104 protein-coding genes and 9 pseudogenes (1 of these 113 cut by a window edge) are annotated in these 114,676 nt (G+C 62.9%); 58 read left to right on the top strand and 55 right to left on the bottom strand.

Features of this window, described 5'->3' with window-relative positions; all coding sequences use genetic code 11:
* From F6X40_RS22930 to F6X40_RS43565, 4 genes are all read left to right on the top strand, one after another.
* A protein-coding gene (locus F6X40_RS22930) for a hypothetical protein (protein WP_184073248.1) crosses the window boundary here: on the top strand, window positions 1-146 show its 3' portion. It extends 163 nt beyond the left edge of the window; 146 of the gene's 309 nt are visible here — the last part of the coding sequence; its start codon lies beyond the left edge, outside the window; the stop codon is at window positions 144-146.
* Between the two features lie 755 nt (window positions 147-901).
* On the top strand, window positions 902-1,699 hold the full coding sequence (locus F6X40_RS22925) for an alpha/beta hydrolase (protein ID WP_187629318.1): 798 nt from the start codon (window positions 902-904) through the stop codon (window positions 1,697-1,699).
* Window positions 1,700-1,702: 3 nt separating this feature from the next.
* The gene (locus F6X40_RS22920; protein WP_184073244.1) at window positions 1,703-2,044 is read left to right on the top strand and encodes a hypothetical protein; all 342 of its coding nucleotides are present in this window, start codon (window positions 1,703-1,705) and stop codon (window positions 2,042-2,044) included.
* Between the two features lie 208 nt (window positions 2,045-2,252).
* A complete protein-coding gene (locus F6X40_RS43565; RefSeq protein ID WP_409340066.1) occupies window positions 2,253-2,540 on the top strand; it encodes a DDE-type integrase/transposase/recombinase in 288 nt (95 codons plus the stop codon).
* Here F6X40_RS43565 and nirD read toward each other — a convergent pair.
* The 9 genes and pseudogenes from nirD to F6X40_RS22870 all read right to left on the bottom strand — a co-directional run.
* Entirely contained in the window at window positions 2,434-2,754 is a 321-nt protein-coding gene (gene nirD, locus F6X40_RS22910; protein WP_090811477.1) for a nitrite reductase small subunit NirD, read from the bottom strand. The genes F6X40_RS43565 and nirD overlap by 107 nt on opposite strands.
* A 1-nt stretch (window position 2,755) precedes the next feature.
* Window positions 2,756-3,124 carry an SUF system Fe-S cluster assembly protein gene (locus tag F6X40_RS22905; protein WP_090811480.1) on the bottom strand — a complete coding sequence of 123 codons (369 nt, stop codon included), beginning with the start codon at window positions 3,122-3,124 and terminating at the stop codon, window positions 2,756-2,758.
* Between the two features lie 8 nt (window positions 3,125-3,132).
* Window positions 3,133-3,588 (bottom strand): Fe-S cluster assembly sulfur transfer protein SufU, encoded by a 456-nt coding sequence (sufU, locus tag F6X40_RS22900; protein WP_187629317.1) that lies wholly within the window; start codon window positions 3,586-3,588, stop codon window positions 3,133-3,135.
* Window positions 3,585-4,838, bottom strand: a complete 1,254-nt coding sequence (locus tag F6X40_RS22895) for a cysteine desulfurase (protein ID WP_316251836.1) — start codon at window positions 4,836-4,838, stop codon at window positions 3,585-3,587. The genes sufU and F6X40_RS22895 overlap by 4 nt, the downstream gene beginning before the upstream one ends.
* Complete coding sequence (gene sufD / locus F6X40_RS22890; protein WP_187629316.1) at window positions 4,835-6,157, bottom strand: Fe-S cluster assembly protein SufD; 1,323 nt, start codon at window positions 6,155-6,157, stop codon at window positions 4,835-4,837. The genes F6X40_RS22895 and sufD overlap by 4 nt, the downstream gene beginning before the upstream one ends.
* Entirely contained in the window at window positions 6,154-6,945 is a 792-nt protein-coding gene (sufC, locus tag F6X40_RS22885; protein ID WP_184058733.1) for a Fe-S cluster assembly ATPase SufC, read from the bottom strand. The genes sufD and sufC overlap by 4 nt, the downstream gene beginning before the upstream one ends.
* Before the next feature lie 29 nt (window positions 6,946-6,974).
* Window positions 6,975-8,423 (bottom strand): Fe-S cluster assembly protein SufB, encoded by a 1,449-nt coding sequence (gene sufB, locus F6X40_RS22880; protein ID WP_184073237.1) that lies wholly within the window; start codon window positions 8,421-8,423, stop codon window positions 6,975-6,977.
* Entirely contained in the window at window positions 8,420-8,923 is a 504-nt protein-coding gene (locus F6X40_RS22875; RefSeq protein ID WP_184073235.1) for an SUF system Fe-S cluster assembly regulator, read from the bottom strand. The genes sufB and F6X40_RS22875 overlap by 4 nt, the downstream gene beginning before the upstream one ends.
* An 898-nt stretch (window positions 8,924-9,821) precedes the next feature.
* Window positions 9,822-10,242, bottom strand: a pseudogene (locus F6X40_RS22870) (AraC family transcriptional regulator); the annotation flags it as partial.
* A gap of 369 nt (window positions 10,243-10,611) precedes the next feature.
* On the opposite strand from F6X40_RS22870, the gene F6X40_RS22865 reads away from it, so the two are divergent.
* Window positions 10,612-11,754, top strand: a complete 1,143-nt coding sequence (locus tag F6X40_RS22865; protein WP_184058736.1) for a porin — start codon at window positions 10,612-10,614, stop codon at window positions 11,752-11,754.
* A 12-nt stretch (window positions 11,755-11,766) separates the two neighbouring features.
* On the top strand, window positions 11,767-13,494 hold the full coding sequence (locus F6X40_RS22860; protein ID WP_187629315.1) for a tannase/feruloyl esterase family alpha/beta hydrolase: 1,728 nt from the start codon (window positions 11,767-11,769) through the stop codon (window positions 13,492-13,494).
* Window positions 13,495-13,554: 60 nt separating this feature from the next.
* Here F6X40_RS22860 and F6X40_RS22855 read toward each other — a convergent pair whose 3' ends face one another.
* Window positions 13,555-13,875 (bottom strand): helix-turn-helix domain-containing protein, encoded by a 321-nt coding sequence (locus F6X40_RS22855; RefSeq protein WP_311540525.1) that lies wholly within the window; start codon window positions 13,873-13,875, stop codon window positions 13,555-13,557.
* Window positions 13,876-14,013: 138 nt separating this feature from the next.
* Here F6X40_RS22855 and F6X40_RS22850 point away from each other — a divergent pair.
* From F6X40_RS22850 to F6X40_RS22830, 5 genes and pseudogenes are all read left to right on the top strand, one after another.
* A pseudogene (locus F6X40_RS22850) lies at window positions 14,014-14,370 on the top strand (sulfite exporter TauE/SafE family protein); the annotation flags it as partial.
* 44 nt (window positions 14,371-14,414) lie between these two features.
* Window positions 14,415-14,846 (top strand): YeeE/YedE family protein, encoded by a 432-nt coding sequence (locus tag F6X40_RS22845; protein WP_187629314.1) that lies wholly within the window; start codon window positions 14,415-14,417, stop codon window positions 14,844-14,846.
* 1 nt (window position 14,847) lies between these two features.
* Entirely contained in the window at window positions 14,848-15,285 is a 438-nt protein-coding gene (locus F6X40_RS22840) for a DUF6691 family protein (protein ID WP_187629313.1), read from the top strand.
* Between the two features lie 63 nt (window positions 15,286-15,348).
* Window positions 15,349-15,879: a cytochrome b gene (locus F6X40_RS22835; protein ID WP_187629312.1), complete on the top strand. Its 531-nt coding sequence runs from the start codon at window positions 15,349-15,351 to the stop codon at window positions 15,877-15,879.
* Between the two features lie 101 nt (window positions 15,880-15,980).
* Complete coding sequence (locus tag F6X40_RS22830; protein ID WP_262421513.1) at window positions 15,981-16,724, top strand: hypothetical protein; 744 nt, start codon at window positions 15,981-15,983, stop codon at window positions 16,722-16,724.
* Here the strand turns inward: F6X40_RS22830 and F6X40_RS22825 are convergent.
* Window positions 16,721-18,760: a glycoside hydrolase family 28 protein gene (locus tag F6X40_RS22825; RefSeq protein WP_187629311.1), complete on the bottom strand. Its 2,040-nt coding sequence runs from the start codon at window positions 18,758-18,760 to the stop codon at window positions 16,721-16,723. The genes F6X40_RS22830 and F6X40_RS22825 overlap by 4 nt on opposite strands.
* 245 nt (window positions 18,761-19,005) lie before the next feature.
* Complete coding sequence (locus F6X40_RS42480; RefSeq protein WP_262421512.1) at window positions 19,006-19,128, bottom strand: hypothetical protein; 123 nt, start codon at window positions 19,126-19,128, stop codon at window positions 19,006-19,008.
* Between the two features lie 47 nt (window positions 19,129-19,175).
* Between F6X40_RS42480 and F6X40_RS22820 the strand changes: the two genes are divergently transcribed.
* The gene (locus F6X40_RS22820; RefSeq protein WP_187629325.1) at window positions 19,176-20,897 is read left to right on the top strand and encodes a ShlB/FhaC/HecB family hemolysin secretion/activation protein; all 1,722 of its coding nucleotides are present in this window, start codon (window positions 19,176-19,178) and stop codon (window positions 20,895-20,897) included.
* A 257-nt stretch (window positions 20,898-21,154) separates the two neighbouring features.
* On the opposite strand, the pseudogene F6X40_RS22815 reads toward F6X40_RS22820, so the two are convergent.
* The 5 genes and pseudogenes from F6X40_RS22815 to F6X40_RS22800 form a co-directional block, all read right to left on the bottom strand.
* A pseudogene (locus F6X40_RS22815) lies at window positions 21,155-21,346 on the bottom strand (CBS domain-containing protein); the annotation flags it as partial.
* Window positions 21,342-22,013 carry a phosphoribosyltransferase gene (locus F6X40_RS22810; RefSeq protein ID WP_187629310.1) on the bottom strand — a complete coding sequence of 224 codons (672 nt, stop codon included), beginning with the start codon at window positions 22,011-22,013 and terminating at the stop codon, window positions 21,342-21,344. The gene F6X40_RS22810 and the pseudogene F6X40_RS22815, both read right to left, overlap by 5 nt.
* Window positions 22,014-22,239: 226 nt before the next feature.
* Window positions 22,240-22,680 carry a CBS domain-containing protein gene (locus F6X40_RS43285; RefSeq protein ID WP_316251835.1) on the bottom strand — a complete coding sequence of 147 codons (441 nt, stop codon included), beginning with the start codon at window positions 22,678-22,680 and terminating at the stop codon, window positions 22,240-22,242.
* A complete protein-coding gene (locus F6X40_RS43280) occupies window positions 22,681-22,929 on the bottom strand; it encodes a CBS domain-containing protein (protein ID WP_316251834.1) in 249 nt (82 codons plus the stop codon). It lies immediately after the preceding gene.
* A gap of 423 nt (window positions 22,930-23,352) precedes the next feature.
* Entirely contained in the window at window positions 23,353-24,303 is a 951-nt protein-coding gene (locus F6X40_RS22800) for an acetyltransferase (protein WP_187629309.1), read from the bottom strand.
* 175 nt (window positions 24,304-24,478) lie between these two features.
* Here F6X40_RS22800 and F6X40_RS22795 point away from each other — a divergent pair, with 175 nt between their 5' ends.
* From F6X40_RS22795 to F6X40_RS22775, 5 genes and pseudogenes are all read left to right on the top strand, one after another.
* Window positions 24,479-24,787, top strand: coding sequence for a hypothetical protein (locus tag F6X40_RS22795; protein WP_187629308.1), 309 nt, complete (start codon window positions 24,479-24,481; stop codon window positions 24,785-24,787).
* Window positions 24,784-26,445: an AAA family ATPase gene (locus F6X40_RS22790; protein WP_187629307.1), complete on the top strand. Its 1,662-nt coding sequence runs from the start codon at window positions 24,784-24,786 to the stop codon at window positions 26,443-26,445. Before F6X40_RS22795 ends, F6X40_RS22790 begins: the two co-directional genes overlap by 4 nt.
* Window positions 26,446-26,572: 127 nt before the next feature.
* Window positions 26,573-26,770 (top strand): hypothetical protein, encoded by a 198-nt coding sequence (locus F6X40_RS22785; RefSeq protein ID WP_184073204.1) that lies wholly within the window; start codon window positions 26,573-26,575, stop codon window positions 26,768-26,770.
* Complete coding sequence (locus tag F6X40_RS22780; protein ID WP_187629306.1) at window positions 26,767-27,414, top strand: response regulator transcription factor; 648 nt, start codon at window positions 26,767-26,769, stop codon at window positions 27,412-27,414. Before F6X40_RS22785 ends, F6X40_RS22780 begins: the two co-directional genes overlap by 4 nt.
* A gap of 142 nt (window positions 27,415-27,556) precedes the next feature.
* Window positions 27,557-28,132 (top strand): annotated as a pseudogene (locus F6X40_RS22775) (nitroreductase); the annotation flags it as partial.
* A gap of 6 nt (window positions 28,133-28,138) precedes the next feature.
* On the opposite strand, the pseudogene F6X40_RS22770 reads toward F6X40_RS22775, so the two are convergent.
* The 3 genes and pseudogenes from F6X40_RS22770 to F6X40_RS22760 all read right to left on the bottom strand — a co-directional run.
* Window positions 28,139-28,369, bottom strand: a pseudogene (locus F6X40_RS22770) (IS30 family transposase); the annotation flags it as partial.
* A 7-nt stretch (window positions 28,370-28,376) separates the two neighbouring features.
* A complete protein-coding gene (locus F6X40_RS22765) occupies window positions 28,377-29,366 on the bottom strand; it encodes a zinc-dependent alcohol dehydrogenase family protein (RefSeq protein ID WP_187629305.1) in 990 nt (329 codons plus the stop codon).
* A gap of 151 nt (window positions 29,367-29,517) precedes the next feature.
* A complete protein-coding gene (locus tag F6X40_RS22760; RefSeq protein ID WP_187629304.1) occupies window positions 29,518-31,551 on the bottom strand; it encodes an ATP-binding protein in 2,034 nt (677 codons plus the stop codon).
* 259 nt (window positions 31,552-31,810) lie between these two features.
* Here F6X40_RS22760 and F6X40_RS22755 point away from each other — a divergent pair, with 259 nt between their 5' ends.
* Window positions 31,811-32,929: a patatin-like phospholipase family protein gene (locus tag F6X40_RS22755; protein ID WP_187629303.1), complete on the top strand. Its 1,119-nt coding sequence runs from the start codon at window positions 31,811-31,813 to the stop codon at window positions 32,927-32,929.
* 142 nt (window positions 32,930-33,071) lie between these two features.
* On the opposite strand, the gene F6X40_RS22750 is transcribed toward F6X40_RS22755, so the two are convergent.
* The 3 genes from F6X40_RS22750 to hppD all read right to left on the bottom strand — a co-directional run bounded on the left by F6X40_RS22750 (window position 33,072) and on the right by hppD (window position 36,872).
* A complete protein-coding gene (locus F6X40_RS22750) occupies window positions 33,072-34,277 on the bottom strand; it encodes an amino acid aminotransferase (protein WP_187629302.1) in 1,206 nt (401 codons plus the stop codon).
* 44 nt (window positions 34,278-34,321) lie between these two features.
* Complete coding sequence (locus F6X40_RS22745; RefSeq protein WP_410452456.1) at window positions 34,322-35,704, bottom strand: amino acid permease; 1,383 nt, start codon at window positions 35,702-35,704, stop codon at window positions 34,322-34,324.
* Between the two features lie 94 nt (window positions 35,705-35,798).
* On the bottom strand, window positions 35,799-36,872 hold the full coding sequence (gene hppD, locus F6X40_RS22740) for a 4-hydroxyphenylpyruvate dioxygenase (RefSeq protein WP_184011854.1): 1,074 nt from the start codon (window positions 36,870-36,872) through the stop codon (window positions 35,799-35,801).
* Window positions 36,873-37,142: 270 nt separating this feature from the next.
* Between hppD and F6X40_RS22735 the strand changes: the two genes are divergently transcribed.
* Window positions 37,143-37,616, top strand: a complete 474-nt coding sequence (locus tag F6X40_RS22735) for an Lrp/AsnC family transcriptional regulator (RefSeq protein ID WP_187629301.1) — start codon at window positions 37,143-37,145, stop codon at window positions 37,614-37,616.
* 47 nt (window positions 37,617-37,663) lie between these two features.
* On the opposite strand, the gene F6X40_RS22730 is transcribed toward F6X40_RS22735, so the two are convergent.
* The 6 genes from F6X40_RS22730 to F6X40_RS22710 form a co-directional block, all read right to left on the bottom strand.
* Window positions 37,664-37,828, bottom strand: a complete 165-nt coding sequence (locus F6X40_RS22730) for a hypothetical protein (RefSeq protein WP_184073190.1) — start codon at window positions 37,826-37,828, stop codon at window positions 37,664-37,666.
* Window positions 37,829-37,876: 48 nt separating this feature from the next.
* Window positions 37,877-38,074 carry a hypothetical protein gene (locus tag F6X40_RS42475; RefSeq protein WP_262421515.1) on the bottom strand — a complete coding sequence of 66 codons (198 nt, stop codon included), beginning with the start codon at window positions 38,072-38,074 and terminating at the stop codon, window positions 37,877-37,879.
* Between the two features lie 121 nt (window positions 38,075-38,195).
* Window positions 38,196-38,948: a dTMP kinase gene (locus tag F6X40_RS22725; protein ID WP_187629300.1), complete on the bottom strand. Its 753-nt coding sequence runs from the start codon at window positions 38,946-38,948 to the stop codon at window positions 38,196-38,198.
* A 9-nt stretch (window positions 38,949-38,957) separates the two neighbouring features.
* Entirely contained in the window at window positions 38,958-40,385 is a 1,428-nt protein-coding gene (locus F6X40_RS22720; protein WP_187629323.1) for a tryptophanase, read from the bottom strand.
* Window positions 40,386-40,453: 68 nt separating this feature from the next.
* Window positions 40,454-41,986 (bottom strand): B12-binding domain-containing radical SAM protein, encoded by a 1,533-nt coding sequence (locus tag F6X40_RS22715; protein WP_187629299.1) that lies wholly within the window; start codon window positions 41,984-41,986, stop codon window positions 40,454-40,456.
* A 49-nt stretch (window positions 41,987-42,035) separates the two neighbouring features.
* The gene (locus tag F6X40_RS22710) at window positions 42,036-43,145 is read right to left on the bottom strand and encodes a hypothetical protein (protein ID WP_187629298.1); all 1,110 of its coding nucleotides are present in this window, start codon (window positions 43,143-43,145) and stop codon (window positions 42,036-42,038) included.
* A 592-nt stretch (window positions 43,146-43,737) separates the two neighbouring features.
* On the opposite strand from F6X40_RS22710, the gene F6X40_RS22705 reads away from it, so the two are divergent.
* From F6X40_RS22705 to F6X40_RS22655, 11 genes are all read left to right on the top strand, one after another.
* Window positions 43,738-44,508, top strand: a complete 771-nt coding sequence (locus tag F6X40_RS22705; protein WP_187629297.1) for a Coq4 family protein — start codon at window positions 43,738-43,740, stop codon at window positions 44,506-44,508.
* Window positions 44,509-44,525: 17 nt separating this feature from the next.
* Window positions 44,526-44,855 carry an acyl carrier protein gene (locus F6X40_RS22700; RefSeq protein ID WP_187629296.1) on the top strand — a complete coding sequence of 110 codons (330 nt, stop codon included), beginning with the start codon at window positions 44,526-44,528 and terminating at the stop codon, window positions 44,853-44,855.
* A 107-nt stretch (window positions 44,856-44,962) separates the two neighbouring features.
* On the top strand, window positions 44,963-45,769 hold the full coding sequence (locus tag F6X40_RS22695; RefSeq protein WP_316251833.1) for a hypothetical protein: 807 nt from the start codon (window positions 44,963-44,965) through the stop codon (window positions 45,767-45,769).
* Window positions 45,770-45,795: 26 nt separating this feature from the next.
* Window positions 45,796-46,878, top strand: a complete 1,083-nt coding sequence (locus F6X40_RS22690) for an SDR family oxidoreductase (protein ID WP_187629294.1) — start codon at window positions 45,796-45,798, stop codon at window positions 46,876-46,878.
* A gap of 18 nt (window positions 46,879-46,896) precedes the next feature.
* Entirely contained in the window at window positions 46,897-48,558 is a 1,662-nt protein-coding gene (locus F6X40_RS22685) for a nucleotidyltransferase domain-containing protein (RefSeq protein ID WP_187629293.1), read from the top strand.
* Between the two features lie 15 nt (window positions 48,559-48,573).
* Window positions 48,574-51,318 carry a phosphoenolpyruvate synthase gene (locus F6X40_RS22680; protein WP_187629292.1) on the top strand — a complete coding sequence of 915 codons (2,745 nt, stop codon included), beginning with the start codon at window positions 48,574-48,576 and terminating at the stop codon, window positions 51,316-51,318.
* Window positions 51,319-51,369: 51 nt separating this feature from the next.
* Window positions 51,370-52,359, top strand: coding sequence for a fatty acid desaturase (locus F6X40_RS22675; RefSeq protein ID WP_187629291.1), 990 nt, complete (start codon window positions 51,370-51,372; stop codon window positions 52,357-52,359).
* Between the two features lie 31 nt (window positions 52,360-52,390).
* Window positions 52,391-54,061, top strand: coding sequence for a fatty acyl-AMP ligase (locus F6X40_RS22670; protein WP_187629290.1), 1,671 nt, complete (start codon window positions 52,391-52,393; stop codon window positions 54,059-54,061).
* 2 nt (window positions 54,062-54,063) lie between these two features.
* A complete protein-coding gene (locus F6X40_RS22665; protein WP_187629322.1) occupies window positions 54,064-55,167 on the top strand; it encodes an efflux RND transporter periplasmic adaptor subunit in 1,104 nt (367 codons plus the stop codon).
* The gene (locus F6X40_RS22660; protein WP_262421511.1) at window positions 55,164-58,418 is read left to right on the top strand and encodes an efflux RND transporter permease subunit; all 3,255 of its coding nucleotides are present in this window, start codon (window positions 55,164-55,166) and stop codon (window positions 58,416-58,418) included. The genes F6X40_RS22665 and F6X40_RS22660 overlap by 4 nt, the downstream gene beginning before the upstream one ends.
* Window positions 58,409-59,980, top strand: a complete 1,572-nt coding sequence (locus F6X40_RS22655; protein ID WP_187629289.1) for an efflux transporter outer membrane subunit — start codon at window positions 58,409-58,411, stop codon at window positions 59,978-59,980. The genes F6X40_RS22660 and F6X40_RS22655 overlap by 10 nt, the downstream gene beginning before the upstream one ends.
* 34 nt (window positions 59,981-60,014) lie before the next feature.
* Here F6X40_RS22655 and F6X40_RS22650 read toward each other — a convergent pair whose 3' ends face one another.
* Window positions 60,015-60,803: a class I SAM-dependent methyltransferase gene (locus tag F6X40_RS22650; RefSeq protein ID WP_262421510.1), complete on the bottom strand. Its 789-nt coding sequence runs from the start codon at window positions 60,801-60,803 to the stop codon at window positions 60,015-60,017.
* A gap of 285 nt (window positions 60,804-61,088) precedes the next feature.
* Between F6X40_RS22650 and F6X40_RS22645 the strand changes: the two genes are divergently transcribed.
* The gene (locus tag F6X40_RS22645) at window positions 61,089-61,394 is read left to right on the top strand and encodes a hypothetical protein (protein WP_184073165.1); all 306 of its coding nucleotides are present in this window, start codon (window positions 61,089-61,091) and stop codon (window positions 61,392-61,394) included.
* A gap of 18 nt (window positions 61,395-61,412) precedes the next feature.
* Here F6X40_RS22645 and F6X40_RS22640 read toward each other — a convergent pair whose 3' ends face one another.
* Window positions 61,413-64,706 (bottom strand): adenylate/guanylate cyclase domain-containing protein, encoded by a 3,294-nt coding sequence (locus tag F6X40_RS22640; RefSeq protein WP_187629288.1) that lies wholly within the window; start codon window positions 64,704-64,706, stop codon window positions 61,413-61,415.
* A gap of 250 nt (window positions 64,707-64,956) precedes the next feature.
* On the opposite strand from F6X40_RS22640, the gene F6X40_RS22635 reads away from it, so the two are divergent.
* Window positions 64,957-67,191 (top strand): SLC26A/SulP transporter family protein, encoded by a 2,235-nt coding sequence (locus F6X40_RS22635; protein WP_187629287.1) that lies wholly within the window; start codon window positions 64,957-64,959, stop codon window positions 67,189-67,191.
* Between the two features lie 36 nt (window positions 67,192-67,227).
* On the opposite strand, the gene F6X40_RS22630 is transcribed toward F6X40_RS22635, so the two are convergent.
* From F6X40_RS22630 to F6X40_RS22595, 8 genes and pseudogenes are all read right to left on the bottom strand, one after another.
* On the bottom strand, window positions 67,228-68,349 hold the full coding sequence (locus F6X40_RS22630) for an asparaginase (RefSeq protein ID WP_187629286.1): 1,122 nt from the start codon (window positions 68,347-68,349) through the stop codon (window positions 67,228-67,230).
* Window positions 68,350-68,422: 73 nt separating this feature from the next.
* Window positions 68,423-69,841: an aspartate ammonia-lyase gene (gene aspA / locus F6X40_RS22625; RefSeq protein ID WP_187629285.1), complete on the bottom strand. Its 1,419-nt coding sequence runs from the start codon at window positions 69,839-69,841 to the stop codon at window positions 68,423-68,425.
* Window positions 69,842-69,936: 95 nt separating this feature from the next.
* A complete protein-coding gene (locus tag F6X40_RS22620) occupies window positions 69,937-71,403 on the bottom strand; it encodes an aspartate/glutamate racemase family protein (protein ID WP_187629284.1) in 1,467 nt (488 codons plus the stop codon).
* Complete coding sequence (locus F6X40_RS22615) at window positions 71,400-72,695, bottom strand: dicarboxylate/amino acid:cation symporter (protein ID WP_184073154.1); 1,296 nt, start codon at window positions 72,693-72,695, stop codon at window positions 71,400-71,402. The genes F6X40_RS22620 and F6X40_RS22615 overlap by 4 nt, the downstream gene beginning before the upstream one ends.
* Window positions 72,696-72,817: 122 nt before the next feature.
* Window positions 72,818-73,732 (bottom strand): LysR substrate-binding domain-containing protein, encoded by a 915-nt coding sequence (locus tag F6X40_RS22610; protein ID WP_187629283.1) that lies wholly within the window; start codon window positions 73,730-73,732, stop codon window positions 72,818-72,820.
* A 212-nt stretch (window positions 73,733-73,944) separates the two neighbouring features.
* A complete protein-coding gene (locus tag F6X40_RS22605; RefSeq protein ID WP_187629282.1) occupies window positions 73,945-75,348 on the bottom strand; it encodes a DNA-binding protein in 1,404 nt (467 codons plus the stop codon).
* A gap of 188 nt (window positions 75,349-75,536) precedes the next feature.
* Window positions 75,537-76,505: a lipoyl synthase gene (gene lipA / locus F6X40_RS22600; protein ID WP_187629281.1), complete on the bottom strand. Its 969-nt coding sequence runs from the start codon at window positions 76,503-76,505 to the stop codon at window positions 75,537-75,539.
* Window positions 76,506-76,510: 5 nt separating this feature from the next.
* Window positions 76,511-76,759, bottom strand: a pseudogene (locus F6X40_RS22595) (alpha/beta fold hydrolase); the annotation flags it as partial.
* Window positions 76,760-77,140: 381 nt separating this feature from the next.
* Here F6X40_RS22595 and F6X40_RS22585 point away from each other — a divergent pair.
* The gene (locus F6X40_RS22585; RefSeq protein ID WP_222946131.1) at window positions 77,141-78,934 is read left to right on the top strand and encodes a hypothetical protein; all 1,794 of its coding nucleotides are present in this window, start codon (window positions 77,141-77,143) and stop codon (window positions 78,932-78,934) included.
* Window positions 78,935-79,151: 217 nt separating this feature from the next.
* Here F6X40_RS22585 and F6X40_RS22580 read toward each other — a convergent pair whose 3' ends face one another.
* The 4 genes from F6X40_RS22580 to F6X40_RS22565 form a co-directional block, all read right to left on the bottom strand.
* A complete protein-coding gene (locus F6X40_RS22580) occupies window positions 79,152-80,318 on the bottom strand; it encodes a porin (protein ID WP_187629278.1) in 1,167 nt (388 codons plus the stop codon).
* Window positions 80,319-80,454: 136 nt separating this feature from the next.
* A complete protein-coding gene (locus F6X40_RS22575; RefSeq protein ID WP_184073140.1) occupies window positions 80,455-80,745 on the bottom strand; it encodes a hypothetical protein in 291 nt (96 codons plus the stop codon).
* Between the two features lie 273 nt (window positions 80,746-81,018).
* Window positions 81,019-82,443: an ammonium transporter gene (locus tag F6X40_RS22570; protein WP_187629277.1), complete on the bottom strand. Its 1,425-nt coding sequence runs from the start codon at window positions 82,441-82,443 to the stop codon at window positions 81,019-81,021.
* 28 nt (window positions 82,444-82,471) lie between these two features.
* A complete protein-coding gene (locus F6X40_RS22565) occupies window positions 82,472-82,810 on the bottom strand; it encodes a P-II family nitrogen regulator (protein ID WP_026226100.1) in 339 nt (112 codons plus the stop codon).
* A 452-nt stretch (window positions 82,811-83,262) separates the two neighbouring features.
* Here F6X40_RS22565 and F6X40_RS22560 point away from each other — a divergent pair, with 452 nt between their 5' ends.
* The gene (locus F6X40_RS22560; RefSeq protein WP_184055671.1) at window positions 83,263-83,661 is read left to right on the top strand and encodes a VOC family protein; all 399 of its coding nucleotides are present in this window, start codon (window positions 83,263-83,265) and stop codon (window positions 83,659-83,661) included.
* Window positions 83,662-83,859: 198 nt separating this feature from the next.
* Here the strand turns inward: F6X40_RS22560 and F6X40_RS22555 are convergent, their stop codons facing one another.
* The 4 genes from F6X40_RS22555 to F6X40_RS22540 all read right to left on the bottom strand — a co-directional run bounded on the left by F6X40_RS22555 (window position 83,860) and on the right by F6X40_RS22540 (window position 86,890).
* A complete protein-coding gene (locus F6X40_RS22555) occupies window positions 83,860-84,120 on the bottom strand; it encodes a hypothetical protein (RefSeq protein ID WP_184055669.1) in 261 nt (86 codons plus the stop codon).
* On the bottom strand, window positions 84,121-84,873 hold the full coding sequence (locus tag F6X40_RS22550; RefSeq protein ID WP_187629276.1) for a hypothetical protein: 753 nt from the start codon (window positions 84,871-84,873) through the stop codon (window positions 84,121-84,123).
* Between the two features lie 233 nt (window positions 84,874-85,106).
* Complete coding sequence (locus F6X40_RS22545; protein WP_184073843.1) at window positions 85,107-86,234, bottom strand: aminotransferase class V-fold PLP-dependent enzyme; 1,128 nt, start codon at window positions 86,232-86,234, stop codon at window positions 85,107-85,109.
* A 146-nt stretch (window positions 86,235-86,380) separates the two neighbouring features.
* The gene (locus F6X40_RS22540) at window positions 86,381-86,890 is read right to left on the bottom strand and encodes a DUF1269 domain-containing protein (protein ID WP_184073845.1); all 510 of its coding nucleotides are present in this window, start codon (window positions 86,888-86,890) and stop codon (window positions 86,381-86,383) included.
* A gap of 264 nt (window positions 86,891-87,154) precedes the next feature.
* Between F6X40_RS22540 and F6X40_RS22535 the strand changes: the two genes are divergently transcribed.
* From F6X40_RS22535 to F6X40_RS22500, 9 genes and pseudogenes are all read left to right on the top strand, one after another.
* Entirely contained in the window at window positions 87,155-87,817 is a 663-nt protein-coding gene (locus tag F6X40_RS22535; RefSeq protein WP_187629275.1) for a dihydrofolate reductase family protein, read from the top strand.
* 110 nt (window positions 87,818-87,927) lie between these two features.
* Entirely contained in the window at window positions 87,928-88,875 is a 948-nt protein-coding gene (locus tag F6X40_RS22530) for a pseudouridine-5'-phosphate glycosidase (RefSeq protein WP_187629320.1), read from the top strand.
* A 33-nt stretch (window positions 88,876-88,908) separates the two neighbouring features.
* Window positions 88,909-89,499 carry an adenylate/guanylate cyclase domain-containing protein gene (locus F6X40_RS42470; protein WP_262421509.1) on the top strand — a complete coding sequence of 197 codons (591 nt, stop codon included), beginning with the start codon at window positions 88,909-88,911 and terminating at the stop codon, window positions 89,497-89,499.
* Between the two features lie 50 nt (window positions 89,500-89,549).
* Window positions 89,550-90,098 (top strand): hypothetical protein, encoded by a 549-nt coding sequence (locus F6X40_RS42465; RefSeq protein ID WP_262421508.1) that lies wholly within the window; start codon window positions 89,550-89,552, stop codon window positions 90,096-90,098.
* A gap of 118 nt (window positions 90,099-90,216) precedes the next feature.
* On the top strand, window positions 90,217-91,662 hold the full coding sequence (locus F6X40_RS22520) for an adenylate/guanylate cyclase domain-containing protein (RefSeq protein WP_187629274.1): 1,446 nt from the start codon (window positions 90,217-90,219) through the stop codon (window positions 91,660-91,662).
* Between the two features lie 75 nt (window positions 91,663-91,737).
* Complete coding sequence (locus tag F6X40_RS22515; RefSeq protein ID WP_187629273.1) at window positions 91,738-93,258, top strand: pyridoxal phosphate-dependent decarboxylase family protein; 1,521 nt, start codon at window positions 91,738-91,740, stop codon at window positions 93,256-93,258.
* A complete protein-coding gene (locus F6X40_RS22510) occupies window positions 93,255-93,665 on the top strand; it encodes a BON domain-containing protein (RefSeq protein WP_187629272.1) in 411 nt (136 codons plus the stop codon). Before F6X40_RS22515 ends, F6X40_RS22510 begins: the two co-directional genes overlap by 4 nt.
* 153 nt (window positions 93,666-93,818) lie before the next feature.
* Window positions 93,819-93,980 (top strand): annotated as a pseudogene (locus F6X40_RS22505) (2-aminoethylphosphonate ABC transporter substrate-binding protein); the annotation flags it as partial.
* Between the two features lie 193 nt (window positions 93,981-94,173).
* Window positions 94,174-94,458, top strand: a complete 285-nt coding sequence (locus F6X40_RS22500) for a hypothetical protein (RefSeq protein ID WP_262421517.1) — start codon at window positions 94,174-94,176, stop codon at window positions 94,456-94,458.
* 14 nt (window positions 94,459-94,472) lie between these two features.
* Here the strand turns inward: F6X40_RS22500 and F6X40_RS22495 are convergent, their stop codons facing one another.
* Window positions 94,473-95,387 carry an AraC family transcriptional regulator gene (locus F6X40_RS22495; RefSeq protein ID WP_184010480.1) on the bottom strand — a complete coding sequence of 305 codons (915 nt, stop codon included), beginning with the start codon at window positions 95,385-95,387 and terminating at the stop codon, window positions 94,473-94,475.
* A 99-nt stretch (window positions 95,388-95,486) separates the two neighbouring features.
* On the opposite strand from F6X40_RS22495, the gene F6X40_RS22490 reads away from it, so the two are divergent.
* On the top strand, window positions 95,487-96,236 hold the full coding sequence (locus tag F6X40_RS22490) for an SDR family oxidoreductase (protein WP_187629271.1): 750 nt from the start codon (window positions 95,487-95,489) through the stop codon (window positions 96,234-96,236).
* A 36-nt stretch (window positions 96,237-96,272) separates the two neighbouring features.
* Here F6X40_RS22490 and F6X40_RS22485 read toward each other — a convergent pair whose 3' ends face one another.
* Window positions 96,273-97,013 carry an SDR family NAD(P)-dependent oxidoreductase gene (locus F6X40_RS22485; RefSeq protein ID WP_184055638.1) on the bottom strand — a complete coding sequence of 247 codons (741 nt, stop codon included), beginning with the start codon at window positions 97,011-97,013 and terminating at the stop codon, window positions 96,273-96,275.
* 121 nt (window positions 97,014-97,134) lie between these two features.
* On the opposite strand from F6X40_RS22485, the gene F6X40_RS22480 reads away from it, so the two are divergent.
* Window positions 97,135-98,025, top strand: a complete 891-nt coding sequence (locus F6X40_RS22480) for a LysR family transcriptional regulator (RefSeq protein ID WP_184073855.1) — start codon at window positions 97,135-97,137, stop codon at window positions 98,023-98,025.
* Between the two features lie 89 nt (window positions 98,026-98,114).
* Here the strand turns inward: F6X40_RS22480 and F6X40_RS22475 are convergent, their stop codons facing one another.
* Window positions 98,115-99,005, bottom strand: coding sequence for a LysR substrate-binding domain-containing protein (locus tag F6X40_RS22475; protein ID WP_187629270.1), 891 nt, complete (start codon window positions 99,003-99,005; stop codon window positions 98,115-98,117).
* A gap of 100 nt (window positions 99,006-99,105) precedes the next feature.
* Between F6X40_RS22475 and F6X40_RS22470 the strand changes: the two genes are divergently transcribed.
* Both F6X40_RS22470 and F6X40_RS22465 read left to right on the top strand, forming a co-directional pair.
* On the top strand, window positions 99,106-99,696 hold the full coding sequence (locus tag F6X40_RS22470) for a LysE family translocator (protein WP_187629269.1): 591 nt from the start codon (window positions 99,106-99,108) through the stop codon (window positions 99,694-99,696).
* A 2-nt stretch (window positions 99,697-99,698) separates the two neighbouring features.
* On the top strand, window positions 99,699-99,947 hold the full coding sequence (locus F6X40_RS22465; protein WP_187629268.1) for a hypothetical protein: 249 nt from the start codon (window positions 99,699-99,701) through the stop codon (window positions 99,945-99,947).
* A 101-nt stretch (window positions 99,948-100,048) separates the two neighbouring features.
* Here F6X40_RS22465 and F6X40_RS22460 read toward each other — a convergent pair whose 3' ends face one another.
* Together F6X40_RS22460 and F6X40_RS22455 are read right to left on the bottom strand one after the other, a co-directional pair.
* Window positions 100,049-101,395 carry an NAD(P)/FAD-dependent oxidoreductase gene (locus F6X40_RS22460; protein ID WP_187629319.1) on the bottom strand — a complete coding sequence of 449 codons (1,347 nt, stop codon included), beginning with the start codon at window positions 101,393-101,395 and terminating at the stop codon, window positions 100,049-100,051.
* A gap of 473 nt (window positions 101,396-101,868) precedes the next feature.
* Window positions 101,869-102,339, bottom strand: coding sequence for a ribonuclease (locus F6X40_RS22455; RefSeq protein WP_184039907.1), 471 nt, complete (start codon window positions 102,337-102,339; stop codon window positions 101,869-101,871).
* 325 nt (window positions 102,340-102,664) lie between these two features.
* Between F6X40_RS22455 and F6X40_RS22450 the strand changes: the two genes are divergently transcribed.
* Together F6X40_RS22450 and F6X40_RS22445 are read left to right on the top strand one after the other, a co-directional pair.
* Window positions 102,665-103,414 carry an NnrS family protein gene (locus F6X40_RS22450; RefSeq protein ID WP_410452447.1) on the top strand — a complete coding sequence of 250 codons (750 nt, stop codon included), beginning with the start codon at window positions 102,665-102,667 and terminating at the stop codon, window positions 103,412-103,414.
* A 108-nt stretch (window positions 103,415-103,522) separates the two neighbouring features.
* Entirely contained in the window at window positions 103,523-103,942 is a 420-nt protein-coding gene (locus F6X40_RS22445) for a DUF1810 domain-containing protein (protein WP_184073894.1), read from the top strand.
* 73 nt (window positions 103,943-104,015) lie between these two features.
* On the opposite strand, the gene F6X40_RS22440 is transcribed toward F6X40_RS22445, so the two are convergent.
* On the bottom strand, window positions 104,016-105,170 hold the full coding sequence (locus F6X40_RS22440) for an SMP-30/gluconolactonase/LRE family protein (RefSeq protein WP_187629267.1): 1,155 nt from the start codon (window positions 105,168-105,170) through the stop codon (window positions 104,016-104,018).
* A 350-nt stretch (window positions 105,171-105,520) separates the two neighbouring features.
* Between F6X40_RS22440 and F6X40_RS22435 the strand changes: the two genes are divergently transcribed.
* Window positions 105,521-107,206 carry an FAD-dependent oxidoreductase gene (locus tag F6X40_RS22435; RefSeq protein WP_187629266.1) on the top strand — a complete coding sequence of 562 codons (1,686 nt, stop codon included), beginning with the start codon at window positions 105,521-105,523 and terminating at the stop codon, window positions 107,204-107,206.
* A 5-nt stretch (window positions 107,207-107,211) separates the two neighbouring features.
* Window positions 107,212-107,403 (top strand): DUF2783 domain-containing protein, encoded by a 192-nt coding sequence (locus tag F6X40_RS22430; protein ID WP_013094246.1) that lies wholly within the window; start codon window positions 107,212-107,214, stop codon window positions 107,401-107,403.
* Between the two features lie 10 nt (window positions 107,404-107,413).
* On the opposite strand, the gene F6X40_RS22425 is transcribed toward F6X40_RS22430, so the two are convergent.
* Both F6X40_RS22425 and F6X40_RS22420 read right to left on the bottom strand, forming a co-directional pair.
* The gene (locus F6X40_RS22425; protein WP_187629265.1) at window positions 107,414-108,268 is read right to left on the bottom strand and encodes an IclR family transcriptional regulator; all 855 of its coding nucleotides are present in this window, start codon (window positions 108,266-108,268) and stop codon (window positions 107,414-107,416) included.
* Between the two features lie 5 nt (window positions 108,269-108,273).
* Complete coding sequence (locus tag F6X40_RS22420) at window positions 108,274-109,077, bottom strand: IclR family transcriptional regulator (protein WP_187629264.1); 804 nt, start codon at window positions 109,075-109,077, stop codon at window positions 108,274-108,276.
* A 205-nt stretch (window positions 109,078-109,282) separates the two neighbouring features.
* Here F6X40_RS22420 and F6X40_RS22415 point away from each other — a divergent pair, with 205 nt between their 5' ends.
* From F6X40_RS22415 to F6X40_RS42460, 7 genes and pseudogenes are all read left to right on the top strand, one after another.
* On the top strand, window positions 109,283-110,242 hold the full coding sequence (locus F6X40_RS22415) for an MBL fold metallo-hydrolase (RefSeq protein ID WP_187629263.1): 960 nt from the start codon (window positions 109,283-109,285) through the stop codon (window positions 110,240-110,242).
* An 86-nt stretch (window positions 110,243-110,328) separates the two neighbouring features.
* Window positions 110,329-110,580 (top strand): annotated as a pseudogene (locus F6X40_RS22410) (MFS transporter); the annotation flags it as partial.
* A 780-nt stretch (window positions 110,581-111,360) separates the two neighbouring features.
* Window positions 111,361-111,510: a hypothetical protein gene (locus F6X40_RS22405; protein ID WP_167368803.1), complete on the top strand. Its 150-nt coding sequence runs from the start codon at window positions 111,361-111,363 to the stop codon at window positions 111,508-111,510.
* 349 nt (window positions 111,511-111,859) lie between these two features.
* Window positions 111,860-112,585 (top strand): phytanoyl-CoA dioxygenase family protein, encoded by a 726-nt coding sequence (locus F6X40_RS22400; protein WP_187629262.1) that lies wholly within the window; start codon window positions 111,860-111,862, stop codon window positions 112,583-112,585.
* A 226-nt stretch (window positions 112,586-112,811) separates the two neighbouring features.
* Window positions 112,812-113,420 carry a hypothetical protein gene (locus F6X40_RS22395; protein WP_187629261.1) on the top strand — a complete coding sequence of 203 codons (609 nt, stop codon included), beginning with the start codon at window positions 112,812-112,814 and terminating at the stop codon, window positions 113,418-113,420.
* Window positions 113,421-113,604: 184 nt separating this feature from the next.
* Window positions 113,605-114,204, top strand: a complete 600-nt coding sequence (locus tag F6X40_RS22390; RefSeq protein ID WP_262421507.1) for a TolC family protein — start codon at window positions 113,605-113,607, stop codon at window positions 114,202-114,204.
* A gap of 2 nt (window positions 114,205-114,206) precedes the next feature.
* A pseudogene (locus F6X40_RS42460) lies at window positions 114,207-114,282 on the top strand (ShlB/FhaC/HecB family hemolysin secretion/activation protein); the annotation flags it as partial.
* Between the last annotated feature and the right edge of the window lie 394 nt (window positions 114,283-114,676).

The raw sequence follows: 114,676 nt of genomic DNA, 5'->3' as shown, positions 1-114,676 counted from the left end.
TTTGGTCCCTTTTTACGCTTGGTGGCACACGGTATCTCGGGCCAAAAATTGTGTCTGTCTCTCACACCGACGGACACGCCGGGATCGACACGGATGCCCCTGGCGATCATGTCGAAAAATGCATTGACGATTTGCCGCACCTTTGACGGCATACCTTTGAGGCCGTCGGCGATCGGACTGTGAAAGGTCTGGACGGGTCGGTAAGACTCGTTGATGGACAGAGACAGCTGACATTCGCCGACGCCAGTTTGTAAAAGTCAGCAAAGCGATACGCGACAGCCGCACCAATTTGATCGGCGAACGTCGGCTCAGGCCGATGACCCACCGGTAGCCTTTCCGCGACGAAAGTCCGCTTCACTCTTCAAAGAGCCATTGATGCTTCGACATGCCGGAAGTCGGCTCTGGGTCGGCAAGACTCATCCATCCATGACTTAGCTGACATTCACCGGCACCGGGTTGCGAAGGTCAGCAAAGCGACCTGCTGCCGCCGCACGCTGCCCGATCGGCAACCGACCGCTATGGCCGAAGTGTACGCGACGGTTATCAGGCAGGTCTTCTGGAGAACCAGCCATGCGGATGACGGCTTTGAGGATAAGGGGTCCGGATTCGCCCGATGAGAGGTGCGCCAAAAAGCGGGCGCACGAGCCGGGACGTAGCATTGTTTCGCACGGCTAGCGTCGGTCGCGCTCGATTTCAGTCTGTTCTGGGCTGCTTCGTACGGACCAACCCCGCGCCTCGTCGCGTCGCTCGGAAAATATCGAGGGTACAAGGCAGGGAGATACTCTCCGTACCATAACTTAGACGCCCCCATCCTGACGACACGCCTGAATATGAGCGGTGGCGACCGCGCGCTAAACTGGGTGTGTGCTATCGAAAAGTTCGGTGGGTCGAGCGCAAGACGATGAAATTCACCCGAATGATGGTCGGCCTCGCCGTCGCGTACATGACCGTGTTAGCCGGAGTCGCCATCTTGCAGGATCGTTTTCTCTACTTCCCTCAGAAAGCCGCAATCGAGGAGGTCACCTCCGGTGGACTGCGCGCCTGGCCGACACCTGAGGCGTTCAGGGGCCTCGTGGCGGAGCCGGCCGGGTCCGCGCGCGCCACGGTCATCGTCTTTCATGGCAACGCGGGGCATGCCGGACACCGCTCATTCTATGCCGCGGCGCTCACCCGGCTCGGGCTGCGCGTGGTTCTCGCCGAATATCCAGGCTACGGGCCGCGCGGCGGGGCGTTAGGCGAAGCGAGTCTGGTCGCCGATGCTCAACAAACCATCGCGCTGGCCCATCGCCTCTATGGCGCGCCGCTGCTGCTCATCGGCGAATCGCTTGGGGCCGGCGTGGTCGCTGCGGCCGGCTCGCGTGAACGCGACAAGATCGCAGGCATGATGCTCATCACGCCATGGGATCGGCTCGAGCACGTCGCCGCTTACCACTATCCGTGGCTGCCCGTGAGGTGGCTGCTGCGCGACCGATACGACAGCGTGACCCACCTGGCGTCGTTCGGCCGCCCGGTTCTCGTCGTGGTTGCGGAACGCGACAGCATCGTGCCTACGCGCTACGGCGAGGCGCTTTACAACTCGCTGTCCGCACCGAGAAAACTCGTGGTGGTGAAGGCGGCTGACCATAACGACTGGATTGGCCACGTCGACGAAACCTGGTGGCGGGAGGCGACCGACTTCCTTCTCACGCCTTTGCATTGAAATATGAAGACGCCACCGGTCTCGTTTAGCTCGGAGCGCATCTATGTTCTCGATGCGAAGAACAGGCCTGTCGAGGTGTTCGACCACGGCGCGTGGTCGCGCTGGATGACGGAAAACGAACTGATCTTCCGCCGCACACTGCTGGACGACTACGGTGTAACGGTCACGACCCGCTTCCGTGGTGTGTCCAAACCGAAAACCGGGGAGGCCTTGCTGTTCGTGACGCGCGTCGCCGGAATGCAGGCGCAAGACAACAGGAGCTACGGAGCACGTACGCTCGATGAGGCGCTGGAGCAGCATGAGCGCATCGTGCAGAAAATCCTCAGGATAATGACAGGGCGGTGACGATCACAGCACGACGATTCTGCGGAGCCGTAGCCCCAGGAAGTCGCCAGATGGATCTGGTGCAAACGGCGCAAGCGAATCGGTTAGAGTGTCCTGCTGAACGAATAGAGAGCCGTCGTGGCGTGTCGATGAAACGTAGCTGAAGATCCGCGGCAGGTGGGTGTAGCTCTGCCGGGCGGTGGATCGGGCCGGCCAGACAGTTGACTTCATGCTACGTGCAAAGCGCGACGTGAAGGCGGCCAAAGCCTTTTTCAGGAAAGCTCTCAAACATCAGGGCAAGCCGCCGAAGACCATCTCGCTGGATGGCTATGCCGCCTCACACGCGCGCGAACGGACGAACCGCCCAGCTGAGCCGCTTACTGAGAACGAGAGCCGGTCGACAGCGCACCTCAATCCCACCGCTCGTCACGCACCTGAACGACGCCCGCCTCGATCCGCACCGGAAACGCCACCACGTCCTCATATGCCGGCGGCGCCAGCACCTTTCCGGTCCTGATGCAAAATCGTGCACCGTGGCGCGGACAGACGACCACGTCGCCTTCCACCACACCGCCAGTCAGGATGCCGCCGTCGTGCGGGCAGACATCCTCGATTGCATAACAGGTGCCGTCGACGTTGAACACAGCAACCTGCGCGCCATCGACCTCGACGCTGCGAACAGACCCGGCCGGAAAATCCCCGATCGCAGCGACATCGACCCAGTCGGACATGTCAAAGCATCCCCAATTGCAGGCGCGCCGCATCCGACATCCGGTCTCTCGACCACGGCGGATCCCACACCAGTTCAACGTGCACGTCGTTCACTCCGCTCGCCGAGAACACCGCATCCTCCACCGTCGCCGGGAAGGTCTGCGCGACCGGGCAGCCGGGCGCGGTCAGCGTCATGCGGATCCCAACGCGGCCTTCGGCTTCGTCCACGTCAAGACCATAAACAAGCCCCAAATCGTAGATGTTGACCGGAATCTCCGGGTCGAACACGGTGCGCAGTGCATCGATCACGCGTTCTTCAAGACCTTCTGTTGTCGTGCCACTCCCGGGTTGTGCGGCCTCGGCGCGCTTCAGCCAGTCGAATGTGCTCATCGTCTGCCTCACTCTGTCGAAACGGGGCGATGCGCGTCGTGCAGCGCGGCGTGGAGCGTATGCCAGGCCAGCGTCGCGCACTTCACACGCTCGGGAAATTCACGTACACCGGACAGCACCGCCAGCTTGCCCATCTCCGGCGCGGCTGTCGCCTGCCCTGCAGCGGGTGTTGTCACCATGTCGTGAAAGCGCCCGAACAGCGCTTCGGCCTCTGCTTCCGTTTTGCCTTTCAGCGCCTCGGTCATCAGCGACGCTGATGCTGTCGCAATTGCACAGCCCGCGCCTTCGAAACTCGCTTCTTTGACGATGCCGTCCTCGATTCGCAGATAAAGCGTAATCCGGTCGCCGCACAGCGGGTTATAGCCCTCAGCCGTGTGATTGGCGCCGGACAGTCCATGACAGTTACGCGGCCGCCGGTAGTGGTCGAAGATGACTTCCTGATACAGATCGCGCAGATCGCTCATTTTCCGAATATCTCCCTGACCTTTCCGAGACCTTCGATCAGCGCGTCGATATCCTGGTGCGTGTTGTAGAGGGCGAGCGACGCGCGCACGGTCGCCGGTACGCCGAAGCGCTGCATCACCGGCATCGCGCAATGATGGCCCGCACGCACCGCGATGCCGTGATGATCGAGAATCGTGCCGACATCATGGGCATGCACGCCGTCGAGCACGAACGACAGAATGCCTGCCTTGTCGCGTGCGCTACCGATAAAACGCAAGCCCGGTATCACCCGCAGGGCGGCCGTCGCATAGGCGAGCAGTTCGTTCTCGTGCGCGGCGATGACTTCCATGCCGATGCTGTCGACATAGTCGAGCGCCGCGCCCAGCGCAATCGCGCCGGCAATGTTCGGCGTACCCGCTTCGAACTTCCACGGAATCGCGTTGTATTCCGTTTTCTCGAACGTTACCGATCGGATCATGTCGCCGCCGCCCTGCCATGGCGGCATCGCTTCAAGCAGTGCGGCCTTGGCGTATAGCACGCCAATGCCAGTCGGCCCGTACACCTTATGCCCGGACAACGCGTAGAAATCGCAATCTATCGCGCGGACGTCGACCGGCAGATGCGTGATTGCCTGTGCACCATCCAGCAGCACCGGCACGCCCCGCGCGTGTGCCGCTGCAACGATGCGCTCCACCGGATTGATGCTGCCGAGCGCGTTGGCCAGATGAGTCATCGCGACCAGCCGCGTACGTTCACTCAACAAACGCTCGTACGCGTCGGCATCGAGCGCGCCCATATCGTCGATCGGCACGACTTTCAGCGCCGCGCCCGTCTGCTCGCAGACGAGCTGCCACGGCACAATGTTCGAATGGTGCTCCATCGCGCTAATCAGGATTTCGTCGCCGGGCTTGATCTGCGGCCGAGCATAACTCTGGGCGACGAGATTGATCGCTTCGGTCGTGCCACGCACGAACACGATCTCCTCCGGACGCTGCGCATTGATGAAGCGTGCAATCTTCGCGCGTGCGGCCTCGAATGAATCGGTCGCGCGCTGAGACAGCAGATGCACGCCGCGGTGCACATTCGCGTTGCTATGCCGGTAGTAAGCGTTTTCCGCGTAGATGACCGAGGCAGGCTTTTGCGTAGTGGCGCCATTGTCGAGATAGACCAATGGCCGGCCATGCACGCGCTCGCCCAGAATCGGAAAATCGGCTCGCCAGTGCTCGACATTGCGCGGATCGGGCGTCTGCATCTGTTCGATCGGCTTCATAGCAGCTCCCTGATGCGCTCGCCTTCCGGGGTGCGCGCGAACAGCAGGTTTTCGAGCCGGCCACGCAGCGAATCGATGCGCACACCTTCGACTATGTCGCGCGCAAATGCGTATGTCAGTAGCGCCCGTGCCATGCGCTCTTCGACACCTCGTGCACGTAAATAGAACAGCTGGTTGTCGTCCAGTTGACCGACCGTCGCGCCGTGTGTGCATTTCACGTCGTCGGCGTAGATCTCGAGTTGCGGCTTCGTGTCGATTTCCGCATCGCGTGACAGCAGCAGGTTGTGATTCGCCTGATGCGTGTCCGTTTGCTGTGCATCGCGATGCACGATGACGCGCCCGTTGAACACGCCGCGCGCTGCGCCGTCGAGCACCCCGCGGTAATGTTCGCGACTCGTGCCATGCGGCTCTGTGTGATCGATGCGCGTGTGGTGATCGACGTGCTGCCGGCCCCCGACGAAATAGAGACCGTTCAACGTCGCTTGCGCGTTCGCGGCGTTCAGGCTTGTGCCGATACCAGTGCGCGACAGCGCGGCGCCGAACGCGAACGCATGTGAGGTAAAACAGCTGCCCCGTTGCTGCGCAGCGGCGACCGACGCGATATGAAAAGCCTTCGGGCCCTCTTGCTGCAACCGGTAGTGCTGCACGTCCGCCTGCTCGTCTGCGACGATGCGGGTAACCGCATTGGTCCAGTACGCGTCGCCGCTCAGCCCTACAAAATGCTCGACGATCGTGCAGCCCGAGCGTGCTCCTGCAAGCACGACATTGAACGGCTGCACCGCAAGACCCGCTTCGTCGGTCAGGAACAGGATCTGCAGCGGTTGATCGATGACCTCGCCAGGCGGCAGCACGATGGCAAACCCATCCGTCATAAACGCCGTATTTAGCGCGGCAAAGCCATCTGAATACGCCTGCGAGGCGAATGCCGATTCCAGTTGTTGTGGCATTTCTCTCAACGCCCGGGTGAGCGAGCCCACAAATACCCCGCGTGGCAAACCATTCAGTTTCGACGGCCGCGGCACATGCCGACCGTTGACAAAGACCAGTCGATGCGCGGCAGGGTCCAGCTTGAGTTCATCGATGACGCGCCGCACGTCGCTATCGTCCGTGCGTTGTGCCTTGAAATGCCAGGGACGCTTGCCAATCGCCGACACGTTCGTGTATTTCCAGTCCTCGTGCCGCGTGGTCGGCAAACCCAGCGCGTCGAACTGGTCGAACGCGCTTCGGCGCGCGGCACGCAGCCATGGAAACTCAGCGCCGGGCAACGTCTTCGCGAGTTGCCCAAACTGATGGAAATAGTCGAGAGATTCGTTTTTCATGGATGCCCCGCACTTTCCTGGCTTGCTGTGTTTTCTGGTTGAACCGCTTCATCGTCGATCCAACCATAGCCTTTACGCTCCAGCTCCAGCGCCAGTTCACGGGACCCCGACTTCACGATCCGGCCATTCGCCAGCACATGCACGCGATCCGGCACGACGTAGTCCAATAGCCGCTGATAGTGCGTCACGAGCACGATCGCCCGTTCTGGACTGCGCATGCTGTTGACGCCCTGCGCGACAATCTGCAATGCGTCGATGTCGAGTCCGGAATCCGTTTCGTCGAGAATGGCGAGCCGGGGCTCCAGCACGACCATCTGCAGAATCTCGTTGCGTTTCTTCTCTCCGCCGGAAAACCCTTCGTTCACGGCGCGATACAGCAGACTCTCGTCCATCCGCATCAGCGTCATCCTCTCCTTGACCCGTTGCAGAAACTCCATCGCATCGAACTCCGGCTCGCCACGATACCGCCGCTGCGCATTCAGCGCCGCCTTCAGCAGATAAACGTTGCTCACGCCGGGTATCTCGACGGGATACTGGAACGCGAGAAACAGTCCTTGGTGTGCGCGCTCCTCGGGTGCGAGCGCCAGCAGGTCGCGGCCGAGATACGAGACCTCGCCGCCCGTGACAGCAAAGTCCTCGCGCCCGGCCAGCACCTGGGCAAGCGTGCTCTTGCCCGAGCCGTTCGGACCCATGATCGCGTGCACCTCGCCGGCCCGTACATCCAGATCGATGCCACGCAGAATTTTCTTGCCGTCGACTTCGACCTGCAGATTGCTGATTTCAAGCATGGTCCGAATCCCTCGCGAATCGCTGTGGGTTATCCCACGGCGCCTTCCAGGCTGACGCCGAGCAGCTTTTGTGCCTCGACTGCAAACTCCATCGGCAGCTCCTTGAAGACCTCCTTGCAGAAGCCGTTCACGATCATCGACACCGCATCTTCCGGCGACAACCCACGCTGCCGGCAATAGAACAACTGGTCTTCGCCGATGCGTGATGTCGATGCTTCGTGTTCGACCTTCGCGGTCGGGTTCTTGACCTCGATGTAGGGGAATGTGTGAGCGCTGCAACGGTTTCCGAGCAAAAGCGAATCGCACTGCGTGTAGTTGCGCGCGCCTTCCGCCGCACGGCCGACCTTCACGAGACCGCGATATGCGTTCTTTCCGCGGCCCGCCGAAATGCCTTTCGACAGAATCGTGCTGCGCGTATTGCGGCCGACGTGAACCATCTTCGTCCCAGTATCGGCCTGTTGATAGTGGTTGGTCAGTGCCACCGAATAGAATTCACCGACCGAGTTATCGCCCTGCAGGATCACGCTCGGATACTTCCACGTAATCGCCGAACCGGTTTCCACCTGAGTCCATGAAATCTTCGAATTGGCCTCGCGGCAGTCGCCACGTTTGGTCACGAAGTTGTAGATGCCGCCCTTGCCCGACGCATCGCCCGGATACCAGTTCTGCACGGTCGAATAGCGGATCTGTGCACCTTCCAGCGCGACCAGTTCGACCACAGCGGCATGCAGCTGGTTTTCGTCGCGCATCGGCGCGGTGCAGCCTTCCAGATAGCTCACGTACGCGCCTTTGTCCGCGACGATCAGCGTGCGCTCGAACTGCCCCGTGTTCTGGGCGTTGATACGAAAGTAGGTCGATAGTTCCATCGGGCAGCGCACGCCCGGCGGGATGTAGCAGAACGACCCATCGCTGAACACGGCGGAATTAAGCGCAGCGAAGAAATTGTCGGTGTGCGGCACGACCGAGCCGAGATACTTTCGCACCAGTTCGGGATGATGCTGTACGGCATCCGAGAACGAACAGAACACAATGCCGAGTTCCGCCAGCTTTTCGCGGAACGTAGTCGCTACCGACACGCTGTCGAATACCGCATCCACCGCTACGCCCGCCAGCAGTTCGCGCTCCCTCAGCGGCACACCCAGCTTTTCGTAGGTACGCAGCAGTTCCGGATCGACTTCATCGAGACTCTTCGGACGATTCTTCTGCGTCATCGGCGCGGAATAATAGATTATGTTCTGGTAATCGATCGCCGGGTGTTCGACCGTCGCCCAATGCGGCTCGGTCATCGTGAGCCAATGGCGATAGGCCGCGAGTCGCCATTCGAGCATGAACGCCGGCTCGTCTTTCTTCACCGAAATGAGCCGGACCACATCCTCGCTCAGCCCGCGCGGAAGCGCATCGGCCTGCAGATCAGTCACGAAACCGTGCTGGTATTCGCGGCTGATCAGTTCATCGAAACCGGTTGTGGATGCGCTCATGTGTGGCCTCGGTCAATCGACTTGCGCGCAGGCGTCGCGCCCGCGCGATGGGTGGAGATACCACGCGCGCGGATCGCGCTGATATCGACTGCGCGCAAGGTGGGGCCCGCCATGTCCGCCAGCGTGACCTGCTGCAACGCTTCGTAAATCAGGCGATTGACCTTCTGCCAGTTGGCGCGCACCGCGCACGCCGCCTCCTGGATACACAGCCCTGGCGTAGTGCTGCATTCGGTCATCCCGATCGGGCCGTCGACGACGGCGATCACCTCCGCCAGCGTGATCCGCGCGGGCGGCCGCGGCAGCAGGTAGCCGCCGTTTGTGCCGCGCAGCGACTCCACGACACCACCGCGCGTCAGGACTTTCAGCACCTTTGACACCGTTGGCCCCGCGACGCCGGTCGCCGCAGCAATGCTGCTTGCGCTGTGGACGGCATCGGGATCGCGCGCCATCGCAGTCATGATCACCGTGCCGTAATCGGCAAGTTTGCTCATGCGCAACATCGGAACATCTCCCGTTTTAATCAGGACCCTATTGGTCCAGATTACATCGAAACGAAAACCGCACGTTTGGAGTGAGCGACACTGTCCTGTGTGGGGATTCCTGGCGACGTCGCGAATCGCTTTCCGTTTCGGGAGAAGTATTTCGCGAACGGCCCAACGCCGATTCCATTCTAGACCTGTATATATAACCTTGTCAGTGTATTGGTCTTCGTGACGGACCGCTCTGGTGAGCCACGCTCCATCGACTGCGAATACCCACTCGCCCGACGAGACATCAATTGTTTGATATCCAGAATATCGGAAACTGATTTAAAAGCCGGAATCCGCGTGAAGGACGCGCGATGTGCATCGCCTATCTCGGGAGAGGCCCGCCGCATAGTACTTTGGGCTGTTGTGGCATCCGGACCCAGTGGGGCTACTGCCCGGTCTTTCTGGTGATTGTGGTCGTGTGGAGTGTTGAGCAGGTGCGCGGACTGAATGTCGAACGCGCCCATTGCCCTCGGCCTACGTGTTCAGCGCATACATGGAAGCCCGGAATCCACGGTCACCGTTGCCAGTTGTCGCTGTCGGATGAATAATCCCCCGTCGAGATACGGACGTTTACGTGCGCTAACGATGACGGCCCCTTTCGTCCGTGCCTGCATGAGATTGATCTTCAAGGTGTACAGGCAATTAACAATTTTGCGCCGACAAATTCTGATTATTTCATTTTCAGAAAAAGTATTTTACAAAGTAGGCGTTTACCCATGATAGACACCTCCTGTTCCAAAGGATAGGTGTCCACGAAAGCGGGTCAACTCGAGAAGGTCACATTCGGGTAGGTTTGGGTGCGACTTCTGTCCTTGCAATACACGATCTTTGACTTTTCAGGATGCATCGTCAGCCCACACTCCGTCAGCGAGAGCCGCTCGATCGTTAGCGGCTCCTGCAAATGCGCACGGATGTATTCCTCGACCCGTCGTACATAAAACGGCGCAAGCGGTCTGCACTCGCGCGTCATGCCGCTTCCTACGCTGTTCGGTTGACCGTAGATAAGCACGTTCAGTAGTGTCGACTCGAACTGCTCAAATGCGAGTGGATTGCGCAGCGGATGCGCCTCCGTACTCATGATTTCCGCGAGCATCGGCAGCAACTGCATCAGGCACACCCCTGTGCCGACGTCAGTGCGAATTCTGGCTCGAATTCGATTGCCCACCCGCCGCGTCGCCGAAATGACGCTGTGCATGACGCTCGAGCACATCGCGCTCGATACGCAGGATGGCCTGCGGGCAAGCTTCGCCCCACCGCATGCGCAGCGCCAGCGCGGGCGACACCAGCGAGCCGGCGAGCGTCCATATTGAAGTGGACCTGCGCGTAGGCGAGCTCGTACAGTTTGCGCTGCTCGTCGGAAGGGCGGCCGTCACCGATCAACGCTCGGCTCGCATCCATCCCGCTGCATAGGGTATCTACCGAACATTTCATGCTTGCGTTGTCAGGATACCTGATATCAAATACGGAACTATCGCGACGGACAGGCGCGTCTTCCAGGACGCGCTTTATTTTGTTCTTTATATCAGTTTGCCTGATATTGCATCAACGGTGATCGGCGCCAGCATCCCCGTCACGCTCATCGCTGCAATCGCCTGAAACCGAAGATCCCTCAACCGCAGTTCAACAAAAAAACATACAACTGGTCTGGAGACATCACCATGCAATTGAAGTCGACTCACGTTCTCATGTTCGGTGCGCTATGCGCGCTGAGCACTGGAGCCTTTGCGCAATCGAGCGTCACGTTGTATGGCATCGTGGACACGGGGATCGAGTATGTCTCGCACGCGAACGCGAAGGGCGACAGCGTCTTTCGCATGCCATCCGTTACCGGAGAGTTCCCATCACGCTGGGGGCTGCGCGGCAACGAAGATCTAGGCGGCGGCTACAGCGCTGTCTTCACGCTCGAAAGCGGCTTTAACGTGCGCGACGGCAGTTCTGGACAGGGCGGGAGGCTGTTTGGACGCCAGGCATTCGTCGGCATGAAAAGCCCGTATGGAACGCTCGCGTTCGGCCGTCAGTACACGATGACCTATCTTGCGGTTCAGGGCGCCGACATCATCGGTCCGGACATTTACGGCATGGGCTCCCTGGATGCCTATGTGCCCAACGCACGCGCCGACAACTCCATTACCTATCTTGGCTCGTACAAGGGCTTTACGCTGGGCGCGGGCTATTCATTCGGACGGGACGCGGCGGGTACCGGCAACTCGCCGGGACAAGGAACCTGTACCGGCTCGGTTCCAGGCCACGCCACGGAATGCCGCGACTGGTCCGCAATGCTCAAGTACGACTCTCAATATTTCGGCGCGGCTGCGTCGTACGAGGAGCAACGCGGCGGCGCGACCGCAGCCGCCAACTTCTTCGACGGAATTGCGCCGACACCTCTCATCAACGCCGCGGACAAGGACGCCCGTACCCAACTGAGCGCCTATGCGCAGTACGCAGGCGCGAAGATCGGCGCAGGTTGGATTGGACGCCGCGTAGTGACCCAGTCGCCGACAGTACCGAATATCCGTTCGGATCTGTTCTTCCTCGGCGCTTCGTACATGGTCACGCCTGCGTTCCTCCTCGATGGCGAAGTGTTTCGGATCATCAATAGCGACCACGATACCCGCGCCACGATGGGAACGCTACGCACCACCTATCTTCTGAGCAAGCGTTCGTCGGTCTATGCGCAGGCTGCGTATCTCGCGAACAGCGCGAAGGCGCGCTATTCGGTCAGCGGTGGCGGCGGTGGGACCACACCAGGCGCGGGCATGGGTCAAACGGGCGTGATGGTCGGCATTAAACACATGTTCTGATAGGGGGCGAGAATGAAACGAACTTCAATTGCTATGTGCGTATCGGCAGTGTCCGCGATGCTGGCGGCCTGCGGCGGCGGTTCCGACTCGCTCTCCACCAGTGCGACACAATTGCCTCGGCTTTCCGCAGCACAACCCGCGACGCTGTCAGGAAACTGCAGCGCGCTCGCCGCCAGGTTGACGTTTGCGGCCACGACGTTCACGTCCGTTACCGACGTGCCGGCCGGAACGCTCACGGTGGCAGGAAAGTCCGTGCCCGAACATTGCGTGATCGAAGGGAAAATGAATCAACGCACGAGCGCCGTTGACGGCCAAACTTATGCGATTGGTTTTGAAATGCGGCTACCTATCGCGTGGAATGGTCGCTTTTTCTATCAGGCCAACGGTGGTCTCGACGGTAATGTGACATCGGCGACGGGGGTGCTCAGTGGCGGGGGTCCGCTGAACAACGCGCTAAACATGGGCTTCGCCGTGATCAGTTCGGATGCAGGTCATTCCGGGTCGCAAAACCCGCTGTTTGGTCTCGATCCCCAGGCGCGCCTCAATTATGGCTATAACGCCGTTGCCACGCTCACGCCAATGGCCAGGCAGGTGATCAAGTTGGCCTATGGCAAGGGCCCCGACCGCAGCTACTTCGAAGGTTGCTCGAACGGCGGCCGTCATGCGATGGTGGCGGCAGCCAGGTCTTTCGCGGATTACGACGGCATCATTGCCGGCGACCCCGGCTTTCATTTGCCAAAGGCGGCGATCGGGCAGATGTGGAGCGCACAACAGCTAGCTACCGTCGCGACCGCCAAAACGTCGTCCGGAATTGCCGATATCACCACCGGCTTGACGACTGCTGAAAGGCAGCTCATCGCGTCGAAGGTCATCGCGAAGTGCGATTCGCTGGATGGTGTAGCGGACGGGATGGTGCAAGACATCAAAGCGTGCCAGGCGAACTTCGACCTGGCCACGGACGTACCGACATGTTCGAGCAATGGGCGCGACGGCACCTGTCTTACGGCGGCTCAAAAGCAAGCCGTTGGAAATATTTTTTCTGGGGCGAAAAATCGCGCTGGCACTGCGCTCTATGCGAGCTTTCCGTATGACGTCGGTGTCAACGGATCAGGCTGGGCCGCGTGGAAGCAAGGCAATTCGATCAGCCTTGACCCGGCCGCGGCGGCCTTCGTATTTACGTCGCCGCCGCAGAGCGCTTCGCTGCTCAGCTCCATCGGCGCCTACGCTCTGAACTTCAACATGGACAGTGACGCGCCGAAGATCTTCGCAACGAGCGGTGTCTATTCCGAGACTTCGTGGTCATTCATGACCCCGCCGAACGAGACTGATTTGAGCGGTCTGAGGAGCCGGGGCGCGAAGTTGATCGTCTATCACGGGACGAGCGATCCAGTGTTCTCGTCGAACGATACGACCGACTGGTATCAGCGCTTGTCGACGGCTAGTGGTGGTGACGCGAGCAATTTCGCCCGGCTCTTCACGGTAGCAGGGATGAACCACTGCAGCGGCGGTCCGACGGCCGATCAGTTCGACATGCTGACGCCTATGGTGGCATGGGTCGAGCAAGGGCAAGCGCCGAACCGGGTCATCGCAACGGCTCGCGACACGACCAACGCGATTCCGAATGGCGAGGTGCCGACTAGCTGGGGTGCCGGGCGCACGCGTCCGCTCTGCGCGTATCCGAAGGTGGCCCGCTATACCAGCGGAGACGTGAACTCGGCAAGCAGTTTCACTTGCAGCTAAGCCACTGACCGTGCAAGGGGGGCGAAGATGTGAACGCTCCCCCACTACGCCGAGGAAACGTTAGGCGCCCTCACCGCCCGCGATCGCTTTGAGCCGCCGATAAAGCGTGCGCTCGCTCAATCCCAGCTGCGCGGCGAGCTCACTGCGTTTTCCGCGGAATTGCGCCGCTGCGCGCGCGAGTTCCGCATCGGTCAGCTTGCGCGGCAAGCCCACGCCCACCGCCAGCGAATCCTGACCACGGCCGGAAGCCCTGTCGCGGACCGCCTGCGGCAAGTGTTCGGCGCGGATCACGCCACCGTCGGCGAGCAGGTTGGCGCGCTCGAGTACGTTGCGCAATTCGCGGATATTGCCGGGCCACGCATAGGCGCGCAACTGCGCCATCGCGTCCGCGGAAATCGACGCTTTATGCGACGATCCGGCGCGCGCCGACGCAATGCGCCGCAGGATCGAATCCGCGAGCAGCGCGATGTCGTCGACACGCTCGCGCACCGCGGGCAAATGAATCGGAAACGCGCAGCCGCGCTCGCGGCCACCGGTTCGCTGACGGGATTGATGACGGGGATGCTCGGTGTCGGCGGCGGCTTCATCATCGTGCCGATGATGCGCAAGCTGACGGACGTGTCGATGCACGGTATCGTCGCGACTTCGCTGATGGTGATCGCACTCGTCGGCAGTGGCGGCGTTCTCGCGACGGCCACGCACGGCGCAACGCTTCCACTCGAAGTCGCGTTGTGGTTCACTGGCGCCACCGCCGCCGGTATGCTCAGCGGACGGCTTGCATCGCATCACATCGCCGCGCGTCAGGTGCAAGTGGGCTTTGCGAGCATCCTCGTCTGCGCGGCGCTCGCCCTGCTGGTCAAAGCGGCGCTGATGTAAGCGCTGCCGCTTCCCTCCAACTCACATGACAGTCAACCTGAACGATGATCGATCTCGACCATTTCACCCCGCTCGCGTCCCTGTGCGGAGGCCTGCTGATCGGCGCCGTGGCTGCGGCGATGGTGCTTTTGCTGGGCCGCATCGCCGGAATCAGCGGGATAGTCGGCGACCTGCTGCGCTGGACCAGGCGAGACGGCGCATGGCGCGTCGCCTTCGTTGCCGGGCTGGTCGCTGCCGCGGTAATCGCGCGCGCGGTCGGTGCGCCCGTCGCGATCACCGTCGACGCGTCGTGGCCGGCCGTGATCGCGGCCGGCTTTCTGGTCGGCATCGGCACCCGCTATGGCAGCGGTTGCACGAACGGACACGGCGTGTGCGGCATTTCACGCGGCGCCACGCGCTCGCGCGTAGCGACGGCGACGTTCATGGCGGCCGGCTTCGTCACCGTCTATATCATGCGACATCTTCTCGGAGCCTAGGGTGGCAACAGTTGTTTCATTCGTATGCGGGCTGCTGTTCGGCTTCGGCCTGCTGTTGTCGGGCATGGCCAACCCCGCCAAAGTGCTGGGCTTCCTCGATTTCGCAGGACGCTGGGACCCGTCGCTTGCGTTCGTGATGATCGGCGCGGTGGCTGTCGCAGCAATCGGCTTCGCGATCGCGAAGCGCCGCGGCAAGTCGCTGCTCGGATTGCCGATGCAGATTCCCGCGTCAACGCACGTCACGCGAAGGCTGATGGTGGGCAGCCTCGCGTTCGGCGTCGGTTGGGGAATTGCAGGGTTCTGTCCCGGCCCGGCGCTCGTTGCGCTCGGACTCGGGTCGGTGAAAGCGTGGGTGTTCGTGGCGGCGATGATCGCGGGAATGGCGGTCTTCGAGTCGTTGGAACGGCGCAGACAGGCGGCCTTGGCAACCGGCCCTTAACCTGGCCTTAAGGCGCGGCCGTGTACGATCTGTTTCGACTGAATCCAACTCACAGGTTCCCCTATGCAAGTCTCCCCTGAACACCGCTATGACATCGTCGCACGTTTGCTCCATTGGCTCGTCGTCGGGCTGGTTGCCGCGCAGTTCGTGATCGGCTGGACGATGCCGGACGTGCACCGCGATACCGTGCCGGACGGCGCAATCGCCTGGCACCTTGGCGTCGGCACCGCACTGCTCGCAGCGATGGTGTTGCGGGTGCTGTGGCGCGTGACTCATCGGCCGCCACCGGACAACCTGCCGCCGCTGTTTCGCGCCGCTTCGAAGCTCACGCACCTCGCGCTGTATGTGCTGCTGGTGCTGGTGCCGCTGCTCGGCTGGATCAACGCTTCGTCGCGCACGTGGACGGTCCGCCTCGCCGGACTTGCTTCGTTGCCCTCACTGTCGGCACCGGGTTCGTCATTCGGACATGCGATGGGCGATGTTCACGGCGTCCTCGCCTGGGTTCTATTCGGCGTGATCTGCCTGCATATCGCAGCGGTGATGTTTCATCAGTTCGTCGCCGGCGACCGCGTTCTGCAGCGCATGAAGCTCTAGCGGTAGTTCGAGCGCTCCCTACATTTGCCCGTCAAACAGGGCAAAGCTGCGTGGCATGTCACGCGGGCGGACAGTTTCCCGAACTGACGCCGTACGGTCGAATGTTCAAGCTGAACGGATATACCTTCGGCGAACGTACGATTCCAGTGGTCGTGATGGCGATGCTCGACGTGACCAGGACGAGGCTCAACCATGATGCCAGCGGCAATATCGTCTCTCCCAAAGACGGTCTGCCGATTTTCGATTCAGCCAGCATCTTCCTCGCCGGCAAGATCACCGACAGGATCGGTGCGTTCACGCAATTTACCTACTCGAACTACGATCATCAGGGCGGCGATGGAAGCTGGATCGGCCACTGGGCATCGGACAACATGGATTTCCGTTGTGTCGACAGGATCATTGGGAACGCAAGCGACCTGATTCCCGGCACCACCCTGCACAATGACCCGACCGTTCAGGATGTGTGGAACGGTTCTCCGGCATGGAGTTACCCGTACGCTTCCTCTTCGACGAGCACGGTTGGCTCACCCCAGTTCCTGCCAATCCTCGAAGGTACGCTCGCGCAGCAGGTTGTGGGTGCGGGCGGCTACCTCTACTGGAACCGGACAGTCTATGCGGAGCTGTCGCTATATAGCACCGCTGATGGCATCTGGTCGTTCATCCGCGGCATTGGCAGCAGTCTTGCGGATGAGACGATTATCGGTGCGATCATCGCACTCGCCCGCAATCTGCTCGGCCAGGAAAGCCAATTGTTCCGCTCGTTCGACGCCTTCCGCGACGACTTCACTTTAGCTGTGCGACGCCAAAGAGCGGCGCCTCGCCGCTCATTGGTGCGTCGTATTTAACGCGGATCCGACAGCGTCTGATTGAGCGTCTGCCCAGCGATGATCACGTTCTGCAACGTAATGTCGTGCACGTTGTAGAGGTAGATCGGACCCGGCGTGCTGGCGCTCGCGGGGCCTGCGGCCACAGGCGTGCCGAAGTCGCAGTTGGAAATCGTCACTCCCGTGATTGCCGGTACGGTCGGCGCAGGCGCCGGACCGTTGTAATCGAACGCAACTGGACCTTGTGCAACGATGGCCTGGAAACAGGAGCCGGTTGTACTGCCCAATGTCACGTTCGAAGCATTGACGTTCGTGATGTTGACGTTGTCAATGAGCGCGGGGCGTGTGCGAATCGCATCGGCGGCAGGCTGGTAATCGCAATCGAACGTGATCAGGCCGCCTTGAGACGCGGACGGGTTGGCGGCTGTTGCGGTGGCCACACCGATGGGCACGGTGCCGTTGATCGGACTGCCCGTCAGCATCTTGCTGCCGTAGCCTCCACCCGTCAGGCTCACGCCGTGCGGGAGCGTGACGCCGTTCACGTAGAAGTTCTTGACGTAGCCTCCACGGTTCATGTTCGTCTTGATACGGATCGCGATGTTCAGCGAATTCGTTGCCCAGAACTGATTGAGCATGGTCAGATTGCGCGCGTAGATGTTCTGCACGCCGCCACCCATCTCGCTGCCGAGCGTAATGCCGCCGTGACCGCTATTCATCATGCAGTTCTGGATCACATGGTTTTGCGCGGGTCCGTACTCCGTGTCGAGATCCTTGCCTGACTTGATCGCGATGCAGTCGTCGCCGGTGTTGAACGTTACGCTGTCGCACAGCACCGTGTTGCAGGCGTCGGGGTCGAAGCCGTCGTTGTTCGGTCCGATACTGTCGGCTGTCACGCCACGGATCACGACGTTCGTGCAGTCCGTCGGATGATGCTGCCAGAACGGCGTGTTGTTGGTTCGGTAGTTTTCCATCAGCACGTTCGTGCAACCGATGAACTCAACCATACACGGCCGCAGATAGTGGCCGAGACCAAAGATTCGCTGCGCGACCGGCACGCCCGCTTCGGAGAGCGCCGGCAGGTAGTTCTGGTCTTGCTGCCACGGCGTAGCCGGATTGGTCAATAGCGTGTAGAGCGAGGCCGAAATGGTAGGGGCGACCACCATCAGATCGACGTTGTTCGGATTCGTATAGGCCTGGGACGGCGTGGTCGACCCCGCGCAGCCGTATGCGCCGCTGGAACCCTTGTAGGTCCACCAGCAAGTGCTGGTGTTTCCGCTTCCGGCGAACGGTGTCATCGCCTGACCGTTCAGCACCGAGGTCGGGCCTTCGCCAGTCACCGCGATGTTGTTCGCATTTCGCGCGTACACGGGCGAGCCGAAGTTCAGGCAGTCGTTCGCCTGCCAGCGGCTGTAGTAAAGGTTGCCGTTGGCGCCGCAGTTGACCGGACCGTCCTTCGCATAGTCGGCGGGATTCGGGCTGAAATAGATCGTGCAGTTCGCGCTCAGATGGAAGTTGACGTTGCTCTGCAGCACGATGGGACCCGCGCAATACCACGTGCCCGCCGGCACCACGACCCGGCCGCCACCGGCTGCACTGCAGGCCGCGATTGCCGCGAGGAAAGCGGGACGTGAATCGAACGATCCCGGTGCGTTGGTCGCGCCGGCCCCCGTACTCAGGGGCGATGAACTGCCGGTGTAGGGGTTGGCCTGGGCAATGACCGCGCACGGTTGCGCACCGTACTGTTCGACCTGGAAATCGACGGCCGGGAACGCGCTCTGCGTGATCTTCTGCAGCGCATTAATGATGTTCGTCGCTGAGCCGTTGGGACCCCAGATCGGGTCGGCCGCAGCCGTTGACGGCGTGCTTCCCGTCGCTGGCGTGGAACTACTGCTTCCGCCTGCCGCGGCAGCGGAGACTCCGCTGCCGCCGCCGCAAGCCTGCAGGAGTGCGCTGCCGGCGAGCGCGCCTCCGAGGCTAATGAAGCCACGGCGCGAAATGCGCAAGGTGTCGCCCGTTGCGGGCGCATTTTTATCAAGATGGCACGACAGCTTGGACATGGAGTCCCCTCCGGACAAATCGTTGTAGGCGCACGAGAGAATCGTCATCGCGCATGTTGTATGACAAGTCTAGAAGAGTAAAGACAAGACGCGGGTCAGTACACATGGTGGAAACCCTTGCTAAATGTTTCCTCGATAGCATTCGCGAGGTGTGCAGAGGGTTCGGGTCGCCTTTGGAAACTCGCGCAGGCGCTTCGACTAGAATAATTTCGACGTGCGGCTCCGGATTCGATGCACCACACCCGTTAATAGGTATCGCCATGAACGACGGAAGGCTCGTATTGCATGCGCGACATCGGGTTGAGGGCGGCGGCCTGCTGGTCGCCGCAGCCTGCTGCCAGGCTGCCAATAGGCACAGCGCTTTGCATATAAGCGATCGATGAAATCGCGATCCGCCGCCTGCACTGCTGTCCTGATGATCGCAACGTGCATTGCGGGCATCATGCAGACCTCACCAGTAGCGGCACAGGCATGGCGCGACCTCGCGCCGCAACCCGCACCGCAGGCGCCGCGAAGCGCGTCGTCACCCTCCTCTCCGGAAGCGCAGGCCGAGTCCGCACGGATCGCTGTCGAGCGGCTTGCCGGGCTCATCTTCGAACCGGCCGGCGCGTCCGCGGCGGCATCGCCGAGGCAGCAAGGTCGTATCGTCGCGCAAGGATTGCCCGTACTCGAATCCGCCTTCCTGCAGAGCTTCGCCACGGACCTCGACAAGCCGCTGACCTTCGGCCGCCTCGCCGAGATACGCCGCGCCGTGGTCGCGCGTTATCGGGCGGCGGGAAAGCCGCTCGTCGACGTCTACGTGCCGGAACAGGACGTGAGCTCGGGTGTCGTGCGTATCGCCATTGCCGAATTCAAACTGGGTCGGGTTCATGCCAGCGGCAACACCTACTTTTCGAGCAGGCTTCTCGAACGTGAAATGCCGCTCGAGCCCGGCGGACCGGTCCTGCAATCGGCGGTCTCGAAGGGACTTGCGGTGCTCAACGCGAATCCATATCGACGGGTCGATGCTGTTTTTGCGCCCGGTGAGGCCGCCGACACGACCGACGTCGTGTTGCAAACCGAAGACCGGCTGCCGCTTCGCGTAAGCGCGGGTTACGACAATGAAGGCGTGCCGGAGCTCGGCCGTGATCGGTTCTTTGCAGGCATAGGCTACGGCAACCTGCTTGGTCTCGATCAGCAGATCGCCTATCAATTCACGGCCAGCAACGATTTTTTCAGCGGCAATCCGAATATCGAAGGCCGCCCGAACCGTGCCCGCTTCACCGCGCACGCGCTGAACTACACGGCGCCGCTGCCTTGGCTCGACAGTATCGAATTGTTCGGCGTCTACGCGCAGAGCACGCCACGGTTGCCCGACACGTATGGGCAAACGGGCATTTCTGCGCAGTTCAGCTTTCGCTACGACTTGCGTCTGCCGACCATCACGGACACGACACAGTTGATCCAGATCGGATACGACTTCAAGCGCAGCAACAACGATCTGGAATTTGGCGGCTCCCAGGTTTTCAACTCGAATACGCACATACATCAGTTCGTGTTGTCTTACGACATCAGCAAACCGACCGAGGCTGGCACGGCGCACGCCGCGGCGGCACTCGTCGCCAGTCCGGGCGGACTGGATGGCAACAATCAGGATTCGGCATTTAACGCCGCGCGGCAAGGCGCGACGGCCCGCTACATCTATATGCAGTTGACTGCGTCTCGTGCCACCGCGCTTGGGGCTGGCTTCACGCTGATCACGAACGGAACGTTCCAGTGGACGCCGAACACGTTATTACCGAGCGAGGAGATGGGGCTCGGCGGGGAGTCCAGTGTGCGAGGCTACGACCCATACGTCACGCTGGGCGATCGCGGCTGGAACATTCAGACCGAGGTGCGCACGCCTGCGATCTCGCTCGGCGCGAGCAACGCAGTCGTGCAACCCTTTGTGTTTTTCGATGCGGGCCGCGTATGGAGCACGATCGACCAGCCAGCCGAAACTAACCCCGGTCTGCTCGCGGGCGTCGGCGCGGGCGTGCGCGTCCAATGGTCGAGATTCGTGGATTTGCGCTGCACCTATGGCGCGCCATTACGCTCGGCGACACCAAACGGTTCGAAGGCGCCGATCGTGCTCTTGTACGTGTCGGTCGGAACGTGAGCCGTCGATGCTCAAAGTCCGGCCGTAGCGTGACTCTTCCGTCATGGGCTCCAATCAACCGCCCCAGATGTCGCAGCAGGGCGCGCCTTTCGAGAGCGTCTTCCATGATTCGCGGAGCCTTCGATCAAGACAATCGAATCGCATCCGGTCAATTGCGCCGCCATGCGGGCCGCTCTCCGAGCGGCGTTCCACTTCCAGGCCCACGGCGGCCGGCGAAGTGAATGTTGATCGGGGTCGATGCATGAGCCGCGTTGCCGTCACCCGCGGTTCTTCTGCTCGATGTGAGGCTGGCGACCCGTCACGAGCGATAGCTCCGACAGAAGCCCGGACACCGCCTCGAGCAGATCGTCGAGCGAGACGATGCCGGTCAGCCCGCCAGCGGCGTCGACGACGGGCAGGCGCCGCACGCCGTTCAAACGCATTCGCGAGGCGGCGAGACAGAGATCATCCCGCCGAGCCCTGCTCGGGCTCCCAACCGCGCGCGGCGGCGAGACAGGCGCGGACTTCTTCATCGGTCGTCTGGTCGAAATTCACATAGAACCCGCCGATCCCCATCAACCAATCCGGCTGCAGCACGCTCACGAACGCGTGCGCGATTCCTTCGAATGCCGTGCACGCATCGGATTGCGACACCGGGACCGCCACCACGATCCGAGCGGGATGTCTGCTGCGGAGTGCGTCGAGCGCCGCATGCATCGACGCCCCCGTCGCGATGCCGTCGTCGACCACGATCACTGTCTTGCCCTGTACTGGCACCGGCGGGCATTCCCCACGGTACGCCAGTTCCCTGCGCGCGAGTTCGGCTGTTTCGCGCGCGATCACGTCGGCCAATTCGGCGTCACTGATTTTCAGTTCGCGAAGCACCGACCTTTCCAGATGAAGGGCGCCCCCCGTCGCGATGGCGCCCATCGCCAGTTCCTCGTCTTGCGGCGCCCCGAGCTTTCTGACGACGAGAACGTCGAGCTTCGCATGCAATGCCCGTGCGACTTCGAACGCGACAGGAACGCCGCCGCGCGGCAGAGCCAGCACCACCAGATCGCCGCGACCCTGATAGTCGCGCAGTGCGTGGGCCAGTTGTCTGCCAGCGTCGGCGCGGTCGCGAAACAGGTTGCCCATCGCTTTTCCTCCCGCAACGTCAGTGCGCGTTGCCAAACCCACTATGCCATCAATCGGCTGCATCAAGAAAAATCACGGTTGTAGCGCGATGGCGCGAAGATCGTCACCGAGCGGAAGAACTGCGACGTCTGGAACGGACGGTCGAGGTCCAGGCACTGCGTCGGGACCATGGCGCGGCACGGCGTGCAGGGCATGCCGGAATGCCCGCGATTTGCCGCGCCTCTGTTCACAGAGGCGTGAACGCGACCGGATATTCCAGATGATCCTTTACGCCTTTTACCCCTGGCACCCGCGCGGCGGCGGCGAGGATCGCCTCGCGTTCTTCCTCGGAGCGCACCGCTCCCCAGCAATGAGCGACGCCGTCCGTGACGATCAGGCCGTCGGCGACCATCGCCCAACGATGTCCGTCGAGTTCCTTCGTGATCGCGCTGCGAATCTGATCGTCCGACGGTTGCGCATCGAGCTGCGCGGGTGCGCAACTCGCGAGCGCGCGCACCAGATTGGCCCGGCTGACGATGCCGACGAGCTTGCCCTTGCTCAAGACCGGTAACCGCTTGATGTGCTTGCGCCCAAGCAGTTCGGCGACCGCGCCAAGCGGCGTCGATTCGTCGACGGTGACGGCGGGCGCGCTCATCACGTCACGCACCCGAATCGAACGCTCCTTCATTTACTCGACCGCGAGTTGACGCGTAGGCGCGAGGAACTCCGCGAGCCACGAGCGCCGCTGCGTTTCGGTGCCGGTTTCGACGCGCCGGAGCAGATCGCCCTCGCTGACGATGCCAATCACGCTGCCTGCGTCGTCGACGACGGGCATGCCGCTGATCCGGCTGTCGGCAAGCAGCTTTGCCGCGTCATAGACCGAACTTTCCGCTGCGATTGAAACCACCCGGGTCGTCATGATGTCCGAGGCTTGCATAGTGATCTCCATATCGAGTGCCCTGCGCTGTCGCACAGGGGTGCAGGCAGGCGCGAGGCGACGCAATTGACAGGCGCTGAAGGACGCGTCGCCGTGCTCCCTTCGGCGCCAACTTCGAATCCGCTCGCGCGGCGTGCCGCCGCGACGAAGTTCGCGTCGACCAGTCGTTGCAACGCGTCGATTCCGCCGTGCCATGCGCCTATCGCAAAGATCCGGCCACTCGTGATGAGCCCCGGGTTCGAGTACAGCCCAATGATCGATGCGTAGCGGCGGACCATTGTTGATTTGCATCAAGCATCAAGCCCGCCCTCTGCTGTCCAAGCGACGGTGACGACGTCCATGTCGATGCGCCACCTGGGGAATTCGCACTGCCGACTGCGATGCGGCGGTGAATTACCGGTCACCCGCTCCACGAACGTCGCGTCAAAACGCAACGCTGAACGCTGTCACGAATTCGTCGAGCCGCGCGCGATCGAGCCCGTCGATACCGGCGGCAGCGACCCTGCCGTTTCCTCCGAACTTCCTGCAAAGGACGTCGGCGCCTCGCGGAGAATCGAGCGGAGCCCGTACGCTCGCCGTGTATCGGCCATCGGCGCCGGCCGTCAGCACCGCGTGCGCTTGCGCCGGGTCGCGTCGCGCGACGAGATTGGCGAAATCGCCTCGCACGCGCCGCGCCCACGCCGCGTCGGGAAGAATGTGCAGCGTTCCATTGGCGACCCGCCGCGTTACCGCGAGTCCCAAGGCCAGTTCGAGGTCTTCCGTTCGTCGCGCCTGCAGTTCGGGCAGCACGCCGGTCGACGCAATGAACTCGAGAGGATCCGAATAGGGTTGAATGGCGCGATACATCTCGACAGGATCGACGGCAAGATCGACGACGCTGTCCCCGTAGGCGTTGTAGTTGATCGCTTCGCCGAGTTCGCGCAGTTTGCGCTCATCGGACGAGTTCACCGCGCACGCACTGGCGGCCCGATGCGCTGCCCGATGCAGGTTGTCGCCATAGGCCGCGACCACCGCCCATCGCGTGTACCGGCCTTGAAGATGGCGGTCCACGATCAGCGCAGTGCACCTATCCGGTGACATATCGATATGCGTCGTCAGCAGCGCGTGTGCGGGGATGGGACCGGGGAAATGATGATCGAAATAGTCGATCTTTACACCAAGATCCAGCAACGCGATGAGTGGCTCGCGGTTCGAGTCGAGCGAAATATCCAGCACGGTCACGCTGTCGCCCGGCTGCGCGTTCGCGCGTTGCAGAAGCGTTACCTCGCGCTTGGCTCCCGTGATCAGGATGGTGTCGGCAGGCTCGGCGAGCCGCAACTGATGCAGCGCGCAGATGCCGTCGGCATCGCCATTGAAAATATCGAATCGCTTCATCCGCTGCTCCACCGGCGCGTTGCTGCCACGATCGCACGCGGCTTGACTGCGGTCAATCGGTGACCCACGCTGCATTTCGTATGGAAGCGTACAGGCAGTTGCCGACCGACTGGCGATGCCCGGCTACCGCCTCGTTGATTCAGATCAAGCCGGGTTACCATACCCGATGGCTTAAATGAGTAGACGATTCCGGCTCGCGCGCAAGGCGGGCGCCGGCCGTCCCACCACGCGGAGGTCAACCGTGCCGAATGAGACGCTCGTGCTTCACCATGACGCCCGGCAATGGCTGCTCGATGGCATCAATGCGCTCGCCGAGGCCGTCAAGGTCATGCCTGGTTTCGGCGGGCGCAGCGTGATCGTCGAACGCGCGCCCGGCGTGCCGCTCGTTGCGAATTCCGGCCTGGTTGTCGCGGGCTCGGTCGACTTGAGCGGTCGCCACGAAGAAATGGGCGCGCAGCTGCCCGCGAGGTGGAGTCCGGCATGAGTTCGCCACGGAGCCGCAAGCTTTCTTCACCACGCGCCAATGCAGGCATGCGCGGCATCCAGCATCTCGCCAACCGGCTCCGCGCCGCGCGCCGCAGCGTGCGCGGACTCGACGCGACGCTGCGCAGGCCGGGCACGTACCGTCATCCGGCGGGCAGGATCGTCCGGGTCGAAACGCACATATCCGTCGTGTATCTCGCCGGGCGCTTCGCGTACAAGATCATCAAACCCGTCGCCCCGGGTTTCGCGGACTTTACCGCCACCGCGACCCGCAAGCGCTGCTGCGAAGCCCAGCTCCGTCTGAACCGGCCACTCGCGCAAGGTATTTACGCCGGCGTGCTGCCGATTGCGCGCCACGCCGGCGTGCTGACACTCGGGGACGGCGGCGTGACAGTCGATCACGCGGTCAAGATGCGCCGCTTCGACGAGGCGATGCTCTTTTCGAGTCTCGCGGCGAAGGGAGCACTGACGCCGCGCGACATCGACGGCGCGGCGAAGCGGCTCGCCGACTATCACCTGAGGGCGCCCCGCAACGCGCCGTCGTCGCGCTACGGGTGCGCCATGCTGGTGCGAACGCAGATCGAAACGATCAACGCGGCGCTGCTGGCCAATTGCAGCCATCCCGCGCTGCCCGGCATTGCCGCGTGGTGCGCGCGACAGCTCGACCAACTCGCGCCGCTGATCGAGCGGCGCCGCGCCGAGGGTTTCGTGCGTGGCTGCCATGGCGATCTGCATCTGGACAACGTGGTTCGCTGGCGCGGCGCAATCGCAATGTTCGACTGTATCGACTTCGACGATGCGCTACGCTGGATCGACGTCGCAGCGGACGTCGCGTTTCTCGTGATGGACCTGTGCGCGCGAGCGGAGCCCCGTCTGGCCAATCGACTGTTGAACCGTTGGCTCGAAACGTCGGGCGATTATGCGGCGCTGTCGCTGATGCCTTTGTACGTCGCCTATCGCGCGCTGGTGCGGGCGTGGGTCGCGTGCCTGAAAGCGGGATACGTAGCGGGCCGCAACGTCGCCATCCCGGATCCGGCCCTGCGCTACCTCGAGGTGGCACGCGCGCAAACGCAGAAGCCGGGACCCGTTTTGCTGCTGTGTCATGGCTACTCCGGTTCGGGGAAGTCGGTCGCGAGCCGGGCCCTTGCGGACCTGTGCGGCGCGGTGCGAGTGTCGAGCGATGCCGAACGCAAGCGTCCGCGGCCGGCGCCCGACGCGCAAACCTCGCTTGGCGCCGAACACTACACGCCAGATGCACGTCACGCGATCTACGACCACCTTCTTCGACTCGCGCACCGCGTGCTGCAAAGCGGCCACAGCGCGATCGTCGACGCGACCTTTCTCGAGTTCCGTCACCGCGACACGTTTTTCGCGCTCGCCCAACGGCTTGGCGTACCGGCTCGCATTCTCGACTTTCGTGCCGAACCAACGGTGCTCGCGCAACGCGTCGAAGCGCGCCGGCATGGTCCGCGCGATCTATCCGACGCCGACACCGCGACGCTCGCGCGTCAACTCGCGAGCGCCGACGCACTGACGCCGGCGGAACAGGCGTTGACCTTGTCATTCGACACCGCGGTACCGATGGCGGCGTTCGACTCTCCCGCGTTCTGGCGACCCGTGCTTGCACTGATGCAGTCAGCGCCGTTTGCGACCCGCTGATCATGTTCCGACGCGAAGCGGGGTCATTGATCTGCGCGCGTGATCGAGATCGCGTGCGCGTCGACCACGGCTGGCCGAAGTGACATCTCACACAAGCGGCCCGACCGCCCGCCACGGATAGCGGATAATGGATCGCGAACGAGACGCCGATCGCGAGACGGTTGGAGCCAGCGGTCACGAAATGCCGTTCGGATTGATCGGCGTGCGCGAACACGCGCCGATGCTCGGCGACTCCATGCGGATCGATACAGCGCAAAGCGCCGATTTCGCGATTGCGGTCAGGTTTCCCTGGCAATGGATGCAACCGGGAGAGATTACCCCATGATCAAGGTGTTGCTGGCCGACGACCACACGCTCGTGCGCGACGGACTGCGCCATATCCTGCAGCAGGCGAGCGGCTTCGAAGTGGCCGGCGAAGCTTGCGACAGCGCGACGACGATCGCGCTGATTCGCGCGGCGCAGGCCCACGTGCTGGTGCTCGACCTGTCGATGCCGGGGCGCAATGGCATTGAACTGATCAAGCAGATCAAGGAGGAAAAACCCGGCCTGCGGATTCTGGTGCTAACGATGCACGCCGAGCAGCAATACGCGGTGCGAGCGTTCAAGGCGGGCGCGTCCGGCTATCTGACCAAGGAAAGCGCGAGCGCGGAACTGGTCGGCGCGGTGACGAAAGTCGCGTCAGGGGGCGTTTATGTAAGCCTCGCGATGGCCGAACGCTTTGCCCAGAACCTGAACGAGCCTGCCGACGCGCTGCCGCACCAGCGGCTGTCCGATCGCGAATTCGACGTGTTCCGGCGCCTGGTCGAAGGCGAGAGCATCACCGAGATCGCCAACGAACTATGCGTCAGCGTGAAGACGATCAGCACGCACAAGACGCGCATCCTCGAAAAAATGCAGATGCCGAACGAGAACGGGCTGGTTCGCTATGCGATCCGCCATAAGCTGTTCGACGACGAACACGACCTGTAGCGCTTCTCCGCTGCGAGACCCGCGCAAAGCGTACGCGAGACATCTGAAACGTCGACCTGCCACAAACCTGCCACGGTACCCGGCGACACGATGACGACACGAACCGCGTGCTCGCGGGAACGATCCGAAAGGAGACTTCGAGATGAAGGATGCCGCCCAACATGACGCGTGGGAAATCGGCGAACCGCACTTCCACGCCTCCACGCCACTGGAACACCAGCTGCGCTTTGCGCTGCATTATGCGGTGCTCGCGCCGTCGAATCACAACACGCAACCGTGGCGGTTCATCGTCGACGGCGAGACCGTACAGATCTGCGCCGACCGCATGCGCGCGCTTCCCGTGGTCGATCCTTTCGATCGCGAACTTCTGATGAGCTGCGGCGCGGCGTTGCTCAATCTTCGCGTGGCGCTGTGCCGTCTCGGTCTCGCTTATGCGATCACCCTGTTTCCATCGGAAGCCGACCCCGACATCGTGGCGCTCGTGCGCGTGTCGCGCGACGGGCCTCGCGATCCCCACCTGCGCGAACTCTTCGACGCGCTGACGGCGCGCGTGACGACGCGTGCGCCGTTCGTCGACGAAGCCGTTCCGGCGGCACTGCAACGCAAGCTCAGCGACGCCTGCGACGACGAGGGTGCGATTGCCTGTTGCGTGGAGCAAACGACCGCGCGCGAGGCGCTGGCGCAACTGATCGCCGACGCCGATCACGCGCAGTTCGCGGCGGATTCAACCGGTCGATGCAATAGTTCGATGGAATCGTTCAGCCGGTGTTTCGTAATCCAGGGTCTTTCGTGGTCGCTCGTTCAGCCTTCGTGCCACGGCGTTGAGTTTGGCCTGTGAGTAGACCGACAGGTCGATGCCTTTCGGAAAGTACTGTCTTAACAGGCCGTTGGTATTTTCATTCGAGCCGCGTTGCCAGGGGTGTTTCGGATCGCAGAAATACACGGAAATGTCGGTTCGCGGGCTACACCGTTACCACGATCTTTCCGAACTGCCCGTTGGTTTCGAGGTAGCGGTGCGCGTCGACGATCTCGTCTAACCCAAAGGTGCGATCGATGACCGGCTTCAGCGAACCGCTTTCGAGCCCCTTGAGCACGAACTCCACCGCAGCCTTTCGGCGCGTTGGGTCGCCACTCGTCAGCCAGATGTTGTGCGCCTTCACGGAAATCATTTTGGCGATCATCGGCAGCACGGGCAGCGTCGTGGCACGTTCGTCTAGCGCGCCGTACAGATACGCCATCCCCTGGAAGGACAGCGCCGAGACCAGTTTCGCGAAGTTCGGGCCGCCGACCGGATCGAAAGCGACGCGAGCCCCCTTTCCATCCGTGATCCGCATGATCGCTTCGACAAGGTCCGACTCGTCCGTCACGACCACGTGTGCGGCACCCGCGTCGAGCAACTGCTGCCGCTTGCCAGCATGGCGCGTGACCGCGATCGACGTCGCCCCCGCGTAATTCGCTAGCTGGATCGCTGCCAGTCCAACGCTGCTCGAAGCGGCCGGTATGACGACATAGTCGCCGGCGCCCACCTTCGCATCTTCGATCAGCGCGCCATATGCGGTGACGAACATCATCCACACCGACGCGGCCTCGGCGAAGGAAAGAGATTTCGGGTGCCTGACGACTGCATGGTCCGGCACGATGATGACTTCGCCGTAGGTGAAGTACTGATTCATCGAGAACGACGGGATCACATTGACCTCGTCTCCGGGCGCGAAACCGCCGACGCCCTCGCCCACCGCGTCGACAATGCCGGCCGCCTCGTACCCGAGCCCGGCCGGAAAGCGGACGGGCTCGATGTACTGGTCGGTGCGCCACATCGATTCCGCGCGATTGAGACCGATCGCTTTCACGTTGATGCGAACTTCACCGCGGCCGGGGCCGCGGACCGATTCGTCGACGAATCGAAGCACTTCCGGCCCACCGGCCTCGGCAAACCTGACAGTCCGCGACATCACTACCTCCTGGATGGATTGATGGTAGAGCACTGCGAAAATTACCACGCCGTTCCCGCGAGGGAATTCGACTGATAAGCGGGGAAATCCGAACAGTGCTTTTCGTCGTCGCCCCAGAACGCCGCCTCGCACAAAGAAGGTCGATCGAAAACTACGCGGTGGACGGATTTTCGCCGGTCATTCGCCTGATGATCGCAAGCAGTTCTTCGATATCGACGGGTTTGACGAGATGACTATCACACCCCGCTCCCGCTGAGCGAGCCACGTCCTCGGGCTGTCCGTAGCCCGACACGGCGACGATTTCAAGGCGCTTGCCGGCCGCCTGACGATCCCTCAACCGACGCGCAACCTCATAGCCGCTGATTCCCGGCAGACCAAGATCAAGGAAAACGATCTGCGGCTCGAAGGCAGCGGCAATCTGAAGCGCTTCCTCCCCGCTGTGTGCGGTGCGCACATCGTGCGCATCGAGAATCATTGCGAGCGACAGCGCGGCATCGCTGTTATCGTCGACGATCAGAACACGCAATGGGTCGGACGGCGGTCGACCTGCTTCGGCACCGTCCTTCGCCTGCTGGTTGCTGCCCTGGCAAACGGGTAGACGTATTTCGAATTCACTGCCTCTGTTCTTGCCTTCGCTCCTGGCGACAATGGTCCCGCCGTGCATCTCGGTCAGCGTCTTGCACACCGAGAGCCCGATCCCAAGACCGCCCCTGGACGGCTCGCCGTGGCAGGAACCCTGTACGAACAGATCGAACACGTGAGGCAGTGCGTCGCCCGAAATACCCGTGCCCGTGTCCGACACGGTAACGGATACCTCCTGACCGACGAGCGTCGCGCATACGACGATCCGGCCACCCTCGTCGGTGTATTTGATCGCGTTATCCAGCAGATTGGAAAATGTCTGGGTGATCCGCGCCGGGTCACCGTGGACGTACACTGGGTGCGCGAGCGGCAGACGCACGATGTCGTGATGCCGCTGCAACGCAGCCGGCATCGTGATCTCGAGAGCGTGGTCGAGTGCCAGCCTGATATCGAAGACCTCGCGCTTCAACTCGATCTTGCCGGTGGTGATCCTCGATACATCGAGCAGGTCGTCGATCAGATGCGACAGGTGGCCGGTCTGGCGTTCGATCACATTGCGCAGCCACTCACGTTTGGCGGGATCGGCTCCCGCGCCGTGGCCCAGCAGATGCGCGGCGTTGCGCACGGGCGCCAACGGGTTGCGCAGCTCGTGCGCGAGCGTGGCCAGAAAGATGTCCTTGCGGCGATCGGCGTCCTGCAACTTCGCCTCTGCGTCGGTCCGCTCCGTCACGTCGCACAAGCTGCCAATGAACGTGTAATCGTCCTGCTGAACGGGCGGACGCAGATACCCGAACATTTCTACGGTCCTGAGCGCGCGGTCGGTTACGCGGTGCAGCCGGAACGCGACATGCACCGGCTCGCCGGAGACCAGCCGGGACTGAAAATGGCATTTCAGCAGTTCGACATCGTCGGGATGAACGACCGACGTCATGAACTCGGTTTCCGTCAACGGCCCCCTCTCCTCGGGCTGCCCGGTGATTTCGTACATCTGGCGGTTTTCCCACACGCCTTGTCGCGAGGCGCCACACCACTCGAAGATGCCGATGCCGGCCGCACTCGTCGCGACACGCAGCCGCTCCTCGGTGAGCTTCAGCGCAGTCAGCGCCGTGTGCAGGCTGTCCTGCGCCGCCGCCACCTCGGCGGCCTGACGTTGCATTTGCGCCTCGATGGCGTTTTCGATCATCGCGCGAAACGTGCGCTCGACGATGTCGTGTGCCCGTATGTGAACGTCGATAGAAGCCGCAACCGGACCGAAATACGCGCGGATCTCATCTTTCAGAAAGCGCTGCATTAGATCAATGTTGCGAAACAGATCCGTGACCCGCCAGCCCTCTGGCCAGAACCTGCCGGGATGCGCGACAGCCACATGCGCGGATAGTGACGCGTCGCTCTCGGCGACCAGCAGGGCAGCGCATACTTCGGCCAGCATATAGGCAAAACAGCCCATGAGTCCCTGCCCGCTGTCCGCATCGGTGTGCGCTCCCTGCTCCGAGGTCTCGGCGATCCAGCGATGCATCAGTTGCTCACGGGTACGCCCCAGCCTGCGCGCCAGCCCGTTTAGCGTGATCGCGCCTCGGGAATCCAGATCGAGATCCCGATTCATCCAGGTACCCCCTGACGAAAGCTGTGAGCCCGCGATGCCGTCCCGGCACACCGGCTTGTGTCAGTCAACCTCTTTGTCATGGACCGTTTTAGTAGGTTACGCAGCGCGCGACTATAAATAGTATCGCAGTATCCAGGGCGAGCCGCCATGGCATGCGGGACAGGACGAACCATTGAAAGCTCGACGTTTCCGACGCAAGTATCCTCGCGTGCGCGTAAGATTGCCGGGAAGGCGATGAAGACGCGAAGGAGCGATGGCGATGGAGGAACCCCGGAACTCGACGCGACAGAACGGCCCCAAGGTCGCGTTTGCCCTGCAAGGCGGCGGTTCGCACGGCGCCTTCACGTGGGGTGTGCTCGACCGTCTGCTGGAGGCTTCGTCGCAGGCAACCCCGCTTGATATCGCGGCAATCAGCGGCGCAAGCGCGGGCGGAATCAATGCGACGCTGTGCGCGGCGGGTCTCGCAACCAGAGGCGCACCGAAAGCACGCGACATGCTGCGCGCCTTCTGGGAAGCGGTATCGCGCGCCGGCGCGCTGGCGGGCAACGCGCTCCTCGGCTTTTCCGAACCCGGCCCATTCGGCGGCTGGAATATCGACTGGAATCCCGCCGCCATCATGCTGGAGGCCGTGGGACTCGTCGCTTCGCCTTACGGCAATCCGTTTTACCGCGATCCGCTCGGGCCGTTGATTCGTTCCGCCCTCCCCGAACAGGATCTCGCCGCGCTCAATACCACGCGCGATGGCCCGCAACTGTTCATTTGCGCAACCGACGTACGAACCAACCAACGCGCAATTTTCACCCGCCCCGAGATTTCCATTGACATATTGCGCGCTTCCGCATGCCTGCCGAGCGAGTTTCGCACCGTCAGCGTGGGCGGCATACCGTACTGGGATGGCGGCTATCTGGGCAACCCGCCTTTGGCGCCGTTGATCGCCCATGCCCAGGACCTGATTCTCGTTCTCGCGAATCCGTTCGTGCGCCACGACATGCCGCCTAAAGACGCGCGCGGCATTCTCGACCGGCTCAATGAAATCGGTTTCAACGCGTCCGTCGTACTGGAGATCAACGCGATCGAAGCGGTCAACCGTGTGCTCGACTCGGTCGGCGAGGAAGCAGCGCGCAAAAGCCGCTTCAAGCCCGTCAGGTTTCACCTGATTCGCGACGACGATTTTCTCGCGAAGTTCGGTTTTGTTTCCAAGAGCAGCACGTCCTGGTCTTTGCTCAAAACGCTCTTCGAGCGTGGCCGCGAAGTGGCGAACGTATGGCTCGAGAACGACTACGCGAAACTCGGGCAAGCGTCTTCGCTCGACGTCAAGGGTTCGTTGCTCGATCCGACGCTCAAGCACAGCGGCAACGCGAGCGCGCGACGAAACTGAAAAGGACGATTTCCATGCCGCGCACCGCATCGAGAGCGCTAGCGACGGCTTCGACGTCGGTCTGGAACCGATCCGCCATCGCGCGCACGTTAGCCGGACCGATCGCGTGTCCAGCCGCGGCTCCAGGCTTGCGGCAGTAGTCTCAATCGCCTGCCCGCGAGATGACCCTCGCGATGGCCTCCGCAGCCGTCGCAACGTTGTTGTCATTGAGCGCGGCGACGCACATGCGCCCGGACCGGATCAAGTAGACGCCGTGCCGTTCGCGCAGCGTGTCGACCTGGTCTGCCGACAACCCGGTGTACGTGAACATACCGCGCTGCTCGAGGTAGCGCGCGAGCATCGTGTCCGGCACCTTGCCGCGCAGGCGTTCATGGATCTCCGCACGCATACGCATGATGCGCCGGCACATCGATGCAAGCTCTTGTTGCCATGATTGCCGCATTGCCGGTGTTGTCAGCACGCGCGCTACGATCTTTGCGCCGTGCGTCGGCGGATTGCTGTAGTTCGCGCGCACAGCGCTCGTCAATTGACCCAATACGCGCCCGGCAACATCCGGCGACTCGCAAATCACCGACAGTCCGCCGCACCGCTCGCCATACAGCGAGAAGTTCTTCGAGAATGAATTGGCCACCAACGCCGGCACGTTCTGGCGCACGAGTTCACGAATCGCAAATGCGTCCGCGTCGATGCCCGCGCCGAAGCCCTGATACGCCATGTCGATGAATGGCAGCAGGTTCCGCTTCCTGATGACCTCGATCAGTTGCACCCATTGCGCGTCGTTCAGATCGACGCCCGTCGGGTTGTGACAGCACGCATGCAACAGGACGACGCTGCGCGCCGGCAGCGCGTCGATGGCCGATAGCATCTCTTCGAACTTGAGCCCGCCGCTCGATTCGTCGTAGTACGGGTACGTGTCGACTTCGAATCCCGCGCGCTCGAAGATGAAACGGTGGTTTTCCCACGTCGGATCGCTGACCCATACCCGTGAGCCCGCAAAATAGCGCTTGATGAAATCCGCACCGACCTTGAGCGCGCCCGAGCCGCCCAAGGTCTGCACAGTCGCGATGCGCCCCTCGGTACGTGCCGGCGAGTCGTCGCCGAACAGCAACGATTGCACGGCATCGCGGTAGTGGGCGAAGCCCGCCATCGGCAGGTACGGCTTTGGACCGAGCTCGGCGAGCAGGTGTCCTTCGGCCTCGCGTACGGCTTGCATCACCGGTAAGCGGCCTCGATCGTCGTAATAGATGCCGATGCTCAGATTGACCTTATGGTCGCGCGAATCCTTCGCAAAGTTCTCGTTCAAGGTGAGGATCGGGTCGCCCGCATAGGCATCGATGTGTTCAAACATGCTGGTTCCCTGGATTAGGCCAAAAGATTGCAAAAGCGCGGTGCCTAGCGCATCGGCACGCCAACCGGTACCGAGGCGCCCGCGCGTCGATTGCGCAAGCGATAGCCGACGCCCAGCGCAACGAGCCAAACGGGGATCAGGTAGACCGACATGCGCAGATCCGGTATCAGCCACATCACCACCAGGATGCCGCCAAGGAACACCAGACACAGATAGTTGGTAAGCGGATAGCCCAGGCTGCGGAATACGGTCGTCTCACCGGCTCGCGCTTTCGCGCTGCGAAAGCGCAAATGAATGATGCTGATCATTGCCCAGTTGATGATGAGCGCCGAGACGACGAGCCCCATCAGTAGTTCAAATGCCTTGCCGGGCATCAGGTAGTTGATCACCACGCAGGTGGCCGTCGCCACGGCGGAAACACCCAGCGCGACGAGCGGAATCCCGCGGGCGTTCACCTTCAGCAGAGCGCGCGGCGCATTGCCCTGGCCTGCGAGGCCGTAAAGCATGCGGCTGTTGCAGTAGACGCCGCTGTTGTAGACCGACAGCGCGGCGGTGAGCACCACCGCATTGAGCACGTTGGCGACGAAGTTACTATTCATCGCGTGAAAGATCAGCACGAACGGACTACCGCCCGTAACGACTTTTTCCCACGGATACAGCGACAGCAGCACGCCGAGTGCGCCGACGTAGAAAATCAGGATCCGGTAGATCACCTGGTTGGTCGCGCGCGGGATGGTGTGCGAAGGATCTTCCGCCTCGGCGGCCGTAATGCCGACGAGTTCCAGTCCACCGAACGAGAACATGATGACAGCCATCGCCATCACGAGGCCCGACACGCCGTTCGGAAAGAAGCCGCCGTGGCGCCAGAGATTGGCCACGCCCGCGTCAGGGCCTGCGTGGCCAGAAATCAACAGGTAGCCGCCGAAGCCGATCATGCCGACGATCGCCGCGACCTTGACGATCGAGAACCAGAACTCGAGCTCGCCGTACGACTTCACGCTGGTGAGGTTGATCGCGTTGATGACGCAAAAGCAGGCGAGCGCGGAGACCCACGTGGGCAGACCGGGCCACCAGTACTGCATGTAGATGCCAACGGCCGACAGTTCTGCCATTGACACGAGAACGTACAGCACCCAGTAGTTCCAGCCGGACACGAAGCCCGAGAATTGGCCGCAGTATTTGCCTGCGAAGTAGCTGAAGGATCCCGCCACCGGCTCGTCGACGACCATTTCGCCGAGTTGCCGCATGATGAAGAAGGCGACGATGCCCGCGATCGCGTACCCGAGCAACACGGACGGTCCTGCCGTCTTGATGGTCTGCGCGATGCCGAGAAAGAGGCCGGTGCCGATTGCGCCTCCTAGCGCGATCAGCTGAATGTGACGATTCTTCAGGCCGCGCTGTAGCGTGCCCTGTTGCTGGTGTGCCACGATGTTGTCTCCTGTGTCCTGCGGTTGGTTCTGGACGCCACGCCTCGCTTTTCGCCTGCTCTGGTCGAGAGCTATCAACGGGGTTGTACGCGCGTCAAACCTTCAGCGTGCCCCGCTCGATCTGATCGCGTTCGAGCGACTCGAACAGCGCCTTGAAATTGCCTTCGCCGAAACCTTCATCACCCTTGCGCTGGATGAATTCGAAAAAGACAGGGCCAAGCAGCGGCTTGGAAAAAATCTGCAGCAGCAGGCGCGGCGACCCGTCTGCCGTCGTTCCGTCGAGGAGGATGCCGCGCGATTGCAATTCGCCCACCGGTTGACCGTGGCCCGGCAAGCGCGTCTCGAGCGCATCGTAGTAGTAGCTGTTGGGCCCCGTCATCAGCGGCACGCCTGCCATCTGCAGGTTGTCGATAACCGTTATCAGATCGTCCGTCAGGAACGCGATGTGTTGAATGCCCTCGCCATTGAAGGCCATCAGGAATTCCTCGATCTGCCCGCTCCCCTTGCCAGATTCCTCGTTCAATGGAATGCGGATCTTGCCGTCCGGCGCCGTCATCGCCTTCGACGTGAGACCCGTGTATTCGCCCTCGATGTCGAAGTAGCGTAGCTCACGGAAGTTGAACAGAGTCTCGTAGAAGTTGGCCCAATACGTCATGCGGCCGCGATAGACGTTGTGCGTGAGGTGGTCGACGAGGCGCAAGCCATGACCGGCCGGTCGCCGCTCGACACCTTCGATGAACTCGAAATCGATGTCGTAGATCGACTTGCCGTCCTCGAAGCGGTCGATCAGATAAAGCGGTGCGCCGCCAATGCCTTTGATTGCCGGCAATCTCAGCTCCATTGGACCGGTTGCGATTTCGATCGGCTGAGCCCCTAGCGACAGCGCGCGGGCGTAGGCCTTGTGCGAATCCTTCACGCGAAATGCCATGCCGCACGCACTCGGGCCATGCTCGGCGGCAAAGTAAGCGGCCGCACTGTTGCGCTCGCGATTGACGATGAAGTTGATTTCGCCCTGGCGGTAAAGCAGCACGTCCTTCGAACGGTGGCGAGCCACCAGTGTGAAGCCCATCTGCTCGAACAGCGGTTCAAGGACATTGGGTACGGGCGAGGCAAATTCAACGAATTCGAAGCCCATCAGTTGCATTGGATTGTCAAACAGGTCGGCCATGATCTCTCAGGTTCAGCAGAGGGTGAATGATTTGCGGCGAGCAACCGGCACCGAGTGGCGCTGGGTGTCGGAATAATGAAAGAAAATTTCTCCAATCGCCACGCAGGCTGCGTCCTCGGACCACTCTCTCAACGCATTTGCCGGCGTCGTCGCAGCGCCATCTGGATTCAGTGTAAGTTTTTATCGACGCAATTGGATTTCCTTGCAGACGCAGACAAACCCTGATTTGTGCATTAATATTTCATTTCACTGGCGAATGGGGAAATAAAAGTGCATACAATCGACATCGATCGTATCGACGTGCGTTTACTGGAGATTCTTCAGTCCCAGGGGCGCATCTCCAATCTCGAACTTGCGGAGGCGATCAAACTGTCGCCCGCGCAAACGCTGAGGCGGCATCGCCGGCTCGAGGAAATGGGTGTGATCAAATGCTACGAGACGCGGCTCGACGCGCAGCTGCTGGGCTTTGGCGTAGTGGCCTTCATCCAGGTGACGATGGAGCGAGGCCATGTCCGCGACCTGTCGAAGTTCAAGCGAATGATCTCGGAACTCACCCAGGTTCAGGAATGCTTCGTCGTAACGGGTGATATCGATTACATGCTCAAGGTCGTGGCGCAAGACCTGAAAGCGCTGTCGGAGTTTCTGCTGGATACGCTGATGCGCATTCCGGGCGTGAGCGGAGTCAAGTCCAGCGTTTGCCTCGATGAAATCAAATGTACGGGCGCTGTCCCGTTGGCGGCCTAGCCCGCTGAGCGCGAGCGTCGCCCGTCACATTCCGGTGCTGCCCACTCTTATTGAATCGACTCGGAAACGGTACTGACGATCAACGAAAACAAACGGTCCATTTCACCTTCGATCTCGCTGCCGCCGAACGGATCGCGATTGGCGCCGAACGCCTCGTGTTGATGTTCGCGAACAATGGTCTGCACCGCCCTCCGCGCGACTGGGTATTGCACGTGATTGCTCCTGAAGGTCACAGCTCCCAGGCGATGCAGAGCGAGGCACTAGTTCACCCTCCCGACCCACCGCAATACCGAGCGTCCTTGCGCAGTCAGACGCCCTCGCGCGTATCCAGACGCGAGCTTTTCCAGAAATACAAGTTGGCGCTCGCACAACGCGTCGAGATCGCCGGGATCGATATTTTCTGGACGGGGGTTTGTCTCGAGAAGCATGAGCGTTGCGATCTCATGTGGGCTAAGCATCGTCGTCTCCCTGGCTCTGATGTTCCATGCATCATGGTCCTTCCTCGAAGGATAGATGCTCATCAAAACGTGTCGACGCGCATTTTGTCGCATACCTCGATGCCCGAGGCAGGTCGAAGCCTCAGCATGCCGCCACGCTTCGTGTAGGACATTCCGCCCCGAGATAGCCCAACCGCCCCGCAACACGGTCGATCGCCACGAGATGACTGAGTGCCTGACAGAACGTCTCGTCGAGACTCCGCTCCGCATCCAGCGCGACAACGCCGTTGACCTCGAACACGGCGCGGTAGGCCGCCACCTGACGCGTCAGAAAGCTCATCGGCGGCGGCTGGTCGTTCTCGTCGTTCCTTGCCCGCACGCGACGGTGTGAAGTCGCGCCGGAAACGTTCAGACCAAAGGCGACGTCGGGACGCAGCAAATGACCAGCGATGCTGCGGAGCACCGGCGCAGTCTCAGCGGGATCGGAACGCGTGCCGATTTCAGCCTGAGAGGTGAACACGTAGCGGTCGCAGAAAACGACGTCGCCGCGTTCCAGTGCCGGTATGACCGTGTCGGTCAGATGCTGGACGAGGTCTCCCATGATGGACAGCAGAATGCCCAGCATGTCGACGCGCCGTCGGTTTACGTCGAGTCCGGAACCGGCGCTCGATGTATGCCAGTGGCTGTCCACCATATCCCGGAACAGCGCATTTTTGCGGATCCTACGGGTCGGCGTAAACGTCGTCACGCAGTTAAGCCCCGCACGCGTGCACGCGCTTTCGAGCCTTTCCATCAGTGACGACTTCCCCGCCCCATCCACACCGCACAACGTGACCAGAACCCCCGGATAAGCATGCGGTTTGAGCTCGAGCGTTTCGAAGACAGCATTCGACATGAAATCACCTCAGACCAAAACTTCCCGAGACTCCGCGAGCATCTCGTCACGGGCCTCGATCGGCGCGAGGACCGCGGTGAAGTGCTTGAGCATCGACGGTGCCGAGACGATGCGCATTCCCCGGATCGCATCGCGTCGTTGGTAGACCCGGATCAACGCGGCGGCAGCCGCCGCGAGGTGGCTATCGGTGTAGACGCGGCGAGGAATGGCCAGCCTCAGCAGTTCCAGCCTCGGGGCGCTGACAGTGCCCGTCGACGGAACTTCTTTCAGGAACGCCAACGAGCCCAGACCGACGGCGCGCACGCCGCCCTCCAGATAAAGCTCGGCAGCCAGCGCCTCGGCCGGGAACTGCGAGCGCGGCAGCTGGGGCAGGAAGGCGGCCGCATCGACGTACACCGCGTGTCCACCGGTCGGCCTCAGTATCGGAACGCCGCCGGCAAGCAGTGTGTCCCCTAGCCGTTCGACCTGACCTACGCGGTGTTGCAGGTATCGGTCGTCGACCATCTCGCGCAGACCGATCGCGAGTGCCTCGAGATCGCGGCCCGCCATCCCTCCGTAGGTGACGAAACCTTCGTACAGCACGAGCAGCGGCACGACCTGCTCATAGAGCGTGCGCGACCGTGTCGCGAGCAAGCCGCCGATGTTGACCAGCGCGTCCTTTTTGCAGCTGAACGTGCAGCCCTCGGCATAGGAAAACTGCTCCTTCAGAATTTCCGCCACGGACCGGTTCGCATAGCCGCTCTCGCGCTGCTGGATGAAGTAAGCATTCTCCGCGCAGCGCGCCGCATCGAAGTAGACCGGAATCGCAAACTCATCGGCCAACGCCCTCACCGCGCGCAGGTTCGCCATCGATACCGGCTGGCCGCCGCCCGCGTTGTTCGTCAGCGAGACCATGATCAGCGGAATATTGTCGCGCCCTTCGCTCTCGATCACGTTGCGCAGCTTCTGCACATCCACGTCGCCCTTGAACGGGTGCTCGACAGCGGGTTGGTAGCCGATTTCGGCGACGCATGGTATCGCGGTCCCGCCGGCAATCGATACGTGTGCCTCGGTCGAATCGAACGGCGCGTTGAACGGCACCACCTGGCCTGGGCGCACGAGGGTCCGGAACAGGAAGTGCTCGGCCGGCCGGCCCTGATGGGTTGGCAATACGTATTCGAAGCCGAGCATGTCCCGCACGGCCTGCGTCAACTTCGTGAAACTGCGGGAACCGGCATATGATTCGTCGCCGGTCATGATGCCGGCCCACTGGTTCGCGCTCATCGCAGAGGTGCCGCTGTCCGTCATCAGATCGATGTAGACGTCGTCTGCTTCGAGGCGAAAGACATTGTACCCGGCGGCGACAAGCCGCGCCTGCCGTTGCTCGCGGTCGATCAGCCTGATCGGCTCGACCATCTTGATCCTGTACGGCTCAGGCTGGCTGTTTTCTAAAAGCATGCACTCCTCCTGGGTTGAAAGTACGCAGGCCACTGGATGACTGACCGCTTCGGGCATCGCACACCGCATCAGGCACTTTGCTCGATCGGCACAACCTCGATCGGTGCCCGATCCGCATCGCCGCCGGCCGCGGACGTGCGGTGACAACCGCGCGCGTCGTGGGCCGCTTCGAAGCGTTTCTCGATCCGGTTCAGGATCGACCAATACGCGCCCCGTTCGCCTTGCGCGATCGCTTCGACCAGCGCGTCGTTCGCGTTGTAGTTGAACAGACTCGCGTTGGTCCCGAAGAACCGCCGATCATTGCCGATCAGATCGGCAATGAATTGCTGCGGGTCCGGGCCCAATGCGGTCGGCAGATAGAACATCGGATGCAGCAGATCGTCGTTGCCTTCGATATGGCCGTGAAGATTCGGATTTCCGACGTGCAGGCCTTCGCGGCGAATCATCTGCTCGAGCTCGGTGCCGGGGAAAATCCTCAGCCCGACCGTCACCGAAACGCGCTCCGGATCGACCCGCTTGATGAACTCGATCGTCTCGCGCGCGGTTTCCTGCGTCTCGCCGGGGGCGCCGAACAGCAGTTCGATAATGTGCTCGAGGCCGTGGCGCTTCGCCGTATTGACCGCATGCTCGATGTCGTCGGCGCTAAAGGTGCGGCGCAGTATCTTCAGCATCGTTTCGCTGGCGGTGTCGACGCCGAAGTTCATGCCGACGCAACCGGCTGCTTTCATCGCGGCCGCGAGTTCATCGGGAAACGGCCGCGGCATCCCGTACGCATACCACTGGATTTTGCCGGCGAGGCCGTGCCGGATGATGGCCGCGCACAGCGCAAGAGGATGCGCGACGCTCAGATTGAATTCCGAGTCGTTGATGTGAAAGACGTTGACCCCGCGTTCTTCGAGCGATGCCATCTCGGCGACGACATCATCGGGTTCGCGCATGCGCACCGTGCGGCCTTTGATCAGCGGCTCGACGCAATAGATGCAGGAGCGATTGCAACCGCGCTTCGTTTCGATGCCGATCTGGCCGCCTTTGGCGAAGTAGTGGGGGTTGTCGACCAGCTCGCGTTTGTGAGGCCCTATGCCGGCCAGCGGTCCGCATGCTTTCGGGGCGAGCGGCGTAGCGCGCACCCCGGCCGTATCGCGGTAGACCACGCCGGGTATGTGCGTGAAACTCCTGCCTTCTTCGAGGCAGGTCAGCAGCTCGGGAAAGCTGAATTCGCCTTCCCTGACGATGCCGAAGTCGGCGTCGAGGTAAGCAAGCAGTTTTTCCGGCATCACCGAGTAGCCCGCGCCGCCCATCACGACCGGAACCGCGCGCGCGCGCCGAAGCAACGCGACGATGTCCCTGATTCTGTCGAGAAAGCTGTAGCCGCTGGAAAAATAGACGTCGTCGGTATTTCGCAGCGTCACCCCCCAGTAATCCGGCGCGGCGGTGCGGCAGTGCGCGGCAATGGCCGCCTCGCAATCGTCGGAGAAGCACAGGTCGAGCAAATCGAGCTCGAACCCGGCTCGCTCCATCGGCGCCGAAAGGTAGTCGAACGCAATCGGCGCAATCGCCGGTTTGATCTGGTTCGTGTTGACGAAGGTGACGCGCTTGGCCATGTTCGATCGGTCTCGGTGGAAAGGTTCGCGAGGGCTCGCAGGAATGCGCCTAGACGGCGACGTCGATGGACATCTTCTGGCCCGCGCGGGCCACCGTCATCTCGCTCATGAATTCACTGAACCGATGCATCATCACCGCCGCGAGGTGCTTCGCCTTGTCCTCGCAGTCGGAGAATGCATAGAAGCCCGGACCCGCGCTGCTCATCCCCGCGTACACCGCGCCCTCGCGTTGCATCGTCTCGTCGAACTCACGCATCACGTCGGTCCGGAAAATGCCTTCGAGCACCTTCATGTTGCTCATGCTGTTGAGTTCCCAGCCGTGCTTCAGAAACGCGAACAGGTCGTTGCGATGCAGTGCCGGCCGCAACTTCTGCTCGATGAAGTTGCGCCACGCGATGCCGTAGTGCTTCTGCCACTCGACAAAATGCGTCGGCACGAAGCCCGCCTCGGTGGTACCGGACATGTCCGCGCCTTCGCCATGGGCGCGCAGCGCTTCGGTCGATAGCGTGTCGTAGTTGCCAACGGCGGTGGTCACCCACAGGTTTTCCGAACTCAGGTTGCCGAGGAAGCGGCCGTTGCCGTGCTTCTCGTCGACCCAGACCAGACCGCCGAAGAACAGGCACGCTTCGCCGACGCCGGTCTCCAGTCCGAAATACACGTGCTCGTCATCCTTCGCGGTCTCGACGTAGTTGCGGGTGATCATTTCCCACATGTCGTGCGGCGAAAACGGTGAGCCGAACAACGCGTTCAAGCCGGCGAGCGTCGCGGTATTGAACGAGACATTCGAGCCGAAGCCGCTGTGCTGGTGCTGGATGCTGCGCACCCGATCGACGCGGATGTCGTCACGTGCGTAGCCGACGGCTCGCTTGAACAACTCGAGCATGTGCCGCCCGCTTGGCACGTCGCAGCCGCCCTCGCCGTTGGTCGTCTTCGTGACGGTGATCCGGTGTCCGACCGTGCTCGTCGATACGCCGAGTCCGCCGCCGCCGAAGCCGGGCGCCATTTGCATAAAGTCGAATACCGCGAAGTGAAGGCGCCCTGGCACCGAGACCTCGGCACGATCGTAGGCCGGTACCGCGTCGCGCTCCCAGTGCGGCAGCACAGTCAGATTCGCGCCCGGCAGGAACTGCCCCGCTTTCGCCTTCCATGCCTGATTCATTGCTCTACCTCCATCCTCGTGAGTATTCCCAAGCGATACGTTTCGCGACCATCAATGCGCACCACTCACTGTTCGCGCTCCTGGCGCACGGTTCGTGCCAGGCACGCTCTTGCAGCGCGACGTGAGTCCTCGTCAAAAGCAATGACGCAAGCGGGCAGCCAGATTTCAAAGGGCAGCGCGATACATGCGCACGTTTAGATGTTTGGACGTCGGCATGCGTACCGGGCCGGTATCGAATGTCCCGCAGTCGATCTGCAACCAACAGATGCGCTTCACCTGTTGGCCCGGCACCGACATCCAGCAGGCTGCGAGGGGCTCGCCCCGAACGTGCGTCGGCAAATCGCAGACTCCGCTTCAATCGGCGCGAAACCCGCGCGGCCTTTTGAGATCTGGGCACTTCGGTCCGTTCTTGCAGGGAATGAGGAGGACCTTCGCGCTGCCGACGCAGGACTGGCATGAACCCTGCAAAAAGCATCCACAGTTGGTGGTCGGCCTGCCTCGATTCCTTCTTGCCGTAGCCGAACCCGAATCGCGAGGCACCGGTCGATTGCCACTCGTGACTCGCCCTCTTGATCTTTGCCGGGAGCCGCAGATGACAGCAACCTTGAAGGACGACGCGCTGGCGCGACGCCACATCGATTGGCCGCGCGCCTTGCGGGCGATCAAGGCATTGAGGGCGAACGTAGACGATATTCAGCATGCCTACGAAGTGATGATCGCGCTCGACGGCGGCCAGATGGAGGCGATGTACCAGCGTTTTCTCGGCGAGCCCGGCGCCGGCGCGCTGCTTGCCGAGCAGCCGTCACTGCTCGGCACGCTCGCGGATTCCGACACGCTGCTGCGCTTGCCGCCGGGATCGTTCGGCCGCGCTTATATGGCGATGATGGAGCACAGCGGCTACAGCGCCGATGGTCTGCTGCAGGCGAGCCGACTTGCCGCGGGCCTCGAAGAAATCCTCCCCGGCCCGGACCGTCAGTGGTTCATCGAGCGCACCGGCTGCATTCATGACCTGCTGCACGTGTTGACGGGCTATGGCCAGGACTGGGCCGGCGAGACCTCGCTTCTCGCATTCGACTGCGGGCTCGAACCGATGCGCGCGCGCATCGTCGGTCTGCTCGGCACCGCGCTGACCGCGCCGTGGTGGCCGAACTTCTGGGTCCATCGCTTTCTGCGGCGCGCGTGGCTGCGTGGCAAGCGCGCGCGCATTCCCCTTTCCTACCGCTGGGAAGAAGCGTTGCAGCGGCCACTCGAAGCCGTCCGCCTGGAGCTGGCGATCGAGCCTGTCGCGCTCGCGCATCCACAGGGCATCCTGGCCGGCGGCCAGACACTGCCGTGGCGCTACGCCGCGTCGAGCAACGCGTGAACGGAAGGGGATCCAGCATGGCCAGCACATCGAAAAATGCGTCGACGCGCAACACCGTATTCGGAGTCGTACGCACGCAGTTACTGCGCGTCTGCCGCGAGAATCAGCGTGACTTCAACACTGAGATTCGCCTCGACAGTTCGCTGATCGCCGATCTTGGCCTCGACTCGCTGTCGCTCGTCGAAGCCGTGGTCGCAATCGAGCAGGCGTTTGGCATCGAGCGTCTGCCTCTGGAAGCGTTGAACGAAGAACGCGCCGAAGCGTATTTCACGGTCGGCTCGCTAGTGGACCTGTGCATCCGGCACGCGGCGGTCCGTATAGACGCCAATGAGGGGATGCGCACATGAGCCCGCGCCTTTCGCTGGCCACCGCGCATGCGAGACGTGGCCGGCTTGCCGCCGCGGCAGCCGCTTTCGGCAACACGCTCGGCCGCTTGCCTCTGGCGGCCGAGGCGGTGCCGATCGCCGGCGCGTTCGTCTGCTCGCTGCTGCTATACGGACGGATAGCCGGCGTCTCCATTGAACCGGGCTGGCGCTTGCTGGCCGGTCTTGCGTCGTTTTTTTTGCTGTTCGTCCAGCTTCGCCTGATCGACGACCTCGACGACCTCGAACGCGACTGTCCCGCCGGGCACGCGCTGTTGGCGCGACGCGAGGCGCGACGCACACGCCTCGTCGCCAGCCTCGCGGCAAGCGCGATCCTGCTCGTTGCGCTGAACACCGGCATGGGGCACGCGAGGACGGCCGCCGCTGCCGCCACCGCACTGGCCTTCGCTGCGCCGTTCGTCTTCAAGCGGCTGCTCCCGACCCACCCGCTGCTGTGCCTACCCGTTTTCGAGGGCGCACCCTTCGCCATCTTCATGTACGGCTTTTTCTTGTGGCGCGACGTTGCTGGGCGCGAACTGAGCTTCTACGTCGTGGTGTGCGTAGCGGGTTCGATGTGGACCGGCTACGAATTCTGGAAGTTCTCGCGCAAGGTCGGCACCAACGCACTGCAGCCCTATCTCCTGTCGGCGCGCGCCATTCGGGTCGCGCTGAATGCCCTGCTGATTCTGGCGCTCGGCATCAACGTGTCGCTCTCGCGCCTGGCAAGCCTGTCGCAAACGTATTCGATCTATGCCGCAACGCTGCCGCTCGTGTGGCTCGTCTGGCTCAACGCGAGCTGGCCGGGCCCCGCGAGCAGACCGGGCCGGCCACGCTGGGCTGGCACCCGCTTCATCGTCGCCGTCGAGCTCGGACTGCTGGCCGGGCTTCTCCTCAAATGACACGCAACCCTGGATGGTCACCCACGATGGATAAGCACGTTCTCGTCACCGGTGCGCGAGGTCTGTTGGGCGCCGAAGTGATCGCCCGGCTGACGGCAATGGGGCACCCGGTCGTCGCATTCTTGCGCTCCGATGGACCGGTTGTCCGCAACGACGGCACACCGCTCGCGGCAACACCGTACGGCGGCCACACACCCGCTGCCGGAACCTTCGCATGTGTGCGGGGCGACGTCGCCGAGCCCCGGCTTGGGCTCGATCCGCACACCTACGAGGCACTGCGCGCGGCAACGGGCGCGATCGTCCACTGTGCCGCGCTAACCAGCTTCGGGCGCAAGCCCGAGGTCTACGACGCGATCAACTTTCGCGGCACCGAGCGCATCGTCGAGTTCGCGCAAGGTAGCGGCGACGCGCCGATTCCGCTGCTCTACGTGAGCACCGCCTATGTCTGCGGCGAGCGCCCCGGCGTGTTCAGCGAGGACGATCTCGAGCTCGGTCAGCGTCTGGGCAACCCGTATGAGCAGAGCAAGTACCGCGCGGAACAGTCGGTGCGAGCGGCGATGCGCAGCGGTCTGCCGGCCGCGGTGCTGCGCCCGTCGATCATCGTCGGCGACTCGGCGAGCGGCGTGATCCGCAAGTTCGACACGCTGTACACCGTCGTGCGCCTGACGGCCGCGGGACTCGTGCGCACGATGCCGGGCGACTACGGCGCGACGCTGAACATCGTGCCGATCGACTGGGTCGCGGACTGCGTCGTCGAAGCGCTGGCGAAGTTTCCGCTCGTGCGCGGACGCACGCTGCATCTGACCTCGGGCACGCCGACGACGCTGCGCGAAATCAATGACGTCTGCGCGGAGTTTCCCTCGTTTCACGTGCCTCGCTATGTGCCGCGGCATGTCTTCGACGCCGCCGCGATGAAACCGCTCGAGCGGCGTTACTACGACGAGGTCGTGAAACTGTACGAGTCGTACCTGACGCGCCAGGTGCGCTTTGCACGCGACGCGACCGCCGCGATCCTGCCGGCCCTGCCTCGGGCGACGGGCAAAACGCTGCTGCGCAGGATCTTTCGTTACGGGATCGCGGCGGGCTACTTCGTGCCGCGTACGGCTTGACGCTCAGGGAGCCTAACCATGTTGATGACTGATCCGATGCTCGCCGGGCTCTGGCAAAAAGCGCGGGCCGCGCTCGGCGCCCAGTTCGAACAGCGGGCACCGAGCGCCGTGTTTCTCGAAGGCTCGATCGCCGAAGGCTTTGGCAACGAGCGCTCCGACGTCGACTTCGTCGCGATCGTCGATAGCGGGCTGGAGCCAGCCACGATGCCGTACATCCTGTTCATCGACGGCCGCCGCGTCGAGGTCAGGTTGCTGAGTCCGGCGCGGCTGCGCCGCGAACTCGCGCAGGTTCGCGCAGCGCTCGGCAAAGGCCGGCGCGCGGTCGCGCGTCTGTCGTGGAATCTGCTCGAACGGTGCCAGCGCTTTATCGGCGCGCTGCCGATCGACAACCCGGCGTTGATCGAGACGCTGCAAGCGGGGCTTGGCCGCGAGGCGCTCTGCGAGGCGGTGGCGCTATGGTTCGAGGATTTCGCGCGTCAGACCGGCCGTTATGCGGTGGCGATGTTCGCGCTCGGCGAGCCCGACTACGCACGCGCCTGGATCAGGACCGCCGCGTTTCATGCGGCGAAGAGTCACGTGGCGCGCCTCGGCGAGTGCTACATGAGCCCGAAATGGCTGTCGCTGCAACTCGAACGCGCGACCGTCGACGCCGGCCGCGTCGGCCGTCTGTGGAGCCTGCTGCACGCGCCGCGCGAGCATGGCGCCGAAAGCGGGTTCCTCGCAGCGGGGGTCGCGCTGATCCGCGAGTTCGGCGTCAACGGTGTGAGCCTCATGGCCGACAACGTGCTGATTGGCCCCGGCAAGGACACGACGACCTGGCAGATCGGCGAACGGCTCCACGTGCTGCGAGGTAGCGACGTTTTTGCGCTCGACGACGAAGCGGCCGAGGCCTGGCGAGCGATCACCTTCGACACGCCATGCACGGCCATCGCCAACCGTGGCGACGCGCAAGCGGCGAGCCGGCAGCGCGCGCTGATCGCGGACTTCAGCCGGCTGGGTCTCGTCAGCCTGCGCTGGAAGGGCAGCGGAGAAATCCATGCACGTCAGCAGGCGACGTCGACGCCGGTGTCGCGCGCGCCGTTGATTTCGATCGACGGCGCGCGCCTCGCGGGCGGCCGCACGAGCGGTGCCCAGTTGCTGCCGATGCCCGCCGGGCGCTTCGCCGAAGCGGGTCTCGAGATGATCTGGGCCAACATCGGTCTCGAGAACGCGCGAGAGGATGCCCAGGGCGCACTCCAGCGCGGCCAATGGAAGGTGCTCGAGTACGCGCTGCAACGGATGATGCAGACCGCCTGCATGGTCACGCTCGGCGCGCATGGCGTGACGCCGCAGTCGACGATGGAAGAAGCGACGCTCGACGCGATCCGGCTGCTGCCGCTCGATGCGGCGCTGATCGACGGCATCCGCGAACTCGAACAGTGCTCGATCGGATCGGCTCGCGATGCACAGCGTTACGCCGCGCTGGCCGACGAACTCGCGCAGCGTCTGCGCGACCTCGGCGGCGACCCGCAGTTTCCGGCGAGCTTCGATACGGCGTCGGGCTGGCGCGGAACGATCCACGCCGCCTACGACTGGATCAACCTCGGCGCGCATCTGCACGCGCGGTTCCCGCAGACCGCTCACGGCGGGCGCGGTACAGCCGAGGAAGCAAGAGACCTGCTCGCTTCGTCGAGCACCTGAGCAACGGGGACCTCAATGACTTTCGACACCATTACGCGCGCACGCGGCGAATTCGAATCGGCCGAAAGCTGCGCCGCCCCGACAGCATCGCCACGCCTGATCCTGACCGCGGCGAGTCCGGCCGAAACGATCGAGCGGCTCGCCGGCAACAAGGGACGATCGCTGCATCGGCTTGCGAACCTCGGCGTGGCGGTGCCGCACTGGGCGATTCTCGGCACCGACTGCTTTGCGGAGTTCCGCCGCGACGGCGGCCTCGATCAGACCATCGCCACGCTGCTCAGCGACTTCACGCCTGCGAACGCCGCGGCGATCGCGAGCGCGATCCGCGAGGCCGTGCTGACGTGCGACATCAGCGCCGCGTTGCGCGCCGACATCGCACGCGCGCACGACATCATTGGAGACCGACCCCTCGCGGTGCGCTCGTCCGGCATCGAAGAAGACAGCGCGAGCTTCTCGTTCGCAGGCCAGTTCGACACGTTCCTCGACGTCCGCGGGCTCGACGCGACGCTCGAACACGTACGCCGGTGCTGGGCTTCCGCGTATTCCGAGCGCTCGCTGCGCTACCGGCATCAGCACGGACTCGATATCGCCGGCGCCGGTATGGCCGTGATCCTGCAGCGCCTCGTTCAGGCGGACACGAGCGGCGTCGTGTTCACGATCAACCCGGCCAACGGCAACCGCGACGAGCTCGTGCTGAGCGCCGTCTACGGGCTCGGCGAAGGACTCGTGTCGGGCGCGGTCGACGCCGACACGATCACCGTGGATCGCCACACCGGACAGCCCAGGCAGGTGGTGATCGGTGAAAAACACGAGCGTCATGACGGCCGCCACATCCGCGAGGTGCCGGCCGCGCTGCGCAACGCAGCGGCCCTCTCCAACGACGAGATCGAGCGCGTCGTGGCGGCGGCCCGCACGCTCGAAAGCGAGCTCGGCGAGCCGCTCGATATCGAATGGTGTATCGCGGAGCACCAGTTGTGGATTCTGCAGGCGCGCCCCGTGACCACGCCGATCGCACCGGCCCCCTCGCGGACCGGCGAATTTCAGCTGTGGGACAACTCCAACATCGTCGAGAACTATCCCGGCGTGACGACGCAACTGACCTTCACCTTCGCGCAGCACGTCTATGCGCAGGTGTTCCGCGAGTTCTGCCGGTTGCTCGCGATTCCGCACAAGCAGCGGCGCGAGATGGATGGCTTCCTCGGCTCGACGCTCGCGTTCCTGAACGGGCGCGTGTACTACAACCTGCTGCACTGGTACAAGCTTTCCGGGCTCGCGCCGTTCCAAAACCTCGGGCGCAAGATGATGGAAGTCCAGATGGGCGTCGACGAGCCGCTCGATCTGGCGAGCTTCGCCGCGCTGATCGCGCCGTACAAGACCGGCTCGCGCGCCGGACTCGCCTGCATCCGGGCCTTGAGCGGCACGAAGTTCGCGTGGCACTTCGCGCGTCTCGTGCGCAACGTCGAGCGCTTCCGCGCGTTTTTCTATCCGGTCTACGACGAGTTCAACGGGCTCGACTATCGCTCGCTTCCCGCCGACGCCGTCTATGCGCACTACTGCCGCTTCGAGCAGGCGCTGCTAGCACGCTGGGGCATGATGATCGTGCTCGAGTCGGCGATCGGGCTCAGTTACGGCGTCGTCCGGCGGCTGATCAAGCGGTGGATGCCCGGTGCGCCCGACTGGCTCGAAGTAGCGGTGATCGGCGGCATGGACGACATCGAGTCGATCGAGCCGGTCCGCAGGCTGAGCGCGATTGCGCAAGCCGTACGGGCGAAGCCTCAGGTCGAAGCGCTGATCCGCAACACGCCGTCTGCCGTTGCGTATGCGGCGCTGCGCGGATGCGGCGCGCCCGAGATCGTCGCCGACATCGAGCGCTACCTCGCTGACTTCGCGTACCGCAGCAACAACGAACTGAAGCTCGAAGAGCCCGATCTGCGCGAAGACCCGGCCGTGCTGTTCGATATGTTGAAGGCCGCGCTCGCGCATGGTGCCGCGTCGATCGATCGCAGCGCCACCGAAGCGCGCATCGACGCGTTGTTGCGTGAGCGGCTCAATCCGCTGCAGCGCTGGATTTTTGCACGCGCGCGCGGCCGCGTGCGCGCCGCGATCCGGGCGCGCGAGACCGTGCGCTTTTGCCGTTCGCGCGCGTTCGGGGTCGCGCGCCGGATGTTCCGCGCAATCGGCGAGGGTCTTGCCGCCGACGGCGTGCTGGCGACGGGCCGCGACATCTTCCATCTGCGCCTCGAGGAAATTCGCGGGTGCTTCGAAGGCACCGTCTCCCACCGCGAACTGCGCCCGCTCATCGAGCAGCGCAAGCGCGACGATGCCAGCTATCGCGACATGGCTGACCTGCCGCCGCGCTTCGTCACACATGGCCCGGTGGCGGCCTGGCTCAGCAACCCGGCGAACCTCGCCGCGTTGCGCGCGGCGCCTGCCCACGCGGCCGGCGCGACGCTGCGCGGCACGCCCTGCTCGCCGGGCTTCGCCGAAGGACGGGCGAAGGTCGTGCGCGAAGCGAACGAGTTCGACGGCGGCATCCTCGTCACCTATCGGACCGACCCCGGCTGGGTGCCCGTATTCGCGTCGGCGACCGGGCTGCTGATCGAGCGTGGCAGTCCGTTGACCCACGCCGCGATCGTCGCCCGCGAAATCGGCATCCCGACCGTCGTCCAGATTCCGGGCCTCACCACGCGCGTGCAGTCGGGCATGCAGCTCAAGGTCGATGGCCATAGCGGCGTGATCGAACTGCCCGAGCCGACCTGACATGAATTGACCGCCCGCTGACCACTGAAACCGCCCCTGAAGGAAACCACCATGTACCGCCTGCTCAACGATCGTCGCGACCTGCCGCATCTGCGGCTCTACCTCCAGTGCGCGCTGATATTCATTCCCGCCGCAGCCGTGCTGTTTGGGCTCGGCCGCTTTCCCTGGTGGTCAGGCGTTGCATACGTGCTCGTCTGGAACGCGTTCGGCGACCGTTTCACGATGAGCTACCACTGCACGCTGCATCGGCGGCTCTTCAGGAAGCAGTACCGTGCGCTCGAAATCCTGCTCGACTGGGCGCTGTGTCCGTTCTTCGGTCAGACGCCGGGCACGTTCTATGTCCATCACATGGGCATGCATCACATCGACGACAACCTGCCACGCGACCTGAGCTCCACGATGCGGTTTCAGCGCGATAGCGTCATCGGCTTTCTGCACTACTACCTGCGCTTCGCCGCGCTGGTGCCGCTCGATCTGTCCGTCTATCTGTGGCGCTCGCGCAATACGAAGCTGATCAGGCAACTGCTCGCGGGTGAGGTCGCGTTCTACGCGGCGGTCGCCGCCGCCGCGTACTGGAACCTGCGGGCGACGCTCGTCGTGTTCGTGTTTCCGTTCGTGTTCGTGCGGCTGATGATGATGATCGGCAACTGGGTCCAGCACGCGTTCATCGACCCCGATCAGCCTGACAACCCGTACACGAGCAGCACCAATACGATCGACTCGCGTTTCAATGCGCGCGTCTTCAACGCCGGTTATCACATCTACCACCACGTCCGCAAAGGCACGCACTTCAGCGAGCTCACGAAGGAATTCGCGGCGAACCTCGAGAAGTACGGTCGCGAGGACGCGGTCGTGTTCGATCGCATCGACATCGCGCAGATCTGGCTGCTGCTCGTCACGCGCCAGCACCGCAAGCTCGCCACGCATTTCGTGCGCTTGCCGGGCGCGCCGGTGCGCAACGACGACGAGGTGATCGCGCTGCTGCGTCGCCGTCTGCAGCCGATCCGCGACTGGACGCCCGCTGCTTCGCTCGATCGCTGAATCTCGATTAATTGACCGGGGACCCGTCACCATGAACCAGACGCTAGTCGATGCCGTTGCAGCGCTGCCGCGCGGCGACGCTCGAGGCCTTCGCTTCGTCTCCACGCACGGTGACGAGCACTACTATCCTTACGAGGCGCTCGAACGCGAGGCGCGCAACCACGCGAAAAAGCTCGTGGCACTGGGGCTGAACAAGGGCGAGCGCGTCGCGCTCGTGATACTCGACCCGGAAGCGTTCATCCTGAGCTTCCTCGGCGCCTCGTTCGCCGGTCTCGTCCCGGTACCGATATTTCCGCGCGGAAGCCTGAACTTCAGGACCCGCACACGTTACGCCGAAACCGTCAGTCACATCGTGCGCTCGGCAGGCGCCCGGATGCTGCTCACGTCGAACTCGACAAGAGAGACCATCGAGGACGTGCTCGCCGTCGACACCGGTCTCGAACGTATCGTGACCATTGAAGCGCTGCTCGACGGCGAGCCGCCCGCGTGCGATTTGCCCACGCTGGATCCCGATGACCTGTGCTTCCTGCAATACACGTCGGGCAGCACGTCGCTGCCGAAAGGCGTGATGGTCACGCATCGCAATCTGGTCGCGAATGCGACAGCGTTCCTCGGACCCCGCGGCATCGATCTGCGCGAGCAGGACGTCTATGTCAGCTGGCTGCCGCTGCACCACGACATGGGGCTCATCAGCGTGCTCGGCGCGCTGATCTGCGACTTGCCGTGCGTGCTGCTGGCAACCGAAGCGTTCGTGCGCCGGCCCGGCCTCTGGATGGAGGCGATCACGAAATACCGCGGCACCATCAGCTTCGCGCCGAACTTCGCGTACGCGCTCGCCGCTCGCCGTAGCCGCGACCAGGACCTCGAGGGCCTCGATCTGCGGCGGCTGCGCGTCGCCGGCTGCGGTGCCGAGCCGATCAACGCGCAAGCGCTGCGCCAGTTCTGCGCGCGCTTCGAGCCGGCCGGTTTTCGTGCCGAAGCGCTGCTGCCGTGCTACGGGATGGCCGAAGCAACACTCGCGATCACGTTTCACGACCACGGCCAGCCGCTCGTCACCGACGTCGTCTATGCGGCCGCGCTGGGGCTTGGTCGAGCGATACCGGCTGCGCGTGATAACGGCTTACGCACGATCGAACTGGTCGGCTGCGGCCATTGCTTTCCCGGCCACGAGTTGCGGATCGTCGACGAATCCGGGCGCGCGCTGCCCGAACGCTGCGTCGGCGAAATCGTCACGCGCGGGCCCAGCATCACCGTGGGCTATTACGGCCAGGCCGACGCGAGCGCCGACGCGTACCGCGACGGCTGGCTGCAGACCGGCGATCTCGGCTACCTCGCCGGCGACCAGCTCTATATCTGCGGCCGCAGCAAGGACCTGATCGTCATTCACGGCTCGAACCTCTATCCGCAGGACATCGAATGGGCGGTGGCCGAGTTGCCGAGCGTGCAAAGCCGCGGTGTCATCGCGTTCAGCGTGATGCGCGACGGCGACGAGACACTGGTCGTCTGTGCCGAGGGCAAGCCGGCGGAGGCCACGGCGCTGCGGCGTGCGATCGCGCAGAAGGTCGCCGAATGCGCGGGCCTGCAGGTCGGTCACGTTGCGATCGTGCAGGCGGGCAGCTTGCCGCGGACCTCGAGCGGCAAGGTACAGCGCCGCCGGACCAAGGCACAGTTCGAAGCCGGCGAGCTGGAGGAACACTCGTGAGCATGCACTGGCGCGAGATCATGCTGACGCTGTCGGGCGCACTCACGCTCGCCGCCTGTCACGCGAAAGAAGCCGAGGTGACGCTGCCGCGCCCGGTCATCGCCGTGGTCGTGCATCGAAACAGCAAGCCCGTGCTCGCGACGCTGCCGGGCGAAGTCAACGCACGCTATGCGACGCCGCTGTCGTTTCGCATCGCGGGCAAGCTGATCGAGCGGAAGGTGCGGCTCGGCGACACGGTCACGGCCGGCCAGGCGATCGCGCGGCTCGATGCCGATGACGCGCAGCGCAGCCTCGCGAGCGCGCAGGCCCAATTGATGGCGGCGCAGCATCGGCTCACCTTCGCCGAGCAGCAACTCGATCGCGACCGGGCGCAGGCGCAGGAACAGCTGATCTCGACAGCGCAGCTCGAGCAGACCCAGGATGCGTATGTGGCGGCCGCCGCGCAGCGCGATCAGGCGCTACAACAGTTCGCGCTGCTGCAGAATCAGACGCGGTACACGGTCCTCACGGCGGACCATGCCGGCGTCATCACCGCGGAAGACGCCGATACCGGGCAGAACGTCGCGGCGGGACAAGCGGTCTACCATCTCGCCTGGTCCGGCGAGGTCGATATTCTCTGCGACGTGCCCGAGAGTCTGCTGAACGCGCTGGCGATCGGCAGCGCGGCCAGCGTCTCGCTGCCGGCCGCCACGGGCAGACGCTTCACGGCACACGTGCGGGAGCTGTCGCCGGCCGCGGACCCCGGCAGCCGCACCTATCGCGCGAAACTGACGCTCGATGCGCCAGGCCCCGAGGTCCGCCTCGGCATGACCGCCACCGTCACGTTCGCCGCGGCCGGCGAGGCGCAAGCGGACGACCCGATCACGCTGCCCGCGAGCGCGCTCTTTCACGACGGCAACGCGCCGGCCGTCTGGGTCGTTCGGCCGGGCGACCAGGCGCTGGAACTGCGCCGGGTCCAGGTTGGCCGCTACGACGACCGCACGATCTCGGTCGCGCGAGGCCTCAACGACGGCGAGCGCGTCGTGCTGCAAGGGGTGCATACCGTCAGCGCCGGCGAAACCGTGCGCGCGGTAGCGCCGTTGCATCCCGAGGACTTCGCATCATGAGAGCGCCGTTCGGCCAGGGGCCCGACGGAGCGGGTGGACCCGGCGGACCCGGTGGAACGGGCGGACCGCGGCGGCCGGCAGCGGACGATACCGGCCGCTTCAATCTGTCCGCGTGGGCGATCCGTAACCAGGCGCTGGTCATCTTCGCAGTCGTGCTCGCGACGCTGTTCGGCGGGCTCGCCTATTCCCGGCTCGGACAATCCGAGGACCCGCCGTTCACGTTCCGCGCGATGGTGATCCGGACCTTCTGGCCCGGCGCGACCGCACGCCAGGTCGAGGAACAGGTGACCGACCGGATCGGCCGCAAGCTGCAGGAAACGCCTCATCTCGACTATCTGCGCAGCTACTCGCGTCCCGGCGAATCGCTGATCGTCTTCACGATGAAAGACTCCGCGCCGGTGAACGAAGTGCGCGAGACGTGGTACCAGGTACGCAAGAAAATGGCCGACATCGCGGATACGCTTCCGCCCGGCGTGCGGGGGCCGTACTTCGACGACGAGTTCGGCGACGTCTACACGAACATCTATACGCTCGCCGGCGACGGGTTCTCGCCGGCGCAATTGCACGACTATGCCGACGAACTGCGCGGCGTGCTGCTGCGCGTGCCCGGGGTCGCGAAAGTCGATTATTTCGGCGACCCCGACGAGCACATCACGATCGAGATTCCCAACGCGCAATTGACGCGGCTCAGTATCACGCCGCAACAGCTCGCGCGGGCGATCAACGCGCAAAACGCGGTCACGCCGAGCGGCACGCTGACCACCGCGTTCGACCGCGTGTACGTGCGTCCGAGCGGCCAGTTCACCGACCTGAAGACGATGGCCGACACGCTGATCGACATCAATCACCGCCTGGTTCGTCTCGGTGACATTGCCACGATCAGGCGCGGCTACGACGATCCGCCGGTCTCGCAGGTTCGCACCGGCGGCCGCGCGGTGCTCGCCATCGGCATCACGATGCAGGCTGGCGGCGATGTGATTCAGCTCGGCAAGCGGCTCGATGCGCAGACAGCGGAATTGCGTGCGCGTCTGCCCGCGGGGCTCGAACTCGTCGAGGTGTCCAGCATGCCGCACGCGGTCTCGCATTCGGTCAACGGTTTTCTGCGGGCCGCCGCCGAAGCGATCGTGATCGTGCTGGCCGTGAGCCTCATCTCACTGGGCTGGCGCGCCGGCGTGGTGGTGGCGATCTCGATCCCGGTCGTGCTCGCGGTCACCGCGCTATGCATGAACGGCTTCGACATCGGCCTGCACAAGATCTCGCTCGGCACGCTGGTCCTCGCGCTGGGCCTGCTCGTCGACGATGCGATCATCGCGGTCGAGATGATGGCCGTGAAGCTCGAGCAGGGCTGGGGCCGCGCGAGGGCCGCGGCGTTCGCCTACAGCAGTACCGCATTTCCGATGCTGACGGGAACCCTCGTCACGGTGGCGGGATTCCTGCCGATCGCGCTGGCAAAATCGGCCACCGGCGAATACACGCGCTCGATCTTTCAGGTGTCCGCGATTGCGCTGATCGCTTCGTGGTTCGCGGCGGTCATGCTGATTCCGTTGCTCGGCTATCACCTGCTACCCGAACGTAAGGGCACGACCGCACGCGAGACGCCTCGGCGCGCGCTTCGCAAGCTCCGCCGGCGCGACGACGCGCAGACGCGCCGGACCCCGGTGGCGGCGCCGCGCGCCAGCCGCTTTCATGACCGCCTGCGCGACTGCATCACGTGGTGCGTGAAGCGGCGCCTCGTCGTGCTCGGCGTCACGGCCGCCTTGTTCGTTGCCGCGTTGGCCGGCTTCGCGCTCGTGCCGCAACAGTTCTTCCCGAGCTCCGAGCGGCCCGAACTGCTCGTCGACATGCGGCTGCCCGAAGGCGCGTCGTTCGAAGCGACGCTGCGCGAAGCCGCGCGCCTCGAAAAGACGCTGGCCGGCCGGCCCGAGATCGATCATCTGGTCGACTTCGTCGGCGCGGGCGCACCGCGCTTCTACCTGCCGCTCGACGTGCAGTTGCCCCAGCCCAACTTCGCGCAGCTCGTGATCACCGCGAAGTCCGTCGACGACCGCGCAAAGCTCGAACGCTGGCTCGCGAGCACGCTGCAAAACAGCTTTCCCGCCGTGCGCGCGCGCGTTTCGCCGCTCCAGACGGGCCCCTCGGTCGGCTATCCGGTGCAGTTTCGCGTCAGCGGAAGCGACCTCGCCACCGTGCGGGAGATCGCGGAAAAGGTCGCGGCGACGATGAAAGCCGATGCCCGCACAACGGGCGTCCATTTCGACTGGGACGAACCGGGCGAACGCTCGGTGCGCTTCGAGATCGACCAGCAGAAGGCGCGCGAGCTCGGCGTCACGTCGGAAGACGTGGCGAGCTTCCTCGCAATGACGCTATCGGGCTATACGTTCACGCAGTACCGGGTCCGCGACCGCTCGATCAGTGTCGATCTGCGTGCGCCCCAGCGCGAGCGGGTCGATCCCGACGAGATCGTGAACCTCGCGATGCCGACGCCGAACGGCCCGGTGCCGCTCGGCGCGCTCGCCCACCTCAACAACGAACTCGAATACGCGGTGATCTGGGACCGCGACCGTCAACCGACGATCACGGTCCAGGCCGACGTGCGCGGCAACGCGTTGGATATCGACGTGACCCAGGCGATCGATCGGACGCTCGCGCCGCTACGCGCGTCGCTGCCGATCGGCTACCGGATCGAGACCGGCGGCGCGGGCGAGATCAGCGGCAAGGCGCAGGCGTCGGTGATCGCGCAGCTTCCGCTGATGCTCGTCGTGGTGTTGACGCTGCTGATGATTCAACTGCGCAGCTTCGCGCGCGTGCTGATGGTCGTGCTCACCGCGCCGCTCGGGCTCATCGGCGTGGTCGCCGCACTGCTGCTGTTCGGCAAGCCGTTCGGCTTCGTGGCGATGCTCGGCGTCATTGCGATGTCCGGCATCATCATGCGCAACTCGGTGATTCTGGTCGATCAGATCGAACGCAATATCGCCGCGGGCCAGGGGCGCTTCGATGCGATCGTCGGTGCCACGGTCCGGCGCTTCCGCCCGATCATGCTGACCGCCGCGGCGGCCGTGCTCGCGCTGATCCCGCTGCTGCATTCGGCCTTCTTCGGACCAATGGCGACCGCACTGATGGGCGGCATCACGGGCGCCACGGTGTTGACGCTGTTCTTCGTTCCCGCGCTGTACGCGACCGCGTTCAAGGTGCGGCACTTCGAACGCGGTGTGCGAACCGCGACCCCGACAATCGAATATACGTGGAGCTGATCGTGGGCACAGACTGCAACCCCGTCGACGGGCCGGCGCTCGCGAGCGCGCCGCATTTCGCCGGCGCGCCGGGTCGAGCGCGGGCAGCGGCGATCCATGGTTGGCGCGCGGCGTTCGGCGCGGCCGCGACGATCGCGCTTGGCGCATGCTCGTTCGGTCCAAACGGCGAGCCGCCCGCGATGCCCTCTCCCGCCCATTACGGCGTCGAGCCTCAGCCCGCGCAAACGGTCGCCGCGCTCGGTGTCGCGCAGCACTTCACCACCGGCGCGCAGCCTGTGCCGCAATGGTGGCGGCTGTTCGAATCGACAGCGTTGAATGAGCTCGTCGAAGAAGGTCTGCGCAACAGCCCGACCCTCGCTGCCGCCGACAAGCACCTGGCCGCGGCACACGAACAACTACGGGCGCAGATCGGCGCCTCGCTGCTGCCGTCGGTCGATCTGGTCGGGCAGGCCTCGCGCGGGCGCGATCTCGGCATTCCGGTCCCCGGCGGCCCGAATACGCTGCTTTACAACGAGTTCATCGGCGTAGTCCAGGCGCAATATACGTTCGACCTGTTCGGCGCGGCGCGTAAAGCCAACGCGGCCCGATCAGCGCGTGTCGAGATCGACGCGTATCAACGCGAAGCCGCGCGCCGCGCACTGGCCACCAACATCGTCACGGCGACGATCGCGGCGGCGATGTTGCGCGCCGAGATCGACGCGACCGAGCGATTGATCGCGCTTGCGGGCGATCAGGCTCACGATACCGAACGGCATTACGAGCTCGGATCGCTGACGCGCGGCGACGTGTCGACTGCGCGGCAAAGCATCGCCGCGCTCGAGGTCAGCGTGGCCGATCTGCGGCAACGGCTGACGGTGACGAGACATGCGCTTGCGGTGCTGCTCGGCCGCACGCCCGACGCGGCGCCGCCCGAGCCCGAGCTGGCGAGCCTGCACTTGCCGCAGGACCTGCCCGTCGTGCTGCCATCGGACCTGTTGCGCACGCGGCCCGATATCGCGGCCGCCGAGTCGGCGCTGAAAGCCGCCGCAGACGACGTCGGCGTCGCGACGGCACAGCTGTTTCCGAGCCTGACGCTGAACGCCTCGATGGGACAAGGCGGGTTCAACTGGCCGCTCGCGCTGTCGGGCGCAGGCGCGATCTGGAGTATCGCCGCGACGATGTCGCAAGCGCTTTTTCATGGCGGCGCGCTCGTCGCACAGCGGCGCGCGGCAATCGACACCTACGAGGCCGCCGTGTTCGAGTACAAGCAGACCGTGCTGGCGGCGTTCGAAAACGTCGCGGACACGCTTGCGTCGCTCGAACACGACGCGCAGGCGCTCGAGGCCGCGAGCGGCGCTGCGCGTGAAGCACGCGAGGCGTTCGACGATGCCACGTCGCGTCACCGGCTCGGCGCGCTGCCCGCTGCATCCGCCCGCGGCGGCGAGCAGCAGTACGAAGCAGCGAGGCTCGAAGAAATCCGCCTGATCGGCCGGCGCCTGGCCGATACGGCGACGCTGTTTCAGGCGATGGGCGAGCTGCCGGCGGGCAGCAGCCAGACACCTGACCATCTGGCCGGCAAGTGATCGGGCCGCCGCTGCCGACGGCGCCCGCTTGCGTTCAGCCGGCGCGTCCCCGCGGAACGCCCACAAGGTAAGTCAGACCGATCGGCGAGCCCTGCACCGGCAGCGTGCCGATGTCCCATTCGAAGCTCTGCTGGTCCGGGATACTCGCCACCATCTCACGCAATTCGTCGGGGTTGTAGATGCGCAGCATCGACACGATGCCGTCGAACAGACACAGCAGCGGGATAGCCGGCAGCACATAAGTGAGCGCTAGTCGCGACCAGCGAAACGGTCGGATCAGCGGAGTCAGCGCGAGCATCATCAGCGGCATCGCCAGGATGAACACGACACCGAGCAGCCGGTGGTCGGCACCCTCGACTATGACGATCGCGCGGCGCTTCGTCACCGCGTCGGCGAGGATCGCCCGCGCATCGTCCGGCCGAAAATGGTGGAAAGCGTTGAACATCGTGCGCACACCGTCGAATCCCGATGGCACGTTCATCGCGTCCACCGGTTCGCTCACATAGGTGACGCGGCCGGCTGCCCCGGCGGATACGCGCTCGTACGCGGCGCGATTGGGATAGAAGTCGGTCAGCTGCACCGCCACGCGTCCGGACTGCGCGAGCAACGGTGCAAGCGTCTGCCACGGGCCGCCGCCGCCCGAGCACAGATCGACGATCCTGTCGTTGCCGACCCGCCGCATCGCTTCGCGCAGCTTGCCCGCGATGACGTTGAAGCCCTTGAGGGTATTCGCCAGGAAATGCAGCCAGTCCGTGCCGCCGTCACGGATCGCCCGTGGGCACCACGGCTGGTCTTCGATTTCGAGCAGATGCAGGCGTCGCATGATCACGCGGGCAACCGAGGTAACTGAAAACCGGCGGATTTCATAACGTGCCCTGGCAGTGTGCAACCGGGTAGACGGAGAAGGCCGGCACGCTAGGGCCTGTCAGCCTTGGCTGAGCGGCAACTTACTACCAAAGTTAAACGAGTCAACGCGTGGGCTTCTTAACGACGTCAGTCGACTATACGCTGAGCCGCGCCGGCGACGTTAGCGGTTCGCATCCTGCATAATGACCACGCATGAGGACTTACCCGCATCATCCGCCGGACGGCGGCCGGGAGACGAGCGATGCAAAACGACAGACCGCCGCCGCGGCGGGTGACATATGAGAAAGGGATCCGGATCGGCGGCCCCGGCTGGTTCGGCCGCTTGCTGACCATCGCCCTGAGCGCGATCTTGTTCGTGGTGGCCGCGATGCTGTCGATCGTGCTGTTCGCCGTGCTGTTCGCGGTCGGCACGATCGTCGTCGGGTATCTGTGGTGGAAGATGCGCGCGTTGCGCCGGCAGACGGTCGCGAATGGCGACGACGCCCGCACCATCGACATGGAGGTCGTCCACAAGGACCCGCCCGACGACGATTCCGCGCCACGCTGAGGATCGGCTACGCGCGCCTCAAGCCGCAAGGGCCGCTTCGACCGCGCTTAAGTAATTGCGAAAGCCGGCCTGCTGCAGCGCCTCTCGCAGTCGCAGCAGTTCAAGTCGCGTGGCTTCGCTGAGCGGCGCCCGAAGCGCGAGTGCAAGCGCACGGCCACGCGCCGCGAAAAGCTCGGACCACGGCAACGGTTCGCGCTGTGTATAGGCCTCGAGTGCGTCCACGTAGTGCAGCATGCCAGCAGGATCGCCCGCCCCCAGCATCGCTTCGACGGCGTCGCGGTAAAACCACAGGTGATTGTGGCCGACCGCGCCAAGGCGCAACAGCGCCTCGCCTTCAGCCAGTAGCCGCGTACGCTCGTCTTCGTCGTCAACCGCGCGGCTCAGTGCGCTCAAGGCCTTTGGCCCGGAAAACTGAGTCCCTACCTCGCGTGAGATGGCGAGTGCTTCGCGCAGCGCCACCACTGCTTCACTACGGCATCCTTCGTCCAGTAACAGGCGACCCTGCATCTCCAGATTCTGCGCTTCGAAGCGGCGTGCACCCAATTGCCGGATCACACGCATTTCCTGCACCAGATGCTTGCTGGCCGCCTGCGCATCGCCCAGTTCCTGGCAGGCGAACACCCCCAGCGTCTCCCCCAGCAATTGCGCGCGAGGCTGCCCGATCAACTCGGCGGCGCGGGCGGCGGCGCTTGCGTCCTCGCGAGCCTGACTTGCGTCGTTCAGATAAATGCGGCTGAAGCCCTGCATCGACAGATTGGCGACCTCGATGCGGCCGAACCCGTGTTCGCGGCTCATCGCGACGCATTCGCTGAAATGATGGAACGCGGTCCGCATGCGCCCCTGCGCATACGCCGCATCCGCCAGGCCGCCGAGCGCGCGAGCCTCTGCCTCGGGCAGACCGAGTCGCCGCGCGTAGCCGAGACCGCGCTCATGCTCGGCGCTGCAGGCGTCGATCTTGCCGAGCGGAAAGAGAATGTTGCCGCGCAGATGATGGAGGCTTGCAAGCTCCGCCAGCCGGTTGTCTCGCTCCGCGATCTTTTGCGCTTGCGCGAGTAAGCCGAGTGCTTCGTCGAGACCCTCGCTGACACGCAGACCCTCCGCGAGCCCGAGCTGGCAGTCGCATCGGGCGGCGTCGTCGGTGGCGGCGGCGAGTGCAGTGCGGTACGTCACGATCGATCCTGCGATGTCGCCCAGGTCGCGCTGAAGTTCGCCCTTGCAGCAGCTCAGTGCATGGCGGTCCGCGTCCGACTGCGCGATTTCGATGCCGCGCTCGGCCAGCCGCAGCGCGGCTTCGAAACGATGGGCGGCACGCTGTGCGGCCGCAGCGCCCAGGTAGGCGTGCGGCGCGTGCTCGTCTTCGGCGCGGTCGAGGTGCTGGGCGTACAGCGTGACATCGCTCTGTGCGAACCATTCGGCCGCGCGCAGATGAAGTTCACGGCGGCGCGCGCGCAACAACGTCGAGTAAGCGCTCTCCTGGATCAATGCGTGCGCGAACAGGAAGTCGTCGCCTTCCGGCAGCACGAGTGCATTGACGAGCAGGCCGTCGCAGACGTAGCCAGGATCGTCCACGAGCTCTCGCAGCAGCGCGAGGTCGAAACGCTGACCGATCACGGCGGCCGCCTGGAACGCCAGGCGGTCACGGGGCGCGAGCCGGTCCATCCGCGCGAGCACGAGACTGCGGATCGACGCGGGCACGTTGCCGCCGCTGCCTTCTTCAGCGTTGCGCAGCAGTTGTTCGAGAAACAACGGATTGCCGCCCGCGCGCTCGATGCAGGCGAGCGCGACGCGCTGGGTCGCATCGATGAAATTGCCCGCCAGGCTCTGGGCCTCGTCCTTGCGAAGCGGTCCGAGATCGATCGTCGCGAACGGGGTGTCGCGGCAACGTGCGCGCCAGCCTGCATCGATCGGATCGCCTTCCACGCGCGAAGTCGTGACCAGCAGGCCCGTGCCGTTGGCAATGCCTGACGCGAACGCCGACAGGTAGCCGATGACTTCGGAATCGGCCCAATGCAGGTCTTCGACGACGATGAGCGTCGCCGCATGGGCGCAAGCGTCCTCGGTCAGCCTCACGGCGAGCGACTGCTTGCCGCGCTTGCGCGCGCCGTGGTCCATGGCCTCGTAGATGGTTTGCCATTCGGCGGCCTGCGGGAGATCGAGGAAGTCGTGCAGAAACACGATCTGCTCGGCCTTGACGATACCTTGGGTCGCGACCTGCGCGGCGGCGGCCTGCCGCGCTTCACTCGATGCACCGGCCGGTAAGCCGAGCAGGCTTCCAATGATGGTCCGCACCGGATCCTGGCCCTTGCCGACGCCGAAATCGAGCACGAGGCTCCGATGGAGCGTGAAGCCCTGTGCCTGCGCATGGCGGCGCATCTCGTCGACGAGCCGCGTCTTGCCGATCCCGGCTTCGCCCCGCACATGAACGACATGCCCTGCTCGCCTTGCCATGCATGCATGAAGGATGCCGTGAAACTGTTCGAGCTCGGCTTCGCGTCCGACGAAGCGGCTGCGGCTCGTCCTGACGGGCTCGCTGCCAAGCGCGACGAGCCGCCATGCCCGCACCGGCGTGTCGATGCCCTTGAAGCGCCGCTCGCCGATTGCTTCGCAACTGGCGGCGTCGCCGAGCGTGCGCGCCGCGTCGTCGGATATCCAGGTTTCGCCGGCGGCCGCGGCTGCCACGAGCCGAGCGGCCAGGTTCACCGGATCGCCATGCACGGTGTAGTCCTGCGCGTCGGCGCGGCCCAGCGCGCCCGCGATGACCTCGCCGCTCGCAATGCCGATGTGCGCCTGCAACGGCCGCCCGGTCTGCGCGGCCAGCCGCGCCAGGCCGTCGTGAATGTCGAGAGCGGCACGGGCGGCGCGCAGCGTGTCCGTCTCGTGCGAGCGGGGCGCGCCGAACAGCGCCATCACCGCGTCGCCGATGTGCTTGTCGATCGTGCCGCCATAGGCGAGCACGATCCCGTCGACCAGCGCCGTGTAGCGTCCGATCAGCGCGCGCAAGTCTTCGGGATCGAGCGAGCGCGAAAGCATCGTGTAGCCGCAGAGATCGGCGAACAGAATCGTGACCTGCCTGCGCTCGTCCGCGGGCACGTCGTTGTCGGCGGAGGTCTGGGGCGGTAGCGGCGCGGCCGCCGTTAGGGCGCCTGCCGCCGCGGCCAGAATGCGCTTACGGTGGCCGAGCGACTGTACCCCCAGCTCTTTCAGGTCCACGTCGGTCAGCTGCCCGAGCAGCGACATGTCGATGTCGTTTGCCGCGAACGCGTGGGCGTACTGCTCGAGCCCGAGGTCCCGCAGCCATTTCTCGATATCCATGTTCGTCGCCCCGCCTCCGATGCGTGGCCCCGCGGGCAAAAGCTCAGACGAATCGCGCGCGTGCCGGCCGCCGGTGTGAACGGCTCCGGAGCTGCATGGCCTTTGCGTGGAGTTCGCCAGGTACGGAGCCGATGAATAACCAGTGTAGGTGTCCGATAAGCACGCTGCATCGCGTTTGACAGCCGTTCGAGCCGCGCAGGATACTGGCTGGCGCGCCTCACGGCGCCCTTGCATTCGACCGGGAATCCACGTGAAGCCGGGCAAGACCGTTTCCGTTTCCGTCTCCGAGATTCCGCTGCGCTCGCGTTTGGCGGGTCTGCCTGGCGACGTGGCGGCGGGCGCCGTTTCGACGCTCGTCATGCTGTGCTATGCGATGAGCCTCGGCACGATGATCTTTAGCGCCGATCTTGCCCGCTACGCGATGCTGGGCGTGCCCACCGCGCTCGTGAGCTGCGTCGTCACGGCGCTCGTGATCGCCTTGACGAGTTCGATGCGCGTCAACATTGGCGGCCCCGACAGCAACGCCGCCGCCTTTCTCGCCGGCGTGGCGGCGGGGGTGGCCAGCAGCGTGCGCGCGGACGGCGGTTCACCGCAGACGCTGATCCTCACTGTGCTGATCGCCATCGCGCTCTGTTCGCTCATGACGGGCATCGTGCTCTATGCGATCGGCTCGTCGAAGCGCAGCCGCTCGTTGCAGTTCCTGCCCTATCCGGTGCTCGGCGGATTTCTCGCGGGCACGGGCTACCTGCTGCTCGCCGGGGCGTTCCGCGTGCTGACGGGCCAGCCGCTGCAGTGGCACACGCTCGCGTTGCTCGCGCACCTTCACTGGCTCACATGGGCTCCGGCGCTAGTCGTCGGCGTGCTGGCCACGGTACTGATGCGCACGTGGCAGCACATTGCCGCGCTGCCGCTCACGCTGGCCTTCGGCGTCGTGCTTTTCTACGTTCTGCTGCAGGTTGCCGGAGTTTCGATCGACGACGCGCGCGGCATGGGTCTGCTGCTGCCGCGCGTCAAGCTGCACCTATCCGGGCTGCCGGAGTTGCACCTGGCCGCGAGGCTCGGACAGGGCGGCATCGACTGGTCGGCGGTCGGCGCGCATCTTCCCGAGAGTCTGGTGGTGACCTCGGTGTCGGCCGTGACGATCCTGATGAATTCAACGGCGATCGGCGCGGCCACCGGGGAGGACGTCGACCTCAATCGCGAGATGCGCGCCGCCGGCCTCGCCAATCTCGCGAGCGGACTGCTGGGCGGCATGGTCGGCTACCAGTCGTTCAATCGCTCGATGCTCAACGCACGGGTGGGCGCAACGAGCCGGGTGGCGGGCGTGTTCGCCTCGCTCGCGTGTGTGGTCGTGCTCGCCACTTCGCCGGGCATCGTGGCGCTCTTTCCGGTGCCGGTGCTGGTCGGCCTTCAGCTCTTCATGGGGCTGCGCTTGCTCGTGCATTGGCTGGCGGGCGCCTGGACCAAGCTCAACTGGTATGAGTATCTGCTCGTGCCCGTGATTCTCGGCACTATCGCGGCGTACGGCGTGATCGTCGGCGTAGGGGTCGGCGTCGTTGCAGCATGTGTGATGTTCACGCTGCTCTACGGTCGGGTCGGCTGCATACGCATGGAGTTCGACCTGCGCGCGCGGACCTCGAATGTTGAGCGCAGCATCGAAGACACCCAGGCTCTGCGCGCAATCGGCCCCCAGGTATGCGGAATGTGCCTGCAAGGGTTTCTCTTCTTCGGCACGGCCAATTCGATTCTGCAGCGCCTTCGCGAGCGATTCGGCGCCGGGAATCCGTCGCAGGTCCGCTTCGTCGTGCTCGACTTTGCGGCGACACATGGCATGGATGCATCCGTATCCATCAGCTTCGTCAAACTCAGGCAGCTCTGCGCCGCAAGAAGCGTGGACCTCGTGTTGACCGCGCTGCCGCCGCGCTCGCGCGATCTGCTCGTGAAGACCGGCACGCTCAACCTGAAGATCCATGAATTCGATACGCTCGATGCGGGTCTCGAATGGATCGAAGACAAACTGCTCGCGTCGAACTCGCTCGCGATCGCGCATGGCGGCGATCTGCGGGCGATGCTCGAGCCGCATTTCACGGCCGGCGCGTTGAACGGCTTGATCGCGTGTCTGGAGGTGCAGGATCTGCTTTCGGGGCAGGCGCTGTTTCGTCATCGCGAGCCGGGCGACGCGCTGTATTTCGTCGAGCAAGGACGTGTCGCGATCTCGCTGCCGCTCGGCGATGGCCGCTCGGCGCGTCTGCGCTCGTTCGGCCCGGGCACGGTCGTGGGGGAAATGGCGGTGTACACGCAGCAACAGCGCAGCGCGGATGTGATTGCCGAGGCACCGACGCGCGTGTACCGCCTGTCGATCTCCCGGCTGCTCGAACTCGAACAGCAGGATCCGGCGACGGCGCAACAGTTGCATCGGTTTCTCGTGAAGACCATTGCGTTGCGTCTTGCCGTGGCCGATGAGGCACTACGCGCGGCTTTATGAGCGGCAGCGCCCCTAACCAGCGGCGCCCCCAACCCGTCACCACGTCCCGCTGAATGCCTGCTGTACCTTGACGGGATCGGTCACGCCGTTGGCCACCAGCAATTGCGTCAGCAATCGCGCCTTCTGCGGATTCAGATCGAGCGATGCGACGAATCCGCGCTTGTCGTCGTCCACCTCGACGTTGCGGTTCACGAACCCCGACACCAGGCGCGTCGAGCGAACCACCACGATGCCTTTTGCCGCCGCGCGGTCGAGCGCCGCGAGGGCTTGCTTCGACATGTCACCATCGCCTTCGCCGGCGACGACGATGCCCTTCGCGCCATCGGCGATCGCATGATCGATCTGGCGGCCATCCATGTTGCTATGCGCGTAGACGATATCGACGCGCGGCAATTGCCCACTCGCGGGCAGGCTCAGCGCAGCGCGCGTCGATTGCACCGCCGGCATCACGAAGCGCACGCTCGCCGGATCGACATAACCGATTGCGCCGGCATTCGGCGACGAGAACGCCTGTACCGCCGTGGTATTGGTCTTGGTGATCCAGCGCGGCGCGTGAATCTGGTCGTTCATCACGACCATCACGCCTCTGCCACGCGACTGCGGGCTCGCCGCCACTTCGACGGCTTCGTACAGATTGCCGGGACCGTCGGCGCTCGCGGAACCGCCCGGTCGCATCGAGCCGACCAGCACCACCGGCTTGTCGGAGCGCAGCACGTTGCTCAGGAAGAACGCCGTTTCCTCGATCGTATCGGTGCCGTGCGTAATCACGATGGCGTCAGCCTCGTTCCGCTCGAAGACCTCGTCGATCCGCCGCGCAAGCTGCAACCAGATCTTGTCGTTCATGTCCTGCGAGCCGACGTTCGAGATCTGCTCCGCGCTGATGCTCGCGAGCTTCTCGATGCCCGGCACGCCGCGCACCAGTTCCTGCCCCTTCACGTTGCCCGAGTTGTAGCCGATCGCCGAACGGGGATCGGCGGTTCCCGAGATGGTGCCGCCGGTGGCCAGCACCAGAACACGCGGCGTTGCCGTGACCGCGCTTGCCTGTTGCGATGGCGCGTCGGCAGCCTGTGCGCAGGTACCCGCGGCAAGTGCCGCGATCAGCAGTGCCGCCGAACCGCACAGCCGCCTTGCTTTTCGATCGATCGTGTTGCCGTTCATCTTTCTCTCCTCCATCGTTTAAAAGAGTCGCGTGCGTATGCACGCGACCTGTGACCGGAACAACCTTCGTCGCTCACGCCGCCGACGACATCTTTCTTGGTTGCGTCAGCATGGCGGGTTGAAGAATCTCGTCGAGCTGCGCCTGACTCAACAGCCCTTTGTCGATCACGATCTGCGCGACGCTTTTGCCCGACGCAAGCGCTTCCTTCGCGACTTCGGTCGAGTGCGTATAGCCGATGTACGGGTTCAGCGCGGTCACGATGCCGATCGAGCTCTCGACGATCGCGCGCAGCCGCTCGCGATTCGCGGTAATGCCGTCGACGCATTTCGACGCGAGCGTGAGGCACCCTGCGCGTAAATGGGCGACGCTCTTGAACAGGCTGTGCGCGATGATCGGCTCGAACGCGTTGAGCTGGAGCTGCCCCGCTTCGGCGGCGAAGCTCACCGTCACATCGTTGCCGATGACTTCGAACGCGATCTGGTTGACGACCTCCGGAATCACCGGATTCACCTTGCCCGGCATGATGCTCGAACCCGCCTGCACCGGCGGCAGGTTGATTTCGCCGAGGCCCGCGCGAGGACCGCTCGAAAGCAGGCGAAGATCGTTGCAGGTCTTGGAGAGTTTTACGGCGACGCGCTTCAGTACACCGGAGAGTTGCACGAACGAACCGACATCCTGCGTCGCTTCGATCAGATTCGGCGACGTGGTCAACGCGATACCGGTTATTTCGCTCAAGTGCCTGCATGCAAGCTGCGCGTATTCCGGATGTGTATTGATGCCGGTGCCGATCGCCGTCGCGCCGAGATTGATTTCGCAGATGAGCTGGGCCGCTTCCTTCAGCCGCTCTTCGTCTTCGCCGAGCATCACAGCGAAGGTGCTGAACTCCTGGCCGAGCGTCATCGGTACGGCGTCCTGAAGCTGCGTGCGGCCCATCTTCAGGTCGTTGCCGAATTCCACCGCCTTGCGTTCGAACGATGCGCGCAACACGCCCATCGCGTCGACCAGTTGCATGATGCCCGCGTACGTGGCGATCTTGAGCGCGGTCGGATAGACGTCGTTGGTGCTCTGGCCGAGATTCACGTCCTCGTTCGGATGGAGAACCGCGTATTCGCCGCGCTGTTGCCCGAGATGTTCGAGCGCGAGATTGGCGATGACCTCGTTCGCGTTCATGTTGGTCGACGTGCCCGCGCCGCCCTGAATCACGTCGACGACGAAATGCTCGTGCGCGGTGCCTGAGCGCACCTGCCTGCATGCGTGCACGACGGCCTGCATCTTCACTGCGCTCAATAGGCCGAGATCGTAATTCGCGAGCGCGGCGGCTTCTTTCACGCTCGCCAGTGCGTTGACGAGGTTCGGATACACGGAGATCGGAATACCCGTGATGGGAAAGTTCTGCAGCGCGCGCAGCGTGTGTACGCCGTAGTACGCGGTCGCGGGCACGGCGAGATCGCCGAGAAGGTCGTGTTCGATACGTTCGGTCGGTGCAAGCATGATTACCTCTCAGGTTCTGAAATCGACAGGCGAGCGGGGTCATCCGGCACACCTCGTGTGCAGGTCCGTCGCATTGACTGGGTGATGCGGTTGGGTTATCGAGGCGGCGCTGTCGCGCAGGCGACACACTGCTTCGCGAGCACGTCGGTCGGATCGACCACGCTCACGCGCACGCCGTTCGCGCCGATCACATACGGCCCGCGAATCAGCAGCGGCAGTTCCGTGCAGCCGAGAACGATCACTTCGACGCCGTCGGCGACAAGCCCGTCGATCGCCGCGGCGAGGTCTTGCTGGCACTGCCCCGCCGTGAATCCGGCCTTCACGCCTTTGTTGCCGTAGATCGCGTCCATCACGCGCGCCTGCAGCGCGGGTGCCGGGACGACCTGCCGCAAGCCGTGCGATTCGAGCGCCTTTTCGTAGACGCCGCTCGCGAGCGTGCCGGAAGTCGCGAGCACGCCGACCGAGCGCAGCGCGGGAAACGACTCGCGCAGATAACGCACCGTCACCGTCAGCATATTGACGATCGGCACGCCGAGATAAGGCTGTATCCGCTCGACGAAGGCATGCGCCGTATTGCACGGGATCGCGATCAGATCCGCGCCGCCCGTTTCGAGTTTCTTGCAGGTCGCATAGAGCGAGATGGTCGGGTCTGGTCCATCGCCGATCAGATTCTCCGTGCGATCCGGGATCTGCGGGTTCTGCTCGACGAGCAGCTTGAGGTGGTCCTGATCGCGCCGCGCGGGCGTCGCGCGCACGATCTTGTGAATGAAATCGACGGTGGCCGCCGGACCCACGCCGCCCACCACGCCGACCTTGAAAATCGTCTCGGGCGTGTGGTACTGGCCGGACACCACGTACTGCGCATAAGCCAGGTTCGAATCGACGAGCGGCACGCGCAACGCACCGAGTTCGTCCGCGACCAGCGCGATCTCGGTGAGCCCCGGCACGATGACGTTGGCGCCCTGTTCGATCAGGTCCTCGCACGCCGCCCGCAGCAACTCGGCCGGACGGCCACGCAGATTGCCGCTCTTCACGCCATCCTCGCCATAAACGGCCTCGGTGACGAAATCGATGCCGTCGCCGATGCGCGGGTGGATCACTTCGAACTCGGGCGCCGCGAAGTACTTCTCGAACAGGCGCCTGCGCCGCGTATGCGCCGACGCGAGCACGCCCACGCGGCGCACCGCGGGAAATCTTCTGCGCACGTGGCTGCGCACCGCATCGATCATGTCGACGATCTGCAGCAGCGAATTGGCTTTCAGTTCGTCGATGAACGTGTGACTCAGGAAGCACGGCAGCACGACCGTCGTCACGCCGCGCTTCTCGAAGCTGCTGATCAGATCGAAGATGTACAGCTTGCGCTGCGTCAACGTCTCGCTGTCGGCATCGGCGCTGCGAAACGGCTGCTGCTCGAAGATCGCATCGAAGTGCTCGGCGTCGCGCGTGGCCGGCGTCGATTTGATCAGTTTGAAGAACACGTCCGCGCTCGCGAGCGGGCCGAGCCCGCCCACCACGCCGAATTTGCGCGCGCTCGTGGCAGACGTTGCGTCCATGCCGCTCATTTCGTCTCGCCTTCGAGCCGGCCGAACGAAGCCGTCGCCATCGCCGTGCGGCGTTCCTGCCGCGTCACGCGCTGGCCCTCCCACTTCGCGATGGCTGCCGTCGCGATGCTGTTGCCGATCACGTTGGTCGCCGTGCGCCCCATGTCGAGAATCTGGTCGATCGCGAGCACCAGCACGACGCCCGATGGCGGCAAATGGAACATCGGCGCCACGGCCGCGACGACCACCACCGAGCCGCGCGCGACACCCGCCATGCCTTTGCTGCTCACCATCAGCACGAGCAGCATCACGATCTGCGTGCCGATCGGCATGTCGATGCCGAACGCCTGCGCGATGAAGATCGCGGCGAAGGCCTGATACATCATCGAGCCGTCGAGATTGAACGCATAGCCGAGCGGCAACGTGAAGCCGACCACTTTCTTGTCGACGCCGAATTCCTCCAGCTTCTCCGTCAGGCGCGGATATGCCGCCTCGCTGCTCGCGGTGGAGAACGCCAGCATCGCGGGTTCGCGGATCGCCTTGAGCAAGGCCCAGACCGGCTTGCCGAGAAACGCGTAGCCGGCGAGGATCAGCGCCGCCCACAGCAGCGCGAGCCCCGTATAGAAGCTGGCGACGAGCTTGCCGTACGTCGTCAGCACGTCGAGGCCATGCACCGTGATCGCCGATGCCAGCGCGCCGAACACACCGACGGGCGCGAGACGCATCACATAGTCGGTCAGTTTCAGCATGGTGGGCACGAGCCCTTCGACGCCCGCGATCAGCGGCGCGACGCGCGGGTCCGATTTGATCACGCTGAGCACGATGCCGAACATCACCGAGAAGACGAGGATCTGCAGGATATCGTTGCGCGCCATCGCATCGACGATGCTGGTGGGGAAAGCGTGTGTGACGAAGTCCTTGAAGTTCAGGCTCGACGTGTTGAGGCCGGTGGCCACGTCAGCGCTCGTCTGGGACATGTGCAAGCCCGCGCCCGGTTGCAGCAGGTTCGCGAGCACGAGGCCGAGCGCGAGCGAGAACAGCGACGCGCACAGGAACCACGCGATCGAGCGCAGACCGATGCGGCGCACGTCGCTCGTGCCTTCCATGCCGGCGAGACCTGACACGAGCGTGGCGAACACCAGCGGCGCGATGATCATCTTCACGAGCCGCAGGAAGATATCGGTGACGATGGAAAAGTAGCCGGCGATCTCCTTTGCCTGCGCGGCATCGGCCGCCGTGCGATGGCAGACATAACCGACGGCCACGCCGAGCAGCATGCCGGCGAGGATGTAGAGGGTAAGCCGATTCTTCATGTGTCTCCGTCCTGAGATTATTTGTGACTGGACGGAATTCTAGAGACGGCAGAAAAGACGTGAATGCTAGTGTTGCATACGGCTATGCAAGTTTCGCATAACGCGGGATAACCCTGGCGGCGCTATTCGGCTGACCCCGACGAGGCCCGCAGATGCCGCCACAGCGTATCGAGCAGTTCAGTGCGGTTCGTGAGGTCGCGATACACGCGCAACTCCAGCTCCAGTTGCCATTCGGAGCGGCCGGCGGCGACAAGCTGGCCGCTGTCGAGTTCGGCGGCGATCGAGCTCTTCGGCAGCCAGGCGACACCCTCGCCTTCCAGCACGAGCTTCTTCACGACCTCGGCCATGTCGGATTCATAGTGAAGATGCAAGGCGGGCGACGCTTTGCTCTGCTCCATCAGCAACGCGAAGCAGCGCCCAAAGTAGCTCGTCTCCGTATAGGCGATGAACGGCATCGGATGTTCGATCACGCCGGGCAGACGGTACACGTGCGCAAGCCGCTGATTGGGCCTGCATACCGGCATGAAAGTATCGACGCCCACGGTCACGCATTCGTACCTGGTCGGATCGAGATGCAACGGCAGCTGCGGATGGTGATAAGCGAACATCAGCTCGCAGTTGCCGTTGACCAGCATCAGTATCGAATCGTGCACGTTCGCCGGAATCACGCGCGCGCGCACTTCGCCGACATGCTTGGACAGCGTGCGCAGCCACGCGGGCAGGAAGTTGAGCGCGATCGTGTGGCCGGCTGCGATCTGCAGGCTCGTGCCGGCGATGCGCTGTTCGGTGCGAATGATGGCGCGCGTGTCGAACAGCTTGTCGAGGACGTCTTCGGCCGCGTCACGAAACAGTTGCCCTGCCGGGGTCAGGGTCGGCGGAAAGCCGCTGCGATCGACGAGATCGGCGCCGACCCATTGTTCGAGCGACTGGATCCGTCTGCTGAAACCCGACTGCGTGACGTTGCGAAACTCCGCCGCCCGGGAAAAGCTCTGATAGCGGGCGAGCGCGATGAAGTCTTCGATCCACTTGATTTCCATCAGCCGTCGGTCTCCGGTCCGGCGACGAATGGACTCGCCGCTGCGCCCGCAATTCTACGCCTGGCCGCGCCGCACGCTGACTATCGGACCGGCGTCAAACCGCCATGCACAGGTACTTCAAGGTAATCATCGATCCCGTAATGCGAGCCCTCCCTACGAGCCCATTGCGCGTCGCCATGCTCGCGACGCGCGCCATCCCATCGACGATCCCGTCACGCCGGCGAGGTTTCGGTGTTCAGCTTTGACACCAAACCCGTCTTCTCGTCGTAGCGGTAGCCTTGTTTCTCGAGGTGAGCGTTGATCGTTTCGACGACCACTTGCTGCTGAATCTCCTTGCGCAGCAATTCATGCTCCGGCTTGATCTGGCCCAGTTCAGCGGCAAGCCGGCGGCTCAATGTCGCTTCGCCTGCGCCGCGGGCAAGGACGACCACCATTTTTTCATTCGCCTGAGCCAGTTGCTGCTTCAGTGCGTTCGAGTAGTCGGACCATTTCCTGACGGTCTCCCGCGCTTCGGCAATTGCGGCGGCATGCGCGTCCGCGTCGCGCGTCATCTGCGCCTTCAATGCCTCGAGCTGCTGAGAGTCGGCAGTCACCGGCGACGCCGACTCCGGGCCCGCGACGTTCTCGCTCGCCACCGCGCTTTCGGCCAGTTCGGCCGCGCGCTGCTGCTCCGCGTCGGCACGCTCCTGCGCCTCCGACAAGCTGGCCGACAGTCTCGCGATTTCGGAGGCGCCCGCGTCACGCTCATCGGTCAGGCCGGCGATCTGCGTCTGGACATTCTGCAATTCAAGTGCGGCGGCATTGCGTTCAGCCTGCGCGCCCGCGACCTCTTCCCGGCGGGTCGCGTGCGCTTCCTGCTCGGCCTGCAGCTCCGCGCGAATCGCTTCGAGCTCGCTTTGAAGACGAGCGACCGCTTCGGAATGCGCCGCTTCCAGCGCCGCACGCTCCGTTTCGTCGGCCGGCGTTTCGACGACTGACCCAGCCGACTCGTTCGCCACCTCGCCCTCGCCCGCGGCGTCGGTCTCCTCGTGCGAAACGGCTCGGCGCTCCGCGGCCAGTTCCGCGCTCTGCAGTTCCGCTTCGAGGAGCGAAACGCGCTCAGCAAGTTCCTGCGCGCGCTTCTCCGCCGCGTCGGTCCGTTGCACGGCGAGCGCAATGTCCTCTTCGAGACCGGCTACTGCGTCGACTTTCTCGTCGTAGGCGCTCGTCATCTTATCCAGTTGGACTTGCAGCGCATCGAGTTCCTGGACGGTGGTTTGCAGTTCCGCAAGCGCGTCGTCGCGCTCGTCGCTGGCGTCCTCGACGCGCTGGCGCATCGCGGCGAGGCGTCGCGCCACTGCGCGTTCAGCTTCATCCTGCGCTGAGCTCCACAGCCGGTCGAGCGCATCGCGCATGGTATCGGTCACGGTTTCCGGCAAAGCCGGACGTTCGACGACCTGCGGCACCCGCGGGGCGCGCGTTTCACGCCACTTGCGCAATGCCGCTGCCACCGCGACCACCGAGCCTGTATGGACTTCGGACCAGATGGCTACCGGAGACACCTTCTCGCCCTCTTCGGCCATCCGGTTTGCGATTTCAGCGACGAGTTCGTCCGTGATCGTAATGTTGCTTGACATGCCTGCCTCGACAAAGTGCACGTGGTGACGAATACCGTTTCGTCGTTCGGGAGGCGGCCCCGCGCTGGGACTCGCCTCGCATACCTACGAATTGTCGAGTACTTCCCCGGCGGTCAATCGTTCGAAAAGCCGAGGTTACGGGGAGGTATTCATCGGATTGCGCCACCAAAGGTCCGGCACACATGCATTCAGAGCTTTCCGGCGATCCGATCCGCGTGATACGACGACCGCACGAGCGGCCCCGACACCACTTCGATGAACCCCATCTTCAAACCTTCGTCGCGTAGCATGTCGAACGTCGCGGGCGGCACGTATCGCCGCACCGCCATGTGAAACCGCGACGGCGCGAGATACTGGCCGATCGTCAGCACGTCGACGTCATGGGCACGCAGATCGCGCATCGTCGCGAGCAGTTCGCTGTCGGTCTCGCCGAGCCCGGCCATCAGGCCGGATTTGGTCAACACCGCCGCGTTCTGGCGTTTCGCGCGCGATAGCAGTTCGAGCGAACCGAGGTAGTCCGCGCCGGCCCGTGCCGCCCGGTACAGCGACGGCACCGTCTCGATGTTGTGATTAAAAACGTCTGGCCACGCCCCGGACAGAGCATCGAGCGCGCGGTCGATTCGCCCGCGAAAATCCGGCGTCAGGATTTCCACGCGAATGCCCGGCACGCGCTCGCGCACGAGCGCAATACAACGCGCGAAGTGCGCGGCGCCGCCGTCGCGCAGATCGTCGCGGTCCACCGATGAAATCACGACGTAGCGCAGCCCGAGCGCCGCGACGGCGTCGGCAAGCCGCGCGGGCTCGTCGTCGTCGAGCGCTTGCGGCCGTCCGTGCGCGACGTCGCAGAACGCACAGCGCCGCGTGCAGATCCCTCCCATGATCATGAATGTCGCGGTGCGCTGCGCGAAACACTCGCCGATGTTCGGACACATCGCCTCTTCGCAGACCGAATGCAAGCTGTGCTCGCGCAGAACCGCCGCCATGCCCGCGACGGTTTCGCTCATCATCGGCCGCGCGTGCAGCCAGGGCGGCTTCGGCAATGCGGTCGAATGGTCCGCCGGCACGATCTTCACCGGAATGCGGGCGAGCTTGTCGCGGTTGCGCTTGCCATGCTGGCCAAGCGCCGTGAGGCTGTCGGTATGAGGAGCGGCGTCCATCGCGGTTATCCGAAGAACTCGTTGAGCAGGCGGTTCACCTCCGATGCAGCCTCCATCTGCACCATGTGTCCTTTGCCGTCGATCACGTGCACACGCACCTGAGCGGGCAGCCCCTGCGCGTGCGCGGCAGGAATGATCTGGTCCTGCGCCCCCCAGATCACCAGCGTGCGAGGCGCGAGCGTGTCGAGCCGCTCGCGATAGATGCGGCTTTGCACCCCGCCTTCGAACGCGGACGCGGCAATCTTGCGCAGCGCGACGCTGTACCGGCGCATCGCGCGGCTGGGCATCGTCGGGCCGCATCGCACATAAGCGGCATCTCGATCGCCCGTCTGAGTCTGCCGCTGTGCAGACAGCGTCCGATTCCCACGCCCTCACCCGCAGAGTGAAATCTTTTCGCAGTTCGTACATCGCGAGCGAAAAGATTTTATTTCGGCACAACCCTGCTCCCACGCGCAGTTTGTGCCGACAGACAGGCATGACTTGCCGGACTCAGTGATCGGTCGCAACGAGAGACCACCCACGACCGCGCATCGAATGTCCTGAACGGCTCACGCGACGCACTCGCGACCCGAAGGACTCCCCAACTTCTCTCCGGATTCCTTGCGGGCCGCCTCGCGGCAGCTCGCGCTATTGTCATGATTGCGCGACGTCAATTTCTTGGTTGTCTCACTGCGCTCGGCGGAAGCGTCGTATTGAGCGCGTGCGGCGGTGGTGGTGGTGGTGGTGATAGCGGTACTGCGGATGCCGGCGGCTCGTCCACGGGCAATTCCACGAACCCGTCGAGCACGACGGCGGCACCCTCTACGGGCACGGCAACCTCCGGTATCGCGACCTCGACCGGCACGACCAGTTCCGGTATTGCGACTTCGACTAGCGGCACGACGACGGTGGCGAACGGCTCGTCGCCGACCGCCTCGACTGGAACAGCCTCCACCGGTACGTCCGGCTCGACCTCGGGCGACAGTTCTGGCGCTCCATCGGACCCGAACTCGGGGTCACCCGGCAACGCTTCGAACGCTTCGCCACAGAACACGACCATCCCCCCGGCGACGGTGATTATCGACAGCCAGAACGCGTCGTGGACCCTGGTCGGCGGATCCGTCTACAGGAACAGTGTCGCGGCGGGCAACACCTACAACGTCTCGTTGATACTCTGGTACGGGGGTACGATCTATCACGAGGGAACCGGCGGCCAATTTTACGGATGGAATGGTTCGGGATGGCAGTCGTGCAATGACCCACGTTTGGGCGGCACCTCCGTCGACGGCACCATGATCCCGCCCGCGTCGTATCTGATCGACAAGGTCGGCGCGATATGGACCGTCGTGAACGGTGTCGTGTACCGCAATCGGAGTGCCGTCGGCACAATGTCGAATGCTGCGCTTCTGCTGTGGTACGGCGGCAAGTTCTGGGCACAATCGACCGGCGGTCAGTTCTACGTGTGCGCCGATGCGGATGAATGGTTGCCGTGCAACGATCCGCGCATCGCGACCGCGGCGCCGGCCGGCTCGTTTCACGGTATCAACGGGCATTACGATTATTTGTATTCGACGTCGCAGCTCGTGTCGATCATGCAAGCCCTGGGCTGTTCGACGTACCGGCTCAGCTGTACCGACTACGCACCGCAACTCGCCGCGGTCGTGGCGTTGGCACAAGCATTCCAGCCAGCGGGCTTGACCCTTTTCGTGCTGACCGATGCCGGCATCTACGACGGTAACGGCAACCTGTTCACGAGCGAATCGGCGGCCTATACACGCGGCTTCAATTGCGCGGTAACTGTCGCGACGGCGTTGCAACCCCACGGCGTGACCCTGTATGAATGCGGCAACGAACTGACGCGCGCGAACGGGATCATTCTCGACCCCACCAACGCAGGAACGAGCGTCGTCGACTTCAACAATGCGAACTGGCCGCTGATGCGCGGCGTGATGCGCGGCATGATCGACGGGGTCAAGTCGGTGCAGGCGGATGCTAAATGCGGCGTCAACTTTTGCGTCGCGGACACCGGCGCATCCGACGCTCTGTGGGATGGCAGGCAGCCCGATGGCACGAGCGGCCATCCGACCGTCAGGTGGGACTTGACTACGTGGCACAACTACGAGGTGTACGGCGACATCTTCGATATCGGCTCCGACGGGTCCGGCCCGGGCTTCGATTTGCCCACCTATTGCAAGGCCCGATATGGCGTCCCCTTCGTGATCTCGGAATGGAACACAGGACCGGAGAAGACCGAGGCGTACCGGGCCAACTACATCACGTCGCGCCTGCTCACTTACTATCAGGCGAGAAAGACGAAGAACATTCAATCGGCGATGTATTACGAGCTCGATAGCGGGGACGCAACTTACGGTCTGATGATCAACGGCACGGCGCTTGCGCTTCCGTACAATGCGTTCGCGAGTTTTGTCGCGAGCCATCCCGATAGCTGAGCGTGCGCACTCGCTGAGTCCGCGCGCTGCCTACGGTCAATTCGACCTGCGTGAGACGTTGACGGATAACCCGTCCCGGCCGAGACCGCGATAGGTCTCGTAGTCCGGGGCGACAAGTTGCAAGTCAGGCGACCCCTGTTGCAACGCGGCTGTGTCCGTGCATCACGTTACGCCCACAGCCGCATCGCTACAGCGCACGATTCGTGCAATCAGAAGATCAGAACTGGTGTCGCAGTCCCACGGTGACCGCGACCTGCGTGCCCGTCGACGATGGCGAGAGGGTATTGATCATCGCATCTGCGAGCACGGAATCCGCCGGCGCGCCATGAACATGCTGATAGACGCCTTCCAGGTACACGTCGGTACGCTTGCTCAACGAATAGTCGGTCTGCAGCATGACCGAATTCCATTTTGGAGAGGCTTTCGTGGCCCCCTGGTTGTAAGCACCGTCAGTGAACGTATAGGCACCGGATACACTCCACGCGGACGTCACCGAGTAGTGTGCGTTCACCTCGTAATTGTCCAATCGCAGATTGCCGCCAAGCGGCAGATAGCTGCCGAGGCCCAGCGAGATGACGCCCGCCATGTTGTCGATCTGAGTATGGCTCCACACGAATCCGACAGTTGCGGGGCCGAACGTGTAATTGCCGCCGGCGCCCCAGATACGCTGGCGCTCCGCGATGAAGTTCGCGCTGCCGTCGCCCTGCGCGATTGCCCCATTCGGATTCGTGCCCGATACGCCGCCGCCTGCGTTATTGAACTGCAGGTACCCGCCAGCAAGATTCACTGGGCCCTGCGCATAACCTACGCTAAAGCCATACGCGCGATTGTCAGCGAATCCTCCCGCCTTGTTGCTGAACGAATACATGCCTTCGAACGTCACGCCGGCATAGGTCGGACTCACATACTTGACCGAGTTGTTGACGACCACCGAATCAGCCGCCAGGTTGTCGTTCTCGAACGGGTGTGCGGCGAGGTTGCCACCCCACGTGTTGCTCCCCGCGGTGATCGGTCCGAGCTGGTCGTTCAGCACATCGAACTGGCGGCCCAACGTCACGGTGCCGAGATTGTCGCTTTGCAACCCGACCCAGGCCTGAGAACCGAAGGCGTCACCCGGAAAGGCCTGGCTACCGTTGTTTAGATTGAAGCCCTGCTCGAGTTTGAAGATCGTACGAACACCACCTCCCAGATCTTCAGTACCCTTGAGGCCAAACACCGTATTCTGCGTGGAGCTGGTCGCCATTTGCCAATTGCTATGACCGACCTGGTTGTTGGTATAGATGAGTCCCGTGTCGATAAGACCGTACAGGGTCACGCTGTTTTGCGCATACGCGGAAACCGAAAATACGCCGAGGATCCCGATTGCCAGCAAGGCTCTTTTCATGTCTTTATGCCCCATTTGCGATTACAGAAAAATAGAACAGCTTTTTCTTAATTGGAGTTCCACCCCGGGACATTCCACCTGGGATAGTCAGCTCGCGCCGATCTGCTTCTAAATCGAAATGTGCTTTCCAATCGCATCAAACGAGCAGAATGGCCACTAGCTGACCGGCGGTCGCAATCACGATCGCCAGATCAACCGGATTGGCCAGAAGAAATCCGAGAAAATCTGAATCGACGGCGCGCGTGCGCCACATCCCGACAAAGCCGACCGACAGAATCAGCCCGAATAAAAAGTCGAATCCGAATCCTGCGGCGAGCCATCTGTTATGCCTGACGACATGTTCGGCGAATGCGAACATTGCCAAAAAGGCGATTTGCGATATGAGAACAACCAGTACGACAACACGCTGCTGATTATTCTTTTTCATCGGCTGGCGGAAATCCGGTTGCTCGAACCCGGCACGACCTCCTCGCTCGTCTGGCCGAACTTCGGCAGTACGGGCGCGTACCTGGCAGACACCCGCATGCTCTCAAGTACGGAGGGTGCTCCGACTTCTGTCGCGGCCTGGCCGCTGTAAGCGCCAGGCCCCAACCCAAGGCACGCGGGCGCCCTGCCCCGCATGGCAGCGATCCCGGCAGGTACGCGGCACCCCAAAGGAGGGGCGGTGACCGTCGTACCCGCTCCATCCGCGGCGCAACCGTTATTCGACCGCCTCGCCATGCAGCACCAGGTCCAGTCCTTCGCGCTCTTCTTCCTCGGCGACACGCAACCCCATCACTGCGTCGATTGCCTTGAGCAGAACAAACGAGACCACCCCGCTGTAGATCAGCGTCGTCGCGACACCCTTGAGTTGCAGCATCACGTCACCGTCCGCGCCGCCGATGTCCTTGACCGCGAACACGCCGGTCAGCAGCGCACCGACGATCCCGCCCACGCAATGCACGCCGAACGCGTCGAGCGAATCGTCGTAACCGAGCTTGTGCTTGAGCCACGTGGCCGCCCAGAAGCAGACCACACCCGCGACGATACCGATCACGAGCGCGCCGAGCGTGCCGACGAAGCCCGACGCCGGCGTAATCGCCACCAGACCCGCGACCGCGCCCGACACGATACCGAGCACCGACGGCTTGCCCTTGGCCGCCCATTCGGCGAACATCCACGCGAGCGCCGCCGCGGCGGTCGCCACCTGCGTCGCGAACATCGCGAAGCCGGCACGGCCATCCGCTGCCACGGCCGAACCCGCGTTGAAGCCGAACCAGCCGACCCACAGCATCGCGCCACCGATCAGCGTGAGCGTCAGGTTGTGCGGCGCCATTGCTTCCTTGCCATAGCCGACGCGCTTGCCGAGCACCAGACAGCAGACCAGACCCGCGATACCGGCGTTGATGTGCACCACCGTGCCGCCCGCGAAGTCGAGGATGCCCGCGCTAGCCAGCCAGCCGCTCGGCTCCCACACCATGTGCGCGATCGGCGAGTAGACGATGATCGACCACAGCGTCATGAACACCAGCATCGCCGAGAACTTCATGCGGTCCGCGAACGCACCGGTGATCAGCGCCGGCGTGATGATCGCGAAGGTCATCTGGTAGACGAAGTAGACCGTCTCCGGGATCGTCGGCGCGAGATGGCTGACGGTCAGCGTCGTGGCCTTGTCGCCCTTGATGTAGTTCATGCCCGTCATGAACACGCGCGAGAAGCCGCCGATGAACGAGCTGCCCGGCGTGAACGCGAGGCTGTAGCCCACCACGGTCCAGACGATCGTCACCACACAGGTGATCGCGAAGCTTTGCATCAGCGTCGCGAGCACGTTCTTCTTGCGGACCATGCCGCCGTAGAACAGCGCGAGACCCGGGATCGTCATGAACAGCACCAGCGCGGTGGAGGTCAGCATCCACGCGGTGTCGCCGGAGTTGATCTTCGATGAATCGACCGAGAACGGCGCGGTCGGGGTGGCCGGTGCCGATGCAGCGGCATCCGCCGCGGCCGGTGCCGCTGGAGCCGCGGACGCTTGCGCGACCGGCACGGAGGCGGCCGCGGGCGCCGAGGCGTCTTGCGCGAATGCGGAGCCCAGCCCGCCGGCGAGCAATGAGCCGGCCATCAACAACGTCATCAACAGTTTGCGCATTTTTCTTTCCTCTTATCCCAGTGTTTTTTTATAGGGCGTCGGCGCCGGTCTCGCCGGTGCGGATCCGGATCACCTGTTCGATCGGCGTTACGAAGATCTTCCCGTCACCAATCTTTCCGGTACGCGCCGCACGCTCGATCGCCTCGATAGCCTGATCGACGATGTCGTCCGGGACGGCGACCTCGATCTTCACTTTCGGCAGGAAATCGACGACGTACTCCGCGCCCCGATACAGTTCGGTGTGCCCTTTCTGACGCCCAAAACCCTTGACCTCCGTAACCGTGATTCCAGAGACGCCAAGCGATGACAAGGCTTCTCGAGCCTCATCAAGCTTGAATGGCTTGATGACCGCACTGATTAGTTTCAATTTGCCTCTCCGTTGATCGCCCATCCCGATGCTCGCTGCGAATGACCGCGGCTCAGCGCGCGGAGACGTTCAAAGCAACTGTCATGCCATTCGCACGACAGGTATTGGAGCGGGGAATTATCGGAGGAGCCGAACTTCGGGTCCTTCAGCGGTCAGACGGATGTTGTGAGGAAGGGAGCGGGATTGGGCGGCAGCACTGTCAGAAGGCTTCTTGGCGGAATGCGGCGGACGGACTGAATGTACCCAGGCACCATGTGCGAGCGCGTTCCCCTGTCGTGCGTCCAATCGGGGGCACGCGTGCACGGTTCTGCCGCTCGTCATTACATATTCATTAATCGAAGCTTCCAGGTTTCCACTCGCACGCCCGACGCTCGCGAGCGTTCAAGAGGTCGAGCGCAACTCCGCCGTGATAACGTGCAAAGACATCGCAATTCGAACAGGAACAGATCAGGATGATTTCGCATGTTTTCGTTGGGGTTAATGACTTTGACCGTGCGTTGAAGTTCTATTCGGCCGTCATGAGCGAGTTGGGACATCGACTGAAGTTTTGCGAGCCAGATAAACCGTGGGCTGGTTGGATGGCTGAGGGTATGCCGCGCCCGCTCTTCCTTATCGGCAGGCCATATGATGGCAACTCAGCAGAACACGGAAACGGTCAAATGGTGGCATTGCTTGCGCCTGATCGTCGTTCAGTCGACAACGCATACGCTAGCGCGCTGGCAAACTCAGGTTCTTGCGAAGGTCCTCCCGGCTTGCGAGCACACTATCACCCGGACTATTACGGGGCGTACTTCCGCGACCCGGAGGGAAACAGGATTTGCGTTTGTTGTCACGATCCCGTGACTCCGTAGCATTCGCAAAGCCCCGAACACGCTATACACCGGCCTATTTTCGAAGCGGTACCCGCTTCGACTTGAAAATTGCCGTCGAGGCGGCGCGAGCGGTCGACGGGATCGGGTCGGCTACTGTTCAGTGAACCTGACATTCGGTTGACTTCCTGAGGCATTCGTCACCCCCGATGATCCCGTCGAGGGCTTCCATTCAGCAAGTCAGTCGTTAGCCGAGGTAATCTTGATGAACGGCCTGAGTTCAGGATTTGAGAGAGCGAGAAGATTGAGCGTCGCCCCGCCGAACCGACGCGCGAACTCATCGTCCAGCGTATTGTTGTAGTCGGCCACCGGCAGTTCTAAAGGAAACTGTCGCGTGGTAACCGCCAGCACCTTTTCAACGTCAAGCGTATAGGAGACCAGTGCCTGCTTTTCCTCCGACCACATGACCACGACACATCGCTTTTGGGGGTGAGTTGCCATTCAATATCCTCTGCATCGTTGATAGTTCTGAAATGCTCTCTGCGAGCACACATCCATGAATCTCTGCCCACCCATTGCCATCCGATAGGCAGTGCATTCGTCCATGTCTCGTTCGTACTGCGCGTGGCATTCTGCGTCGTGCGCTTCGCTCACTCCGCGCGCCGCGATGCTCTGCACATCGTCGCTTATCGCGTCCGGTGTGTACTTGAACGGCTGCGCATTGTCGAAGTTCTGCGGCACGCGTGGGGTGTCGCGGTAGAGCGACCTTAGCATGTCCGCGTTGGCCGGTTTCTGCGCACGCACGGCGGCTGAGCGGGAAGCCTTTTCCCGCTGCTGCCGTATCGCCTGCACGCACTTGCGCATCTCGTCCCGTTCGGGAACAAAGAGCAGGTTGCCGTTCTTCACTTCGTTGTGTAGGGCCTTGGCGATCTCATGGTCGTCCATCCTGTGCATATGAAAGCGGTTTTCACTCCGGCCGAGCATATCGCGTAACTCGTATGACTGATGCGACACCAGCACGGATGGGCTATGTTGTAGCCACGCTGCGCGCGCTTCTTCCATGGCCTGCACAGTGTCGTCGTGTGCTTCGCGAGGTACGCTCGCCGGCAATGCAAAGTGGAACCACCGGTCCACGTCAAACAGCCAGGGAGACTCGATGTGAAGGTAGAACGATCTGCTAAGGCTGATCGAAAAGAAATGTCCGTGCCGCCTTTCATGGGCGCCGCGATGAGAGCCCAGGGAAACTGAATGCATAGTGCCTCACAGGCAATAAAGGAGGCCCGATTGTGCAACAAGGCACCATCTCAAAAAACGCCGAATTAAAGCGTGTTAGGAACTCCGATTGAGAGCTGGTGTCCTGGCGGGATGAAAAGAGCAGACTGAAAAGGTTATCCGACTGATGCGTCGGATGAGAAATGAAGTTTCGCGGCGCCGTGCGGCGGCCGGTCGCGAGAGCGAGCCACGCGCACGTGCTTTGGAAAAACGCTCTAAAGAATACTGTCCAACGCCTTGGCGAGCCTGGCGACCACACCTTCGACGTCATGCAGTTTGTCCAGGCCAAATAATCCGACGCGGAAGGTTTTGAAGTCTTCTGGCTCGTCGCATTGAAGGGGAACACCGGCCGCGATCTGCAAGCCGGCATCGGCGAATTTCTTGCCGGATCGTATGCCGTCATCGTCCGTATAGCAGACCACGACGCCAGGAGCCTGAAAACCTTCAGCCGCCACGCTTTTGAAACCTTTGTCACTCATGAGCGAGCGAATGCGCTTGCCAAGTTCAAGCTGCTCAGCTCTGACTTTCTCGAAGCCATATGCCTCAGTTTCCTTCATGACGTCGCGCAGCGTCGCGAGACTGTCCGTGGGCATCGTGGCGTGATACGCGAACCCGCCGTTCTCGTAGGCTTCCATGATCTGCAGCCATTTCCCGAGATCACAAGCGAAACTGGTGCTGGTCGTTGCGTCGATTCTTTCGCGGGCGAGAGGGCTGAGCATGACCATTGCGCAGCAGGGTGACGCGCTCCATCCTTTTTGCGGTGCGCTGATCAGGACATCGATGCCGCTGGCCTGCATGTCCACCCAGATCGTACCGGAGGCGATGCAATCCAGTACAAACATGCCGCCGACGGCATGCACCGCCTCGGACACCGCGCGCAAGTAGGCATCAGGCAGCATCATCCCGGATGCGGTTTCGACATGCGGCGCAAAGACCAGATCCGGCTTGTTTTCCTTGATCGCAGCGACGACTTCTTCGATCGGAGCCGGTGCATATGCGGCCTGCCTACCTCGTTCGACCGGACGCGCCTTCAACACCACCGATTCAGACGGAATGTCGCCCATGTCGAAAATCTGCGACCAGCGGAAACTGAACCAGCCATTGCGAATGACCAGACACTTCCTGTTCGTCGCGAACTGCCGGGCGACGGCTTCCATGCCGAAAGTCCCGCTGCCCGGGACGATAACGGCCGACTTCGCGTTGTAGACTTTTTTCAGGGCGCCGGAAATATCGCGTACGACTCCTTGAAAGAGCTGCGACATGTGATTGATTGATCGGTCGGTGTAGACGACCGAATATTCGAGGAGTCCATCGCGGTCGACATCGGGAAGTAAACCTGGCACGTTCGCCTCCGGTAATTGACGAGTAAAAGAATCGAAAACAGATTCTAACGAAAGCTGCCTGCAACGGCATCGGCCGGGACGCCCCCGCCCTTCTTCGATCGCAGTCGCCCCAAAGGTGGCGCCGCTCGCCTCCTCCCGACTGCTTCTCAGGGGAAGATCGGTGTCGTGGGCTCCGCGCCCTCGATATCGGCCTTCGGAAAATGCTGCGCGACCATCAGCTCGATCTCCTGTTCGCGCGATCCAGGCACGTCGGCCATGATCAGGAGCTGGCCGTCACGGATGGCGTCCCGAAAGCGCTCGAGCCGTGCATTCGGTTCGGCGACGCCGATCATCGCGGCCGTCCAGGCCCCGAAGCCGGCACCCGCCAACGTCAATGCGATGACGGCTCCGCCCGCAATAGCGAGCTCCGCGGGAGGAAACGCCAGCGCCACGAGGCCGACAAGCGCTCCGGTCGCACCGCCGAGCGCCACGCCTCGTTCGAGCGAGTGCACGACGTCGCTGCTCTGCAGCAAAGTTGCCTCGGGTAACTGTTCGAGTGCGACGCTGTGATTCGCGAGAACATGGATATGTCGCCATGTGATCCGCGCCCGCAGCAAGTCGTCTACGATCGCCTTCGCCGTCGTCATGTCAGATGTGAGGAAATAAAGACGTCTCATCTCGACCCTCCATCAATCAAGCCGTCCTCAAACGGGACGATGCCGTTCATCGTACGCCTGCGGCAGGCAAAAGTTGGCTCCGGGCAGGTGCGTGCCGTGTTTGGATGGATGGTCGCCGCTGTATGCCAGCTTACAAATTCTGAAAACTTCTCCTGGAGACATAGGGTTGAGCAAAAATCTGCTGCCAGACTATTTCGCGTAGTTCCGGCAAACCATGCAGGTTTGCGGTCCACATTACGTTAGGCGTCTAAACGGAGGCAAACGATGACACGCGTTCGCGTTGCGGGCTTCACCATTTCGCTCGACGGATACGGTGCAGGCCCGAATCAAGACATCAACAATCCGCTCGGCGTTGGCGGGACGGAACTGCATCAGTGGCTAGTCCCAACACACACGTTCCAGCAAGCCTTGTTCGGCAAGTACGACGGTACGACCGGGGTTGACGATGATTTCGCCGCCCGCGGCTTTCAGAATGTCGGGGCCTGGATTCTTGGGCGGAACATGTTCGGACCCATTCGTGGGGACTGGCCGGACACAAACTGGAAAGGCTGGTGGGGAGACAATCCACCGTATCACGTTCCAGTCTTCATCTTGACCCATCACGCTCGTCCCCCCATCGAGATGGCAGGCGGCACGACGTTCCACTTCATAACAGGAGGCATTCGCGAGGCGCTCGACCGTGCACGCGAGGCCGCTGCCGGAATGGACGTGCGCATTGGCGGTGGGCCGGACACAATTCAGCAGTATCTTCGCGAGGGCCTCATCGATGATCTGCACATTGCCGTCGCGCCGGTCCTGCTCGGCCGGGGAGAATCGCTGTTCGAAGGGGTCGACTTGCGGGCTCTGGGATACGAATGCGTTGAATTCGTAGCGTCGGAGAAGGCCACGCATGTCGTCCTAAGGCGCCAAGGGCACACGGACGCCTAACCATTCGCTGAAGGCCGACGCCCCTGACGGGCCGCGGCCTTGGCTCGCGCGTTGAGTGGACCGGTCTTGTACCGCATACTTCAGTGAATCACACCACCGAAAGGATCGACATGGTTGCTGACCTTGCACGCTCCTGGTTGACCTGGAGCGCGCCTGCAGCCGCTGCGCAGGCCTCCGGTCGCCCGCTCGTGGCGCTGGAATCGACCATCATCGCCCACGGCATGCCCTACCCGGAGAACGTTCGCACTGCGCGCGAAGTGGAAGCCTTGATCCGTGACGCGGGTGCCGAGCCGGCGACTATTGCGCTGATCGATGGGCGAATCCACATCGGCCTTTCGGATGACGAGCTGGAAACGATCGGCCGATCGGACCACGTACATAAGGTCAGCCGCCGCGACCTGCCGGCCGTGCTGGCCGGCGGCGGGCTGGGCGCCACGACCGTGGCTGGCACGATGATATGTGCGGCGTTGGCCGGCATCGAGGTCTTCGTCACCGGAGGCATTGGCGGCGTACACCGAGGCGCGCATGAAACCTTTGACATCTCGGCCGACCTGCAGGAACTGGCGAAGACCTCGGTGGCGGTGATCTGTGCCGGTGCGAAGTCCATCCTGGACATCGGGCTCACATTGGAATACCTGGAAACCCACGGCGTGCCGGTGCTCAGTTGCGAACAGGACAATTTTGCGGCGTTCTACACGCGGGACAGCGGCTTTCGCGCGGACTTCAGGCTGGACGACGCGGAGGAACAGGCACGGTTCATTCGCACCAAGTGGGACCTGGGCCTCCACGGCGGTGTGGTGTTGAGCACTCCGGTGCCGGAAGCCGCAGCGATGTCGTTCGAAGAGATCGACGCGCTGACCCAGCAGGCGCTCGACGAGGCCGCTGCACAAGGAATCACCGGCAAGGCCGTCACCCCCTTCCTGCTGGCGCGCATCAAGGCGTTGACAGGCGGGCGCAGCCTGGCGACAAACATCGCGCTCGTGAAACACAACGCCGAGGTCGGCGCAAGGCTGGCGCTAGCGTTGGCACGCTCAAAGCCCAGCACAGGCGCGGTGTAGCCTCACTGCCGTTTCGCGCGACTGGTGATTTCCTTGACGGCCACCGCGCTCATTTCGAGCCAGTGCCGAAGCTGCCGCCGCCCGGGGCGCAGGGCTCCACGAAGCCAGCCCCGTGCTATCTTCGACGGATTCGACACCTTCCTCTCAGGAGGGCGCGTGGACGTCGCCGTGTGGCTGCACAGCCTCGGAATGGAGCGGTATGAACCGGTGTTTCGCGAGAACGCCATCGACGCCGACGTGCTTCGCGATCTCACCGCGGACGATCTGAAAGAACTGGGTATTGCGTCGGTTGGTCATCGCCGCAAACTGCTCGATGCCTTGACCGAATTGCGGGCGCGCCCCGGGCTCCGGCATAGCGCCGCGAGCCCAGGCGAGGCGAAAGGCGAACGACGGCAGGTCGCCGTCCTGTTCGCCGATCTGTGTGGCTTCACGCGGATGAGCCGTGAAGTCGACGCGGAGGAAGTACTCGCCGTGCTCGATCGCTACTTCGAGCAGGTTGACCGCACCATCGAGCAGCATGGCGGGCACGTCGACAAGCACGTCGGCGACTGCGTCATGGCAGTATTCGGCGCGCCGGTCTCGAGTGTCTACATGGCAACGTCCTGCATGACCTCGGCGACATGAAGTCGGCACTTCATGCATTCGAAATCGCCCTCGAATATGCGACGACGGACGTGGAGCGTTGCCGCGCATGGATCGGGCGGGCCACGGTGAAGCGGATCATCGACGATCTCGACGGTGCATGGGCCGACCTCGACTACGCCGCTGAAGCCTCCCAAGGCCTGTTGCGCGAAGAGGCGCGCATTCACTACTACCTGGGCCCCGCTTATCTCGGCGTGCTCGCGCGCACGACGGACGACCCCGTTGTCTTCGCACAGGCGCTCGCGGAGGGCGAAGCTTTGCTCGCGGCCGGAGCGGTGAGCCACAACCACTTTCTGTTTCGACGTGATGCGATAGATGCATGCATCGACCGCAAACGCTGGGATGCGGCCGCGCACCATGCTGCGGCCCTTGAAGACTACGCACGCCGCGAGCCATCGCCTTTTTCCGGATTTTTCGTGGCGCGCGCACGGGCGCTTGTCTCGCATGGAACCGGCAATCGCGATCCGGCATCGCTGAAGGAACTCCAGCGGCTACGGCAGGAGGGCAGCGGCCTGGGTTTCCTTTATGCGCTCCAGGCGATCGAGGCTGCGCTTTCGGGCGAGGCCGATAGAGGAGGATAAGGTCGCCGCGCTCACTCCTGTTGACGCCGTCCAACCATCCCCGTATCTTGCAATCCAAGGTAAAGCGACATGACACGGCAGTTGTGTCTGACTGTTTTCCGTTGACCTGGCCACGACGATGAACATTGACGATCGGCTTCTCGAGAGCAAAATGATCGCGATCGAGCAGGCGAGATCATGGAGTCCGCGCGTCATTTCCAAGCTCGAGACTCTGATCAGGAGCGGCGACGAACTGTCCGTCTACCGGGTCAATCCGCTGGCGTTTGCGCGAGATCGCGGCATAAGCGAGGCTGAATGCATTGACCTCTTTCTTCATGCGGCGCGATACGGATTGTTCGAGATGAACTGGGACGTTCTTTGTCCGCAGTCGGGAATGGTCCTCCACAGCTTCGGATCATTGCGCACTCTCAAGACCCATTACGTCTGTGGGCTATGCGACGTTACGGGCGAAACCGACCTCGACGACTTCATCCAGGTCACGTTTTCAATATCGCCCGAACTTCGGAGGCTGACGTTCCACGATCCCGAGTCGCTTTCCGTTGAAGATTTCCACTGGAAACTGCGATTTAACGGTGACGGTCGGTTCGCCGGCCAGCAAGTCCGGTTTCTCGACTTCTTGCGGGGGCTCGTGCGCGGCCTCACGTTCCTGCCGCCAGCTTCGACGACGACCCTGCAGGCTGTTCTTGGCCCCGGTGCCTTGACGGGTGTGAATGTCGAGACACAAGCCGCTCTCATTGTTCCGATCGCTGGTGAGGCCGCTACCTCGCCGACACTGTTGCAGGTCGGTTACGACGGTCAACGGTTTGCCCCGGCGCTCTCCGTTGTGCCGCCTGGTCCTGTCGTCATTCAAGTAAGGAATACCGGGAGCACGCGCGGGTCGCTGCTCTTGATCAATTGGCCTCCAGAGGTCGTCGCTCAGGCCATCAAGCCGCCGCTCGAATTCGAACCGTATTTATCCGGCGGGGCGCTGGTGGCGCGACAAACCTTCCGGCGCCTGTTCCGCTCGGAGAACGTTGACGAGAAGGAAGGCCTTGGGATTCGGCAAGTGACGTTCGTTTTCACGGATCTCAAGGGTTCGACGGCCATGTATGAACGCATCGGTGATCTGAATGCGTACGGCCTCGTCAGACAGCATTTCGCCTTGCTTGAGATGATCGCCCAACGGTATTCCGGCGCTATCGTAAAGACGATTGGCGACGCTGTGATGGCCGTCTTTTGTCGACCAACGGACGCAGTTTCCGCGTCGTTGAGTATCGTGGAGGAAATCGGACGCTTCAATCGCGAACGTGGAGAACCGGCGATCATCCTGAAGATCGGGGCACATTGCGGGCCGTCGATTGCGGTGACACTGAACGACAATCTCGATTATTTCGGTCAGGCCGTCAACGTCGCCGCGCGCGTGCAGTCTCTCGCCGACGCCGGGGAGATTTGCATTTCGGAAGCGCTCTATAGTGCGCCTGGGGTCCGCGACCTCCTTGGTGGCCGCACTGTCGTCGAATTTGAGGCTCCGCTTCGCGGCCTCCAGGGCAGGGCAAGCGTGTATCGCATCGTGTCCGGGTGGTGACGGCTTACGGCGCCGATCTTGCCTCCTCTTGGGGCTATTCTTGTTTGCTCAACCTCGAACCCGACAGGTGCCGAGATGGAGAAGAACGACGCAGCCGGTTTGCTCCCTATGCACGGCGTTCAGCCGCGTTCCGAGGAAACGCTCGATCCGGACGATTGGACTGCGCTGCGGACACTCTCGCACCGCATCGTCGACGATGCGGTCGACTACCTGCGCGACGTGCGCAGCCGGCCAGTGTGGCGAAGCATGCCCGAGAGCGCCAAGGCCTTATTCGAGCAGGCGCTGCCACGCTCGGCGTCACCAGTGGAAAGTATTTATCACGAGCTTGGCGAGAATTTGATGCCCTATCCACTGGGCAACGTACATCCTCGCTTCTGGTCCTGGTATATGGGGGCAAGCAACTTCACCGGCGCACTGGGAGACTTCCTGGCGGCAATTCAGGGTTCCAATCTGGGTGGCGGCAATCATGCGGCGGCTTTGATGGATCAGCAAGTCGTCAACTGGTGCAAGGAGATGGTTGGCTTTCCAGTTTCGGCGAGCGGCACATTGGTCAGCGGCGGCTCGATGGCAAATATCATTGCCCTGACAGTGGCACGCAATTCGAAGGCTGGAATCGACGTGCGCGAGCATGGTGTAGCCGCCATCGACCGACCGTTGCGATTTTATGGCTCGGATCAGATGCATAGCTGCCATCGTAAGGCGATGGAGTCGCTAGGCCTGGGAAACACGGCGTTGCGGCGGATCCCGACAGACGCGGCGCTGAGAATCGACGTCGCCGCTCTGCGGATTGCGATCGCAGAGGACCGGTCAGCGGGATTTCAGCCTGCTTGCGTGATCGCAACGGCGGGGACAGTCAATACAGGTGCGATCGACGATCTGATGGCGCTGGCGGATCTGGCCGCTGAAGAGAACGTCTGGTTACACGTAGACGGATGCATCGGCGCGCTGCTTGCGATCGCACCCGACAATTCATATCGCGTCGCGGGCATTGCACGCGCTGATTCGATCGCCCTCGATCCTCACAAGTGGCTGCACGCTCCGTTTGAGGTCGGCTGCGCCCTCGTTCGCGACGCCGCGGCGCATCGAGGCGCATTCGCGGTGACACCGGAATATCTGCAACCAACAGCGCGCGGAATTGCTTCGGCCCCCTGGCTCTACGAGTATGGATTGCAGATGTCCAGAGGTTTCCGTGCGCTAAAAGTCTGGATGGCTCTAAAAGAGCATGGAGTCGAGAAGTTCGGCCGTCTGATCGACCAAAACATCGCGCAGGCTCGCTACCTCGGTGACCTCATCGACTCCGAGCGACACCTCGAGTTGGTCGTGCCAACCAGCATCAACATCGTATGCTTCAGATATCGACCGGAGGAGATGGAAGAGGCAGCATTGAAGGCGCTCAACATCGAGATCATGTTGCAGCTTCAGGAAGCTGGCATCGCGGCCTTGTCCGACACAACGGTGCACGGCGTGCATTGCCTCAGGGTCGCGATTTGCAACCACCGAACCCGCAAGGACGACCTGGATCTGCTGGTCAAAGAAATCGTTCGACACGGACAGCGGATTTTGCAAGGTTGGCAGAACCCAAAGGAGCCAGCATGAACATAAGCAATGCGAGCAGAATAATCGGCGCAATGTTAATTGCGGCCATCGCGAGTGGCGCGGCCTATGCGAACGCGCAACAAGGTATGAGCGCGACGGCCGGCGCGGTCGCACAAAGGGTGGCGGCCTCAAGCTCGCCGCCTCGACCCAGGCCGGATACTTCGATAGTTCGTGACGTTCGCCGCGCCCTCAGGCGTGTACCGGATATGGATGATTCAGAGATTCACATCAGGGCGAGCCACGGCGTCGTCACGCTCACCGGGTCGGTGCCGGAAAGCTGGCAGATCTCGCGCGCTGGCAATGCATCGAGATCAGTGCTGGGAGTCAAGGCGGTGACAAACAGATTGACAGTGCGAAAGAGCGATGCAGCAAGCATTGAGCAACGTCTCGCGGCATCGGCCGGATAGGCTCGATGTTATTTTCATCACTTCGGCGTAGACGATGCTCTAGTGAGAATCTCCGGATCGACCTGAAGCTCCACGAAGGCGCAACGCGCGACTGTTGCGCGAAAACCTGATTTCGGGGTCGTTCTCGCCTCCGCTCGCTGCATTTAGCCCTTCATGCAGAAAGCCGCAGCTGACGGCCTGTTGCAGTCCTACTCGCCGGCGGCCGCCGACAAGATCGAGACGCACGACAAGGATCCGAAAGGCCTGTACTACGCGATGGTCGGCAACTACCCGAGCTTCATCTACAACTCGGCGGTGCTGAAGAGCCCGCCCAAAACCTACGCAGACCTGCTCGCGCCGCAGTTCAGGCAGAAGATCCAGTACTCGACGCCGGGACAGGCCGGCCGCGAATTGATCCGGATGGGCGATATCGTCGACAAGAATCTGATGGAACTGGCGCAGAAAAAGATCAAGGCGCAGGTGAGCTTTTCGGCTGAAGGCGCCGAGGATCTGCGCGCGCTGCACCATAGTGATCGACAGTTTTCACCGTGCTCAGGCGCTGCTCGTGTCGGGAAGGATGCAGACTGCGGCGCAGTTGCTCGAGGACAAACAGGCGCTGCGGCGTCTCGAACGCGTCGCACGGGATTCTCATCTCGACCGCCTGCGCGAGGGCAAGCCCGACAGCATCGCGTCAAGCTCAGTGCATCTCGACCTGCTGCGCGACCTCGTGCGGATCCAGTCGCACATCTGTGCCCTCGCTTATCCGCTGCTCGAGCGCGAGGCAGCTATCGATGGCGATGCGCAGGTCGCATGAGGCAAAACACGACGCTATCGAGCGACGACATTCGCTGCGTCTCGAGCGTACTGCGTGGGCGGCAGCCCGACATGACGCGTGAACGCGACGCTGAATGCGCTCGCCGAGCCGTAACCGACACGCTCCGCGATCACCGCGATGCTGACTTCGTTCCGGCGCAGCAGGCTCCTGGCGACGGCCATGCGCCACGACAACAGATACTCCATCGGTGCCACGCCGACTGCGCGGCTGAATCGATCGAAGAAAGAGGACCGTGAAAGCGCGGCGGTTTTTGCGAGTTGTGCGATCGTCCAGGGCTTGTGCGGACTCTCGTGCATATGACGGATGGCGAGCGCGAGACGGGCGTCGGCGAGGCCGCGGACGAGTCCGGGCGACGCCCCCGTCCCCGTGGCTCGCAACGCTTCAATGAAGAGCACCTCGAGCAGTCGCGCCAGCACGACCTCGCGCGCGGGCCGCTGCGCGCGCGATTCTTCCCTCACGAGCTTGACGAGCGTCGCCAGCCTGGGTTCACCGCGCACGTGCGCGAGCTTGGGCAAGAGCGAGACAAGCAAGGCCGCATCCGGCGAACCGAACGCGCAGAGGCCCGCAAGCCATTGGGCTTCTGGCGCGACCGATGCATCGCCGAAACGAAAGCTGCCGTCGGGCAGTGCCGCAGGCGCGATATCGGAGACGTCGTCATCGTCGGGCGGGTTGATGCTCGTCATCGTGAAGCTAAAAACTTCGGGCACGAGCACGAAGTCATCGGCCTGAAGAATGAGCGGCTCGCAACCATTGACGGATAGACGGAAGGAACCTTCGAGCACCACGCAATAGAACGGCTGGCCGACTTCCGTGCGGCTCGCGCGCCAGCGCCCGGCGCCGCTCAGCACTTTCGAGAACGTGGGCGTCGGCTTCAGCAATGTGACGATTTCGGCGAGCGGGTCGATCATGATCGGACGATTTCGAATGAAACCTGGACGCTCAATTGTAGCGAGTCCGGGTGGTCAGGACTTATTGTGTTGGGACTGTCACCAACCACAGGATTCGACATGGAGACCGTCTTGATTATCGGTTGCTCGTCCGGCTTTGGCCTCGAAATCGCGCGTTATTTTCTGGATCGCGACTGGCGCGTTATCGCCACGATGCGCGCGCCACGCGAAGACGTCTTGCCGCGCTCCGATCGTCTTTCGATTCTCGCCCTCGACGTGAAGGACCCGCAAAGCATTCGCGCCGTCATCGAGGCCGCCGGTCGGATCGACGTGCTCGTCAACAATGCGGGTATCGGCTTTCTGAACGCGCTCGAAGGAACGCCGATGGACACCGTGCGCGATATCTTCGAGACCAATACGCTCGGTACCATCGCGATGGCGCAGGCCGTGTTGCCGCAGTTCCGCGAGCGCCGCGAAGGTGTGGTCATCAATGTGACGTCGACCGTCACCTGCAGACCGCTGCATTTGCTGTCGGTCTACACCGCGAGCAAGTCCGCGGTCAACGCGTTCAGCGAATCGCTCGCGCTCGAACTGGAGCAGTTCAATGTGCGCGTGCGTGTCGTGCTGCCGGGACGCGCGCCTTCCACCCGCTTCGGCGAGAACGCGCAGGCACGTATGAAAGACGGATTCGCCGAGCCGTACGGCGCGCTCGTGGAGCAGATTTTCGCAAACTGGCAGAAAGAAACGGCCGTCACGCACGCATCGGATGTCGCCGAAGCGGTTTGGCTCGCAGCGACCGATTCATCGAGCCCGTTCCACATCCCCGCCGGCGAGGACGCGGTCGAGTGGTACAACGCGGCCGCTAAATAGCACGAGTAAAAATCGCGGAGGTGAGAGCCTCGGGCCTCAGACCTGGCCGATGCCGCCGTCATTCATCAAATCCGCGCCCGTCATATAGGAACTCTGTTCGGAGGCGAGAAAGAGCGCCGCGCTGGCCATCTCCTCGGCGCGGGCGAGTCGACCGATCGGGACCATGCTCTTGTACATGCTCACCAGATCCTCGCGTGTCGCCGACTGGGAGTCGAGAATCGGGGTGTCGGTGACACCGGGGCTCAGCATGTTGACGCGAATGCCGCGATCCTTGAATTCGGCGGCCCAGGTGCGGGCATAGGAACGCAACGCGGCCTTGGTCGCCGCGTAGGCGGTATGACCAGGGATGCCCATGACGTGCATGGCCGACGAAACCAGGATGATCGACCCACCACCTGTCATCATCGGCAGCAGCTTCTGCACCAGAAATACCGGGCCGCGCGCCATGAGGTTGAATGCCTTGTCGAAATGCTCGGGCGTGATGGTGTCGATCGAAGCCTGCTCGGTAAAGCCCGCGTTCGACACGATGATGTCGACGACACCTTTTTCGTCCCTGACTGCCGCAGCGACACGGTCGAGGTCATCGAGATTCGCGGCGTCGGCCTGAAGCGCGGTAACGTTGCGTCCGAGCAGTTTGACGGCCTCGTCGAGCTGGCCTTGGCGCCGACCGAAGATAAAGACGTGAGCACCTTCGGCGACGAATCGCCTGGCGATCGCCAGGCCGATACCCGTCGTTCCGCCGCTAATCACGGCGATCTTCCCTGTGAGAGTAGACATTGAAGCTTCTGCCTGTTGGTGAATGGAAGTGACATCGTAATTGCGGCCACTGCGAATGATAATCGGCGGATTTATCATAAGATCCATTCACCGAGAGAATAGATCGCACGAGAGAAATACAATGGATCGGTTTCACGAATTGAACGCCTTCTTCGCCGTCGTTGAAGCGGGTGGCTTTTCCGCCGCGGCGCGCAGAACCGGCGAGTCACAGTCCGCGATCAGTAAGTCGATCGGCGCGCTGGAAAAGCGCCTGGGCGTGCTGCTATTCAACCGAAGCACACGCAGCGTGACCCTGACGGATCAGGGGCAGAAATACTACGAACGCACCAAGCCGTTGCTGGACGAGATTGAGGTAGCCGACAGCGAACTGACCAGCAGCACGCTGGATGTCTCGGGGCTTGTCCGGATCGCCTCTGCCTCTACGTTCGGTCGCCTGCACGTTGTTCCGCTCATTCCCGAGCTGCTGTCGCGCTATCCTGGTCTGCGGGTCGATCTCGTGTTGTCGGATTTCGTACGCGATATGGTCGAGGATCGAATCGATCTCGCGATTCGAGTGGGCTCCGTCAACGATCCGGATTCGGTCGTGAAGCGGATTGCGAGCACCCCGCTGGTCTGCGTCGGATCGCGTCGCTATTTCGAGCAATACGGTGTACCGAAGGATCCTACCGAACTCGCCAATCACAATTGCCTGCTCTACGGCGGCCTGATGGAGTCGGCAAACTGGCCGTTTCATGGGCCACGAGGCCGATTCAGCGTACCGGTGCGAGGCAACCTGTCGTCGAATAGCGTCGAGACAATACGATCGGCCGTGCTCGCGGGTGTGGGAATCGGCCTCTTCGCGAAGCTCTCGCTCGCCGACGAACTCAAGCATCCCGACATTGTGACCGTGCTGGACGACTTCATTCGCGACGCCCGTGATGTAAGCATCATCTGGCCGAGGCGTCGTTTCGTGCCTGCGCGCGTGCGCCGGGTGACTGAGTATTTTTCGGCTGCGCTTCCGCAGCGCTTGTAGGATCGCGACGTCCGTGAACTAAAAGCTGGCTGGCGGCACTGCGTGCGTCTGAATCAGTCGATTCCGGCGCGCACTTCAAACGCCGTCCGTCACGCAATGTTCGCGAGCGGCGCGCGTCGAGTGCCTGCGTCGCTCGACATCGAATCCCGCACATGGCGCGCGAATTCCTGTGCCGCTGGCTGAACCGTCGCGGGCAATCGCAGACAGATCGCGAACGGAGGCAGTGCAGGCAAGCCGCTGACTCGAAACGTGAGCGTCTCCAGATCGGCCGGCACCGTGGAGGCGAGCCAGGCCGTGATCGCGAGGCCCGCGCGCACCGTTGCGGCGGTCGCCTCGATGTTTCCGCTCTCGAACACCGTGCGCCACGCAATGCCCTCGTCCGCGAGCGCGCCGAGCACCACCGGACGGAAAGCACAACGCTCGTCTACCATCGACAGCGGCAACGGTCGCTTCTGCCATGCATCACTGCCGCGCCCCTTGACCCACACCAACGGCTCGATGCAGACCACTTCACCTTCGGCTTCGTTTGCGACACATTCGACCAACGACACGTCAACGCGACCGTTATTCACCGCTTCGCTCAGCTCTGGCGACGCCGCGCACACCAACGAAATCTCGACGTGCGGATGCGCCTCGGCGAATGCCTTCATCGCGGGCGCGAGCCGCGTCACGAGATCGTAAGGCACGCCCACACGCAAGGCGCCGCGCAACGGCTGGCCGGTCATGTCGGCCCAGATTTCATCGTTCAGCCGCAGCAGCTTGCGCGCCTTCACGAGAAACTGCTCGCCTTGGCGCGACAGTTCCAGCCGGCGCGTCTTGCGAACGAACAGAAGGCAATCCAGCACATCTTCGAGGCGCTTCACCTGTTGGCTCACGGCGCCTTGCGTCATGTGCAGCAGATTCGCGGCGACCGTCATGCTGCCGCTATTGGCGACGGCAACGAAGGTGCGGATCAGATCGAGGTCGAGATTTCGGCTCATCTATGCATTATGCGGCGTAATGTACCGCATCAATATTATTAGCTTTCACGTTGCTTTGACGATCCGTACAGTGCGAATTCAATGATCCGATTGTGCACCGATGACCTCGATTCTGCCGCTTCTGCTCTTCGTCGCCGTCGCGACCGTGACGCCCGGCGGCGCGACCACGCTCGCCGCCGCCTCAGGCGCACGCTTCGGCTTCGTACGCTCGATACCGCTGATGCTCGGCATCGCTATGGGCCTCGCCTTGCTCGCTGCGCTCGCCGCACTGGGGCTTGGCGGTCTGCTTCTCACGCTGCCGTCGCTGCAAACGGCAGTGAGGACACTCGGCTCCGCGTATCTGCTGTGGCTCGCGTGGCGCATCGCGCGCAGCGGGCCGCCAAACGCGAGCAATGGCCCCGTGCGCCCGGTTTCGCTCGTCAACGGTTTCCTGCTGCTCTGGCTCAACCCGAAAGGCTGGGCGATGACGGTTAGCGCGGCGGCGTCTTTCGCGCTGCTCGCAAACAATCCGAACCGCCTCGCGATGCTGCTCGGTGCAGCGTTCGGGGTGACTGCATGCGCGTCGCTCGCGCTGTGGTGTGCGCTCGGCGTGCTGTTCGCGCGGCTGTTTCGGACGCCGCGCCACTGGCGCATTCTCAATCTCGCGATGGGTGTGCTGCTCGCCGCCTCCCTCATTCCGACCTGGAGATAAGCATGTCTTCCCATCCGTTCGCCGAATCGTTCGACCTTGAAGCCGCGTTCGCCGATGTGTCGGATCATTGGTCGCCGAAAGCTGTCGCACAGGTCAACGATCAGTACGTGAAGGTCGCGAAAGTGCGCGGGCAGCTCGTGGGGCACGACCACGAGCACGACGAATGCTGGATCGTGCTGATCGAGCCCGTGCAGATAAAGCATACGGGGAACGTGCAATCACCGTTGAAGAGGACGATCCAAAGGCGATAGATCGGAGCTGTTCATAGCGTTCCCTCCGTCTTCCAGGGTTTAGAACCGGTTGATTGACTTGTGGCGGCCAGACCCTTTCGCCATCCAAAGCGAAATGGTGCTCAGTGCAGTTTGACGTGCGGCGCGGTGCTTCGACGGAGCCGATGCGCGAGGGTATTGACGATCATGCGTGCATAGCCATGCAGCGCTGCAACGTGCATCCGATACAGCGACAAATACATGAAGCGAGCAAGCAGTCCGTCCACGAGCATGCTGCCGCCGATAAGACCTCCCATCAGACTCCCTACCGCATTCGCGTGCCCGAGCGACACTAGCGAGCCGAGATCGCGATAGGCAAACTCCGGAAGCTTTTGCCCCTCGATGCGTCGCCCAAGTGCCTTGACTAAAAACGATGCCTGCTGATGAGCCGCCTGGGCGCGCGGTGGAACATTGCGCTCGAAACCCAACCATGGACAGGCCGCGCAATCGCCGAATGCGAATATATGGTCGTCAAGATCCGTTTGAAGCGTGCGACGCACACTGAGTTGCCCCAGATGATTGACTGTCAGCCCATCGAGCGTTGAAAGCACCGCGGGTGCCTTGATGCCCGCGGCCCACACCGTGAGATCCGCACGTATCGTCTTGCCGTTTTTCGTGCGGATGAGTCCGGGCGCGACCTCCGCGACCCGCTCGTCGACCATCAACTTGACATTGAGTTTGCCCAGCAGTCCGGCAGCGGCGGTGGACACGCGTTCTTTCAACGCCGGCAGAATCCGCGGCCCAGCTTCAATGAGCACGATCCCGACGTCGTGTGTGGGGTCGAGCCGATGCAAGCCGTATGATGAAAGTACCTTCGCCGTATTGCGCAATTCGGCGGACAATTCCACGCCCGTAGCGCCCCCGCCAACGATCGCGACCTGGACACGAGGCGCGTGATCGACGGGCACTCCACATGCACTCCGCTCACCGGCGTCTCGTTGTTGTTCGGCGCGAATGCAAGCTGCAATCAGGCGCTTTCTGAAGCGTTCCGCTTGAGCGACGTTGTCAAGCGCGAGAGAATTTTCCGCCGCGCCCGGCACGCCGAAGTAATGCGTCGTACTACCGATGGCAAGAATCAACGAGTCGTACCCGATTCGGCGCGGCGGTACCAGTTCGGTTCCGTCGTCATCGAGCAGTGGCGAAAGCAGGACGTGCCTCGAGCCACGATCCAGTCCGACAAGTTCGCCCTGGATGAACTGGAAGCCGTGCCACTGGGCTTGCGCGGCGTACGCCAGTTCCTGTGCGAATGGGTCCAGACTTCCCGCTGCGACCTCGTGCAACAGGGGCTTCCAGATATGCGTCGGGTTGCGGTCGATCAACGTAATGGAGGCACGTTGCGCCCCGCTTCGCCGACCACCATAACGATCGCCTAGCCTCGTTGCGAGTTCGATGCCACCCGCCCCTCCTCCCACGATCACAAAACGATGCATGCAGATTCTCCCAGGTCGACGACGCGCGGTACGGAAATCCAACACAATGGTTGAGAACAACTATCGCAGAAGCCCGACAGCAGGAAAATCTCATAGTTCTGATGGTTGCCTTCAGGTTTTCTGATTGAGAGATCTCCTACTGACCTCGCCCTCAACGGCGTACTCGCACTGTCTGGAAACCCCTCCAGGTTCACACGCACGAGCCCCAAGACCCGACGCGCGACTTCACTTCGGCGCAGTCGGCTCGCCGCGATGGCCAGGCGCTCCAACGTACTGCTGAACGCAGTTCGGCGCCCTTCCACTCGGCGTGATCGTCAAAGGGATGATCGTAGGTGCCGCGCTGACGGCTGGGGGTCGTTCTTCGCCAGATCTGTGGTGATCAGGATGAAGCCATCGACGTTCACACTTTTGGTCGATGGATTGATGCTGTCGGCAGGTATCTCATCGTTGTGGGCCTCAATGGCACGACGTCTTTATTCTCCAATGCGCTTGAAGCTGGCGTAGTAATCGTCGGTGTAATAGCACTCGCCGGTTTGCTTGCGCGGCCCACCACATACGATCCGACGCTGCCCGCGATCCGTCGCGCCTGGTGTGCGAACCGTATAGGTGTGGTAGTAACCGCGCGGATGCTTCGGCAGCAAAGCCGCACTGTTACGAAACAAGACGCCGTCATCGCTAAACGGGAAGGGGCCGCCCGCTTTGATCAGTCGCAGAGTTTCGGCCGCCTCCGCCGGCAACTGCGCCTTGGTGACGGTGACCAGCGCGCCCGTTCCTTGGGCGCCTGATGCAGCGGTTGCATCGCTCGCACCCTGTGCTGGCTGAACCGGCGCCGAGCTCGCGGATGCGCCCGATGCCTCGGTGGCGCTTTGCGGTCCCTGCTTGCCGCATCCGCCGAAGATCGCGCTCAATGCGACGATGCAGGAGACAGCCCACGCTCTCTTCACGAAACGGTTCTCCCTTCGTTGACCAGCACCCGACGACCTGGATAGACGTAAAGGTATCGCTAATGACGGAGCGAATCAACGTTCGATCGGAAATAGTCTGCACGCGATCGGAATCCAGCCGTTTCCCCTATCGCGAACATTCGTCGCATGCGGCGAAAAGGGCCTGCGCATAAGATAAATCAACGGCTAGTTGCCGTTTGGAGCAGTCATGAAGCGGACCATCAGGATCGAATCAGATCAAGTCGACACATCGCCGCGCATCGCTCTGTGGGCGCTCTGATTCAGGCCTTTCTATCTGGCCGGTGCTCTGTTCGGCAGTATTGCCATGCTGCTCTGGCTCGGCGCGCTGGCAGGGTCGTTGCTGCTGGACTCCGCGTCCTATATGTCGGGAAAGCTGTGGCACGTTCACGAAATGATCTTTGGATTTGGCGCCGCGATCGTCGCGGGATTTCTGCTGACAGCGGTTCGCGCGTGGACCGGCACGAATCCCGCGCATGGCGCCGGTCTCGCGGCACTGTTGCCTCTTTGGCTCGCGGGCCGGATCTTGATGTGGCGCGGTTCGGGTCCGGTCGGCGTCGTCGTGAACGTGGCGTTTCTGCCCGTGGTTGCGCTTGTTCTGCTGCGCGTGCTCCTGCAGGCGAAGAATCGCCACAACGTCTTTCTGCCGGTCGCAGTCGGATTGCTCGCGCTTCTCAATGCCCTCTTCCATGTGCGGGCAACGCATGGTCACGGCGACCGGGCGCTGCGCAGTGCGTGGCTCGCGGTCGGTATGCTCGTTCTGTTCGTGACGATCATCGGGGGGCGCATCATTCCGTCGCTTACTGCCAATGCCGGTCCGGGTTTTAGCGCGAGACGCTGGCGATTCGTCGAAGCGACCGTCATTCCGGTGACGCTGCTCGCGTTTCTGCTGGACGCGCTTGGTGCGCCGTGGGCAGCAATCGTTGCTGCGGCCGCCGCGGCGGCGGCCATTCATGGGCTACGGCTCAGGTGTCTACTGGCGCGCACGGGTTCAGCAACTGAGCGCTACACAAGGGCTGACTCCGTTGCAGCGAGCAAGGCTCGTGAGGCTACTTAAGTCTCTTCCATGGTCGGTTCGGCGCGAAGATCCATCGTAGACCCGTGCCTGCATGCGCGCGAGAATCGTGGTTTAACGATGGTTTCCACACCTGCAGCGGAGTACGAAATGGACGATCCCTATGATCTTCAGCGCTTCCTCGATGCACAAGAGCCGGTCTACGACCAGGTATGCGATGAACTGAGGCACGGACGTAAGCGAAGCCACTGGATGTGGTTCGTGTTTCCTCAAATCGAGGGGCTCGGAACCAGCGCAATGGCTCAGCGATTCGCGCTTTCGTCGCTGGATGAAGCGCAAGCCTATCTGCGCCACCCGATACTCGGCCCACGGCTGCGCGAAACGACGCACCTAGTCAACCTCGTTAGCGACCGCTCCGTCGAGGAAATATTCGGGTATCCGGATGACCTGAAGTTTCGCTCGTCGGTCACCTTGTTCGCGCGCGCCACGAACGACAACGACGTATTCGTCGAAGCTTTGCGCAAGTATTTCGGCGGAGAAGCCGATCCGCGGACCCTCCAGCTGCTCTAGACCATTTTGGTAGCGGTCCCGCGCACGCGGGGCGCAGCGGACCGCGCAATTCCGCTCCCGGTGCAGTGCGTGGTCACTGCCCGCTCACATCGGCTGCACGGGATCGAAAGAGCAGCAGGTGATCCGTGCCGGATTCGGACAGCCAGACCTCGCCCGGACGACCCATCATCTGACGCACGTTCGCGTGGTCACGCGGCAGCGGCAACACGTCGAACCGCTCGGCACGCGGATCGAAGCGCACTAGCGCATTAGCGCTCCATTCGCTGAGCCAGACGATGTCCTGGTCGTCGACGAATATTGCATACGCGTGCGGATCGTTGCCGGGCAGTCGCCATTCGCGCCAATGATGCGTGCCAGGATCGTACACGCCGACTTTTCCGGCGTTCCACTCGCTGACCCAGATGCGCCCCCTTGAATCGGCCCAGACGCGGCGCGCGCCCTGATTCGACGTTGGTGGCTCGATGACCTGTGCCGCGCCCGTGGTCGGGTCAATGCGACCTACGTAATTTCCCGCCAGCGAAGCGAAATACAGATCCCCGGAGCGGGTCACGCAGATACCGTAGGGCCCGGCGCCGCGTGGGGCATCAAAGACGCGCATGCGCGATCGCTGCGGATCGAGTTCGCCGTAGATACCACTTTGCCCCGTAAACCACAGATGCCCCTGTTTGTCGAACACGGCGGTATTCAGATTGGCGTCCGGCCGGTCCTTGGGTAGCGGAAAACGCGTGACGGCGAGCGTCTTCGGATCGATACGCACGATTGCGTTCTGGCCGCCGTCAGTGACCCACACCGCGCGATCGGGGCCGACGATCACGCCATGTGGCGCCGATCCGGCGCCGAGCGCGATCATGTCGGTTTTGCCGCTGCGCGGGTCCAGTCGCCCGACCGCTCCCCGCGCCTGCGCGGTGTACCACACGGTGCCGTCATGCGCCGGTGCGACGTCATGCGGTGCGCTGCCGGCCGGGACGGCGAAGCTCTCGAACGACGGCGGCTGTGCTTGAGCCTGCGCGAGGCCAAGGTTGTCTGTGCTGATCGCGCAAGCGATGGCGTAAAGAGCCAGGGCAATCGCAGACCGGGCAGTCGATCGCGGGGCAAGCTTCGGAAAATGTTTGAAGTCCAAGCGGGCAAATTCCATCATCGCACGAAGTCGCTCGAGCGCCGCATGCCCCGGATGGATCGCGAACATCCACCAAAGAAGCCCCACAAGTAACAGCAGAGGAATCAGCATGGGTGGTCTCCATCGCTGCTTGTGCCAGCTAACGTATCACGAATGCCACTTGCCAAGGTCAACCCGACGTTTCAATGCTCGGCGGCGCGCTACGCGTCTGCCTTCAGCCGATCTCGACCGCCGTCTTCCCTGCCTGCCGACGCTCCTCTAGCGCGGCGTGCGCTTCCTCGACGTTGTCGAAAGTGCGATTCGCCGGGATATTCGTTGCCGGGTTTGCGTGCAATGGAACCGCACCAGGGTAAATACAGATTCGATCGCTCAAAAAGCTTTATAGAATGGCTAATATTAGCAAGGAGCAATACTGCTTGCTATAGATTAATAAAAGACATCCCGCAGAACCCGGAGACGCCATGCAGATCGACTACCAAACGATGCGGTTCGACTACGAGCGAGCCGCCGACCACGATGCCGGTGCACCGCTCACCTATCCGGTCGTGGTGATCGGCGCTGGCCCGGTCGGGTTGTCAGCGGCCATCGATCTGGCCCAGCAGGGCGTTCGCACCGTGCTGCTAGACAATGACGACACGCTGTCGAGCGGTTCGCGCGCAATCTGTTTTGCGAAGCGGACGCTGGAAATTTTCGATCGGCTCGGCTGCGGCAAGCAGATGGTCGACAAAGGCGTGAGCTGGAACGTCGGCAAGGTGTTCCTGCAGGATGAACTGATCTATACGTTCAACCTGCTGCCCGAGACAGGCCACGCGCGCCCGGCATTCATCAATCTGCAGCAGTACTACGTCGAGGGCTATCTGGTAGACGAGGCGAAGCGAACCGCGAATCTGCAGATGCGCTGGAAAAGCAATGTGATCGGTGTGACCCAGCAAGACGACCACGTCGAGTTGCGGGTCGAAACGCCCGACGGCATTTATCCGATGCGCGCGCAATACGTGGTCGCCGCCGACGGCGCGCGCAGCGCGGTGCGCAAGGCGCTCGGTCTCGACAGTTATGGTCGCACCTTCAAGGACCGCTTCCTGATCGCGGATGTGAAAATGAAGGCGCCGTTTCCGACCGAACGCTGGTTCTGGTTCGATCCGCCCTTCCATCGCAATCAATCCGTACTGCTGCACAGGCAGCCCGACAACGTCTGGCGCATCGATTTCCAGCTCGGCTGGGACGCCGATCCGGTCGCCGAAAAACAGCCTGAAAAAGTAATTCCGCGCGTAAAGGCGCTGCTCGGCGACGATGCCGGGTTCGAGCTCGAATGGGTCAGCGTCTACACGTTTTCGTGTTTGCGGATGGACAGTTTCCGGCATGGCCGCGTGCTGTTCGCGGGCGATTCGGCGCATGGCGTGTCGCCGTTCGGCGCGCGCGGCGCGAATAGCGGCGTGCAGGATGCCGACAATCTCGCCTGGAAGCTGCGGCTCGTCGTCAACGGCGACGCGCCGCCGGCGCTGCTCGATACCTATGCATCCGAGCGCGAGTATGCGGCGGACGAAAACATCCTGAACTCATCGCGCGCCACCGACTTCATCACGCCGAAAAGCGCGGTTTCGCGGATGTTCCGCGATGCCACGCTTAAGCTCGCGAAAGAGTGTCCGTTCGCGCGGCGCATCGTCAACAGCGGCCGTCTGTCGGTGCCGGCGGTGCTGCGCGACTCGCCCCTGAACACGCCCGACGCCGACGCGTTCACCGGTGCGATGGTGCCCGGCGCGGCCAGCACCGACGCGCCGGTCAAGCTCGCTGGCGAAGACGCCTGGTTCCTGAATCAAACCGGACATGGCGGCTTCACGGGCGTGCACTTCTGCGGCCCGGGAGACGACCTGACGAAATGCGCCGAACGGCTTCGCGCGCTCGCATGCCTCGCGGTGCCGGTTCACTCGTTGATCGTCGTGCCGCGTGGCGCGGCCGCGACCGCGCTGCCGGAGATGCATCACGTCACGGTGATCGAGGACGTCGAAGGCATCGTCACGCATCGCTTCGATGCGCGGCCCGGCACCTTTTATCTGCTGCGTCCGGACCAGCACGTCTGCGCGCGCTGGCGCGCCCTCGACACCGCATCGGTCGCCAAGGCCGTGGACCGCGCAACCTGCAACGGATAACCATCATGACCAAGCTGAACATCGAAACGAATATGGCCGATCCCGATGCGTTCTATGAAAAGCTCATCGACGCGCACAATGGACTGACCGACGAGCAAAGCCATTTCATGAACGCAAAGCTCGTGCTGCTGCTCGCGAACCACATCGGCGATGCCGACGTGCTGCTCGAAGCGCTGGCGCTGGCGCGCGCGGATTGACGACCCAGGCTCAGCGCCCGACCCAGCCGAACCGCCACGACAGCCGTCGTGTCGTGGCGAGCAGCCTCTGTGCGGTCGTGCCGTGCGTGCTGAAATCGAAGCCGCCCGACGGACCGATCACCGCGACCACCAGACTGACGCTGCCCGTATGATCGAACACGGGCGCGGCCAACGCGCCGATGCCCGGCACCGGCGCATCGAGTGCGTCATCGATGCCGTCGCTCACAACCTTCGCACGACGTGCCAGATAGGCCGGGGCCAACGACGGCGGGCCCTTTTTCGGCGCCACGAGCACTTCCGCCACCGGCGCGCCCGCGAGTCTGATCGATTCCTGCGACAACAGCCCGACCAATACGTCGTCCGCAAGATGCGCGGCGAACACGCGCCCTATCGCCGTGTTGACGAGCGACATCACGGTGCCCACGCGCAGGCTCACGTGTTGTGGTCTCGCCGATTCTTCGAAGCGGATTACCGTAGGACCCAAAGGTCCAAGAATCGCCACCGCGACGCTCATGCCGGACTCCGCCGCAAGCGTGACGATCTCCGGTTCGGCATCGCGAATCGGCGACATGCGCTGCAATGCGATCAGGCCGAGCTCCATGCCGAGCGGTCCCGCACTGAAAAGACCGGCGTCGTCGCGGCTCAGCAAGCCGACCTTGAGCAGACTCACCAGATGCGGAAACGCCTTGGCGGCGGGCATATCGGCGGCCGCGGCCAGATCGCGCAGCGACAGCGGACGGCCGGCGGCAACGAGTGCCAGCAGGAGTTCGCCTGTGTTGTCGAGCGCGCTGATTCCGCGCTGAGCTTTCGTGTCGTTGAGTTGGGGCGTGTTCGCGTCGGACGCGTCCGGGGTTTCGATCTGCATGATTCTCAGTTGGGTGTGACCAGCGCTTCGGTGATACGTCGGGAAGTTTCGAGCAACTGACGCGCGACCACACCATCCCACGCGACTTCGATCGAGCCCGACGAGCCGATCGCCGTCAACGCGAGTTGCATCCGTTGATCGCCATCGAACACCGGCACGCTCAGACTGCTGATGCCCGGACTCGGCGCATCGATTCCTCGCTCGATGCCGCGCGCGCGGATCTCATCGAAGCGTTTGCGCCACTCCGTGCTAGTCGGCCCTTTGGCGGCGCGGCCGCGCGCCGGCGTCGGGTCCGCCGAATGCGCCTGGTTTCGCGCCATTTGCGCGACCTGCTCGGGCGCGCAGAACGCGCAGAATACGCGGCCCGTCGATGTCGCTTCGAGCGACATCACCGTGCCGATGTGCAGATTGACATGCAGCGGCGCACCGCTGCGCTCGTATCGGACTATGGTCGGGCCCTGCACGCCCGCCACGCAGATCGCCACGCTAAGACCGATCCGCTCCGCGAGCGACGCCGCGTGGGTAGCCGCGATGCGATAGACCGGCTGCTGTTCGATATGCATGAGGCCAAGCCGCAACGACAGCGGCCCCGGCTCGTAGTTGCCGGTCAGGGCATCGCGCTTGACGAGGCCGAGGCGCGTCAGGCTCACGAGATAGGTATGCGCCTGCGCCGACGACAGTTGCGCCTCGCCGGCCAGTTCGGTCAGCCCGAGCGGTTCGCGCTGTCGCGCCAGCGCCTGCAGCAGACGTCCGCCGACCTCGACGCTCTGAATCCCCCGCTGTTTCTTTTCGCTTGTCGTATCAGCCATCGTGTTGTCCGCCCTTGACCCGAAGGAGATTCGGCCCGTCCGCTGTCGCCCGTGGAAGGCCTAGATGGTATCCGATCGGACCGTGCCGACCAACCAACGGAGTTTACCCTAGCTTAGTGAATGACAAGGTATTTTGTCATTGACAAATATCAGCGTGACGACGACTATTAGTCATCCCCCAACGAGTCGTGAGACGGAGACAGACATGGCGAAGGCTTTCGCATCCCAGGCCGACCTGGAAGAGAAGAAGATCACGTGGACCCAATTGTCGGAAAACGCGTATGCGTATACGGCCGAGGGCGACCCCAACTCCGGCGTGATCATCGGCGACGACGGCGTGCTGATCGTCGACACCACCGCCACGCCGGCCATGGCGCAAGACCTGATCGCGAAGATCCGCAGCGTCACCGACAAGCCGATCAAATACGTCGTGCTGTCGCACTATCACGCGGTGCGTGTGCTGGGTGCGTCGGCGTACTTCAAGGAAGGGGCACAGCAGGTGATCGCCAGCCGCGGCACCTACGAAATGATCGTCGAGCGCGGCGAAGCCGATATGAAGTCGGAGATCGAACGCTTCCCGCGTCTTTTTGCAGGCGTCGAAACGGTGCCCGGTCTGACGTGGCCGACGCTGGTTTTCGAAAAGGAAATGACGCTCTTTCTCGGCAAGCTCGAAGTGCGCATCGCGCATCTCGGCTCCGGCCACACGAAGGGTGACACGGTCGTCTGGCTGCCGTCGCAGAAGGTGCTGTTCTCCGGCGACCTGGTCGAGTATGAAGCGGCCTGCTATTGCGGCGACGCGCAACTCGAACAATGGCCGACGACGCTCGAAGCACTGCGCGACCTGAACGCGGAGAAGCTGGTGCCGGGTCGCGGCCCCGCGCTGCTGTCGCCGGCGGAAGTGAACAAGGGCCTCGATTACACGAAAGACTTCGTCACCATGCTGTTGCAGGCGGGCCGTGACGCATTCAGGGACAAGCTCGATCTGAAGGGCGCGATGGCGCTCACGCGCAAGGCAATGGACCCGAAGTTCGGCAACGTCTTCATCTACGAGCATTGCCTGCCGTTCGACGTGTCGCGAGCCTACGACGAAGCGAGCGGCATCAGCCATCCGCGCATCTGGACCGCGCAGCGCGACAAGGAAATGTGGGACGCGCTGCAGAATTGATCGCGCCACGCACTCGGGAAAGGCCGTCCGGTCTTTCCTCACTTCCGTTTAGACCATGAAGGCGCGCTCCGCACGCGGAGCGCGACATGCAGCATTCCCTCGATGGCAACGCGATCGGCTGCGCCGCGCCCGTCGCGAGTGACGATTCGATGTTCAAGAAGGTCGCGTGGCGCGTCGTGCCGTTTCTCTTTCTTTGCTATGTCGCGTCCGTTGTGGACCGGATCAATATCGGCTTCGCGCAATTGCAGATGAAGCATGAGTTCAGCTTCAGCGACGCGATGTATGGACTCAGCGCGGCCGTGTTCTATCTCGTCTATGTGCTGTGCGAAGTGCCGAGCATACATAGTCGAATATATACCTAGTATTCCAGTGCTTTTCAGACGGACCTCAAATGCCGCTGGCAGCAAGCATCACCCCCGGCACTGGCGAGCTACCTGTTGCGGGCGTGTTGACCTGGGTTTGACGTGCCGGCCCTGAGCACAGGGTATCCGACTACCAGGACGTGCTGCAACTGCTGCTGCCGCGCGGACGTGTGTGGCTCCGCGAAGTCGTGACGACACAGACTGCAGTGCTGCGCGGGCTGACTCTCACCTGCGCCACGCTCGATGCATGCGCAGCGTTTCTGCCCACCGATGCTTTTCCCGCTTCGACGTTTGAACTGCTACCGGAGCGTGAAGCCACCCTTGGGCCTTCCCGATCCCTGCGCCGATTCCGCGCCCACCGTAGCCTAAGGTGTCGCAGAGGTCGTCGCACGGCACATTGCGACGGGCGGCCAGTCCGTTGCCTATACGCAGCCGTCGCCGCGGCGACCGGCTACGCCATCACGACTCGGCAGTTTGCTCCCTCGCAGTTTGGCGCGGCATTCTGCTCACTTTTTGCCGACGATGACTGAGATTTTATCTGGCAGGTTGATGCAACCACCCTCACCGTCAGCAACCTGAGCTTCGTCGGTGCGTTCGCCACGCCCTTCTCCGCATAGGCGAAACAACGTACTTTAGTGCGAGCTGAAACGCCTCGCGCCTGCCCATACCGTGCTGCTTTTGTGTGCGGGTCAACTTCACGTACCGGTGAATTCCTGAGCCGACTCATTGCACCCAATACCGTTAGCGCCGCGTGAAATGCATCGTTTCGCGCTGCTCTGTTGCCTGCTCGCGACCTGTACGGTGATCGATATCGAAGGCAACGCAATCACCGCGAGCCATATCGAAGACCACACGGGTATGGTCAAGGTGCCGGCGTCACCGCCTGCTTCGTCGCTATCTCAATAATTGTCAATTTGCATGCCATGATTTAAATTGTGCAGCGCCACGTAATAGAGACGGTCAGGATGGGAGCCACGAAAATTGAGACGGTGCAGACTTCCGCCCGCGTAGTCAAAAGGTCAGTCGTAAATAATTGAGAGTATTTGTGAGTTATCTTCTAAAACAAACATTTTGACGAAAGCGGCTTCGCCATCCTTCCCAGTTTCTATTCGCCAGAACAGATAGATGAGGTTGTCGATTCGATCACAGAGCGTAAGCTCGATCGACCGATGAATGTGACAGTGGACCTGCTAGACACAGGAGAACGTAGTTTCCTGGGTTTGCTGACACCGCAGGAAAAATCGCGACGCGACGGATGAAGATCAACGATCTCTATCTCGATATGGCTGGAGTTCGCGAACTTGCACTGTCAGAGCGGATCGCTCCGATTCTTCGGGATCTATTGGGCCACTTGCCTGCACTCTGTAACAGTCTCTACTTCGAAAAAGGCAGTCAACAACCCGCCCACGTCGACTCGATTTACATGACTCCGACAACTCCCGATCACCTGATCGCTATCTGGGTTGCGCTTGAAGACGCGCACGTGGATGCAGGGCAACTGGAATACTACCCAGGTAGTCATAAAATCGAGCAGATGATTTTCAGCAACGGTACGCCCCACTTTGTACCTGATGAAATGCCAAAGTGGCATGCGTATATGGACGCCGAGGTGGAGCGGCATGGCTTTGAGAAGAAAACCTTCTCGGCAAGAAAAGGTGACGTATTGATCTGGCACGCCAACCTGCTGCATGGCGGTGGTCCGATCGCGGACCCGTCGCGCACGCGCAAGTCGCTCGTCTTCCACTATTTCTCTGCCGACGACGCGACGAACCTCGATCTGAAATTGCACCCCATGTCGTGCGGATTCTGGATTGATCGGCCCATCCAGGACGTTCCAGAGGAAGCGTTTGAGCGCGCCCGCTTCGAGAAAGCGTATCTCACCAAATATCCGGACGTGGCACGAGCCGTGAAGGAGAGCAGGTTCGTTTCAGGTATTCAACACTACGATCTTTTTGGAAAGGCGGGGGGGCGCTCAATCTGAAACTCTCCACGTTGCAACGACAAAGAGCAAGCGTCATTGAGTCTCGTTTGCGCATCCTGGCAATACTTTCAGAGCGTCATATCGTCCCAACGATAACAAAGTTTCAATATTTACAACGCCTCATTTCGGCCAAATTTCGCGAGCCTGGAAATGCATCGCGCATTTAATTAATGAATCGAAACACTTCGCGCAGCGTCGACATCATCGCTCACAGAGGAACCATGAAATGAGCGGTCAGACGCGAACACAGATCACCTGGCTCAAAGCGTTCTGGTTGCTCTTCAAAGGTAGCCCGGAAGTCGTTGGCAAGGGCTACAAGTGGAAATCCTGCATCCTGAATTTGGCGCTCGTCTGGACCATTGGGACGCCGTTCATCTTTCAACTTTTTGACGCCCAATTCTCTGGTTCGCTGCCGCCGGAAGCGCCGCTGATCAGGGGGACTGGCAGGTTTGTCCACAAGTTCACCCAGTTCGGTATCCGGAGCGTGCCCTATGTGGACTTCGAGACCGACGATGGCCGGCACTATGTAACTGGCCGCTACGTGATGGACAGCATCGGTCTCGAAGCGCTGGCCCGGACCAAGCCGCCAGTTCATGTGTACGCCGAGGGATTCCTGCTTGAGAACGGCAAGGGATCGTACTGGCCTCTCGTAATTCGTACGCCCGGCGGCATAGACCTGATCCCGCAACAGCGCCTGCAGGATTCGCTGCGGCGTGCCCGTCGTTACCCTTGGAAAGCGCTCATGGTGATGTATTCGATCGCCGGTGTGTTGTGGGCGATCAGCACTCTGAACGCCTATCGCCTGAAGAAAAAACTGTCAAAGGAGGACGTGTAAATGCCAACAGAAGACCCAGCACGACGACGCGGTATTCAATCTCACGAAGGCCGAAGGAGACACGCAGACGGCGCTGGGCACGCTGGCCTCAGACATGGGGCTTAACCCGAACGTACCGCTTGCTGTGCTCTCCGTCACGGAGAATGCCAGTCCCGACGAGACCTTTAGCCGCTCGGTCGCGGCGATGATCGACGATGTCAAACGGGCGCACCCGCGCGTGCTGGCGGCGCAGGCGCAGTTCGAGTCCGCGAACGCCGCCATCGCCCAGACACGTGCGCAAGGGTTACCGAACGTCAGTCTCATTGCGAAGTACAGCCGCAACAACCAACCGACGAGCCTGGGTCTGGGTGTTCAAACGTTTCCGGCAACCGGGCGTGATGCCTACATCGGCGTGCAGGTAAGTATTCCGTTTTTCGAAGGGTTCGGGCGGCATTACCAGATCCGGCAAGCCGAGGCTGAAGCAGAACGTCAACGCGACGCGGCCGCGGAAACACAGCAGCAGGTGGCGCTTGATGTCTGGGCGGGTTATCAGACGCTGCGCACTGCCACGCGAAATGCGATGCATAGCGAGACGGCGCTCGCGATTGCCCGACGCTCATTCGACGCCGCTGAGCATCGCTACCGGGTAGGTGTGGGGAACATCCTCGAAGTACTGAACACGCAGACATCGCTTGCCACGGCTCAGCAACGGCGCGTTCAGACGCTCGCTGACTGGCACAATGCGAAACTGCAACTGGCATCGAGGCTCGGCCGCCTTGACATGAACAGCGTTGGGGATGAATGATAAGCCGCCATACGGTGCGCGGCTTCGACGGCGAAACGATGCTCGCGGCCGAACGCGGTTTCTTCTGGCGCAACGGTCGACGCCTGAAACTGCTCAATTCTGAATACCTGTACGGAGCAACCAGTTCAAGTTGCCTGGCGGGGAGCAACGTCCATTTGAGCAGCACGGATCTCGCTGCTCCCTTCTTGCGGGACCGCTTGTGCTTGGCGGGCTGACGTTGACGGCCGCTACTGCCGCGCCCCCGCAGAAGCCCCATCCCCCGACGCCGCAACACCCATCTTCGCACCACCCGCACTCGTGCTGTCGTTGCCGGCCTGGTGCGCTTTCTGACAACCCGCCACGCCGGAGATCAATGGCGTAAGCAGTAACACAGCCAATATGAATCGTTTCATCTCGGCTCCTCGCGTCGATCATTGGTAACGCCGCCAACGCATAACCCGTAACCGCAGCACTAGGCATGCCCACCCGCACC

Origin of the sequence: Paraburkholderia sp. UCT31, from assembly GCF_014397655.1 — a bacterium.
In the GTDB taxonomy this organism is placed as follows: domain Bacteria; phylum Pseudomonadota; class Gammaproteobacteria; order Burkholderiales; family Burkholderiaceae; genus Paraburkholderia; species Paraburkholderia tuberum.
Note: the sequence above shows the minus strand (reverse complement) of the source record. Positions and strands in the feature narration are given on the sequence as shown.

Coding starts and splice junctions, on each gene's coding strand:
- F6X40_RS43280 (WP_316251834.1), bottom strand. CDS start 22,929: ATGCAAGCCTCGGACATCATGACGACCCGGGTGGTTTCAATCGCAGCG.
- F6X40_RS22715 (WP_187629299.1), bottom strand. CDS start 41,986: ATGGCCAAGCGCGTCACCTTCGTCAACACGAACCAGATCAAACCGGCG.
- F6X40_RS22415 (WP_187629263.1), top strand. CDS start 109,283: ATGGCGAAGGCTTTCGCATCCCAGGCCGACCTGGAAGAGAAGAAGATC.
- F6X40_RS22845 (WP_187629314.1), top strand. CDS start 14,415: ATGATCGATCTCGACCATTTCACCCCGCTCGCGTCCCTGTGCGGAGGC.
- F6X40_RS22925 (WP_187629318.1), top strand. CDS start 902: ATGAAATTCACCCGAATGATGGTCGGCCTCGCCGTCGCGTACATGACC.
- lipA (WP_187629281.1), bottom strand. CDS start 76,505: ATGGACGCCGCTCCTCATACCGACAGCCTCACGGCGCTTGGCCAGCAT.
- F6X40_RS22540 (WP_184073845.1), bottom strand. CDS start 86,890: ATGAGACGTCTTTATTTCCTCACATCTGACATGACGACGGCGAAGGCG.
- F6X40_RS22725 (WP_187629300.1), bottom strand. CDS start 38,948: ATGTCGAATGCTGTCTTCGAAACGCTCGAGCTCAAACCGCATGCTTAT.
- F6X40_RS22780 (WP_187629306.1), top strand. CDS start 26,767: ATGATCAAGGTGTTGCTGGCCGACGACCACACGCTCGTGCGCGACGGA.
- F6X40_RS22580 (WP_187629278.1), bottom strand. CDS start 80,318: ATGAAAAGAGCCTTGCTGGCAATCGGGATCCTCGGCGTATTTTCGGTT.
- F6X40_RS22475 (WP_187629270.1), bottom strand. CDS start 99,005: ATGAGCCGAAATCTCGACCTCGATCTGATCCGCACCTTCGTTGCCGTC.
- F6X40_RS22705 (WP_187629297.1), top strand. CDS start 43,738: ATGACAGCAACCTTGAAGGACGACGCGCTGGCGCGACGCCACATCGAT.
- F6X40_RS22630 (WP_187629286.1), bottom strand. CDS start 68,349: ATGAACGGCAACACGATCGATCGAAAAGCAAGGCGGCTGTGCGGTTCG.
- F6X40_RS22710 (WP_187629298.1), bottom strand. CDS start 43,145: ATGAATCAGGCATGGAAGGCGAAAGCGGGGCAGTTCCTGCCGGGCGCG.
- sufB (WP_184073237.1), bottom strand. CDS start 8,423: ATGAGCGCATCCACAACCGGTTTCGATGAACTGATCAGCCGCGAATAC.
- F6X40_RS22920 (WP_184073244.1), top strand. CDS start 1,703: ATGAAGACGCCACCGGTCTCGTTTAGCTCGGAGCGCATCTATGTTCTC.
- F6X40_RS22640 (WP_187629288.1), bottom strand. CDS start 64,706: ATGGATATCGAGAAATGGCTGCGGGACCTCGGGCTCGAGCAGTACGCC.
- F6X40_RS22470 (WP_187629269.1), top strand. CDS start 99,106: ATGACCTCGATTCTGCCGCTTCTGCTCTTCGTCGCCGTCGCGACCGTG.
- F6X40_RS22905 (WP_090811480.1), bottom strand. CDS start 3,124: ATGAGCACATTCGACTGGCTGAAGCGCGCCGAGGCCGCACAACCCGGG.
- F6X40_RS22675 (WP_187629291.1), top strand. CDS start 51,370: ATGTACCGCCTGCTCAACGATCGTCGCGACCTGCCGCATCTGCGGCTC.
- F6X40_RS22700 (WP_187629296.1), top strand. CDS start 44,526: ATGGCCAGCACATCGAAAAATGCGTCGACGCGCAACACCGTATTCGGA.
- F6X40_RS43285 (WP_316251835.1), bottom strand. CDS start 22,680: ATGAAGGAGCGTTCGATTCGGGTGCGTGACGTGATGAGCGCGCCCGCC.
- sufD (WP_187629316.1), bottom strand. CDS start 6,157: ATGAAAAACGAATCTCTCGACTATTTCCATCAGTTTGGGCAACTCGCG.
- F6X40_RS22460 (WP_187629319.1), bottom strand. CDS start 101,395: ATGCATCGTTTTGTGATCGTGGGAGGAGGGGCGGGTGGCATCGAACTC.
- F6X40_RS22510 (WP_187629272.1), top strand. CDS start 93,255: ATGAACATAAGCAATGCGAGCAGAATAATCGGCGCAATGTTAATTGCG.
- F6X40_RS22425 (WP_187629265.1), bottom strand. CDS start 108,268: ATGCAGATCGAAACCCCGGACGCGTCCGACGCGAACACGCCCCAACTC.
- F6X40_RS22555 (WP_184055669.1), bottom strand. CDS start 84,120: ATGGCAACTCACCCCCAAAAGCGATGTGTCGTGGTCATGTGGTCGGAG.
- F6X40_RS22550 (WP_187629276.1), bottom strand. CDS start 84,873: ATGCATTCAGTTTCCCTGGGCTCTCATCGCGGCGCCCATGAAAGGCGG.
- F6X40_RS22585 (WP_222946131.1), top strand. CDS start 77,141: ATGATTGCGCGACGTCAATTTCTTGGTTGTCTCACTGCGCTCGGCGGA.
- F6X40_RS43565 (WP_409340066.1), top strand. CDS start 2,253: ATGCTACGTGCAAAGCGCGACGTGAAGGCGGCCAAAGCCTTTTTCAGG.
- F6X40_RS22855 (WP_311540525.1), bottom strand. CDS start 13,875: ATGGCGCAGTTGCGCGCCTATGCGTGGCCCGGCAATATCCGCGAATTG.
- F6X40_RS22795 (WP_187629308.1), top strand. CDS start 24,479: ATGAGTAGACGATTCCGGCTCGCGCGCAAGGCGGGCGCCGGCCGTCCC.
- F6X40_RS22515 (WP_187629273.1), top strand. CDS start 91,738: ATGGAGAAGAACGACGCAGCCGGTTTGCTCCCTATGCACGGCGTTCAG.
- F6X40_RS22835 (WP_187629312.1), top strand. CDS start 15,349: ATGCAAGTCTCCCCTGAACACCGCTATGACATCGTCGCACGTTTGCTC.
- F6X40_RS22465 (WP_187629268.1), top strand. CDS start 99,699: ATGTCTTCCCATCCGTTCGCCGAATCGTTCGACCTTGAAGCCGCGTTC.
- F6X40_RS22690 (WP_187629294.1), top strand. CDS start 45,796: ATGGATAAGCACGTTCTCGTCACCGGTGCGCGAGGTCTGTTGGGCGCC.
- F6X40_RS22785 (WP_184073204.1), top strand. CDS start 26,573: ATGGATCGCGAACGAGACGCCGATCGCGAGACGGTTGGAGCCAGCGGT.
- F6X40_RS22790 (WP_187629307.1), top strand. CDS start 24,784: ATGAGTTCGCCACGGAGCCGCAAGCTTTCTTCACCACGCGCCAATGCA.
- F6X40_RS22615 (WP_184073154.1), bottom strand. CDS start 72,695: ATGAAGAATCGGCTTACCCTCTACATCCTCGCCGGCATGCTGCTCGGC.
- hppD (WP_184011854.1), bottom strand. CDS start 36,872: ATGGCCGACCTGTTTGACAATCCAATGCAACTGATGGGCTTCGAATTC.
- aspA (WP_187629285.1), bottom strand. CDS start 69,841: ATGCTTGCACCGACCGAACGTATCGAACACGACCTTCTCGGCGATCTC.
- F6X40_RS22495 (WP_184010480.1), bottom strand. CDS start 95,387: ATGATCGACCCGCTCGCCGAAATCGTCACATTGCTGAAGCCGACGCCC.
- F6X40_RS22820 (WP_187629325.1), top strand. CDS start 19,176: ATGATCGCAACGTGCATTGCGGGCATCATGCAGACCTCACCAGTAGCG.
- F6X40_RS22670 (WP_187629290.1), top strand. CDS start 52,391: ATGAACCAGACGCTAGTCGATGCCGTTGCAGCGCTGCCGCGCGGCGAC.
- F6X40_RS22865 (WP_184058736.1), top strand. CDS start 10,612: ATGCAATTGAAGTCGACTCACGTTCTCATGTTCGGTGCGCTATGCGCG.
- F6X40_RS22605 (WP_187629282.1), bottom strand. CDS start 75,348: ATGTCAAGCAACATTACGATCACGGACGAACTCGTCGCTGAAATCGCA.
- F6X40_RS22760 (WP_187629304.1), bottom strand. CDS start 31,551: ATGAATCGGGATCTCGATCTGGATTCCCGAGGCGCGATCACGCTAAAC.
- F6X40_RS22530 (WP_187629320.1), top strand. CDS start 87,928: ATGGTTGCTGACCTTGCACGCTCCTGGTTGACCTGGAGCGCGCCTGCA.
- F6X40_RS22435 (WP_187629266.1), top strand. CDS start 105,521: ATGCAGATCGACTACCAAACGATGCGGTTCGACTACGAGCGAGCCGCC.
- F6X40_RS22480 (WP_184073855.1), top strand. CDS start 97,135: ATGGATCGGTTTCACGAATTGAACGCCTTCTTCGCCGTCGTTGAAGCG.
- F6X40_RS22570 (WP_187629277.1), bottom strand. CDS start 82,443: ATGCGCAAACTGTTGATGACGTTGTTGATGGCCGGCTCATTGCTCGCC.
- F6X40_RS42475 (WP_262421515.1), bottom strand. CDS start 38,074: ATGCTTAGCCCACATGAGATCGCAACGCTCATGCTTCTCGAGACAAAC.
- F6X40_RS22660 (WP_262421511.1), top strand. CDS start 55,164: ATGAGAGCGCCGTTCGGCCAGGGGCCCGACGGAGCGGGTGGACCCGGC.
- F6X40_RS22450 (WP_410452447.1), top strand. CDS start 102,665: ATGCTGCTCTGGCTCGGCGCGCTGGCAGGGTCGTTGCTGCTGGACTCC.
- F6X40_RS22800 (WP_187629309.1), bottom strand. CDS start 24,303: ATGAAGCGATTCGATATTTTCAATGGCGATGCCGACGGCATCTGCGCG.
- F6X40_RS22825 (WP_187629311.1), bottom strand. CDS start 18,760: ATGTCCAAGCTGTCGTGCCATCTTGATAAAAATGCGCCCGCAACGGGC.
- F6X40_RS22390 (WP_262421507.1), top strand. CDS start 113,605: ATGATCGACGATGTCAAACGGGCGCACCCGCGCGTGCTGGCGGCGCAG.
- F6X40_RS22650 (WP_262421510.1), bottom strand. CDS start 60,803: ATGCGACGCCTGCATCTGCTCGAAATCGAAGACCAGCCGTGGTGCCCA.
- F6X40_RS22400 (WP_187629262.1), top strand. CDS start 111,860: ATGAAGATCAACGATCTCTATCTCGATATGGCTGGAGTTCGCGAACTT.
- F6X40_RS22830 (WP_262421513.1), top strand. CDS start 15,981: ATGTTCAAGCTGAACGGATATACCTTCGGCGAACGTACGATTCCAGTG.
- F6X40_RS22665 (WP_187629322.1), top strand. CDS start 54,064: ATGCACTGGCGCGAGATCATGCTGACGCTGTCGGGCGCACTCACGCTC.
- F6X40_RS22860 (WP_187629315.1), top strand. CDS start 11,767: ATGAAACGAACTTCAATTGCTATGTGCGTATCGGCAGTGTCCGCGATG.
- nirD (WP_090811477.1), bottom strand. CDS start 2,754: ATGTCCGACTGGGTCGATGTCGCTGCGATCGGGGATTTTCCGGCCGGG.
- F6X40_RS22610 (WP_187629283.1), bottom strand. CDS start 73,732: ATGGAAATCAAGTGGATCGAAGACTTCATCGCGCTCGCCCGCTATCAG.
- sufU (WP_187629317.1), bottom strand. CDS start 3,588: ATGAGCGATCTGCGCGATCTGTATCAGGAAGTCATCTTCGACCACTAC.
- F6X40_RS22560 (WP_184055671.1), top strand. CDS start 83,263: ATGATTTCGCATGTTTTCGTTGGGGTTAATGACTTTGACCGTGCGTTG.
- F6X40_RS22520 (WP_187629274.1), top strand. CDS start 90,217: ATGAACATTGACGATCGGCTTCTCGAGAGCAAAATGATCGCGATCGAG.
- F6X40_RS22750 (WP_187629302.1), bottom strand. CDS start 34,277: ATGTTTGAACACATCGATGCCTATGCGGGCGACCCGATCCTCACCTTG.
- F6X40_RS22720 (WP_187629323.1), bottom strand. CDS start 40,385: ATGCTTTTAGAAAACAGCCAGCCTGAGCCGTACAGGATCAAGATGGTC.
- F6X40_RS22755 (WP_187629303.1), top strand. CDS start 31,811: ATGGAGGAACCCCGGAACTCGACGCGACAGAACGGCCCCAAGGTCGCG.
- F6X40_RS22405 (WP_167368803.1), top strand. CDS start 111,361: ATGCATCGTTTCGCGCTGCTCTGTTGCCTGCTCGCGACCTGTACGGTG.
- F6X40_RS22445 (WP_184073894.1), top strand. CDS start 103,523: ATGGACGATCCCTATGATCTTCAGCGCTTCCTCGATGCACAAGAGCCG.
- sufC (WP_184058733.1), bottom strand. CDS start 6,945: ATGCTTGAAATCAGCAATCTGCAGGTCGAAGTCGACGGCAAGAAAATT.
- F6X40_RS22810 (WP_187629310.1), bottom strand. CDS start 22,013: ATGGGCAACCTGTTTCGCGACCGCGCCGACGCTGGCAGACAACTGGCC.
- F6X40_RS22420 (WP_187629264.1), bottom strand. CDS start 109,077: ATGGCTGATACGACAAGCGAAAAGAAACAGCGGGGGATTCAGAGCGTC.
- F6X40_RS22440 (WP_187629267.1), bottom strand. CDS start 105,170: ATGCTGATTCCTCTGCTGTTACTTGTGGGGCTTCTTTGGTGGATGTTC.
- F6X40_RS22535 (WP_187629275.1), top strand. CDS start 87,155: ATGACACGCGTTCGCGTTGCGGGCTTCACCATTTCGCTCGACGGATAC.
- F6X40_RS22490 (WP_187629271.1), top strand. CDS start 95,487: ATGGAGACCGTCTTGATTATCGGTTGCTCGTCCGGCTTTGGCCTCGAA.
- F6X40_RS22645 (WP_184073165.1), top strand. CDS start 61,089: ATGCAAAACGACAGACCGCCGCCGCGGCGGGTGACATATGAGAAAGGG.
- F6X40_RS22765 (WP_187629305.1), bottom strand. CDS start 29,366: ATGTCGCGGACTGTCAGGTTTGCCGAGGCCGGTGGGCCGGAAGTGCTT.
- F6X40_RS22430 (WP_013094246.1), top strand. CDS start 107,212: ATGACCAAGCTGAACATCGAAACGAATATGGCCGATCCCGATGCGTTC.
- F6X40_RS22575 (WP_184073140.1), bottom strand. CDS start 80,745: ATGAAAAAGAATAATCAGCAGCGTGTTGTCGTACTGGTTGTTCTCATA.
- F6X40_RS22395 (WP_187629261.1), top strand. CDS start 112,812: ATGAGCGGTCAGACGCGAACACAGATCACCTGGCTCAAAGCGTTCTGG.
- F6X40_RS22875 (WP_184073235.1), bottom strand. CDS start 8,923: ATGTTGCGCATGAGCAAACTTGCCGATTACGGCACGGTGATCATGACT.
- F6X40_RS42480 (WP_262421512.1), bottom strand. CDS start 19,128: ATGCAAAGCGCTGTGCCTATTGGCAGCCTGGCAGCAGGCTGCGGCGAC.
- F6X40_RS22620 (WP_187629284.1), bottom strand. CDS start 71,403: ATGAGCGGCATGGACGCAACGTCTGCCACGAGCGCGCGCAAATTCGGC.
- F6X40_RS22485 (WP_184055638.1), bottom strand. CDS start 97,013: ATGTCTACTCTCACAGGGAAGATCGCCGTGATTAGCGGCGGAACGACG.
- F6X40_RS22685 (WP_187629293.1), top strand. CDS start 46,897: ATGTTGATGACTGATCCGATGCTCGCCGGGCTCTGGCAAAAAGCGCGG.
- F6X40_RS22895 (WP_316251836.1), bottom strand. CDS start 4,838: ATGAAGCCGATCGAACAGATGCAGACGCCCGATCCGCGCAATGTCGAG.
- F6X40_RS22680 (WP_187629292.1), top strand. CDS start 48,574: ATGACTTTCGACACCATTACGCGCGCACGCGGCGAATTCGAATCGGCC.